Genomic DNA, 115,343 nt, shown 5'->3' with positions numbered 1-115,343 from the left:
ATGCCGATTGAGATGTTGAGTAACGGTTCAGAGCCTACCAACACGGCGTACCTGCGTCCTGCTTTAGGTGGAGACATGGCAGTGTTTCGTGGCATCGCGAAATTCTTGTTGCAATGGGAACGCAAGGCATTGCAAAACGGTGGAAAAGCGGTATTTGATCGTGAATTCATCAAGCAACACACAACAGGTATTGATGAGTATTTGGCTGAAGTGGACGCAACCTCTTGGGAACACATCGCGGAACAATCGGGTCTTGATTTAAGTGAAATCGAGATGGTGGCGAGCATGTATCGACGTGCAGAACGTGTGATCATGTGTTGGGCGATGGGGTTGACTCAGCATCGTCACTCTGTGCCAACCATTAAAGAAGTCGCAAACGTGCAAATGTTACGAGGTAACGTTGGTAAGCCGGGAGCGGGGCTTTCACCAGTGCGTGGTCACAGTAACGTTCAGGGCGACCGTACGATGGGCATTGATGAAAAACCTTCAGATCTGTTGTTGGATCGCATTGAAAGTCGATTTAACTTTGACGTCCCGCGTGGTGAAGGCCACAACACTGTGCAAGCCATTAAAGCGATGGAAGAAGGGCAAGCGAAAGTATTTATCGGTTTGGGCGGCAACTTTGCACAAGCAACGCCAGACACAGAACGTACGCACAACGCGATGCGAAACTGTAATTTAACCGTACACATTTCGACGAAGTTAAATCGTTCTCACCTTGTCACAGGTAAAGATGCGCTTATTCTTCCATGCTTAGGCCGTACCGAGATTGATCAGCAAGCGACTGGCCCACAAGGCGTGACGGTTGAAGATACCTTCAGCATGGTACATATCTCATTTGGTCAGCGAAAACCGCGTTCGGAGCATTTGCGTTCAGAACCAGCGATTATTGCCGGTATTGCCAATGCTACACTCGGGGCAAAACCAATTGATTGGTTGTGGGCGATTGAAGATTACGACCGTATTCGCGATTTGATTGCAGACACGATTCCGGGCTTTACCGACTTTAACCATAAGCTTAAACACCCGGGTGGATTCCACTTGGTAAACCCAGCTGCCGAGCGTCGATGGAATACACCAAGCGGCAAAGCACAGTTCAGCTCTAGCGAGTTGCCGAAGCAGTTGATCAGCGAAGCGATACTCGAAAAAGGCCAAAAGCCAGATTTGATCTTGCAAACCATGCGCTCACACGACCAATACAATACGACACTTTACGGCTTGAATGACCGTTATCGTGGAGTATTTGGTATGCGCGAAGTGCTGTTTATCAATGAAGCGGATATTCGTAAACTCGGTTTTGAACCGGGCGACAAAGTGGACATGGTGTCATTGTGGGAAGATGGCGTTGAGCGCCGTGTGAGCGGATTTACGCTTGTTGCCTATGATGTACCAGCAGGTCAGGCGGCGGCTTACTATCCAGAAACAAACCCATTAGTTCCTTTGGACAGTTATGGGGATAGAACGTTTACGCCAACCTCTAAGTTTATTGCGATAAAATTGGAAAAATCGACATCCGATAAGATCGCTTTGGTGGAAGCGGAATAGTGACCAAACCGGCACAACGACATTTCCGATAAGCAAACGGCTGATATTAATTATCAGCCGTTTTTAATTGCGCTCAGTCTGCATTTAGTGCGCATAGCTTGTGTATAATGTTAATGACATTATGCTGCTCGATAATAGACAGATAAGGCCGATTTGAATCTAATTTCAAGTAGTAAAACTAATAAGAAGATGCTTATGACCTTGAAAAATATAATTAAATTAACAATCAGTCACTTAGTGGCAGTTTCTATTGGCATTGCGATAGGTATCTATACTTTACCGATCCTTATTGCACCACCTGCGCCGACCGATGAACAAGTTGCTAAGAGCAAGCAAGGTGCAGAATACAGCGCAGTGTTTAAGAGGGAACTCAAAGGTAGCGACGCTTTTCATTGGGGAGAGGGAGAAATTCATTTGAGTTCTGAAGTCATTACGTTGGTAGGAAAACTCGCTCCCGGACCAGACTATAAACTCTATCTATCTCCTAAGTTTGTCGAAACGGAACAAGAGTTTAATGACCTTAAATCTGAGATGAGCTTAATTGGTGATGTCAAAACGTTCGATAACTTCGTTGTTGAGGTTCCTCAAAGCACTTCAATTTCTGAATACAATACGGTTGTTGTATGGTGCGAGACATTCGGTGAGTTCATTACTTCGGCAAAGTATCAATAAACCTTAGCAGTAGAGTGAAAGGCTTTTCTTTTCACTTTACGCTAGGATGTTGTTTCGCATAATTAAGAGGCAAAGACTCTTAAACACTCTAAATTTAAGAGCCTTTGTTTAGAGTTATTGACAGAACCATTCGACCTGTAAGTCGTTTGCACCTTTCAGGCTACGTTCTGGAAAAACAAGATTTCGAACTATTTAGAGTTATTCTCTGTTTGGCTTGTTTCGTTCGATGACGCTAATCGCAATGGCTAAAAATAGAATATCTTTTACTAAAAAGAAGTTTGTCACCAAAACCCCATCAGACACTTTCCATGTATTCGGTGTCGTAATTAGAAAGCTGAGTGTCGCAAGAAAAATAATTGCGGCGGCTATGCCAGAAAAATAAGCGACTCGTGTGTTTTTAAGGCCAACGATTAATCCAATAGCGACAATGATTTCTGTTGCGCCAATGATGTTTGATACGGCTTGAACTGACATCACATCATACAACCAACTCATCAGAAAATGATTTTCAACGAGCGGTTGTATAAGCTTGGCCTCTGTAGGTGTGAATTTATAAATACCAATCCATATTAGAACTAAAGAAACGCCGAAAACTCCGATAAGATATCCAATTGAGTCACATTGATGATGGCTTTTTACGTTTTGCATAATTAACTACATTCTCCTGTTTGTTAGCGCTTCCAACAAGACCTATAAGGTTGGTAGAAAATTTCATAGGTTTTTTTCGCTCAAACAACAGATATTAAAAATCACGTGATACAGAATTACGTGTTTGATAGAACTTAAGGATATTTCGTGGAAGTTAAAATTTTTCAGGTTGACTCGTTTACATCAGAGGTTTTCAAAGGTAATCCCGCGGGTGTTTGTATCACAGAGTCAAGCCTTGATGAGGAAACGATGTTGGCCATCGCGGCCGAGATGTCGTTATCTGAAACGGCATTTCTGTCACTCAGTACAATGCAACTTCGTTGGTTTACACCGAGGACGGAAGTTGCTTTGTGTGGACACGGCACACTTGCAACGGCGCACGTTCTGAAAGAGCAGGGGTTATATAATACTGGAGATACGATTGAGTTCGTTACGCTATCTGGGGTTTTAACTGCACAACTCGATCATGAAGAAATTCATTTGGTGTTTCCTGCTCCAACTTTAGATATGCGAGCTAGTATTAACAAAGACTTACTTCATGGTTTGGGGCTAGATGCCGCCAATGTAGTCGCCTACGGTCAGTTTGATAATAAGCAGTTGGTCGTCATTAATGATGAATTTGTGCTTGAACAGCTCGACCCTGATTTTGGTGCGCTGCTTAAACAAAAAGGCCGTGGCGTCGTCATCACTGCTCAATCAAGCACTGACGCCGATTTTGTCTCTCGATACTTCGCGCCTTGGGTAGGTGTTAATGAGGACCCAGTTACAGGCTCTGCACATTGCGCTTTATGTGTTTACTGGGCTAAAGAGCTCAACAAAAAGCAACTGAAAGGCTTCCAAGCCTCCAAGAGAAGTGGGGTCGTCCATACAGAGTTGTTAAGCACTGAGCACGTTAAGCTTTCTGGAAATGCAGTAACGATATTGCGAGGATATATGAGAATCGCGTAGCGGTCCTTGTGGGAATGATTTTATTTTCGTGTTACCCAATGCTCAATAGTGAAGACGCTTGAATGCTGCTTATTTAAGTGGCTGATTTTTTTTGTAAAAACCCCCCTGGCACGGTGGTGTATAACGATTGGAGAGTTATATGAAAACTATCGGTCTTCTAGGTGGTATGAGCTGGGAGTCGACGCTTAGTTATTACAAATTGATCAACGAAGGAGTCAAAGAGGCGTTAGGCGGCCTAAATTCCGCAAAAATTTGTATGTATAGCGTGAATTTTTCGGAGATAGAGAAACTTCAACATCAAGGTAAATGGGAAGAAACGGCAAGCATTCTATCTGATGCTGCATCTTTAATAGAAAAAGGGGGCGCTGACTTCATTCTTATTTGTACTAACACAATGCACAAAGTTGCGCCTCAAATTGAAGCCAGTATTAATATCCCCATACTACATATCGCAGACGCGACTGCTGAGTTACTTCGTGAGAAAGGGGTTCAAAAGGTCGGACTCCTTGGTACTCAATTCACAATGGAGCAAGACTTTTATAAAGGAAGGCTTTCCGACCGTTATGGGCTTGATGTCGTCATTCCCGATCAAGACGACCGCTCTAAAGTACATAACATTATTTATAAAGAGTTATGCCAAGGTGAAATCAAAGAGGAGTCAAGGACGATATACTTGCAAATTATTGAAAAACTAAAAGAGCACGGAGCTGAAGCTGTGATTCTCGGGTGTACTGAAATTGCCTTACTTGTAAACCAAAGTCACACCGATGTTACACTACTCGATACCACTTCTATCCATGCTCAAGCAGCAGTCCGTTTGGCAATTGAAGGTGAATGATCTACGCTTTCTTTCCTGCAAAAAAAGAGAAAACCAAGCACGTGGTTTTCTCTTTTTTATTATCAAGTTATAAGCGAGCAAATTTGAGAGTTCTGTATCCACCAATCAAGTTGCGGGCTTTGTAACCATTGTTGACCAGCTGACGGTATGCTACGTTACCGCGTAACCCAACTTGACAGTAAATCACGATCTCTTTGTCTTTAGGAAGTTCGTGCATGCGACGACGTAGTTGATCGACAGGAATATTAATTGCACCTTCAAGATAACCAACGGACTCCAATTCACCAGGATTACGAACATCAAGTAACAGTTGGTCTTCTGTCAGTGAATCCATTTCATCATAATGAATCGCGGTCGCATCGCCTTTGATGATGTTATTTGCCACAAACGCCGCTTGGTTAATTACATCTTTAGCAGAGCCATAAGGTGGCGCGTAAGTGAGCTCGAGGTGTTGCAGTTGCTCTACCGTCATACCAGCACGCTGAGCAACTGCCATTACGTCGATACGTTTATCAACACCGTCTTTACCTACTGCTTGCGCACCTAATATTTTACCTGTTACTGGATCAAACAGCATTTTGAATGACACGGTTTCTGCACCTGGGTAGTAACTCGCGTGACTTGCTGTATGCACATACACTTTTTCATAAGCGATGTTTTCACGTTTCAGCTGTTTCTCGTTTTTACCAGTAGAAGCGACGGCTAAATCAAAAATCTTACAGATCGCCGTGCCTTGCGTACCTTGGTAAGTTTCTTGGCGGCCAAGCATGTTGTCTGCTGCCATTCGGCCTTGACGGTTTGCCGGGCCCGCAAGTGGCACTAGAGTTTGCTCGCCAGTCACAAAGTCTTTCTCTTCTACCGCGTCGCCGACAGCGTAGATCGAAGGATCGCTGGTTTGCATGTATTCATTGGTATAAATACCACCAAGAGCGCCGATTTCTAAGCCAGCTTCTTTCGCTAATTTGGTCTCGGGGCGAACACCAATTGCCATAATCAAAATATCGGTGGTGAGTCTTTCACCGTTGTTTAGTGTTAATTCCAATTCACCTTCTAGATGTTGGTGTTTTTCGCTCTCACCAGAGTCGAAACTTGCCACGTGCTCGTTAGGTACGAATTTCACCGACTCAAGTGCGACGCCAAGTTTAAGGTCGATGCCTTTCTCACGAATTTCAGCATGTGCGAAGCCAGCCATTTCACGGTCAACGGGCGTCATCACTTGATCCGCCATTTCAACTAATGTGGTTTTTATGCCTAGCTGGTGGAAGGCTTCCATCATTTCCAAACCGATAAAACCACCACCAACGACCGTAGCGTGTTCAACTTTGTTGGTTTCGATCGTTTTAATGATGCGATCCATATCTGGAATATTGCGCAGCGAGTGCGTTAACGGGTTATCAATACCCGGAATAGGCGGCACAACTGGACCTGCGCCAGGGCTGAGTAGAAGAAAGTCGTAGCTCTCTTGGTATTCCGAGCCATCAAGCAAATTCTTAACCGTAACCGTTTTGTCTTGACGGTTAATAGAAACCACTTCGTTCATCACACGGACATCAACATTGAAACGCGCTAAAAAGCTCTCAGGCGTTTGAAGAAGCAGTTTGCTGCGCTCTTGGATATCACCACCAATGTGATAGGGTAAGCCACAGTTTGCAAATGACACAAATGGACCGCGTTCAAACATAATGATTTCTGCGTCTTCACTAAGACGACGAGCGCGAGCTGCTGCAGATGCACCGCCAGCAACCCCACCAATAATCACGATTTTGCTCATGGATTTCTCCTGCTGAATGATCGAAAACGCCTACACCTTACTTAAATAAATTAGCTAAGTCTAATGTTATTTAATCTACATTAGCATTGACTTAATAATATTAATTAGTAATATCTAATAAAATGTAATGTAGTAATGAAGAGGCATAAGAATGGGCGACAGTATGCTACAAAGTGCGACCGAAGCGAGTGAGCTGCTTAAAATTATGGCTCATCCAGAGCGCCTAATCGTGATGTGTAAGCTGATTGAGGGCGAGAAAGGGGTCGGTGAACTGTTTGAAGGTTCATCATTAAGCCAATCTGCTTTTTCACAACATCTCACCGTATTGAGAAAGCACGACATTATTAAAGCTAGAAAAGTTTCTCAGCAGGTATTTTATTCAATTTCTGATGAAAGAGTTGGTCCGCTGGTTGAGGCCTTTAAGCAAGTTTTCTGTAAGTAATTAGTTTGGCGGTTGCTATGTTTGAAGTTCCTTGGATGTCGCTGTTGGGCGGCATAATAGTTGGCGTATCAGCGATAACACTGATGCTATTTACTGGCAAGACTGCTGGGATCAGTGGGATCTTAAACGGTGCCGTTGAGAACGCAGATCGCGTTTGGCGCATTGTTTTTTTAATTGCGATGGTATTAGGTGGCGTGTTTGCTGTTTATGTTCTTGGCGGGCATGTACCAGAACAGTACAGCGGTTCTGTTGTTTTAGTTATCGTTGCTGGCTTGTTAGTCGGTGTCGGTACGCGTATCGGCAATGGTTGTACTAGTGGTCATGGCATTTGTGGGATAGGGCGTTTCTCAATCCGTTCTGTGGTCGCGACGTGTACTTTTATGGCCACAGCCATGTTAACCGTCTTGCTAGTATCGTGAGGAATAGTGCCGTTATGAAAACTCATGTAATGAAAAGTATTAAGCAAATGTCCGTTGTTGCATTTTCTGGTGTGCTCTTTGGTATTGGTATGGTGGTCTCTGGTATGGCTGAACCGGCAAAAGTGATTGGCTTTCTCGATATTACTGGAGCATGGGATCCAAGCTTAGCCTTTGTAATGGGCGGAGCACTTGCGGTGTTCGTTCCAGCTTATCTTTTATTAATAAAGCCAAGAAGCGAATCTGTGTTTGGTGATGAGATTGTATGCCCAACTTCTAAAGCGATAGACAAAAAGTTAGTCGGTGGTGCTGTACTGTTTGGTATTGGTTGGGGGTTACTGGGTGTGTGTCCTGGTCCTGCGGTTGCCAGCCTTTTCACTGGCAACACACAAGTTCTGCTCTTTATAGCGGCAATGTTGGCTGGGTCATTCACCGCTAAAAGAGTGGTTCGTCAATAAAGAAAGTACTTCAACGTTAAAAATAGTACTTAAACGCTAAAAAGTGAGTGTCGTAGAAACCGGGCAATGGTCACTCAGTTTATAGTCGAGTACATCTTGTGTTTTGAAAACGGTTTGAACACCAGACGACGCCTTTAAATCACCACTCACAATAATGTGGTCTATCACCGAGCGGAATTGGTGGGTTTTATTCGGATTACGATTAGAACGCACTTTACATTCCGCTTTAGTGTCTTTAGTCACTAGCTTTGCACTAGTATTGTCTGATATCACGTCCCATAACCAATCTCCTTGATAACCCAAGTTGTGGTTAAAGTCGCCAAGCACGACATAATGTTGTTTGTTGTCCTCGCGCGCCTTTATCCACTTAGCTAGTGCCTGTCCTTGTTGTTTCACTATCTTACAATCGCGGTTATTACGATACGCGCCACTGCAACCCGCTTTCAGATGTACAGAGAGTAGGTGAGTCTCGTTTTCTTGGTTTGGATTTAAAACAAGGTAGCTCGCGAAGCGCAGCTTGCTGTTGCCTCGTGTGATAGAGAAGTCTGGCTTGTCTAATACGCTTACGCCATTGCGCACGGCAAAGCCTGTGTATTGGTTGGTGTCGTTAAACTGAAGGTGTCGGTTGGAGGCGTTTGAACGATCGGAAAGATAAATAGTGAAGTCATTGCCAACAGCTTTTTGCATTGCAGCGACGCTTTCGACTTCTTGAAAAGCAAGAATGTCGGCTTGTGTTTTATCCACATAGTGGGTCAGTTTTTCAAAATCTTGTGGTGTTCTCGACACTTTTCCACCATCTATAGATAACCATTCTATGTTCCAACTGGTTAGATTGATGGAGTTTTGAGCAAATGAAAGAGAACTAAAAAGTAATATTAACGTAACAAAAAGTGATCGCATTTTGGCCTGTTGCACTCCTATCTTTTAGCGTATTCCTTTCCATCCTTTATCCTACAAGACCTCCAAAAATAGCAAGTAGATTTAGTACCAATTTTGCAATTTTCATGGTTTTCTTCGCAACTGAGATCAACGCCAATAAGATCGATTTCTTCTTGTTCGCTAGCCAATCTTTATTGATCAAAATCAATGTTTTTGAGTGGTGCTTCTCGTTAAATACGCCACAATATATTGTGTTGCTAGAATAAAAAATAACCCCATATAGTGTGTTTGTGGATAACTCTGTGAGTATGCTCGGGTAAGGAGAACAAGGTGAAACCAATCGTAATCAAACGCGACGGATCAAGAGCTCCGTTCAACAGGGATCGTATCCAAGCAGCAGTTGAAGCAGCAGCGGAAAACAAAGATAAAGATGTCGCTATTTATGCTCTTAATGTGGCTCTTGCTGTCGAGTTACAGTTAAGAGAACACGATGAAGTTCACATCCATGAGATTCAAGACTTAGTCGAAAATGAACTCATGCAAGGTCCTTACAAAGCCCTAGCGCGTTCTTACATTGAATATCGCCACGATCGCGACATCGCTCGTGAGAAGCAAAGTGCACTAACTCGCGAAATCGAAGGTTTGATTGAAGAAAGTAATCTGGATCTAATCAACGAGAACGCGAACAAAGACGGCAAAGTAATTCCGACTCAACGTGACTTGTTGGCTGGTATCGTAGCGAAACACTACGCGAAGACGCACATTCTTCCTCGCGATGTGGTTCAAGCGCACGAAGTGGGTGACATTCACTACCACGATTTAGACTACGCACCGTTCTTCCCAATGTTTAACTGTATGCTTATCGATCTTAAAGGCATGCTGACGCATGGTTTTAAAATGGGTAACGCTGAGATTGATACGCCAAAATCAATTTCGACTGCAACAGCGGTAACAGCACAAATCATTGCTCAAGTCGCGAGCCACATTTACGGCGGTACAACCATCAACCGTATTGATGAGGTTCTAGAACCGTACGTAATCACAAGCTACGAGAAACACCTAGAGATTGCAAAAGAGTGGAACATTGCTGAGCCAGAAGAGTTCGCAAAAGCGCGCACTGAGAAAGAGTGTTACGACGCATTTCAATCTCTAGAATACGAAGTAAACACGCTGCATACAGCGAACGGTCAAACCCCATTCGTTACGTTCGGTTTTGGTCTTGGTACAAGCTGGGCATCACGCCTGATCCAGAAATCGATTCTGAAGAATCGTATTGCAGGTCTAGGCAAGAACCGTAAAACAGCGGTATTCCCTAAACTTGTATTCGGCATCAAAGATGGTTTGAACCACAAATCAGAAGATCCAAACTACGACATCAAGCAACTTGCGCTTGAGTGTGCGTCTAAGCGTATGTACCCAGACATTCTTAACTACGACAAAGTAGTGGAAGTAACCGGTTCATTCAAAACGCCAATGGGTTGCCGTAGCTTCCTTGGTACTTACGAAGAAAACGGTGAGCTGATTCACGAAGGTCGTAACAACCTTGGCGTCGTGAGCTTGAACCTTCCTCGTATCGCTATCCGTGCAAACGGAAGCGAAGAGAAATTCTACGAGCTTCTAAATGACCGCCTACGTCTTGCTCGTAAAGCACTAGAGACACGTATCTCTCGCCTTGAAAACGTGAAAGCACGTGTGGCCCCAATCCTATACATGGAAGGCGCATGTGGTGTTCGCTTGAAAGCAGACGACTCAATCGCAGATATCTTCAAGAACGGTCGTGCGTCTATTTCTCTTGGTTACATCGGTGTACACGAGACAATTAACGCGCTATTCGGTACAGAAGCGCACGTTTATGATGACGCTGTTTTGCGTGAAAAAGCGGTCGCTATCATCAAGCATCTAAAAGATGCTGTGAATCAATGGGCTGACGAAACTGGCTATGGCTTCAGCTTATATGCAACGCCAAGTGAAAACCTATGCAGCCGTTTCTGCCGCATCGATGCAAAAGAGTTCGGTGTGATTGATGGCGTAACAGACAAAGGTTACTACACCAACAGCTTCCACTTGGATGTAGAGAAGAAGGTGAACCCATACGACAAGATCGACTTTGAGATGCCTTATCCAGAAATCTCAAGCGGCGGCTTTATCTGTTACGGCGAGTTCCCGAACATGCAACGCAACGTTGAAGCACTAGAAAACGTATGGGATTACAGTTACACCCGAGTGCCTTACTACGGTACAAACACGCCAATTGATGAGTGTTACGAGTGTGGCTACAACGGCGAGTTTGACTGTACAAGTAAAGGCTTCACTTGCCCAAGCTGTGGCAACCATGATTCAACCAAAGTATCAGTAACACGTCGAGTTTGTGGCTACCTAGGCAGCCCAGATGCACGCCCGTTTAACTTCGGTAAGCAAGAAGAAGTGAAGCGCCGAGTTAAACACCTGTAAGGTTTACTACCACTCGTTTTAACACTTTGAAAATCAACTTTAAACAGGTTGATTTTCTCTTTCGCGATAACACAGAGACGCATTATGAATTATCACCAATACTATCCAATTGACGTTGTTAACGGACCGGGTACGCGCTGCACGCTGTTTGTGTCGGGTTGTGTGCATCAGTGCCGTGGCTGTTATAACCAGTCGACGCAACGTTTGGATTCTGGTGCACTTTTCACGCAAGAAGCGGAAGACAAAATCATCGCTGACTTAAACGACACGCGTATCAAACGCCGTGGCTTGTCGTTGTCGGGTGGAGATCCGCTTCACCCTGCTAATGTGCCTCATATTTTGAAGATAGTGAAAAGGGTGAGAGAGGAGTGCCCAGGTAAAGACATTTGGGTTTGGACTGGCTACACGCTGACGGAACTGAATGACGCGCAAAGGGAAGTGGTGCAATACATCGATGTTTTGATTGATGGTAAGTTTGAACAAGACAAGAAAGACCTCAATCTCGAATGGCGTGGCAGTTCAAACCAAATCATTCATCGCTTTACGGACATCTAATCAAGCATTCTCCGCACATAAAAAGGGCTCACGCGTGCATAACGGGTGAGCCCTTTTGGTGTGAGTTCGTTAATGTCTTTTTGGTTACGCCGTCACCGATTGGTCATCTTCAACCATATTATTTATCCAACGTTTAGATTGAATACGGTAAGTCGTCAGTACGCCTTTCACTAACTCTTCCGCGAGCAGAGACATCAAGACAAAATGCAAAGGCAGCCCTAACACCATGCCTGTGTAATAAGTAAGGGGGATGCCAATAGCCCACTGACCGAACGTGTCGATGAAAATGCTATAGCGAATATCAGCGCCACTCTTTAGTACGCCGCCAATCCCAACCATGTTAAACACCCTCAAAATCATACCTAGCGCCATGACTAAACATACGTTAAGTGCCATGTCTGCATCGGTTAACGGGCTCAGTACCAATAGGTGATGAATCATGGGCGAGCTCAACCACACTAGGAAAAACAGCAAGGTGGCTAAGATTGCGCTGGTTAACACATACCACCACGCCGTTTTCTCGACTCGGTCATAATGTTTTGCACCAATATCATTCCCAAGAAGAACGGATGCAGCGACCGCAAATCCCATAAAGGTTGAAATCAGTACCCCTTCAATCGGTGATAAGAATGAGATGATCGCCAGTTCTGAAACGCCCAATTGACCATAGATGATGCTGTAAACGATCAATCCACCAGTCCAAAGCGCATCGTGGACCAACATGGGTAAAGAAACCTTAAAGTACTTTTTTCGATACTGTTTTAAGCGGCCTTGTACCCAATCGAACTTAGTCGGAATTAGGTAAGCATATCGTTTGTAGAAAAAATAAATCAAGACGGCGGTTTGGAAAAATCGAGAAACAAAACTACCTACGGCTGCACCAAATACGCCCCATTGAGGGAAACCAAATAAACCAAAAATCAAAACATAATTAAGCGCGACGTTAACGACAATGGCGGAGATACTAACGTTGGTTGCCAGTTTGGTTTGGCCCACGGAGCGCAATACCGCTTCAATCGGTACTACTATCGCCGTAGCAATGAGGCTAAAGCCCGTAACCACAAGATAATCACGTGCATAAGTGACGTATTCAGGATCGTCTGACATAAAAGAGACGATCTCTTCATCAAAAATCGCATAAAGAACGATAAACGGCAGCGTCACCAAAATGGAAATAAACCAAGATTGCGCCAACGTTCTGCGAATTCCGGCTAGGTTTCCTGAGCCGTAGTATTGCGAAGCAAGTACGGTAACTGCACCGCACAGGCCAAAGACAACCGCTAGGTTGAAGAAAAAGATACGATTTCCAACTCCAACTGCTGCCGTTGCAGATTCTCCGAGTAGGCTTACCATGAAAATATCCACGACGCCGAGCAAAGCAAAAAGCATGGACTGAAGTGAAACAGGTAGGCCAATCGTAATCAGCTTTTGCCAAAATGCTTTATCGATGTATTCGCGTGTTAAGAGCATCGCATTTCTCCTTAAAGATTAATGCGAGTAGTTTATCCTCATGATTTGGCGGTGTATTTTTCAAAGGAATCCAAAACCTTTGTAAAACTCTCTACTAACGCACATGTGAGCCAATAAATCATGGAAGATAAACAAGAACGCTACGCGATTTCAGAAAAAACTTATCAAGAGTTTATTGATCACAGTCGAGTATTAGCACTTGAGGAGAGAGGCATTGTGCAGTGCGGCATTGCCACTTGTCGTGACTTCTTCTCTGTTTATCGTAAAAACCAAAAGAAACACATGCTGCTCTATACGGTGCGTGGTAAAGGGTGGCTAGAGAGTGGGACTTATCGATACGATTTGGAACCGGGCTCGTTGATTACAGTACCCGCAGGTGTTGAAAACGGTTTTGGTATAGAAGAAGAACCTTGGCAGATCGCGTGGCTTTTTCTTGCTCCTGATAGAGAGTGGCCGATATTAGAATGCGATGTTCGCTACCAGCTTTCATCTACACCTGAAGTGATGTATGCATGTATCCAAACGTTACTACGCAGCATTAACCTTCCAATCGATTATGGTGGTGCGGTAGGTGAGCATAGTGTGGCTCAGTTAGAGCTGATGTTAAACATGCCGCCCTCAGAGTCGATATCACGCAGCCAATTGAGGCTTCGGCGTGTATTTGACCTTGTCCAACGTCAGCTCCATAAGGATTGGAGCGTTGAGCAGGTGGCGGCTCTATATCCATGTTCGGAGCCTCATTTGCATCGACTGACTCAAAAGCAGTTTGGTCGAAGCCCAATGGCACATTTAACGCGTATGCGCATGGAATATGCTGCTAGGTTACTTCGTTCAACAGAATGGCCAATTCAGCATATTGGAGAAATAGTCGGATATCCGACCAGCGCTAACTTTAGTACACGTTTTAAAGCGTGGTCGACCATGACACCAAGAGAGTTTAGAAAAAACGGTAGAGTGGATTGGTACAACGAGGAGTGAATCGTTCTTTTTCTGAACGATAGAGCGCACAAAACTCACCGCAATCCAGAATTTTGTTCTCTAATTGATGAAATAAGTGAAAAATCATTTCGTCATTTTTTGCGATGGTGTTAACGTGAGGTTCGGTACTTGAATTTCAAAGGGTTATGACTTTCATGTTTTCTAATCTCCCAACTCCCGTATTAGATCCTATTTTATCTCTATCCGTTGCATACCGTAACGATGAACGTCCAAACAAGGTTGATCTTGGCATTGGCGTATACAAAAACAGCGCAGGCGAAACGCCGATTATGAAAGCCATTCAAATGGCGCAGGATGTCGTTGTTGAAACTCAAAAAACCAAGTCTTATGTTGGTCTTGCAGGTTGCGAAGAATTTAATAAAAGCATGATCGATTTGCTACTGACGGGAACGTCTGCAATGGATCGTGTTGCAGCTATTCAAACGCCAGGTGCAAGTGGTGCGCTGCGTATGCTCGGTGATCTAATGAAGATCGCACAGCCAGATACGACGGTTTGGATTTCCAACCCAAGCTACGTAAACCACAAGCCAGTGATGGAAGCAGCAGGCCTTAAAGTTAAGTTCTACCACTATTTCTCTTCGGAAACGAAACAAGTAGACACCGAAAAAATGATGGATGATCTTGCGAAAGCTGGGCCTTCAGATGTGGTACTTCTTCATGGTTGTTGCCACAACCCAACTGGTGCGGATATTGACTTCTCTGCTTGGCAAGCCATTACAGAATTGTCGCAGAAGAACGGTTTCATCCCATTTGTGGACATTGCTTACCAAGGCTTCGGTGATGGCCTAGAAGAAGACGTAAAAGGCCTTCGTTTTATGGCAGATAACGTTGAAGAGATGTTGATTACTACTTCATGTTCGAAGAACTTTGGTCTGTACCGTGAACGAACTGGTGCAGCGATTGTGGTTGGTAAGAACATGCATGATGTAACCAATGCAAAAGGTAAACTCCTCACTCTAGCTCGCTCGACTTACACGATGCCACCCGACCATGGTGCAGCTTTAGTTAAGACCATTCTGCAAGATGACAATCTCACTTCCGTTTGGAAGCAAGAATTGAGTGAAATGCAACATCGTTTGGTTAGCCTTCGTCAAAGTTTGTGTAACGAGTTGAGAAACAACCATAATACAGATCAATTTGATTTCATTGAGGGTCACAAAGGCATGTTTACTGTGCTAGGCTTTAGTGGAAACCAAATGGCGCAACTGCGTGAAGATTATGGCATTTATGGTGTTGGCGATGGTCGAATTAACATTGCCGGACTTACCGAAACTCATATTCCATACGTAGCGGACGCAATTAAGAAAGTATCTCAAGCTTAATTGGAGTGTGGATGAAAAACTGGAAACTGATTCTGCCGCTTATGATGAGCGGCAGTTTAATTGCTTGTACGTCAACTCAAACGACGCAGGAACCTGTTGAGCCAGAGTCGCCAAAGGTCGAAGAGCCCGTTAAAGTCGAGCCAGAAGTGAAACCTGATGTAGATCCAAAGCCAGAGGTGGAGCCCAAACCAGAAGCGAAACCTGAGAAAAAGCCGGAACCAAAGCCTAAGAAGCCAGTCAAGGTCACAAAAACACCCGATGGCATGTTAATTCTTGGTTCTGAAGAATGGGTTTATGTTCCTGAAATTGACCAGACTTTCAAGGCTAGAGTCGATACAGGTGCGACAACATCATCAATTAGTGCGACTGACATTGTTCCGTTTGAGCGTGATGGTAAAGACTGGGTTAAATTTAAGATAGATTTAGGTGACAAAGACACCAAAGAATTTAAAGTACCCGTTGAGCGCTGGGCTAAAGTTAAGCAGTCTTCGTCAGAAGAGGTGGATAAACGAGCGGTGGTAAAAGCCTACATTACCGTTGGGGATCACAAAGAAAAGACAGAGTTTACGTTAGCGGATCGCGGACATATGACGTTTCCAATTTTGCTTGGTCGAAGCTTTTTTAGAGATATCGCCGTTGTAGATGTATCGAAAAAATATGTGCAAGATAAACCTAAAAAAACCGCTAAAAACTGATGTATTACAGCTAGTTTCTGCTACAAGCTAATGATTCGTGATTAACAAAAAATGGCCTCCAAAATTGGAGGCCATTTTTATTGAATCATATGCTTGCTTGTGATGCCCTGGTAGTCATAGTCATGTCCACTAAAATGCAAAACGAGCAGACATTACAATTTGCTGGCCATAGACACCATTATTTTTGAAATCTGCACCAAGCGATAGTTGCTGAGTTGAGTGGAATCGTGCGCCCAGATTGTAAATGGTGTTCGAATCGTCATTATCTATGATTTGGCCGATACGGCCATGTAGCTCAACATTTTGCATAAACCAAATACGAGTGCCAATATTCACTTCCGTGCGCCACTCGTCGCCCACTTTATCACTGCCGTTCTCTTTAATGTTGTGTACCAACATTTGGCCATAAATATCTGCAAATTGGCCTGCTGGCCCATTAAAGCCTATACCACCAGCAATGTCCCAGTCTCCGCTGAATTCACTGTCTGCGCGAGCAATGAAATGGGTATTCTCTGTAAAGTAGGTATTGAACTCGCCACCAAATGTACCAGGGCTAGTGCCCATGCGAAATTCCATCGTGTTGTAGTTGAAATTATTTGCGTGTGCGGAAAGTGGCAAAATAGCACACAAACCAAAGGCTGCAACCTTTAGAGCTTTACCTAGCATGGTGTCTCCGGGCAAGATGATTAAAATGAACAAAAAAATGGTCTGCAAAAAGCAGACCAAGATTGATAAAGCTATCATTTTAAGTGCTTGCCGTCACTATTTAGCTGTAATCGTCACTACATCATGTTGATATGCACAGCAATCGGGGTTTGTTTTACATGACCACGAGTTGTTCGACTTCAATCTCTGGTTTGTTCCCGCCTTCAAATTCGCCAAACAGACGGACTTTAGTCGTGTGATCAATCGGAGTATTTAGCTGAATATCGTCATCGAGTTCGACCATCACTTCACCGGAACCATCGCTAAAGACAAACTTATCCGCGCGAACTTGACGCAATAAGTTACCTTCAACGACCACATCTTTTTCAGTAAACATATTGGAGTCGTTTAGCAAGGCATCCAATTTTTCCACAGTGACAGGACCGTTAAACTGCAAGTTTGATTGGTTTTGAGCGTTATCTTTCGCGAACGCGATAGAAGGAGCAATAGCTAAGGCGGCGATTGTTGCGATAATTGTATTCTTTTTCATGTTACATCCTCATCGGTTTGTTTTGATGGGGTCATTAAAACAGGGCTTGTTTGAACCAATGATGATTTCAACATTCATATTCTATTCATTTGCTTGAGTAAGTGGGGACGATGACGTTATGATTGTTCATCTTCCTCTATTCCTTACAAACATTCATGAAATCAGCGATCCCATCTTTAATGGTTCAAGGCACCACTTCGGATGCCGGAAAAAGTGTCCTTGTGGCAGGTTTATGCCGTGTATTAGCACGAAAAGGGATAAATGTTGCCCCATTTAAGCCACAAAACATGGCACTAAATAGTGCGGTAACCAAAGATGGCGGTGAAATAGGTCGAGCACAGGCCGTTCAGGCACAGGCGTGTAATATTGAGCCAACTGTACATATGAATCCGGTTTTAATTAAACCTAACAGTGATACAGGTGCTCAGATCATTTTGCAGGGTAAGGCGATTTCCAATATGGATGCGGCTGGCTTTCATGATTACAAGAAAGTGGCGATGGACACGGTGTTAGATTCCTTCTCTCGTCTGACTCAAGAATTTGATTCGATCATTATCGAGGGCGCGGGGAGTCCTGCTGAAATCAATTTACGAGAAGGCGATATTGCAAACATGGGTTTTGCTGAGGCCGCTGATGTACCAGTGATCATTGTTGCTGATATTGATCGTGGTGGAGTGTTTGCACATTTGTACGGAACACTTGCGCTACTTTCTGAATCTGAACAAGCGCGAGTAAAAGGATTTGTTATCAACCGTTTTCGAGGTGATATTCGTTTATTGCAATCGGGCCTCGATTGGCTAGAAGAAAAAACAGGTAAACCTGTACTTGGTGTACTTCCTTTTCTCCATGGTTTGAATTTAGAAGCAGAAGACGCGATCACTGCGCAGCAAGAGTTGCACTCTGAGGTAAAACTGAATGTTGTTGTGCCTGTTTTAACCCGGATTAGTAATCATACTGATTTTGATGTGCTGCGATTGAATCCAGACATCAATCTACGTTATGTAGGTAAAGGCGAAAAAATAGATAAAGCCGACCTGGTTATTTTGCCTGGGACCAAATCAGTGAGAGACGATCTGGAGTATCTAAGAAGCCAAGGGTGGGATAACGATATCTTGCGTCATATTCGTCTTGGTGGAAAAGTGATTGGTATCTGTGGCGGCTACCAGATGCTTGGAAACTTGATTGATGATCCAAACGGCGTCGAAGGCCAACCAGGTCAAAGCGAAGGACTTGGGTTGCTTGATATCACTACGACGCTAACTAACAGCAAACAGCTTACAAACACACAAGCACAGCTTTCTCTTAACGGCAAAACAGCCAATGTAAAGGGTTATGAAATCCACGTAGGGCGAAGTGAAGTACGGGGCCTGCAACCTCTTACATTCAGTTCCGGTGAAGCGGAGGGGGCGATCAGCGAGTGTGGCCAAATCATGGGAACCTACCTTCACGGGTTCTTTGACGAGGCAGATGTCTTAAGCCTGGTATCAGAATGGGTAAACGGCACCCAAATCAAACAACAAGACTTTGAAGAGTTAAAGGAGCAAGGCATTAATCGCATCGCAGATGCGATAGAACAACATATGCGCCTTGATTTTTTGTTTAAATAGCACATTAACTGATTGAACTTTATATTCAAATAACCTGTTCTTTCGCTTGCCTTGTATTGGAGTATCTCTATGAAAGCATGGAAACAGCATGCTTGCCTTGCGGCAGTATTAAGCATTTCATTTTCAGCAAACGCAGCAACGAACCTAAAAGTGTATGCAGCCTCTTCTATGACGAATGCGATTAACGAGATCGCGCAAAACTTTGAAGAAAAGTATGACGTTTCTATCACTCCCGTTTATGGTGGTTCTTCTTCTATCGCTCGACAAATTATCAATGGCGCACCAGCGGATGTATTCATTTCTGCGAACACGAAATGGATGGATTATTTGGTCGATAAAGACGTCATTTTTCGTGACAATGTCACAAATCTAGTGCGCAATAGCTTAGTGTTGATTGCTCCCCAGTCTTCAGAATTAACCTCATTTAACTTTTCTGATGCAAAGGCATGGGAGAAGGCATTGCATGGAAATCGTCTTGCTTTAGGCAATCCGACGTCAGTACCTGCTGGTATGTACGCGAAAGAGTCATTGACTACACTGGGTGTATGGAAAGCGGTTCAAACTCACGTCGCACCAGCAAAGAATGTGCGCTTAGCTTTGGCGTTGGTTGAACGTGGAGAAGCGCCTTTAGGTGTGGTCTACAAAACCGATGCTCAGTTAACTGATAAAGTCAAAATTGTCGGCGAATTTGCGAGTGATACGCATGCGGCTATTGTGTACCCGGCTGCAATTGTGAATGATTCTACTGAGTCGGAGCAGTTCTTCCAATACCTAAAATCGGACGAAGCCGCACGCGTTTTTGCTCAATATGGCTTTCAGCAATAAACCGGCCTTCAATTATAGGAACGAAGCGTGACAGAACTGGAATACCAAGCCTTAATGTTAAGCCTCAAAGTAGGCGCGTACGCAGTACTTTGGCTGATTCCTCTCGGCGTTTTTCTTGCTTGGCTACTTTCTCGAAAAACGTTCTTTGGTAAATCGATTCTCGATAGCTTAATTCATTTACCACTGGTATTGCCGCCAGTGGTAATCGGCTATTTATTGTTGATTTCTTTAGGACGACAAGGGGTCCTTGGAAAGTGGCTCTATGAAAACTTAGGGGTAGTATTTAGCTTTAATTGGAAAGGGGCAGTAGTCGCTTGTATTGTCGTGGCTTTGCCTTTGATGGTTCGTTCAGTACGCTTAAGCTTAGATAGCGTCGACCCTAAATTGGAGCACGCAGCCTCTACGTTAGGCGCTTCTCCTTTAAAAGTGTTTCTCACCATCACGTTACCACTGACCATTCCCGGAATTATTACGGGCACGATGCTGTCATTTGCTCGTAGTCTTGGCGAATTCGGGGCGACGATCAGTTTCGTCTCTAACATTCCGGGTGAGACCCAAACGATTCCGCTGGCAATGTACAACTTTATTGAAACGCCAGGTGCAGAAATGCAGGCGGCTCGTCTGTGTATCATTTCTATCGCGTTAGCCTTGTCTACATTAATGATCTCTGAATGGCTAAATCGTAAAGCGGCAAGCAGATTGGGTGCGAAGCAATGACGATTAAAGTCCAATTTAAACAAATGCTTGGTGAGACTGACTTCGACATCAAACTTAAGTTACCCTGTAATGGAATTAGTGCCTTGTTTGGACGATCTGGTGCAGGTAAAACGACGTTGATTAACATCATCAGCGGATTGGTCACTCCAAGGCAAGGGTATGTTGCGGTTGGTGAGCATGTTTTGTTTGACAGTGAACAGGGAATCAACCTACCAACGCACAAGCGTGGTATTGGTTATGTGTTTCAGGATTCACGTCTGTTTCCTCACTATTCGGTTCAAGGCAATTTGTTATATGGCGTTAAAGAAAAAGATGACGAGTATTTTGATGCAGTCACCGAACTCTTGTCTATCAAACCGTTACTAAAGCGCTTTCCGGTATCACTTTCTGGTGGTGAAAAGCAACGTGTTGCGATTGCGCGCGCATTGCTATCTAAACCCAATTTGCTTTTGATGGATGAGCCACTTGCCTCACTCGATATGCCAAGAAAGCGTGAGGTAATGCCTTTTCTTGAGGAGTTGTCGGAGAAGGTAAATATCCCTATTATCTATGTCACACACAGTCTCCAGGAAATTTTAAGGCTTGCTCAGCACCTTGCAATTATTGACCAAGGTAAAATTTCGAGTTCAGGTAAGCTTGAGGAAGTGTGGGCTTCTCATGCTATGCGTCCATGGCAATCTTTCTCAGATCAAAGCAGCTTATTTGAAGGCCGGATTGCTGAACATCATGCACGTTATGCACTGACTTGTATCAGCCTTGCACCTAATGTATTCCTGTGGGTGCAAAAGATCGACGGAACACCAGACACGCCAATACGCTTGCAAGTGCGTGCCAACGACGTTTCTATCACGCTCGAGCAACCCAAGGCGACGTCGATTCGAAATATTTTGCCTGCTATTGTCGATTCCATCGAGGCGTTTAACGCAGCCGATGACAAGCAGAGTATTAATGTATCACTCAAGCTAGACGAGAAATGTTATTTGTGGGCAACGATCACACCGTGGGCCCTTGATGATCTCAACCTAAAAGTTGGTAGCCGTGTTTTTGCACAAATTAAAGGTGTCAGTGTGACACAAAAAGATATGGCACTAGCGCCTCATTAACCGTTTAGACTGATTTACGCTTCATGATCAAAAAAGGCCGCAAAGTGCGGCCTTTGTTACTAGAAGAATGTCGGAATTACTTCGCGAATACTTCTTTGAATTCACGCTTAAGAAGTGGGTCACGACGTGCTTTCTTAAGTTGCTTAACCATGTCTTTCACACAGTTGTGAAGCACATTATCAAGTAGTTGAGCACGGTATTCTTCTTTATCTTCATCTGTCATGTTTTCTGGCAGATTAAGAGTCGGAAACTCTTCCATCACATTAATACCAGCGAATGCTTGGCCTACAGAAACTAGAGCATGAAACTGTTCAAAGTTGTCTAGAATATTCTGTGCACTTGCTGGCATTTCGTCCCATGATTCACGTACCGCTTCTTCAGACACTTCATGGATAGAGGTAACCATTTCGAACATTTGCTCTGGAACTTCGTCAAATTCGATAACTTTACGTAGCTCTGGAGAAATGCTGGCTAGATCGATTTTTTTGCTTTCGCTGTTAGTTGCTTCTGACATGGTGTGTCTCTCATTACAAAAAGGCGGGAATATTAATACCAAATGCATCAAATAGCTATACCCATTAATCCACAAGATGACCAAAGTGAATGAGTTTGTTGAACTTCTGCTCACAGGCCATGATTAGATAGGGTAACGTCCAGTCTAACTGCTTTATGCAATGGATTCCGTGATATTCAAACAAAAATATAGCACTTAATTATGAGTCGAATGCAACAACTCTATGAGTATGGTATATGTTTAATAAAGACATAATTAAAAATGGAACGCGTTATGCAACCGACAGGGACATCGATGCGAATCCTTCTGGTTGACGATGTTCAGCTAGACAGGATGCAGTTGGCTATTCGTCTAAAGCAACTTGGACATATTGTAAAAGCCGTAGGTAGTGGACTAGAGGCGTTAAATACCTACGAGAGTTTTGATCCGGAACTGGTGTTACTCGATATATCAATGCCAGATATGAACGGTTTTGAAGTCTCTCTTCATATAAGAGAAACGTTTCCGGATTGGATCCCTATTATTTTCTTGAGTAGTCACGAAGAGCCAGAAATGATTGCTAAAGCCATAGACGCGGGCGGTGATGACTATTTAATTAAGCCGGTAGATAAACTGGTACTGAACTCTAAACTTATCGCAATGCAGCGTATTGCTCATATGAGACGAGAGCTTAAGCAAGCGACAGCTCAATTGGAGCAAGTTAATCAACTTTTGACTCAGCAAGCGAATGAAGATGGCCTAACCAAACTCTATAACCGCCGTTATATCGACCATAAGTTGGAATCGATGGTTGCATGGCATGGCCGTCACAATATGCCAATGGCTTTGATTCTATTGGACGTCGATTTTTTTAAACCGTTTAATGATAATTACGGTCATATTGAAGGCGACCGTTGCTTGCAAGCGATTGCGAATCAACTAAAGGCGACGTTTTGTCGCTCTGGGGAATATGTAGGTCGATATGGTGGAGAAGAGTTTGTTGTGTTGCTAGGGTGTACCGACACTCAAACAGCAGAAAGAGAAGCCGAGCGTATACAAGAGGCTATGTATTTTCTCGATTACCCACATGAGTATTCTAGTGTGTCAAATAGAGTGACAGTGTCACAGGGCGTTTTTGTTTTTCAACCAACAGGGAAAGAAGTGCAATCAGACTTGTATGCAACCGTTGATAAAGCACTATATACATCAAAATCTTTGGGAAGAAACACACATACTGTAGTTAATTCTTTTTAAAACAAAGTCTTATGAATGCCACTTTTTTGTTGCGTTGTCACGTTTTGGTAATTCTTTTAAAGTTAACTCAAAGTAAGATAGGCAAACAGTGCGAACGGAATGTCGCAATCGGGCGTATACCTTATACCTTTGATTAGATAGATAACATCGGGATAGTGGCAACGATGAGTGCAGTTATTATGCTGATGGGGAAGTTCGGTTTTGTTTTAAACCCAGACAAGCTTGTTAACTTTCACGATTGGTGAGGGTCTAACGAAGCTTTATGCAGTTACGTCCGGCCTTTTTCGCTTTGTAAAGTGCTTCGTCCGCTGATTTAATAACGTCCAGAGGAGCTTGCCCATTCCGGCTATCAGCAACTCCGAAACTTGCGGTAACAAAAACCGACTTTCTTTTCGAACTGTTGCTACCACGACGTTTTTGTCCTTGTTTATGGTTCTCAGGGCGAGATTCTTCATCGCGTAATATCATCTCGTATTCTGCAATCGATTTGCGAGCTTCTTCCAAAAAGTTCTTACATTCGTCAGCGTATTTGCCTTTAAAAACGATGGTAAATTCTTCTCCGCCAAATCGATAAACTTTTGCGCCGCCTGGGGTTTTAGTGAGGCGCGAAGCGACCATTTTTAGAACGTCATCACCAGTATCGTGACCGTAGGTGTCGTTAAACTTTTTAAAATGGTCAACATCAAGCATTGCGATCGTGAACTTCTTACCCATGTGTTTTAGATCGAGATCAAGTGCACGTCTGCTTGGAATCAGCGTTAGGCTATCGGTGAAAGCCAGTTGATGGCTAGCGGAAGCGGCATAAATAATGATAAGCAGCCCTGTTAGCGTAAACATGGTGCTTGATATGTACTGCACATCAAAGAAAATGAACGTCGCAGACGCCAATACCATGGCAGAGTAGGTCATCGCATGAATAATTTCATTCTTCTTTAAAACAAGGATTCCAAGAAAACAGACAATACCCACGCAATATAAAACAAGAATTAAAGGCAGTTTAGAGACCGTAGGTACAATAAATAAAATACCGCTTGTCCATTGTTCAAACCCTCCTTCAACGTAATATGCTAGCGTTAGATAAGACCAAAGAACGAACATTGCTAACATCAAGATGTAAGTCAACATGGCTCTAGAGTCAAAACCTTCTTTACTAAACAAAAATACCGTAAGAAACGAGACAGGAAGTAACGTGGTTAAAATGGTTAGCTCAAGTAAAGCGGTACCACTTTGAAGCGGGACTTGTAGGCGGTGCTGTATCACAAAATAGGCTAGCAACATTGCCAAGCACACCATGGACTCTCTGCCTTGCTTAAATGAATAACAAAGGAGTAGCGCACAACCTAATAGTATGTACGGCAAGTTTGCGGCAATGCCCCAGTTTGCCTGAGTCATCTGAATAATGCTGTCCATGCCCGAACTCACTATGCCCAGTAGCAAAAAAGGGAATAAGAATCTGAAGCCTGATGAAGTCATTGACGATGAGGACATCTATTACAAACTGCCTGAAAATAGTTGACTATATAATTGGTTAGGTAAATCGTTTTATCAATATGGATATTTATCCGTTATTGAATTTCGAACTTTGAGAACTAGCAAGAATACGTCTATTTGTTCCTTTTCCCAAGTATTTTGGAAGACATTACGGCAAAAAGAGAGAGATTGATTAAATTAAGAGCAATCAATAAGTTGTTATAAACAAGTCGTTGCTATACTCATTTCATAGGAAAAAGGAGATTTACAGATGCAGATAAGCTCAGATGTGCACAATTACATGGAAACATTAGTAGGCCAGGTTCTCAGTTTGCCCGAATTTTTAGAACAGTATGACAACGAACAGTTAGCCGATATTGCTTGCCTTGCGCTTATCCAGCTCAAGCCTGTCTATATCCGTCATGATATTGATTTTTTGTCTTCACTTCCTGAACAAAAATTAAGCCAGTTTAAGCAAAGCGCGGATATAGCGGTGAAAAACGCCGCAGAAATGGTGAAAGAAGACAGGCGTAAGAACCGAGAGTATGATGTGCCTGTAATTTTTTCCCATACTAGTTATGATGATGACAAAGAGTTGGATTGGTATGAAAAACCGATCCTTAACGTTAATATCAAGTAAGAGTCGCTCAGTTGACTAGTGAGTTGACCCAAGGAGGAATCGTGGGATTTTTTTCGCGTTTGTTTGGTGGTAGTGAGAAAACCGCTGAAGCTAAAACTATCGAGCCAGTTGAGTATAAAGGTTTCTTTATTTACCCAGAGAGCCTTTCAGAGGGCGGACAATATCGCATCGCTGGTCGAATAGAAAAGCATGACAATGATGAAGTGAAAACACATCGGTTTATTCGCTCCGATTTACTTGGCTCAGAGCAAGATGCCAATGACCTTATGTTGAAGAAATCTCAAATGTTTATTGATCAAATGGGCGATAAAATCTTCGACTAGCAATTTACTGCAATTTGATTCCAGTCATCTTAAAAAGAGCCATTAGTGTATATGCTAGTGGTTCTTTCTTTTTAACGCTTAAATCTCTGTTAAGTCAGTATTTAATCGTTACCTGGTTAGACCTCAGTCTAGTACGGTGTTGCGTTGTTATTTTTCGAGCACAGAGCGACAATCATTCATTACTTAGCGTTATATGTAATGAAATTTAGTATTTAAATTACAAAACACTTGAAGTAATGAGACGCGTTCGATACAAACAGAATAATAACAGGGCTGTTAGTCAAGGTGTTATTGTGCAAATGGGTGTCCCCAAACATCATCTTTCGTTTGCAATTGTCTTGCGTGGTAAACAGATAGAAATAAAAAAGAATTAGAGTAGAGCGACGCTCTGTTTTGGGACTAATTTATTGATATGTATACAAGGAGTATGCGTTTTGCAAATCGGTGTACCTAAAGAGATACTCGCGGGTGAATCGCGAGTGGCTGCATCGCCGAAGTCGGTTGAGCAGTTAATAAAATTGGGATTCGATGTCGCGATTGAATCCCAAGCGGGGGTGCTAGCGAGTTTCGATGATGCCGCTTATGAAGCAGCTGGTGCGAAAATCGTTTCTAGTGAAGAAGTTTGGGCATCTGGCCTTATTTTAAAAGTTAATGCGCCAATTGTGGATGATGAGCAAGGCATTGACGAAATTGCGTTACTGCAAGATGGATCAACACTGGTTAGCTTTATTTGGCCGGCTCAAAATGCTGAGTTGATGGAACAACTTTCAAGTAAGAACATTAACGTTCTTGCCATGGATTCCGTTCCTCGTATCTCACGTGCACAAGCCTTAGACGCGCTATCTTCGATGGCTAATATCGCTGGTTATCGTGCAGTGGTTGAGGCAGCTCATGAGTTTGGTCGTTTCTTTACAGGTCAAATTACGGCTGCCGGTAAAGTACCTCCAGCGAAAGTATTGGTTGCGGGTGCTGGCGTCGCTGGCTTGGCGGCTATCGGTGCTGCAGGTAGCTTAGGTGCCATTGTCCGTGCGTTTGACGTCCGCCCAGAAGTAAAAGAGCAAGTTGAATCGATGGGCGCTGAGTTCCTGACCGTTGACTTTCAAGAAGAGTCAGGCTCTGGGGATGGCTACGCAAAAGAAATGTCTGATGACTTCAACAAAAAAGCGGCAGAATTATACGCAGAGCAAGCTAAAGATGTTGATATCATTATTACGACCGCGCTCATCCCTGGTAAACCTGCGCCGAAGTTGATCACCAAAGAAATGGTCGACAGCATGAAAGCGGGCAGTGTAATTGTTGACTTGGCAGCCGCTAATGGCGGTAACTGTGAATATACAGTGAAAGACCAAGTTATCATGACGGATAACGGGGTAAAAATTGTTGGTTACACTGACATGGTTGGTCGTTTGCCTACACAATCTTCTCAGCTTTACGCGACAAACCTTGTTAACCTTCTAAAACTGCTGTGTAAAGAGAAAGATGGCAACATCAATATTGATTTTGAAGATGTTGTTATCCGTGGCGTTACCGTGGTGAAAGAAGGTGAAGTTACTTGGCCAGCGCCACCAATTCAGGTTTCAGCTCAGCCGCAAGTGAAACAAGAACAGCCTGCGAAGCCAGAGCCTAAAGTAGAAGAACCTACGTCTCCAACGAAGAAAATTATTGGTGTGGCAGCGGCTGTTGGAGCCTTTGCATGGGTTGCATCGGTTGCTCCGGCAGCGTTTCTTTCTCACTTTACTGTATTTGTTCTAGCGTGTGTTGTCGGATACTACGTAGTATGGAATGTTACCCATGCACTTCATACTCCACTAATGTCAGTAACGAATGCTATCTCTGGCATTATTGTCGTTGGTGCATTACTGCAAATTGGACAAGGTAATGGCGTCGTTTCATTCCTATCTTTTATTGCCGTATTGATCGCGAGTATCAATATCTTCGGTGGTTTCACCGTCACCAAGCGTATGCTTGAAATGTTCCGCAAAGATAAATAGGAGTCACAATGTCTGCAGGATTAGTACAAGCAGCTTACATTGTTGCTGCATTATTTTTCATCATGAGTTTGGCGGGACTTTCAAAGCAAGAGTCTGCTCGTAATGGTAACTACTACGGTATCGCTGGTATGACGATCGCGCTGATAGCGACGATCTTTAGCCCAGATGCGCAAGGTTTTGGTTGGATCATTATCGCGATGGCGATAGGTGGTGCGATCGGTATTTTCTATGCGAAGAAAGTAGAAATGACCGAGATGCCAGAACTGGTTGCGATTCTACACAGCTTTGTAGGTTTAGCTGCGGTTTTAGTTGGCTACAACAGTTACCTAGATGCGCCAGAAGCAGCAACACATGCTGAGCATGTTATCCACCTTGTAGAAGTATTCTTGGGTGTGTTCATCGGTGCCGTAACTTTCACCGGTTCAATTGTCGCATTTGGTAAGCTGCGTGGTGTGATTTCTTCGTCGCCACTTAACCTGCCTCATAAGCACAAAATGAACCTCGCAGCGGTTGTTATTTCTACGCTTCTTATGATCTACTTCGTAAAAGCAGATGGCAGCATGTTCGCTCTTATTGTGATGACTTTGATCGCGTTCGCATTCGGCTACCATTTAGTCGCTTCAATCGGTGGTGCTGATATGCCAGTTGTTGTCTCTATGTTGAACTCATACTCAGGTTGGGCAGCAGCGGCAGCAGGTTTCATGCTCGCAAATGATCTATTGATTGTAACAGGTGCTTTGGTAGGTTCATCAGGTGCGATTCTTTCTTACATCATGTGTAAAGCAATGAACCGTTCGTTTATCAGTGTTATTGCCGGTGGTTTTGGTCAAGAGATAGTGATTTCAGGTGACGAAGAGCAGGGCGAATATCGTGAAACAACGGCTGAAGAAGTTGCAGAGATGTTGAAGAACTCAAAATCAGTAATCATCACTCCAGGATATGGCATGGCAGTAGCTCAGGCACAATACCCTGTTCATGAAATTACTGATGTACTTCGTTCACAAGGTATTGAAGTTCGCTTTGGGATTCACCCAGTAGCGGGTCGTCTACCGGGGCATATGAATGTGTTACTCGCTGAAGCAAAAGTACCGTATGATATCGTTCTTGAAATGGATGAAATCAATGATGACTTTGCAGAAACCGATACCGTATTGGTTATCGGTGCTAACGATACGGTCAACCCAGCCGCACTGGAAGATCCGAACAGCCCAATCGCTGGTATGCCCGTATTGGAGGTATGGAACGCGAAAAACGTAGTGGTATTCAAGCGCTCAATGAACACTGGTTACGCAGGAGTACAGAACCCACTGTTCTTCAAAGAAAATACATCAATGCTATTTGGTGATGCGAAAGAAAGTGTTGAGTCTATTTTTAAAGCACTTTAACCATTCTTGATTTAAAACTATACAGGGTCAGCAATCGCTGGCCCTTTTTTGTTCCGTTTCAATGTTATAGTAATGCAAATCCTTCTGTTAGCAGATGTCAATTGCTTGTAGATTGATGTATAGTTTTGGCTAATGTAACAAGTGACGGTAACAGTTTGATTAAAAAGTTTTTGCTCGGTTTTGCAACTGTATTGCCGCTTTTTTCGGCACCTGCATTTTCCGATTCACTACCAGAAAGAATAGATACGTTTACAGAGCTATTTAACTATGAAGTAGCTCTTAAGTCGTACGATATTCGTATTCTGCAATCAAATTATCCTACCAAGTTACTTGCGCCAGATTCGCTTCTGCCGCAAACGTCTGACTATCCGTTAAAAGATATCCAACAGCTTTACAGCTTGGCGAATACTTGTCGTGGCAAATTACCATTAAGTCCTTTAATTACTGAGCCTTTAGTATTTACAAGAGCGATTTGTAAAGGGACGCAGCTGACACCTCGTTGGTTCTCGCGTAGTGGTCTCATTCACCCTGGTGGTGGGACGTACGCGGCACGTTATGTGGATAAGTATCCAGAACTCAAACCCAAACTATCTCAGCACATGCATATAAAAGAGCGTGATAACGAGGAAGGGGATGAGTTGCTAGAAAGCTTGAAAAACATGGATGACGACGCCATTAATGCTTTGATTGCAGGCGCGAGCATGTTTATTGAAGGTAACGAACTTTGGCTAAGACGTGGTGACCGTTACTTTGTTTTCGAGAAAGATATCTGGCAAGAGAACGTAGCGAATGCGGGTCTGTCATACGCTCTAGCCTCTCAAAGCAAAAGTTGCTTTGTTAAACGAGGCAATATTTGTTGGGATGTAGAAGATCACTCGCAAGTTTTGCGGATCAGTATGATCATACTGGTAATCGCCAATATTCTTTTGGTGATTGGTTGGGCGGTGTACCGTTGGAATAGCAAGCGAGAAGAACTACGTAGTAGAATGCTCGTGTTGCAAATTTTAACGCATGAGCTCAGAACACCGATTGCATCTCTGTCACTAACGGTTGAAGGCTTTCGTCGAGAGTTCGAGCATTTGCCTGAAAGTGTGTATGACGAATTCCGCAGATTGTGTGAAGATACGCGCCGCCTGCGTCAATTGGCAGAAGCAAGTAAAGATTATTTGCAATCTGATAACCAAATGCTTGCAACAGACTGGGTACCATCCGTTGCAGATTGGTTAGAATTTAAGATCGAAGAAGAATTTGATAGTGCCGTGCTTTTTAACATCAATGAAGATGTGGCTGCTAAAGTTAATGTGTACTGGTTAGGAACTTGTATCGATAACTTGCTTCGTAATGCGCTTAAGTACGGTGTCGCACCGGTTGAATTGGATGTCTCAACTAGTGAAGAAAAAATAGTATTCCAAGTCCGAGATGCAGGAGGCCTAACGGCTAAAGATTGGGCAAATTTGAAGAAACCGTTCGTAAGTAAGAGCGGGTTAGGACTTGGATTAACAATCGTTGAATCTATGGTAGGCCGCATGGGCGGAAAAATGTCCTTAATGGGACCACCTACAACTTTTATATTGGAGATACCTTGTGAAACAGACACTGCTTCTCGTTGAGGACGATAAAAACTTGGCTGACGGCCTGTTAGTAAGCCTGGAACAAGCAGGATATGAGTGTTTACATGTGGAGCGTATTGCAGACGTAGAGCCACAATGGAAAAAAGCTGACTTGGTAATTCTCGATCGCCAACTCCCAGATGGTGACTCTGTACAATGTCTCCCAGAATGGAAACAGATTAAAGACGTACCAGTTATCTTGTTAACGGCACTTGTTACCGTAAAAGATAAAGTTGCAGGCCTTGATTCCGGCGCGAACGACTACTTAACAAAGCCTTTTGCTGAGGCGGAGCTTTTTGCGAGAATCCGTGCACAGCTACGAGCACCGGATTCAGCAGAACAAAGCAACGCTGATAAAGTGATTACAAAAGACTTAGAGATTGACCGCTCGACTCGTGAAGTGACTTATAAAGACGAGCTAATTACGCTTACTCGAACAGAGTTTGATTTGCTGCTATTTTTGGCGTCAAACTTAGGTCGCGTGTTTACTCGTGATGAGCTACTTGACCACGTTTGGGGTTACAATCACTTCCCGACAACACGTACGGTTGATACACATGTACTACAGCTTCGTCAAAAACTGCCAGGACTGGAAATTGAAACACTTCGTGGTGTTGGCTACAAGATGAAAGCATAAGTCGTAATGAAAATACTACTCCCTGTAGTTCTCTCATTAGCGTTAGTGAAACCAGTCCATGCAATGGACTGGTTTCAAACTAACACGCCTTTAACACAGGCACATCAACACTTACTTGAAGATGATCTTGCGGGTATGTTCAACTCTCTTGTTGAACTCTGGCAAACGGAACCAAGTAAAGATTTGACTCCTCACCTTAATGATCTTCTTGGTCAGTCACTATCTAAAAACTGTGGCAAGGCTCTCACTGGTGTAACGCTGCCTGATTGGATAAGTGGTGTGAACGTTATTCGTCAGACTATTCAAAGCCCTGGGCGAGATACATTTAGATTGGTAATCAAGCTAAGAGCTACAACTGACATCGAAAATATTTCATTTAATCGATGGGTGGATGATTCTATATCCGCGGACAGTTCATTCAGCTATGAACAACAGCCGAACGGGACAGAACTTGCCAACGAGCGTAGTTACTCGAAACGCTATAACTTAACCGGTAAGCTTGAAGCTGGTTTATATCACTTAACCGTTGTTTCTACTGATAAACAAGAGTATCGAACTTGGGTAATACTTGGAGATTCAAACTCTTCTCAATATGTTCGTTGGACATCTAAAGAGAATTGGAAAGTAGAAAAGAGCGCACTTCGTAATCCCCATTGTCCATTACCGCAACTTGAAGTCGGTTTGTATGACTACATTGATGGCCAGTACGAGCAAATGTGGAAAAAGACTTACGAGTCTAACTATCCAAATTCATTGGAGCTAGCGGGTGTCCCAAACGATAGATACGTATTGGCGGTAAGTATCAATAGTCGCCGTTGGCAGGGCGATATAATTGTTGAGCAGGCTCAAACTATTAGCCGAACCTATGATCTTTCCCAGGAAGAATAGTTAAAGAAATACTACTTGTGCCGATAAAGGTTCAGGACGAACTAAAATCACAAGTGTAGTATGAAAAACAAATATAAAATTCTTGCCACTTCTGTTGCTACTATTCTTTTCGCTAATGCTGCCTCTGCTGCTACTTATGCGATAGAGGCTCGTAGTGATGCAATGGGTGGTGTTGGTACCGTATCAGCAACTTATCTAACTGCGCCTTTTTTCAACCCCGCTCTTACTGCGATTTATCGTCGAAATGACGATGCAGGCATGATCGTGCCAAGTTTTGGTGGCAGCTACGATGATCAATATGATCTAGTTGATGAGATCGAACGCATCAGCAAATTAACAGACGTCGATGAAATCAAAAAATCGATGGATGCTATCGATGGGAAAAAGACAGACTTTGATCTTGGTGGTGTCGTTGCCATTGGTATCCCCAACAAATTCTTATCTGCAACTGCATACGGTAAGCTATACACTGAATCATTCGTACAACCAAATGTTGATACCTCAGGTACTAATCCATTAGATGATAGCTATGTACAAGGTGTTTCTATTGGCGTGGCTGAAGCTGGTATTTCACTTGCTAAATACACTAATTTCATGAACCAACACCTTTCTTTTGGTGTTACTCCTAAACTTCAGCGTATATACACGTACTCATACGCCACGAGTTTTCAGAATTTTGATACTAAAGACTTACGTGAAAATGAGACCGCGGAAACGATGTTTAACTTAGACGCAGGCGCACTTTGGTTCTTTGGCCCATATCGTCTCGGTATTTCAGCGAAAAATTTGATCGGAAGAGACGTTAAAACAAAATCATTCCAATATGGCAGCGATACGATAAAATCATACGAATATAGCATGCGTCCTGTATACACCGTTGGGGCAGGGATTGTTGCCGATTACTTTACGATGAGTGTTGACTACGATCTTAACGAAGAAAAACGTTTTTCATCCTTTGATGATAATACGCAAATGATTCGAGCTGGTATTGAATTTGATATTTTGCGTCAAATGGCATTACGAGCAGGGTATATGAAGAACTTAGCTCGAAGTAAGGACGAAGGAACCATTACTGCTGGTATCGGGTTGTCTCCACTTAAGTTGTTCGAATTGGATATCGCAGCTCAGTACACAAACGAGAACGCTATGGGTGCATCCATTAATTTCCTTGCTACCTATTAATTGAATCGTTATAGTCAGCTCCTCAAAATGAGGAGCTTTTTATGTTTGACGATTTACCCCCTCTATCTCACCAAGAACAACAACAAGCTGTAGAGAGAATTCAAGAATTGATGGCGAAGGGCACAAGTACTGCAGAAGCTATCAAAATTGTTGCCGAACGGATTCGTTCTGAGTACGCAGAAAAACAACAGCAACAAAACTAATCAATTCATGGACAGGGCATACGCCCTGTTTTTTTGCCTTTCTATTTTCTATTCCTTTACACTCCCAAACACCACCCTGGTTACGCTGTAACTAAAATTTACTATACCTCTATGATTGTAATCTTGTGCAACTACCTTTAAAACTAAATAGCGGGTTAGTAAAATTTTACCTCATCATATTAACCTTGGCTTACACAGTGCAGGTAGTTAGGCATTTTTTAAAGAACTTATAAGTTAAACTCTATTATATCAATTGTTTACCTCGGTCTTTTAATCTGCCAACCATATTGGTCGCGATTGATCTTGTAATTTAATTACAAAGCCCAAGAGAGCTTCGTTCTCAGACAGAAGATTATGCTAAAAAAAGAAAAAAAGAGACACCGTAACTTATAACGATAATTAAACTAGAGTTATTAAATAAGCGATATAAGAACAGTAAGCACTCGCAGACATATGTAATAGATGAATCGAAATTCATCTTATTGAGCTGCTTTTTTAGCCGAAATACGTCTCCTGGATTTGAGCGGAGCGTTACATATTGAATATGCTTAATCTAAAGTAGTTTTACTAAACTAGGCGACGTTGAAGTGGGTAATATGAATCCTCAAGAGTAGTAGAAATCAAGAGCAGTAACGCGCATTACAACGTAACGTTTCCTGGCATCCTTCCTGTTAAATAGTCCGATAATTAGAGAAGAAATTGGAAAAACATCGTTGATCTTTGGATGAGAGGAAGCAACAAGGTTGTAATGAAAACTATTTGCCTGTTTTACACTAAACTCCTTTAACTATCATGTAGCAGTAGTTTTGATGTTGTGTTCGCTCTATGTGGACTAGACTTAATATGAGAACAAAAACTAACCTAGGGAGGAATGATGGGTTATAAGCACGTTTTGGTTGCTGTCGACTTATCTCAATCTAGCCAAGCCGTTATCGAAAAAGCAATAATGCAAGCAGATAACTCAAGCAGCAAACTCTCATTTGTTTACGTAGATGTTGATCGCATAGTCATGGAAGCGAAGGAAGAGCAAGAATTGGAAAGAAGGCTGCAAGAGCTCGCTGATAAATGCTTATATCCAGTAAACGAGACCATGGTAGTAATCGGCGATCTTCATATAAAACTATCGGGAATCGTCAAAAAAGAGGGGATAGACTTAGTTGTATGTGGTCATCATCACAACTTATTGAGTCGCTTTTTTTCATCGATACCAAAGGTTGTGAACGAGGTTGAAGCTGATTTATTAATCGTCTATTTAGACGAGTGATCGACAACTCTTGTTCGCACTCATCATTTTTTGTCACTAACAAGCCGAACGTTTATGTTCGGCTTGGTGTATCGGTGATAATAAAAGTTTTTAGCCAGGAATGATTGATGCCTCATGAGATAAAACAGATGCAGACTCCGCGTTTGACTGCAGATCAAAATGTACGTTAACTTGCACGCCTTCTCGCTCAAAAGTGACATCATCAAAATCGGTCATAGCGATTTTGAATCCATTTCTAGCAAAAAAGCCAGTCACCATAGTTCGCTGCTTAATTTCTAATGCAGACGCGAGTAGCTTATCCATGGCATTCTCCTTGGTTATTGTGGGGATATGGGTAGAAGATACACATAGATTGGTATGAAATCAATTTTATATAAAGTTTCTTTTGATGAAAATTTTAATGTAAGTCAATCTATCATTTACCCCACGTGATTTATTCCACGCAAAACCTTGATAACAAAGCGGAAGAGCATCCCACATTGTGATAGCAAGCATAAAGATGGGGGGTTAATAAATGCCGCTGAAATAATATGTTACAAAAATTAGCGTTAGGCCTAGTTGAGTAGACAACGCAAAATTCTAAATCTGAACAACCGCCCTAAAATGACTCACTCTTCAATACTTGTGATAACTCAGACCGAATAAAAGTAGATATCTCAGCTAGCTTTCTTGGCAAAGGGTTTTGATAAGGGTAGGCAATATACATGGAACGTTCTATATCAAAAGTTTGCGATATTCGGATGTTTTTGTCTATATAGTTACTTTTAACAAGATAGTTTGGAATGACACCAACCCCAACTCCCTCAGAAACAAAGTTTATTAAAATAGAGGTGTTATCAACTTCGATAACATCAGTATATTGATTTTTAATTGATTCCTTATTCGAATGATGTTTGTAGATTAATAGTGTTTTGTTGTTGGCATTACTTACCCTAGATATCAAAACATCACTATAATCACCAATTTTATGTGCAATAAGAGTGTCATCAATAACATTATTAAGCCTAATCGCTAAATCTACATTGCTTTCTAATAAATTTTCTACATTGTTACTTGACGATATTTCAAAATCAACTTTTGGATATCGTTCTTTTAAGTCTTTAAGAACAGAACCAAAAATAGAAGAGGCTATAGAGTTGGGCATTGTGATTTTAAACTTTCCATCAATGCATTCACTCAACGAGCTAGCTCTGTAATTTAACTCGTGCAAACTCTCTAACGTCTTGATAGCAAGCTCTCTAATGCTTTCGCCATGATCAGTTAAAACGAGTTTCCTTGTTGTTCTGTGGACGAGTGTTACGCCAAGTTGTTTTTCTAATGCTGCTAGCTGCCTGCTGACTTGAGCTTTCGACTTTCCAAGTTCTTTTGATGCCGATGTAAGAGAGAGGTGTTTACAAATGGCTGCAAAGCAGATCAGCTCATTGTTCATCAATTCCATGATTGTTACCTTTTTGCAACTCTGAGTCACGTTGTCTTTTAACTGGTGGGAAAGTATAACTTGCATCATCGGAGGGGGACAATGATATTTAAAAGCCGCCATGAAATAAAGGCAGACTACTATCTTAATAAAATCATATTGGATATTAAGTTAAACCGATATCCTGAAGAAATTAAATCAATCGGATTAAATATAAAAAATAAAGATTTAAAAATAAAAAATTTGTCTCGTGAAATTACTAAGTTGGATTCGGGTGATTTAATTCTTGATTGTGCATCATTGATAATGACTCATTCCATATCGGAAAAAGTAATAATAAAAGTTGAAATTGACACTTTAAATTATAAAGTTAAACGTGTGAGGATATTTAAATATGAAGACTGCAATACAAAATTCGAAAAGATCTGTTTATCAGAAAGATACATTGTATAGAATAATAAATAATATTAGTGCTTTGTATACCAAATCACTAGTAAAATTATTTGGTGAAGAGTTGAGAATCCATCATTGCAAACATAAGATTAATGTAAGAACCACTAACGAGTTGAGTGAGCATATGAAGAAAGATCTAGGTATAGATTGAAAAGTAGAGAGTTTACACCTGTTAGATTCCTTGTTCCTATAAAGATAATCTAGTACTTACACGTTTGGGTTAAGCAAATGCGTGTCCATGTTGACTCATATCGAATGAGCAAGATGCAAAACCAACGTGCATGGTGTCGGACGTAACCAAAGATACAGTTCAAGTGGTCGCTGTGGTGGAATCGAAGTTCATGGCCCATACAAGACAGCTGATGAAATTTGCAAGGAAGCAAAAGCCAAATACAGTGTAACTAAACTGACTTTACCAATGCTAATCTTCTAACTCTTAAGTTCGCATTATGTATATTATGTTAAATCACATATAGCCGTACGCTAAATGTTGTCTGAGTATGCTCCTATTCCCCTGCAGATTTTAAATTTAAGGGCCTTACGGTGAGCATTAAACATAATGGTTATTTACCATAAAATAGCTAATATCGATCTATCAATCTACGATTGCTTGCTCTTCAATTAGCAACTTATAAAAAATGGCGTCTATTTCTTTAGACGCCATTTTTGTTTACTGGAAATATTAAATTAGCCACCGGCTAATTTGACTGTCATGCCTTTCTTTTCAAGATGTGCCTTGATCTTGTCTCTAGCATCACCTTGAATCTCGATATTGCCATCTTTTACAGAGCCACCACAGCCACAGACTTTTTTGAGTTCTGCCGCTAATAACTTTAAAGGTGCATCATCCAAGTCTAAACCTGTAACAATGCATACGCCTTTACCTTTACGGCCTTTCGTTTGGCGCTGAATCCGAACAACACCATCGCCTTTAGGGCGAGATACTTTTTCTTCTTCCGGTTTAATTCGACCGGTTTCTGTTGAATATACCAGAGTCATTCTATTGTTTCTTTTGTTGTTGAGCTTGCATCGCTTTTTGCTTTGCAACCAAATAAGCTTCGATATGGCGTTGAATAGCGGCTTTACTGCCCTTAATCAGTTTACCATTAAACATACAGTACCAAGAGTTAGGTTGGCCTGTATCATTTTGAATAGTATAGCCGTTAAAGACCTCTGATTTTGCAACACCTGTTTGCTGCACTCTCTGTCCGAGTGAAGCAAACTCTTTGGGATCAATAATCGATGCGGTGTCACACCACCAATCAATGCTTTTCTTTACCGCCGTCAAACTTCCCTGTAAGACGTGGTTCTTGATTTTAACCTTCCAAACACTGCCATCTGATCCGACTGACTGCAGGTTAAAACCTCTATAATTTGAAATCGCCATACCACTGAGTCATCTGTTTAATGCGTTGATATAATCATAATTGCTACTGAGCAATATTCAAATACGGCTTGAATAAACCTTGCTCTAGAAAACAACTTGTATCATAAAACGCGTCTCGATAACGTTAATCACTTTGCACTGTTTATACAATCTTCCAAGAACTCATGAAATTTGTGCCCGTTGTTTTGAAGCATTTTAGGGAACATTGAGATCGGAGTCATTCCTGGAAATGTGTTTACTTCGTTTAAGTAAATCTCATCATCTTCCGTTAGGAAAAAGTCGATACGAGATAAATGACGAAGATTCATTTGTTTAAATACCGTCTCAGACGCGTGTTGGATGGAATCTAATTGTATTTGAGTTAGATTCTTCGCCTCAACTTCTGTGAGCGAGTGACTTGAACTGCTGTACTTTTCATCGTACGAGTAAAAAGCACCATCAGGCGCGATGACCTCGCCTGGCTTAGTGATATGTAGTTGGCCATTCATCTCATATGCAGCAACTTCAAGTTCTCGAGGTTTTACTGCTTTCTCAACCAACACTTGGTCAGAAAACCCAAAAGCATCATTTACTGCATTAGAAAGCTTGTCTTTTTTTGTGACACTGTAACAGCCAACGGAAGAGCCTTGGCGAGCGGCTTTAACAAAAACTTTTCCCCACTTTTCAAAGGCTTTATGAGCTTGAACGTGAGCTTCTTCATCGTTTCGCGTTAAGAATAAGTATGGCGTATTGGGTATGCCGATAGCGTCGTACCAAAGCTTAGATGTGATTTTATTGAAACTATTGCTACTCGCTTCTGGCCCGCAGCCAAGATAAGGAATACCTGCGATTTCAAACAGAGATTGAATGTCGCCTGTTTCGCCAGGAAAACCATGTATACAAGGCACGATGAAATCAATGGTTTGATTAGATTCACTTGAGCACAACTGCTTGGTATTGAGATCCAAGTAAACCAACTCACCTTGGTTGGTCATCCAACCTTCGTTTTTTATTTCTACGCGTGTAACGTGAACGTCTTCAATAAGGTTTAGTTGTTGTTCGACAAAATTTGCAGACAATAATGAAATCTCGTGCTCAGAAGAGCCACCGCCGCATAGTAAAAGAATATTTTTAATCATGAATCCATCTTTCCGTGACCTACAAAAGATACTATTTATTATGATAAACCTTTGAAGTGTGACGTACAGTAATTTTAATGTGAGGAATGTTGTTCGAATAGGATTTGAGCAAATAAATAAGGGAGCTATTCGCTCCCTTATTTGATGTGTTAATTTAATTTGTTAAGCGTTGGGTAAGCTGAGTTTTTGATTGCATCAATGCTTTTAACAAATGGCCTTAACTGCTGAAATTGAGCTGGCAAAGTCGAAATCGCTTGCTTGGCTTCTGCGCTTGTTGCGTAGTCTCCGTACAAAACTGAGAACCACTTAGTACCGTTTACAACTTTGTAGTTTTCCCAAATTGGCTGACCGTTCTGTGGCAGCTTATTTGCAAACTGATCGACTTTCGCTTGGCTACCCACAGCTGCGACTTGAATGGTATAGCCGAATCGTTGAATGCCAGCTTGCTTTTTACTTGGTGGTACGATCTTAACTGGCTTCGCCTGCTCTTTTGGCGTTAGCTTGACTACTTTCTTCTCTTCAGGCTTTGCCGTCATTTTCACAACAGTTGGTTGTACGTCTTTTTCTACTACAGCGTTTTCAGACGCCATAATTGGTTTAGAGATACGATCTGATTTGTAGTCCTCTCGGTAACTTTCTGAGGTCACATCCGTGATGTAAGTTTCAGATGCACAAGCAGAAAGCAGAACTGACAAGCCGATGATTGCGATTTTTTTCATGAAGTAACAAATGCTCTGGATAAATATTACGATAAATCATGCCGATAGCAGGGCCGTTTATCAAGCATCAAATACAATAATCTGTGATTTTGATGTGATGAATAACACAAACTCCATAAGCATCGTACACATTTTCTGCAATGTCTGGTCTGAAGATGTTTTATCAGTAAATTATTCGTTTATGATTGATATGAAACCGAGAAGCCAACGTGACTTACAAACGGCCAGGAGTCAGCATGAATAAATTACATAAACTCTTTAAACCCAACTCTGTGGCCGTTATTGGGGCATCTCAAAAAGCATTGCGAGCAGGACATGTTGTGATACGCAACCTTCTACAAAGTGGATTTGGTGGCGCGATTATGCCAGTAACGCCGCGATATAAAGCCGTATCTGGCGTGATCGCTTACCCTGATGTAGCTTCCCTGCCCTATACGCCAGATATTGCAATTTTGTGTACGAACGTTTCACGTAACGAGCAATTGCTTAAAGAGCTAGATGAGAGAGGCACACCGTTTGCGATTGTTATCTCTGATGACCCTAATCCTTTAGATATCTCATCATTGAACATTCGAGTCTTAGGCCCAAACAGCTTAGGTATCATCCTTCCTTGGCACAATTTTAACTGCACGTTTTCCCCTGTTGCAGCTAAACCCGGAAAAATTGCTTTCATCTCACAATCCGCGGCGGTTTGTACCACGGTTTTAGACTGGGCAAATGATAAGAACATTGGTTTTTCTTCGTTCATTTCGATTGGGCGCGGACAAGATATCGATTTTGCAGATTTGCTCGACTATTTGAGTATGGATGGAAACACTGAAGCTATTCTGCTTTATGTTGATAATATCCAAGACGCTCGCCGATTTATGTCTGCTGCGCGCGCCGCTTCACGTAACCGACGTATATTGGTGCTAAAAGCGGGCCGCTCTAAAGAGATGAATACTTTTGAGCAGCAAGACGGAGATACACTTGACGTAATTTACGATTCTGCTATTCGCAGAACTGGTATGTTACGAGTCAGCAATACGCATGAGCTTTTTGCCGCGGTAGAAACACTCACGCATTCTGTGCCACTTCGTGGAGAGCGTTTAGCGATCATCACCAATGGCGGCGGCCCTGCTGTTATGTCCGTTGATACTTTGATTGAACGTGGTGGCCAACTCGCAACGCTTGATGACGCTTCCATTGAGCAATTACAAGCAGTACTTCCATCCAACTGGCGTGCTCGAAATCCAATTGATCTGTCTGGTGACGCAACCCAAAAACGCTATATTGATACCATTAACGCGCTGATGAATAACGACTGTGCAGATGCGATATTGATTATGCATAGTCCTTCTGCTGTTTCTGATCCTCTTGAAACTGCTCAAGTCGTTATTAATGCCATCAAATCTCACCCTCGGCATAAGCATTTTAATATCTTGACCAACTGGTCAGGAGAACAAACGTCGAGAGAAGCGCGACTGGCCTTTACTCAAGCAGGCATTCCAACCTATAGAACACCTGAAAGTTCGGTTGTAGCATACATGCACTTGGTCGAATACAGACGAAACCAGAAACAACTAATGGAAACGCCAACGACGGCAGAGCCATTACATTCTGGAAGTGTGAGTTCAGCAAAAGAATGGGTAAACGAACGACTACTGGATAAAAACACAGTCACCTTGGATACGCATCAAACCAGCCCATTATTTAAGCTGTTCGGGTTTAACGTTTTGCCTACGTGGATTGCATCTGACGACATTGAAGCTGTTCATATGGCAGAAAATATTGGATACCCTGTTGCGGTTAAATTACGTTCTCCAGACATTCCTCATAAATCGGATGTTCACGGTGTCGCTCTAAATTTAAGAAACAGTCGAGAAGTTTCCAACGCAGCGCTATCCATTTTAGATACCGTAAAGCTCAGTTACCCTTCCGCCAATGTACATGGGCTGTTGGTACAAGGGATGGCAAAGCTCGGCAGCGCTGAAGAGCTACGGGTTAGTATTGCAGTAGATAAAGTCTTTGGACCAGTGATCTTGCTTGGTCAAGGCGGCTCTGAGTGGAATATCGCCCAAGATGCCGTCGCTGCACTTCCTCCTTTGAACATGACGCTTGCGCGCTACCTTGTCGTTGTTGCCCTAAAGTCTGGAAAGATTCGCCTGCAGAAACACAAAGATGCGCTCGATATTACTGAGTTGTCGAAGTTCTTGGTTCGTATCTCCCAAATGGCAGTTGAGTTACCAGAAATACAAAAACTGGATATCCATCCAGTGCTAGTGTCCGGAAGCGATTTAACTATCCTTGATGCAGATGTCACACTGTGTAAGTACGAAGGAGACGCCCAAAAACGGCTAGCGATTCGCCCTTTCCCGGCAGAGTTTGTCGAAACGGTGACGCTTCGAGATGGCCAACCTATCCTGCTTCGCCCTATCTTGCCTGAGGATGAGCCGCTGCATGCTCAATTCATTAATAGCGTATCGAAAGAAGATCTCTATAAGCGATTCTTTTCTGAAGTTGGAGAGTTCAACCATGAGGCTTTGGCAAACTTTACTCAAATAGACTACGACCGCGAAATGGCGTTTGTTGCGGTAGCGTTTAATACTGACGGACCGTCTATCATAGGGGTAGCCCGCGCATTGATTACACCAGACAATAGTGACGCTGAGTTTGCTATTTTGGTTCGTTCAGATTTGAAAGGAAAAGGTTTAGGCAAAGTGCTGATGCAGAAAATAATCAGCTATTGCAAAATTAAAGGCACAAAGCAAATGTCTGGAATGACCATGCCAACAAACAGAGGAATGTTGATGTTGGCTCAGAACTTGGGGTTTGAGATCGATGTCCAGTTTGCAGACGGTACGGCAGATATGGTGCTCCCTTTAAATTGAAAAGCGCAGCATTAGCGATGACTTTTACTTCTTACATTCGATAATCAATGGGAATCTAAGAAGTAAAAGTTACGTTGTTACTTTAGTTTCCAATTCTTTTTTAAGTACTGAATACACCAGGATTTTGCCTCACCCATAGTGTTCCGGCGCCATGCCAAAATAATATCCATCGGCTGTTCTTCAGTGCCTTCGATTCGTTTCAATACACCACTATCAATAAGAGGTTGTGCAATTTGGCTTGGTAATGTACCAATGCCTAAACCTGCAGTTAGCGCTTCTACTTTTGCCGTAAAGTTGGTGACGGTCAAGCGAGGCTGTTTTTGAATGATATTAATTGAGAGCGCTGGTTGCTCACGTGCGGTATCTGCAATAGCAATAATCCGATACTTTTCTCGCGCTGCTTCATCAAACTTACCACTACGCTTGTGAACATAGTGATCAGCGGAAGCTACCCAATACATACTCATTTTACCAATTTTTTCTGACTTAACTTCTTGAGGAAGCGTATCCAGTGATGGGCAAATCAGTAAATCAGCTCTCCCCGTATTCAACGACTCCCAGCTACCAGCCAGAATCTCCTCTTGCAGCCTGACTCGAGTTGAGCTGACCTCGGCCAGCGCATCAACCATCGGGAAAAAGTTGGATATAGGAATAATGCCATCGAAGGCAATGGTAATATCCAGTTCCCAGCCATTCGCCAATAACGTTGCATCGTTCACTAACTTTTCACTGGCTTGTAAAATGGCTCTTCCTCTTTCAAGAATAAGCTTACCTGCTTCAGTAAAATGGGCTTTGTGACCAGAGCGATCGAAGATAATAATGTCTAAGTCTTGCTCGAGTTTCTGGATTTGATAGCTCAGCGATGACGGGGCTCTGTCTAACTCATTCGCAGCAGCAGCAAAACTCCCTCTTCGATCAATAGCATCTAGAATATGGAGTGCTTCTAACGTAATTGGACTCTGCACATGGCCTCTCTTAATGTGATATTCATCACATTCGTTGTATTTGGATGAACTTATCAAGAACTAACGACAAATAATATAACATATTGATAACTAAAGACTAGGAATGCTCATAGCCTAAGAAGAAGATTCAATACAAATCAATAAATGACAATGGTAATGATAGTAATTACCATTTAGATCCATTAATATCCGCGTGTTGTTACCTATTATGGATCTAAGGTATTGAAGCCAATGTATAAAAAATCAATTTTGTCAGCCTCCATTTTAGTTGCCCTTTCCCATACTGCTTATGCGGAAGAAGCTTCTAAGTTTGAAGAAGTCGTTGTGTCGGCCACCCGTACCAACCAAACCATAAACACTGTTGCTGCTTCTGTTGCTGTTGTATCAGAGAAAGACATCGAAGAAAACATGGTAAAGGACTTGAATGATCTATTCGAGTATACGCCAGGTGTTACTGTTAATGGCACTCAACGCCAAGGCGTCCAAAGTATTAACATTCGCGGGATGGAAGGTAAACGAGTTAAAATCTTAGTAGACGGTGCATCTCAACCAGGTGTATTCAGCGGTGGACCATATTCGTTTATCAATTCTAGTGCCGTTACTGTCGACCCCGATATGCTAAAGAGTGTCGAAATTGTTAAAGGAGCAGCTTCTAGCCTACATGGTAGTGATGCAATTGGCGGTGTTGTCGCATTCGAAACAAAAGATCCGAAGGATTTCCTCAAAGATGGTAAAGACTTTGGTGGTCAAGCTAAACTCTCTTATTCATCGGAAGATAACTCTTTTAGTGAGCATGTAGCTTTAGCAAAGCGTTTCGGTAATACAGAAGCACTTATAGCCTTTACACGCCGTGATGGTGCAGAGCTACAAAATTTCTCTAAGGCGCCTTACGATAACTATTCTGTGGACAACCAAGATTATTACAAAAACGATCTATTGGTAAAACTTCAATCTCAATTGAATGACGCTCATCGCTTGGAGTTCTTGGGAGAAGTTATTTACAACGAGACTGACTCAGAGATCGCACATAAAAGTTACAAAAACTTCAACGCTGAAGACACAACCAAGCAAAATCGCATTGGGCTCAAGCACATTTGGTTTGCAGATGCAGCTATCTCGGATACGATCACGTCCAAGCTTACATGGATTGGTAAAGAAGAAAACGGCGTGTCTAATCGCTTTATCGAAGCCAGCCCAGGTTACCCACCTTACGTACCGCCTAGTGGTGACAACCAACAGAAAAAAGATTACGAATATACTGAAGACAAATTTGAATTCGAAACTCAGTTAGATAAAGAGATTCAAAATCACTATATTGTTTACGGAATATCGTACAAACATAGTGACATCAGTAATACCAATCGCGAGTTTAATTCCGATCCTGGCACGCCAGATACTGTTTACGTTTACACACCGGATGCAAAAGAAGAAAGCTTTGGTTTATTCTTGCAAGATGAAATTTCGCTTCTTAATGACAAGCTAATTCTGACTCCAGGTGTGCGTTACGATTACTTCTCTACTAATCCTTCAAATACTTCTGAAGAGTCATTCGAGAAGTTTAGCGACTCTGCATTAACTGGTCGTTTAGGAGCAACTTACTCTGTATCGCAACCTGGCACGATCTTCGCGCAAGTGAGCCAAGGGTTCCGAGCGCCATCGTTCGACGAGCTTTACTACACCTACGATAATCCGGCTCATGGCTATACCAACCGCCCTAACCCAAATTTGGGATCTGAAAAGAGTTTGTCTTATGAACTTGGTTACCGTCATAACACTGCAGCGTCTGTAACTGAAGTAGCGTTCTACTACAGTGATTACAGTGACTTTATTGAGCAAACGTCATCAAACAATGGTGGTTTAACTGAATTCACAAATATCAATATTAGTGAAGCAAACATTAAAGGGGTTGAGCTCTCTAACCGTCTTGATTGGCATGCCATTGCTGGTCTTCCATCAGGCGTGACAACTCGCTTTGTTGCAGCATACACAGAAGGTGAAGATGGTGATGGTAATCCTTTGAACAGTGTAAACCCATGGAATGCCGTAGCTGCTGTAAATTACGATTCACCAAATGCACTTTGGGGGACAAGCCTAAAAGTAAACTACACGGCTAAGAAATCGAACAGTGATATCAACTCTGATGGTGATAAAGGCGGAATCAAAGACCAAGTTGCTTTGCCGTCTGCGACAGTCGTTGACTTAACGGCGTACTACAAACCAATGAAAGATATAACCATTCGTGCTGGTGTTATGAATCTAACGAATGAAGAATACCATCTTTGGAACGATGTTCGCGGTAAGACTGAGTTAAGTCGAGACAAAACGCAAGCTGAGCGTAATTACAACATTAGTGTTAAATACGAGTTCTAAACCTTAAAAACACAAAAGCCAGCGTAATGCTGGCTTTTTTATGGCTTTCATTTCAAAAATGTAAAGAAAAGTATGAAAAATGAAAGTTTACTGTTTTGCCATCTCTTTTTTCACCATTACTGCTGCTGCAATGATGAAAGTGATGATCAGACCGAGTTCCATGAACTACCCCAATAGCTACGAGAAAATTTATAACCCAAATTAAGAGTCGGGCATAGTTTAACAGCTCTATATATACTTGCTACCTTTTAACCAGTAATTTACGATTTTTTCCGATTTGGATCAAAAAAGACGCAATTATGCGCCTTTTTGTTACTATTATGTAAATTAAAGATTAGGCATCTGGATAACCTTGAGGGTTAGTAGACTGCCAGCGCCATGTATCGCCAGTCATTTCTTCTAGAGTACGAGTTGCTTTCCAACCTAACTCATTCATCGCTTTTGATGGATCCGCCCAACACTCTGCAATATCACCTGGACGACGCTCAACAAGTTGGTATGGGACATCTTTACCACTTGCGGCTTCAAATGCTTTCACCATGTCCAGTACACTGTAGCCGTTACCAGTACCGAGGTTATAGATATGAAGGCCAGCTTTGCTACCTACTTTTTCTAATGCAGCAACGTGACCATCGGATAAGTCCATTACATGAATATAATCACGTACGCCTGTGCCATCTTTGGTCGGATAATCACTACCAAACACAGAAAGGAACTCTCTGCGCCCTACCGCAACTTGAGAAACAAACGGCATTAAGTTGTTGGGAATACCTTGAGGATCTTCACCTAGCTCGCCTGTTGGATGTGAACCTACCGGGTTAAAGTAACGAAGAAGTGTAATGCTCCAGTCAGGGTTCGCATTTTGGAAGTCGGTTAAACACTCTTCTACCATTAATTTGCTGCGCCCATATGGGTTAGTTGCGCTAGTTGGAAAGTCCTCAGTGATGGGTACAGATGCAGGATCACCGTATACAGTTGCTGATGAACTAAATACCAACGATTTAACTCCGGCTTCACGCATTGCATCAACCAATACTAACGTGCCATTAACGTTGTTGTCGTAATACTCTAGAGGTTTTGCTACAGACTCACCGACGGCCTTTAAACCTGCAAAATGGATAACAGCTTCAATATTGTGCGACTTTAGTGCTTCTACCATCGCTAATTTGTCTCTGATATCGGCTTGAATGAAGGTTGGCTTTACACCACATACCTTTTCAATTCGATCTAATACCGTAGATTTACTGTTGTACAGGTTGTCTAGAATTACTGGCGTCATGCCAGCTTCGATCATTTGAATACACGTATGACTACCGATATAACCCATACCACCCGTAACGAGTACTTTCATTTTATTATTCCTTCTGACGCGAATCGGGTTAGTTTAAAGCTTTGACGTTACGATTTAAACTGTCTCTTGTAATTCGCATCCCATTAATATTGCTTGGCCTTTCCCGGCTTTCTTTGCTTGATACATTGCCGTATCCGCACTTTTTAAAACTCGAGTAGCATCGCGCTCATTTACGCCGACTAATTTTACGCCGATACTAACGCCAACTTTGAGTAAGTGACCTTTGTACTCAATTGGAGCACATATGCTCTCGAGCAACTGTTCTGCTATTCGGGTGACCACTTTTTGATTGGCGGGATTAACCAACATGACAAATTCATCACCAGAAAGTCTTGCGATTAAATCACTATGTCTCGTCGCAGATGTTAGACGCTCGGAAACTTTTTTCAAAACTTCATCACCTGCATCATGACCGTAGGTATCGTTAACTTCTTTAAATCCATCCAGATCGAGGTACAAAACTGCAAATTCGTCACGCAAGTATCCAGAGCGTTGTACTAGTTGTTCCAACTCTAAATGGAACTTAGATCGATTTGCTAACCCCGTTAAAGCATCGTGATGAGCTAAATGCTCCAATCGTTCCATCTCTTTTGCGCCGGAAAGGTCGGTAAGAACAATAACCAGATCATAGAAACCATAGTCTTCACACTTAACGATACGATTGACTCGAGCAAACATCGGTACAAACTGACCAATATGGTTCTTCTCGATAACTTCACCTTGCCAAACGCCATAATTTTCTATCGACTCGATGATACTAGGCATCATTTCCTGTAACTTGCGCCACTTTAGCGTTTGGATGAATGACTTCCCAATAAGCTGATCCACCTCTAAGCCGACTAACTTAGTGACGGCAGGGTTTGCCATCGTAATGACACCGCGATGATTAAGAACAATGAGACCATCTTGGCTGCTTTCAAAAACGCGTCCCGCAACACGTTGCCGGTTTATGGCTTCTTCAATTTCGGTGATATCTTGAATCGAAAACAGTAAGTATTCATGTGTCGAGAGGCGACGACTGGTTAGGCTCAACTGCTGTTCGTTATCTGCATTTTTGAGGTGAATATCATCGCACTCTAGGCCTCGACTCAGGATCTGACTCAGCTCATTCGGTGTTTTGGTTTTAATTAGATCACGAATATTGGCGTATTTAAGCTCATCTAATTTTTTTTGAAATATTTGCTGGGTCGCCGTATTACAATGAATAACACGTCCGGAATTGTCGGTAATAACTAATGCATGCTGAACAGATTCGATAACCTCTTCTGAAAATGCGCGCTTTTGTTCTAGTGTGTCTAGTGAATGTTGCCGCTGCTTCTCACGTACTGTTAACCTGTTCATCATTTGATTGAAAGATCTCGCGAGCTCTCCAATTTCATCGTTGGCGTAATAGCGTGCTTGATTTTCCGTGCTTCGTCCGTGTGTCACATTCTCTATTACGCGGCTAAGCTCCATAACGGGCTTGAGAACAAGCCTCTCGATACTTATGTAAAAAACAGTGCCACCAGCGATCAGAAACAGAAGAAGTAAAGCGCCATCTTGAAGTAAAGATTGTATGGCTTCTACAATTGGGCGATGAGAAAGCGTAACTCTCATGCTACCAATGACATAGCCATCATGGATAATCGGCTCTAGAACATAAAGAAATTTGGTTGATAAGGCATAGCCTAGAGCGTGCAACCTACTTCTTTCGGTTTGACTTGGAACGGGTGCTAGTGCCCCACTTATCTCCATAACAGCGAATGGTTGGTCATCTTGGTCATAAAGTTTGACCCGCGTTACATTTGGCTGGTTTAAAAAGTTGGCGAGAATAGTTTGAGCTTTTTGCTTGTCCTTTGTTGTCAGCGCATCTTTAATTGAGAAAGAAACATTGTTAATCAGCTTTCTTGTCTGCTCGACCAGTTCATGCTTAGACGATTGGTATACAGTATACGAGGTGTAACCTTTTGAGATAACAAAGATAGCCGTTAAAAAGACCAGAAGAGGCCAAATAAGCTTCGCTCGTAATGACATATATATTCCTGTCGCAGACAACCACAAAAATGACAGAAGAACCATTATGCAATCTATCACCCATGAAGGGCGACAAGATTAACACGATGCTAATGCAAAATAACCTTAAATTCTCAAAAATTGGATGGAAAAGAAACGAAATACCTTAAAATTCGGATCAACTCAAATAACGGCAACATCTTTATGGACTAACGTGATCTTTTTCGTCAGCTATCTGCTCAAAAAGCTTCGTTTTCATGATAGAAGAATGAAGTGAGTCACTGAACCTAGATGCATTTTCCTGCATCGTAAACCCCTTGCTTGTGTAGAAATAAAACGTATGACATTGAATAAACAGCAACTTACATTGAACTGTGATATGGGCGAGAGCTTTGGCTCTTGGAGTATGGGCGCAGATGAAGACGTGATGCCCCATGTTGATATGGCGAACATCGCGTGTGGTTTTCATGCCTCCGACCCTAATGTCATGCACGACACTATCACCCTAGCGAATGACAACGATGTTGATATTGGCGCACATCCAGGTTACGCCGACCTACAAGGCTTTGGCAGACGAAGCATAAGCATGACGGGTGATGAAATTACGAACATGGTTATATATCAGGTTGGTGCTTTACAAGCATTATGCCGGGCGCAATACACAAACATCAGTTACATAAAACCTCATGGCGCTCTATACAACGACATGATGAAAAGTGATGCGATATTTAGAGCGGTAGTAAAGGCGGCAGCACTGTTCAAAGTACCGTTAATGATCCTAGCTTCACAGGAAAACGAAAAATACTTAGAAATCGCAGACGATTATGATGTTCCCTTGCTATTTGAAGCATTTGCAGATCGTTTATACCAAGATGACGGCTTACTGACTCCTAGAACACAGCACAATGCCGTGTTAAAAAGCGAGCACGCGATACTTGAGCAAGTCCGGACCTTAGCTGACTCTGGGCGTGTCAAAACCGCTTCAGGCGGTTACATATTATTGGAAGCCGACACAATTTGTGTTCATGGTGACAATGAAGAGTCGATCGCGCTGATCCAAAAGATCCGCCAAAGCCTATACGCTGGAGGAAATTAATGCATAAAGAGAAATTTAATATCTCTTTGATCTCCGAGTGCAGTATTTTCATTAAGTTTGATGAGAGTATTTCTGAAAATGCAGTCGGAGAGCTTGCTCGCAGCATAAGAGAAACTTTCGCTTCAATTGTTATGAACGTTGTCCCCTCCTATCAAACTATTCTCATTGATTACTTACCTTTTCGAATCAACGAAAAGAACTTAGTCAATGAGCTGCAACAAATCGTGAGCCAGTTTGATACTCAATCACTTAAGCTTTCCCAGCCGAATCACATTACTATCCCTGTATATTACTCTGAAGAAACCGCGTTAGATCTATCTCGTTTTCAAAAGCGAGGTCTGTCATTAGACGATCTTATTACCCTGCATACGAAAACCGAGTACGCGGTTTCTGCAATTGGCTTTGCTCCAGGCTTTGCATTTCTCTCTGACGTTGATACTCAATTGCACATGGCAAGGCTTGCCACACCAAGAACTCAAGTGCCGGCCGGAAGTGTAGGAATCGCAGACTCTAAAACGGCCGTCTATCCATCAGATAGTCCTGGCGGATGGAACATTATTGGTAAAAGCCCGCTTGCGCTCTTCTCCGACTCTCCTCCTTTTATACCGTTTGAAGTGGGTGACAAGGTCACCTTTAATGCTATTTCAAAACAAGAGTTTATCGATTTAGGAGGCGTACTATGAGTTACGGTGGATTACTGGTGGAAAAGCCAGGACCGCTCTCTTTAGTTCAAGACTTTGGTCGTTTTGGCTTAGCGCATGTCGGTGTGACTCAAGGTGGCCCGGTCGACGACTATGCTTACAGTTGGGCCAACCATTTGCTTGGTAACGTAGTCAATTGCGTTGCAATTGAAATTACTCTGGGTAACGCTTGTTTTATTGCATTGCATAACTGCCACCTTGCTATATGTGGCGGTGATTTAAATGCAAAAATAGATGGTGAACCTATTTCAAATTGGTCTGACTTTACGTTGAAAAAAGGACAGAAGCTTCAGTTCGGAGTCGCAAGGAATGGACTTCGCTCCTACCTAGCGGTTAAAGGTGGGTTCAATGTTGCTCAGCACTTAGGAAGCGCATCGACCGTCTTGCGAGAATCTCTAGGTGGTTATGATTCAAATGGTGGCGCTTTGAAAGCTGGCGATATTCTTCCCTTTGTCCCTCATAACTTACCGAAACGTAAACCAAGGCAAATGACGTTTCGCTTTAAGCCAGATTACAACTTACCCATTAAGTTGAGAGTGATTGAAGGCTATCAGAACGAGGACTTTGATGAAGACACTCGCCAAGCATTTTACAACAAAGCATTCATCATCTCCCCCAATTCGAATCGCATGGGCTACCGTCTTGAGGGCAATAACATTAATCCACCTTACGAAGGCGTCCTATCAGAGGGAATTGCATTAGGTTCAATTCAAGTACCTAGCGATGGTAACCCTATTGTGCTGCTCAACGATCACCAGACTATTGGCGGGTATCCTAAATTTGGCTGCGTAGCTCGTATTGACTTACCTAGACTGGCACAGGCGAAACCCGGACAAAAAGTCAATTTTGTGAAAGGAGATAGACTAGGCTTGCAAGAAGTATGGTGCCAATGGGCTCAGTTTTTTGGGTATTAATACAACCACTGAGCCCAAACACAGCCGATTATGCAGGCATACCATAACGCACTGCTAAAGCTTGTGGATAGCCTCGCTCTTGAGTGAGTTTAATCGCGTACTGCTCGACCTCTTGTTCAGACCACTTTACAGCGACCGGATGCTGTGTTTCCACATTTTGGTTAGGATCGATGTCAAACCAGAATTGAAGCATTTTTTGCGCTGCGAGTAGTGTCGATGACGCTTTTACCACCTCTATTCTCGCGTAGTGGTTATCTTCAAAAGTCACATCTGCCGCTCTGAGTACTGGATCTGTGCCGGGAATTTGCTGAGCGCCAAATAATGCTTTTCCTCCTTTTACAGCAGAGTGATAGTCGGGAATGAACTGTGCCATGTGTTTGATGGCGTTGTTCGTTCGCTCTTCTAACACTTCTTCTCTCCAGCCGTTACGGATCTTCGAGAGTAAAGGCATAGGCAGTTCAGGTTGAGCAGATGAGTTCGTGCTCTCCACTAAACCATCTTCAAACAGCGTGATTCCTTTTGTCATACCATGAAGTTGAAAGTAACCATCGCCATAAGGCGTCAATTGAGCCATTCCTTTATCGGTTCCACGCGGGCCATGAAAAATAACTTCTGGCCATTGTTGTTGACAGTCTGCCCACCTCGTAACGTAAGCGGCTTTAAACTCCACCAACCTGTCTCGCTTGGCACCAACTGTGTTGTCAATTGAGCCTGTTTCAAAGCCACACGCGTTAACCAAGTAGTCGCATGTCATAAGGTAATCGATACCTTCACGTTCATAGCCAAGTTGCCAGTGTTCCCCCATCCAATCGGCTTGCTTAAACGTTGCTTGTGTGAAGACCGAAGCATTAGGAAGCGTATCTAGTGTTAAGTTGGCAATTGCAGCGAGGCGAAAAACACTCCAACCATATTCTTGAACTGCGACAACAGGATACTTTAGCGCTTCAAGATCAGCATGTTGAGCAAAAGGAATACACCACTCATCGAAGTTTGTAGGATGACTTGGTTGAGTACGTTGCGCGAGAGCTTCTAGCTCCGCTTTTGAATACAGTTTGTAGTATTCGCTTGGTTCGCCGAGCACTTTATTACTCTCATCTTTATCAACGAGCGTTTGATAAGCACTTTTCACAACCTCTAATCGCGGAATTAGTGTGGATGGGTCTCCACCATCGGAATGAGGAACCGCGATGATTGTCGGACGAATATTCAGTGAAAGCGGATACAGGCGAACAGTATCAATAGATTGTGCTAACAAGTCTAAGCATTGTCGCTCGGAAATCTCTCGATATAAATTACCACCAGCATGCAAATGACAAATGGGTGGACCATTTACTAGTGATACGCCCTTCTCTATTACGGAAACTTTAAAACCCAGCTCCGCAAAATGAATTGCTGCTGTTGCACCTGCTACACCGCCACCAACAACAGCGATATGCTTATCTTTATAACTTGGAAACTCAGACTTCATTGCTTCACTAAAAATTTTATAAGGAAAATTCTTTACTAACGGTGAATTCTACTCGTGTTTGGACTTGATTAAAATCACAAAAAGTTCATGGGTTTGCGAAATATCCAACAGCGCCTGTAAAGTGCATTAAAGTAGAAAAAATTTGCGAAAAAGTACTTGACGACATGGTTAAGAAGACACTTTTTTTTGTCTATGTGAATAAGAATTTCACTGTAAGACCCATGGCGCAAAGCCTGCAGAAACACCCCACTTTTTACCCCATTTAGTTATCCCAAAAGTTATCCACTGTTTTTGTGGATAACTAAAATAAAAGTGTCATGGAGTGTTCCAAACTTGATAACACTCGCTGCGATTAAGTGTTTACTGGCGTTAACAATCTTTTCAACAAACTCATCACTACAAGTGCCAACGTAACAAATGTTGCAAGCGGTAAAGCTATCCACAATTCGGGGTGAATTTGTGCATTGAGATCGAATCCATATGTCATGACTGCGGCCACACAAACTTCCGCAGCGAATACCGCAACACCACTAGCAATCAACGCCATAATTCCGTACTCGGCCCACAGGGTTGTGTTGATCCGTTTCTTACTTGAACCTAATGTGCGATACAAACGAATCTCTTGTTGGCGTTGGGACAAGCTTAACCTCAGTAGCGTAAAGATGAGCAGCAGACCAGCAACAACGCCTAAAAGAGCAAGGATGGTGATTGCTGATACGATTTGCTGAATCAAAGCCTGAATTTTCTCGCCCATAGTTCGGATATCTAAAACAGAGACCGTTGGGTGAGCACGTGACATTGACGTCAACAACGCTTCATTTCCTTCTTCAATCCTATAACTGATGAGGTAAGAACCAGGTAAATTAGCCATCACGTCAGATGAGAAAATAAAATAAAAGTTAGGCTTCATGTCACGCCATTCGACATAACGGATGGTATCTACTACTGTATCGTAATTCTGGCTGTTTATTACAAAGCGCAGCGTATCACCGAGTTTTATGCCTAAGTCATTTGCTACATCCGCTTCTACAGATACACTCCCTTTGTTTGTCCATTCACCCGAAAGCACATCATTATATTCTGGTAGGGTATCTCCCCATGTCAGGTTTAGCTCTCGACGTATCGCGTCAGAACCTTCTCCTTCGTAATCAATCTCTTTGACGTTTTGACCGTTAATCTCTGTTAGTCGTCCACGAATTATTGGATAAGCTTGTGACCGCGTAACTCCATTTTTATCTAGGGTTTCTAGGTAGTTATCGAGCTCATAATCACCAATGTTCAAAGCGAACACATTTGGCGCGTCTGCAGGTAAGGTTCTCTCCCAATCCGCGAGAATATCGCTGCGCACAAGCCAAATGATAGACAGCAACATCAAAGATAATGCCAAAGCACCAAACTGTAGGCCGCTGGTTACTGGCGTCCGGTTGATACGACTCAACGCAAGCTTCATTGCAGGATGGGTTGACACACGTGCAAACAGCTTTGTGAGTGTGACGCTAACTGCTGCGAGTACCACAAACAGTACCGCTATACCAGTGAGCACGATCCAAACTAAGGTGTTATCTGCATACAGTAAAAGCAGTGGAACAACGGGAACTAGAACAAGTAAACTTCGCTTCCAAGAACGTTGCGCTTTACCCTGCTGTAGCACTTCTAACGCGGGAGTTTTAATCAAGCCTAACAATGGTATACCGAGAGCAGGCACCGTAATCAAGACTGCTGAGATAAATGCCACCAACAATGGTGTGACGCCGTAACTAGGGAGTGGCTCGGGTAATAAGTCTTTGAGTGGAATGCGTAATAAATATTCCAGCCCGCTCCCTAACAATAGACCGACGACACTGGCACTAATGAGAAGGATTGTGACTTGAATAAATAACCACTTTTCAATCCATCGGCGGCTCGCACCAAGACTTTTCAACATCGCGATAGTTTGTGTCCGGCTGTTCACGTAATTTTGACAAGTAAGAACCAAGGTTGTCGCCGCCATAATGATGACAATTGCTACTGTCAACGACAGATACTGCGTCGTGCGTTCAAAAACCTCATTACTACGACTGGCAGTATCTTGCGTGCGCCAGCGATCGCTCGGAGAAAGCTGCGTATCATCTTGTAAGCTCTTTAGTGTTTTATCATCGGCTTGTAAAAATAGACGGTATTGAACTCGACTCCCAACTTGAATTGCTCCTGTTTTATCTACGTCACTTTGATGAATGTATGCAGAAGGCATTTGCTGAAATGGATTAAAGCTCAAGCCTGGTTCCATCAATACTGCGCCTGATACAGTAAACTCGGCATCGCCTATCGTGACACTGTCACCTGACTTTACGCTTAGTTGAGTCATAATCCGCTCATCAAGCCAGAGTTGGTTCTCTTTAACGCGACCGGCTGGATTATTTTCAAGAACGAGCTCTCCCATTAAAGGGTAATTATCATCCACCGCCCTTACAGAAATAAGCTGCATACCATTATCGCTAAATGCCATAGTGGCAAAGCGTGTCATCGTCGAACGTTCAAGGCTTTCAGTCGAGGCTAACAACGTGTCCGGAATGGGATTAGCAGACACAAACACCGCATCTGCCGTTAATGCATCCTTCCCTTGCTTGACGATCACCTGCTCCATTCGTTCTGCTAATGCAGAAAGCGCAAAGATACTCGCAATCACGAGAATAAGAGCAACGCTAATAGGCCAAAGGTTCCCCTGCCTTATTTCGCCGAAACTCCAACGTATCAAACTTTTATTCGGCGAGTGCTGTGTTGTACTGTTTTGCTCTGTGGATGTTGCTTCACTTGATGATACTGCAGACATTACATCTCCTCCTTAAGCTCACCCGCCTCCATACGATAAATACGGTCACATCGGCTTGCTAGATGACCATCGTGTGTTACTAAAATCAGAGTTGTCCCATGCTGTTCATTAAGATCGAATAGCAGCTCAATCACTTTGTCTGCGGTTTGATGGTCAAGATTGCCGGTAGGCTCGTCTGCGAACAACAGCTCAGGCTGTGTCATAAATGCACGCGCTAGCGCAACTCGCTGTTGTTCACCACCAGATAACTGGCTTGGTAGATGATCGACACGTTTTTCCAATCCAACAGCAGCTAACAATTCCGCTGCTCTTGCTTCATCTTCGGCTTCACCACGTAAAAGACAAGGAAGCGTGACATTACGTAATGCACTCAAACTCGGGATTAACAGGAAACTTTGGAAAACGAAACCTAAAGAGTCAGCCCGAATTTTCGCACGTGCTTCATCGTCCAGTTTTGATAATTCATGACCTAATAAAGTAATTTCGCCTGATGTCGGCGTATCAAGACCAGCTAGCAACGTCATCAATGTTGACTTACCTGCACCGGAAGTTCCGACGATGGCGATTTTTTCTCCTTTTCGGATGTCAACATTTACGTCTTTGAGGATTGTTAATTGTTCTTGATTAGTAGAGACTTGTTTAGAAACCAAATTGGCTTGAACAATAGGTGCATTAAGTACAGGTGTTTGCATGATTCGTATACTTTCCTTAGTTCTATTTTTTTGTTTTTCCGCTACTGCACATGCGAGCGAAAAGCTACTTGTCTTGGGTGATAGCTTGAGTGCAGGCTATCAGATGCCGATCGAAGAGAGTTGGCCTAGCTTACTCCCTGATGCGTTGTCAGAACATGGTCAAGATGTAACAGTTATTAATGCCAGCATTTCTGGCGATACCACTGGCAATGGCTTAGCACGGTTACCTCAGTTGCTAACTCAGCATAGCCCTGACATGGTACTTATTGAGTTAGGTGCCAACGATGGCCTAAGAGGTTTCCCTCCTAAACTTATTACGTCGAATCTTTCAAAAATGATTACCATGATAAAAGATTCTGGTGCGGACGTTGTCATGATGCAAATTCGGGTTCCGCCTAATTATGGTAAGCGCTATAGCGATATGTTTTACGATATCTACCCTAAGCTTGCACAGCATCAACAAGTTGCCTTGATGCCATTCTTCTTAGAGCATGTTGTCACCAAACCAGAATGGATGATGGATGATGGCCTTCACCCAAAACCAGATGCACAACCTTGGATCGCTGATTTCGTTGCTCAAGAATTAATTAAACATCTCTAATTTTAATGGTCTAGCTCAATAAGTTTTACGTAACTTTACGTTAATCTATTTTCAATTCCACTCATCGAGGATAGATAACAACATGCGAATAGAACCGTTAATTCAAGGTGTTGTTGCTCGCTCTGCGCACCCCAAAGGGTGTCATGCATCTATTAAAGAGCAAATTGAATACGTAAAGCACGCCCCACAGATCAAAAAAGGCCCAAAACGGGTTTTGATTATTGGTGCCTCCTCTGGTTTCGGCCTAGCGGCACGAATAGCCCTAACGTTCGGTGGCGCTAACGCCGATACCATTGGCGTCTCATTTGAGCGTGGCCCTTCAGAGAAAGGGGTTGGGAGTGCGGGTTGGTATAACAACGTCTTTTTTAAGCAAGAAGCAAATCAAGCCGGGCGTACCGCAATAAATATTGTTGGCGATGCATTCTCTGGTTCGGTGCGCAATCAAGTGATTGAAGCCATTGAAACGTACTTTGAGGGTGAAGTTGACTTAGTCATCTATAGCTTGGCAACCGGTGTTCGACCTAAACCTGAATCTGATGAGTTTTGGCGCAGTGTCATTAAACCTATTGGTGAACCTGTCACTGGCGCTTCTATCATGCTGGAGAACGATAAGTGGATAGAAACCACCTTAACGCCTGCAACAGAAGAGGAAGCCAATGCCACCATTAAAGTAATGGGCGGCGAAGACTGGGAAAGCTGGATTGACACACTCATCAATAACGACTCTATCGCAAACGGCTGCAAAACCATCGCCTTTTCTTACATGGGCCCTGACATTACGCACCCAATTTATCTCGATGGTACGTTAGGTCGAGCGAAAATCGATTTACACCAAACCAGTCATTCATTAAACCTCAAACTCGCCAACTTTGACGGCGGTGCTTACGCAACCGTGTGTAAGGCGTTGGTGACGAAAGCCAGTGTATTCATCCCTGCTCTAAGCCCTTACCTGTTAGCGCTTTATCGAGTGATGAAGGAAAAAGGTACTCACGAACGCTGTATTGAACAAATGCAGCGGCTGTTTACTACGAAGTTATACGATCAAGAGAAAGTGCCAGTTGATGGCGAACGCTTGATTCGAATAGATGACTTGGAACTTGAACCGCAAGTTCAACAAGAAGTCCACGCTCTTTTAGAACAAATGAATGCTGATAACTTTAAAGAGATTGGTGATTACCAAGGTTTCAAAGATGAATTTATGAAGCTCAATGGCTTTAACTTTAAAGATGTCGACTATTCGCAAGATATTTCTATTGAATCGTTAATGTCGCTTAAGCCTTGATGCTTGTTATCTGTTTCAAGGATGAGATATGTGACAACTATTCCTAGTCCTGAACACTTTTCAGGACTTTTTTTTGTTTCGAGCCCTAGCCACCCTATACTTAATTAAAAAGCGAGAACAAAATAGAGCAGTCTGCATTTTTAAATTCACAGGAAGTGAAACCACGTAAAGGATGACCTATATGGGGAGATTGCAAACATTAGACTACGAAATCCCTGAGTCTATGCGAAGAAGTTGGCAAGAAATCGTCAACTTACTGGCTCAAATAACACACGTACCCACCACATTAATTATGCGTATCCATCCGGATCGCATAGAAGTAAATACATCTAGCGAAACTCTAGGTAATCCTTATCGTACTGGCGATGCAGAGCAGCTTGGTAACGGTTTGTATTGCGAGCAAGTTATAGAACAGAAAGGCGAGCTTGTAATCCCCAATGCGCTTGAAGATGAAGAATGGCAAAATAACCCAGACATCAAACTAGGCATGATTTCTTATTGCGGCTTACCGCTATTCTGGCCAAATGGGGAGTCATTTGGAACAATCTGTATGCTTGACTCTGAGAGAAACGAGTACAACGATAGTTACCGTCAGTTGCTTGAAACTTTCAAAGATTCAATCGAAGCACAGCTTTCAGTTGTGTACCAACAACATAAACTTCAGCGACTTAACACCGAGCTAAAGAGTCGAATTGAAAATCGTACCACGGATTTAGCCCAGTTAAGTTACTCCTTAACACAAGAAATTGATCGCCGTAAAGCCGCGGAAAAACAAGTGAGCTACCAAAAAACACATGATCAGGGAACTGGATTTCTAAATCGTTCTGCACTTGAGAACATTGTCCAATACACCTTACAGTCCCTTGATAGTGATCAGCAATCGCTTGTGGTCATCAACATTGGTTTTAGTAACGCTCGCAGTATTCAGACCAGGCACGGGTTCGAGGTCTTTGACAACATTTTAAAAGAATTTCACTCCAGATTAACCAGACACGGTGCTAGCGGATTTATCACTGGTAGACCAAGTTCGAATGACATGGTTTTATTGATTTGGGGAGAGGATATTGAAGCTCGGTTAAATCAACTATTAGATGATATCACTAAAATTAGCGTAGATGGATTTGTCTTCAACAAAACAGAAATACATTTGCACACGTATATCGGTATAGTTCAAGCTTACAAAGATTGCAGCAATGCTAAGCGTATCCTTCAACATGCATGTTACGCGATGCTTCTATGTAAAGAATCCGGCGAACCTTTTAGTTATTTTAGAGAAAATCATTCGGCGGATCTCAATAGTCACAATGAACTGGAAAGTTACCTTTTACAAGCAGTGCGTAACGACGATTTAGTGTTGTACTTTCAACCTCAAGTAGACTCCAAAACACGTAAATGGATTGGCGCAGAAGCCTTGCTTCGTTGGAGACATCCAATACTTGGCGACGTTTCCAACGAAGCATTGATACATATGGCCGAACAAAACGGGCTTATCTTTGAAGTTGGCTCTTTTGTTCTGCGTACCGCGATAGACAAAGCGAAACAATGGTCTGAGTTAATCGATAACTTCAAAATTGCCGTCAACGTTTCTCCCATTCAATTACAAAACGTAAATTTTGCAGAACAAGTGCAACACCTACTCGACACTTTCCATTTGCCAGCACACTTTCTCGAACTCGAAGTAACCGAGAGCGCTCTAATTGCTGATGAAATAGTAGCACGCACAACGTTAAATAAGTTGCATAAACTAGGTGTGACATTGTCACTTGATGATTTTGGTACAGGATATGCTTCGTTCAGCTATTTAAAGAAATATCCGTTTGATGCCATCAAAATTGATAAAAGCTTCGTCCAGCAAATGGAAAAGTCAGATGATGATCGCGAGATCATTTGTTCAATCATACACATTGCAAAAAAACTGGAACTCCAAGTAGTGATCGAGGGCATTGAATCCCACCAACAAGAGCAGTTTCTTATTGGTGAGGGTTGTGATATCGGACAAGGTTTTCTTTATGGTAAACCTATGCCTTGTAATGAATTTGAGCAAAGTTTGTTTAATCAGCGCCTTTCTGGCGGGCAATACGCCTACTCTTCCTAAGCATTCTCTTTACTATGAGGGCGGTGGTTTCTATAATCGCCGCCCGCTTCTATTAAAAGGCCAATATCTTCATGGATCAGTTGACTGCCACGCTTAAGAAAATTGAAAAGCAGAACTACCGAGCTTATCAGCAAATCAAAGGTCAATACGACTTCACTGATTTCACTTTGTTTATCGATCATGTACAGGGTGACCCTTATGCATCGGCGTCACGTTTTCGTGCGACTCGCGCATGGTCTTTGACTGGTCTTGAGTGGCTAAGAGACGAGTCTCCTGCATTTCAAAGAGCGGCACGTGATTTTATTGCGCGTAGTTTTGAACAGTTTGCTAAACAAGAAAACTCAGTATCAATTTCACTGACAGGCCAAACTGTACTGGATAGCACCGCGGTGTTGTTTACTGAAGAAGGTATTGAACTGCGTTTTCGAGTTAACTTACCAGCCGAAGGTCGTTCAGTATTGGGGAAAAAAGCCAACAACATACTGACTTTCCACCTGCCTAAGTTTATCCGTCGAGCAACTTTAGAGCGTGAACTCGACAAAGCCGCTTTAATTAAGCACTGCCAAGTTGTTGAAGACCAAGATGCCCTACGAGAACAGTTAGAGGCCAATAACTTAGTCGCGTTTGTCGCAAACGGCAGTATTCTTCCTCGAATTGCAGGTAATTGCGACCTTCCAATGAAAGAAGCCGTTGAGTTTAAAGCCCCTGAATCTCTACAAGTCACTTTACATGCGCCAAACAAGGGCCATGTCACAGGATTAGGAATTCCAAAAGGTATCACACTGATTGTAGGTGGTGGCTTCCACGGTAAATCTACCTTATTAAATGCAATAGAGCGTTCAATTTACGATCATATTCCAGGAGATGGTCGCGAATACATTGTTGCCGATAACAAGGCTATGAAGATTCGTGCCGAAGATGGCCGATGCGTACACCACTTGAACCTATCAAACTACATCAACCATTTACCGATGGGTAAAGATACGGCGGACTTTTCTACTCAAGACGCATCAGGCTCAACGTCGCAAGCCGCTTGGCTTCAAGAGTCTATTGAAGCGGGTGCAAGCACATTATTGATTGATGAAGATACTTCTGCTACCAACTTCATGATTAGAGATGAGCGTATGCAGGCATTGGTGGCAAAAGGTGATGAGCCAATTACTCCTCTCGTCGACCGCATTGGTCAATTACGAGATGATCTTGATATCTCTACCATTATCGTTATGGGTGGGTCGGGCGACTACTTAGACGTTGCCGATACCGTCATTCAAATGCACGACTACCAAGCCGTTGATGTGACTGAAAAAGCGAAAGAAGTTATCGCTCAGCACCCTACTCAACGCCATAACGAGTCAGAAGAACGTTTACAGACCTTCCCACCTCGAGCACTGAACCGCGTTGCGTTGATGAATATTCTGACTGACGGCAAGTTCCGTGTGAATGCGAAAGGCAAAGAGTCACTTCGATTTGGTAAAGAGTTTACTGATCTTAGCGCTTTGGAACAGATAGAGTCAGCCGATGAAGTCAACACAATTGGCTGGTTATGGTTCCAAATTGCTCAACTTCCAGGTTGGTGTAATCATCCGGCGAAGGAGATTGAAGAAATGCTGTCTGGTGAGTGGCATGCCGCTCTTCCTAAGCAAGGCGACTTAGCCAAACCACGCACACTAGACGTTATGGCTGCCCTCAACCGCATGCGAAAATCTCAGTTTAAGTCATCATGCTAGTTTTGATACGCTGACAGAGACAGTTCAATCAAAAGGCAGCTATAGTTAGCTGCCTTCCTTTATCTTTATTCTTAGCGAATCATTCGTTTCTCAGTACATTCCACGCTTCACAAAGAACTCTAAATCTTTCTGCATCGCCATTTTCTCGATCAGGATGCCAACGAAGCGCGAGTTTTCGCCATTGTTTTCTAATTTCCGCAGGCGTAGCGTCAGTGTTAAGTTCAAATAGTGACAGTGCCTTTGTCTTATCTACGCTGGCTACTGACGAACCACCGATGAACTTTTGATAAGTTGTCCAAAATTCATTCAACAGTCGACGCACTTCATCTTCGTCCGCTTCGTAATTGCGCCAATCTAAGTAATACTCACGCAAAGGATCATGAATATCGATCTTATGCCTCAAAGCTTCCATCGAAGACATGAGCTGAATATCCATGGCTTCGACTTGAAGCCAGCTATCCGGATACAGAGTGTCTTGCAGTTGATATAATGCATTCATGATCAGGAAATTTCTTTTGAATAAATCCTTATCGGGAGAGTCGTCCAGCTTTGAAATATAACCTTGTTCACCCAACGAGCTTGCCAAGGTGTGCACTTTCCAATTAGAGGGCTGTTTTCTCAGAATTTCTAACATTGGCCAAAGCAGCGGATTTTCTATTGCATGAGGCTCAATACTATTGACAGTACGTTGTCCTTCCATTCATCCTCTCTGACACGAGTTTAGGGCCCCATTCACGGCACAAAAAACATAGTTTCCACTTTGTAGCATAAATGCAAAAAGGCCGATAGTCATTCACCATCGGCCTTTGTAAGGAGATCACGTAAAGGTTAAATAACCCCTAGCTCACGTAAACGTTCCATAAGGTAGCTATGTGCAGTGTAGCGCTCAGATAACACCACTTCCGGCTTTGGATGCAGGAACAACGGTAATGAGATACGTGACTTTTCTTGACGGCCACCCGTAGGGTTGATTACACGGTGAGTCGTTGAAGGGAAATAACCACCTGACGCTTCTTGAAGCATATCACCAATGTTGATGATTAAGTTCCCGAAGTCACATGGTACATCGATCCAATCACCCTCTTTACTCTTTACTTGCAGTCCAGGTTCATTAGCAGCAGGCAAAACCGTTAACAGGTTAATGTCTTCATGCGCAGCAGCACGAATAGCGCCTGGCTCTTCTTCGCCTGTCATCGGTGGGTAGTGAAGCACGCGTAGTAATGTTTTGTCACTGTTATTGATCATTTCTGACAACGCGATAGAGAACTTCTCTTGAACGTCCTTAGGTGCGTACGCTTCAACCCAGCCTAATAGCTCTTGAGCAAATGCATTGGCACGCTCGTAGTACTCTAAGATTTCAGCTTTAAGCTGCTCTGGGATCTGACCCCAAGGGTAAACATGAAAGTACTCTTTGATGTCTTTCACTTTGTGCCCTTTCGCCACTTCAGACACAGAAGGTGGGAAGTAGCCATCTTGGGTGTCTACGTTAAAGTGAAAATCATTCTTTTGTTCTGAACAGAAAAACTCATGCCAGTTTTTGTAAATTGACTCTACAAGCTCTTGTGGAATCGGGTGGTTTTTCAACACACCGAACCCCGTTTCGCGTAGAGAGGTAACGAACTGTTGAGCAGCATCGTCAGCAAGATAATCGACAGTTTCCAGTTTCATGGCTTTACTTCTTTTTTATTAGACTGAATCATGGATTCTATGGATGGGCATGTTGTAAATCAAACTTTAATGAAAAGTGCACGCGCAAACGTTTTAATGTTGAGCAGTTTGCCAATAAATCAACATTTTCAGTGATCAAAAAAACTATTAAAATACCAATTGCACACCGTTCAATTAAGTGCAATCATTAACACAATCTATGGAGTCCCACTGTAAGATAAATTGAAGGATCAAGTAACTCTATGAAAAGCACCTCAACACTCTTAGGATTAACGATTTTTTATGCCATCGTGTTTTTATTTTCTGCGTTGGAACCTAACTCACGTGCAGTTTGGTTTGCGGAGATTATCCCGGCGATTGGTATTCTTGTTGCTATTTGGGCGATTTCGATTCGCTATCAGTTCAGTAATACGGCTTACTTTTTAATGTTCATCTGGCTCTGTTTGCACACTATCGGTGCGAAATATACGTTCTCCGAAGTGCCGTTTGACTGGTTTAACGACATGATTGGTTCAGAGCGAAATAATTTTGATCGCGTTGCGCACTTTTCAATTGGCCTTTACGCATATCCGATCGCTGAATACTTGATAAACAAAAAACGGTTCAACAAAGCGTTCTCTTGCTGGTTTGCTTTGTTTGCTATCATGTCACTTGCTGCTGGCTATGAGATTATCGAATGGTGGTATGCGGAGTTGGCTGGTGGCGATGAGGGAATTGCCTTTCTGGGCTCGCAAGGTGACATATGGGACGCCCAGAAAGATATGTTGTGCGATACCGTTGGTGCAGTGTTGTCTTTATTCTTAATGTCGGCTCAACGTCGATTCTCTCAACCATTCTAAATAAGGGTTAAACCCATCAACAAGTGGAACCTGTACGATTTGAGCGACCTCGTATTCGTGCAGGTTTTCTATTTTCTCTTCCACCAATTCATAGAGCTCTCGACGAGTTTTGATCACCAGCAACCATTCGTTGTCAGTACAAATCTCCCCTTTCCACACATAGTGACTTTCAATAGGCATTGTTTGAATACACGCGGCTAATTGTGCATCTAGCAAACCTTTAATGATCTGATCTCGATTTTTTTCGTTGCTGGTTGTGCTTAACACCATGCAGTAGTCATGTTTTATACTCATTTTCTAGCCCTTCATTATTTCATTGTCACTTTGCTGCCAATCATTTTGTAAGCAGGCGTTCCTCTCACTAGGGTATCTCTTGCAAATTCTTGCCCGCAACTGGGACAGATGCATGGGGTTTGTGTGAAATCGTCAACAATGCGTTCTTTGAAGCACTTGACCAGTGCGCCTTTTCCGCCTTTACGGTACTTGAATAGTTGAGTTTTACACTTTGAGCAATAGATATCGACGGTTTTCGTCGGCTGCTTCTTATTCGGTTTCGCCATGGTTACTTTCTATATCCGGTTTGACCCATACATTATTAAAATCAAACCAACCTAAGGCATTACACTTTGCATTTTGTAACGCACCGCTGTGGTCTTTATTCACGCCTAGCCAACAGTGAAACATAGGAATCACCTGACAGCTTTTTACTAACTGTCGTCCTAGCTCACGCGCAGGAAAGTCTGTGTGCATCCCAGCACGCCATTGATCGACAAGTTTAGCCCATTCACTAAAATCGTAACCTGAACTGAACTTCTCAATATCACTGTAATCCAGGAGCCAGCCCGCCAACGCGTCATTTCGGTTCGTTGCAATGCCCATAGCTTTCACCCAGATATCCACTTCCTCCGGTGCGGGCGGTTGAGAATCATAACGAATAAACTCAACCTCTATACCGTGCGGTTTTAAGAGTGTCTTGATGGCCTTGGCAACTACTGGAAACATCGGATGCTTTTTCTGATACGCTACGGAAATTACCTTATTAGCCTGTGGTACGCTGCCCGCTTCTGCTGGCCTAAGATCAATCCAACCGGGCTTAAGGCCAAAGGCTTGCAATACTCCCAGTTCCATCACTTTATCTTGTGGGACATGCGCGTAAATCTGGTGACTGTTGAGGGTTTGCGAGAGGAACTCTGCCCAACGTGGATCTTTTGCAATCCCAGTGTTTTTGTTTAGTAATAGGAATGTACAGCCAGGGTCCAGCTCGACTTCATCGGATGAACCTTGTTTATCCATCTTCGGCTTTGACAGGCTTGGATAAACCATTGAAGAATAGGCTTCATCGATTACCCACACCTCCACTTGGTCAAGTAAAGGGCGAAAACCAAAGTAGCCATCAAAAGCAGTCAAAATAAGACGCTTATCATCATTCATTTTAACTTGGAACGGCCCTGTCCCTATCGGTTGTCTATCAAAGCTTTCAGAACGCAAAGCACTCGGTAGCAAAATTTTTGCTTGCGACTCACTCAGAGCCAGAGGCAGGTAGCGATCAGGACGGACGAGCTCAATATCAACGGTCCACTCTTGTGGTGAAGACACCCGCTTTATGTGAGAAAACAAGTTCAAGCCATTTAACGCAAGCACACTTTCAAGAACACAACTGGTTGTTAACGGTTCACCATTATGAAAGCGTACTCCACGACGAAGATAAAAACGCCAATGAGTATCAGAAATTGCTTCCCACGTGTGGGCTAAATCTGGTTGAAGTTGTTCATTTTCATCAAGGCGAGTGAGTCCGCTAAAAATTTGTCTGGCGATGTGCTGTTCAGAACGCCGCATCGGTTTCTGCGGGTTTAACATCGACAATGGTCGATAATAAGGCAAACGCACGACCTGCTCGCCCTGTCGATGCTGAAGCCCTAAATAACCTTGGATAACCTGCGTCAATCGTGCCGCATCGTTATCAAGCGCATCTAGAGCCTGACCGATTTTCCCTTCATCGAGATAACGCCTGGCGAGGTTTTCGCTGACATCGCTTCGATTACGTTTAAAAACGAGTTTCGAAAGTTTTCCTCGACCCGCTGCCGGATGCCACTCAATCCAGCCCTCTTCTTCAAGTTTATTTAGAACAATACGAGCATTACGACGTGTACAAAACAACGCTTCGGTGATGTCTTCGAGCTGAACGTCCGTATCGTGACCGGAAAATTTTTCAAACAGTGTTTCGAACTGAACACGTAAACGAGGGCTACTCATAAAGAGGAAATTCTTATCTTGTTGTCGATAAGCTAAGTTTCCTCATTTTTACCAAAAAGTGCAAACATCACACTATAAATTATTGAATATCGATACCAATTTCTCGCGAAAGTTCAGCCAGTTGTTCCTCGTTGTCCAGCTTGATAGACCATTTGCACTCTGCTCCATGAGATAAAACAACGTTCGCTCCTCTACCCAGCAACTGAATTGCATCGGTTTGCGCTTGCAAGGTTACCATTGCACTACCGGAGAGCTTAATCACTATTTCACGCTGGGTTGCAATGATTTTTCCTAATGAAAACTCAATCACCATCTTAGTTTATACCGACTTTGTTTTGTGTTGTTTCACAGCGATGGTCAAGCGACTGGTACACACTAAACGGCCTCGCTCATCAGTGATATCGATTTGCCACACTTGCGTTGAAATACCCAGATGAAGCGGTTTTGCCGTACCAATCACATGACCACTTCGCATGGCTCGCACATGGTTCGCGTTAATATCTAAACCGACGCAGTAGCTGCCCTCATCGACAGAGAAGTTTGCAGCCAATGAGCCTAATGTTTCTGCGAGCACGACTGATGCACCACCGTGAAGCATTCCTAAAGGTTGATGAGTAAAGCTGCATACGGGCATGGTTGCTGTAAGGGAGTCGTCAGTGAAATCTGTATATTTAATTTGTAGGTGCTCGATCAGGGTATTTTTTGACGTGGCATTCAGAATCTCTATGCTTACGGGCTTTTTCCATATACTCATTGTTTTACTCTTAGTTTCACAAACTGGTTTGTTAGGTTGTAACGACGTGCTAGGAAGCTAGCATAGACGCTACTTGGGCATAACTTCAAGACGTAACATCTCACCCTCTTTATTAATCAGATGAATAACTTGATCCATGCATCATGTTACTATTTGGGTATATACTATTGCTTCAAAACAAAAAATTAAATGGAGCCTGTTATGAAGGTATGGATGAAAGCCTCTGCTCTTTTAACTATCGCGGGTTTAACAGCGTGTAGCGCATCACCGACGGGTCGCAACCAGATCCTGATGTTTTCAGATCAGGAAATGTCATCGCTTGGCGCTAAATCTTTCGAACAAATGAAGAAAGATATCCCAATCAGCAAAGATCGCAAAACGAATGCCTACGTTCAATGCGTTGCCAAACACATCACTGACACCATTCCCGCTCAATCTGGATTTAAAGACTGGGAAGTCGTTGTTTTTGATAGTGAACAAGTCAATGCGTTTGCTCTACCAGGTGGAAAGATCGGCGTGTATACCGGGCTTTTAGATGTCGCGAAAAACCAAGATCAGTTGGCAACAGTTATTGGTCACGAAGTCGCTCACGTCCTCGCTGACCACAGTAATGAACGTCTTTCACAAAGTCAGTTAGCAAATGCCGGGTTGTCTCTAGCAAACGTTGCCATTGGAGCTTCCGAGTACAAACAGTATCAACAAATGACGATGGCGGCACTTGGTGTCGGTGTCCAATACGGTGTTATTTTGCCATACGGTCGTACTCAGGAATCTGAGGCTGATATTGTCGGGCTGGAATTCATGGCAAAAGCAGGTTTCGACCCACGTCAAAGTGTCGATTTATGGAAAAATATGAGTGCTGCATCAGGTGGTTCTCAACCACCTGAATTCTTCTCAACCCACCCATCGCACAGTACGCGCATTAAAGATTTACAAGCAACCATAAATAAGCTGCCTGCGTATAACGCGAAAGCACCAAGATGTGGCTAATTCATTGCTACTATCGTCTACTACTTAAGCTTGCCAAATAAAAAAGCTCCCTAGGGAGCTTTTAATGATTCTAATCAAGTGCCCAATATCTGTAGCGGCAAACTTAACAAACTATCTCCGAGAGTGGCAAAATACCAGATGATAGAAACAAAACCTCCGACAGAGACCAAGTACCAAGCCAGTGAGAATAGCTGCCCATAACGGGTTAATGGCAATAAATGGCTTTGATGTCGAGCTCTCCATTCCATCACCACTTCCAACATTCCCATTAACAATAAAAACCCTAGCAACGTCAGACCGAAATAGTAACTGATAAAAATGCCTAATAAAGCGGTCGCAATACTGCCAACTAACCCGACCCAAGTATTCATTGAAAAGGTAATACTTTTGAGCACATGGCCACCATCTAATGGTAAAATAGGCAGCAGATTAAATAGGTTTAGCAAGGCGTTAAACACAGCAAGCCCAGCGAAGATCACCTCACCAGTCATCCAATAAAGCAAAGTAAAAACAATACTAAGTACTAAACCGAAAAATGGTCCCATGATTGAGATAACCACATCCTGCCAGCGCGTGTTTATCTTTTCGTCACTTAGCGCCAAACCACCTAGGAATGGAATCAAATAGATTCCTTTGGTCTTCATTCCAAAATACTTCATCGCTCTAATGTGACCATATTCATGAAAAACCAAACAAGCGATCAACGCTAGCGCGAACTCGATGGAAAATAGCCAAGAATATGCAGCGAGACTTGCAGACGCTAACGCCACTTTAATAACTTTCGCACTTTTAAGTGCTTTCACCCCAAGAGATACGAGGCCTATTACACTTAAACGCTTTTCGGATGGTGGCGTAACTTCTGGCACTTGGCGCTCGATGTCTTTTTCATTTCGACAACCTTCATTGACGAGCTCACCGTTAATTGTGACCTTGTAACTCATTTCAAACGGTTGCCATGTTAAAGAACACTCTAAATGACAGTTCAGGATTTCCTCACCCGCAGAGAGCCTAAACTGGTGTAGACAAGTCTCTGCGGTATTGTCACTGGCATCGATTTGAGACACCAACGTATTATCCCAATATAACTGCTGCCACCCAGCCATCGATCCTTCGAGCCTTAGCGAACGACCTAAAAATTCAACATTCAGTAATTCCAATGCGGTTCCTATTGCGTCTATTGAATAACTACATAGCGAGCGCGAATTATGCCTGTGAAGTGAAGAAACAGCAAAGCGAGCTATCTCTTGATTTGATCGTTATTTAACTATAAAGCTCGCAAAACAATTCTGGTCGTACCATTCTCTTCAAAAATATAAAGATAATACATGCCCTTACAAGCCATCGTTTGACCTATGCATCATATTTAAAACGCAAAATACGCTCAAACTTTGACAAGTTATTAAACATACAATTAACATTACATTTACATCATCGTTGTATTTCGCGTATTAACAATTGGTGTAAGTACCACACAACAATTACAAGGACTTCGGTCCAGCATTATGACACCCTAGGAGGGTCAAGGATGAACAAGAAGCACTGCTCTCTGCTTACAATTTCAATATTGTTTGCGTGTAATGCCCACTCAGCGGGCTTCCAGGTAGCTGAACATTCGGCATCTGGTCTTGGTCGAGCATTTTCAGGTGAAGGGGCTGTCGCAGATAATGCCAGCGTCCTTGCTCGTAACCCTGCAGCAATGACACTTTTCAAAGAAGCTCAATTTTCGGGCGCGTTATCTATCATCGACCCTGAAGTCGATGTGTACGACACTGTAAACAATGAACACGCGAAAGATGTCGCTCCTTTACAGATCGTGCCAGCAGGTTATTACATCAGCCCTATCAATGATAACTGGGCTTGGGGTATCGGTATGTTCACAACATACGGTGTTGCTACCGACTATCCAAATGATATTTCCGCAGGTGATATGGCGGGTGACACTTCCCTACTTTCAGTAAACATCAACCCTAATGTCGCTTACCGTATCAACGAGTCTTTCAGTGTCGGTGGTGGTATCAACCTCGTATACGCTGAAGCAGAGCTGACTCGTCACAAAGGCGCACTCGCCGGTATTTTAGGTGGTAATAAGTCCGATAACCTTGTCGGCATGGAAGGCGAAACTTTCGCTTGGGGTTGGAATGTCGGCGCTTTATTTGAGCTAAATGAAAACAACCGTTTTGGCTTTGGCTACCGCTCTAAGGTTGATCTAGATTTTGATGACGGTGAGTTTAGTAGTTACGACTCTGGTCGAGCTTCATCACCAAAAGTGGATGGCCGTTTAAAAATCTCTCTTCCTTCAATTATCGAATTATCGGCTTTCCATCAATTGAATGAACAATGGGCTGTACATTACGGCTGGCAACAAACCGACTGGAGCACATTTAAAGAACTAAAAGCGACCAGTAACGAATGTAATGACGGAGTATGTTTCTTTAAACCTGAGAAATATGAAGACAACAATCGCTACTCCATTGGTGCAACTTACATACTTAATACAGACTGGACATTCCGTGCAGGCTTTGCGTACGACGAACAAGCAGGTGAAGCGACATTGAGTATCCCTGACAGTGACCGTTTTTGGTACAGCGCGGGCCTAACTTACGCAATGAGTGAGAATTTAACTTTCGATGCAGGCTTTGCACTTGTTAAGAGTAAATCAGGCTCTTTCACTGAGACAAATGCTCTGGGTGAAGAGATTAAGTTTGACTCAGAAGGTACTGCTTACATCAGCGCGGTACAGATGAACTACACCTTCAAATAATGGGATTACGGAGTAAACCAATGAAACACACGTTTAAATTATCAATGCTTTGTTCTGCAATCCTTCTTGCTGGTTGTGGTGATGATACCTCCAGCTCTGGTACTTCCGACAAAGTTCAATTTGAAGATGAAGTCCAAGCATTGCTTGATCGCGAAACATCCATCAGTTTTACGCTTCAAGGAGCGAACGCAGATGTACCGGCACCGTCTTACTTATTAATGGACACAAGCGATGGTACGCTTGGTCTGCCAACTGATGGCGATGATGCTTTAACCAACCCTAGAGCCTCGATGAATACGATGGATGGATGGTCAACGTCTATGCCAATCGTTCTGAACTTTAAAGGCGATGGTTTTGCAACGGGCATGTTGCCGTCTGGTGTTAAAGTCATCAAGATTAACCAACGCTTAACCGAGTGGGACGGTAAATCTAACCCAATCGAAGAGGTACTCGTTCAGAATCAGGACTACGTAGTTCAAGCAAAAGGTAACTCTCTATACGTCCAGTTCTTGGCTGCACTTGATGAGTCAAGCGAGTACATTTTTGCGGTTACACAAGATGTTACTGACGTGAATGGTGAGCCAATTGGTACATCAGCAAGTTATGCGACTGGTAAATCGAAAGAAATCGTTTATGAAACTGGCGACCTTGCTTCTGTTCAAGCAGTCACTCAGGCGGTTGAAGGCATTTTTGGTATCGCCAAAGTAAACCCTAACGACATCGTTTACTCCTCATGGTTCAGTACCCAGTCTGTAGGTGATACGTTAGCGGCAGTCAAAGGAGTAACCGCTACTGGTTTTTCTACCGGCGCAAACACACTAAATACCGTTTACAAAAATGACTCAAACGAAGGTTCAGTTGACTTATCAACGGCCTACACAATAACGCTCGGTGAAACCCAAGACTTTAGCACTGCGCTAGACTCTGACGATGACTTTAGTAAATACATTAGCGATCAAGACGCAGCTAAAACGGCAATTAAAGGCCTTTACATGCAATCAGGTGCCGATGTAAGCGTGACACAAGGTGTGGTAAGACTGCCTCATTACCTGGAAAAAGGCGCAAGCTGGAACATGCAACCAATGGTATCTGCGATGCCAAGCCTAGCGAAGCTAAGCGCAGCATTAGCGGATCCGAACGAGCAAGCAAACATGGTTCAGCAGCTATCAACAGGCGTTTTTGCAAATGATCCTGTTGATGTGACAAAGCTTGCTACAGATCCTACAGAGCAGCTAAAACTTGTTGGAGCTAAGCTTACTCTTATCGATGGTACCCAGCTTGATAGTGAGCGTATCATAACTCGCTACTCGCCTGTTCCCGTAGTGAAATCGGTTGAAGATGTCGAAGTACTGGTCTTCACACCTAAATCTGGCGTCGCGACAGACGTTGTGATTTATCAACACGGCATCACCTCAGCGAAAGAGAATGCGTACGCGTTCGCGTTCAATATGGTAAAAGCAGGTGTGGCAGTTATCGCTATTGACTTACCTATTCATGGTACGCGCAGCTTAGATGAACAACGTTCCGCAAATGCGAATGTACTGGCTTATCTAAATCTTTCCAACTTAGCCGTTGCGCGTGACAACCTACGTCAAAGTGTTCTGGATGTGTTAGGTTTGCGCGCTAGCTTGGTAGTATCTGCTCAAGGCGGTCTTTTAGCTGGAGGTCCTCTGCAAGGCTTCAACCCAATGACGGGTTCAAAGGTCAAAATGCTAGGTCATTCACTTGGCGGTATTGTAGCTACATCTGCCGTCGCAGCAGCAAACAATACATTGGGCAGCCCTACTGCCGATGCGCTGTACACCTTTAGTTCTGCATCAGTACAGAACTCTGGTGGACAAATTGGTAATTTGTTACTGGGTTCAGACAATTACGGCCCTCAGATCAAACATAACCTCGCTTATGCAGCATCAAAAGACTATGCGACTTACGCTGATGCATCATGTGCGGATCTAGAAGATAAAACATGTTACGAAGCATTTGAGGCTGCGGCAACGGAAGCTCAAGTAGCAGCGCTAGAAGCAGGTTTCTCACAATTTATCTATGCAGCACAGACTACACTAGACACTGTCGATCCGTTCACAAACGCTTCAGATTTAGTGGCATCTGGTTCGCTAACGACACCATTCTTTATGACAGAAGTGGATGGCGATAGCACAGTACCAAACAGCGTTCCAAATGCACCATTCGCGGGTACTGAACCGCTTGCTAATAAGCTAGGGTTGAAGACTGTGAACAGTACGGACACTGATGTGAATGCAACTGCGAGCTTTGTACAGTTTAATGCTACTGCATCGCACAGTACTTTTGCTTCGCCAAATGGCACTCTGTCTGATATTGATCATCATGTAGAGATGCAGATGGAAAACACTGACTTCTTAATGGATGACACACTAACAGGTGTCACTAACACTTCTGTTTTGAAGTAATCGCAACACCCTTCCTGCCAAAGCCCAGTTTCTACTGGGCTTTTTCATTTCAATTCTATTCAAACCCACTCATATTTCCTCTGCTATAGTTAAATCGATGTCTTTGCCTAACTCACTTGTTTAAAAGGAAAACTCTATGCGCGTATTGACTGTTATTGCCACTGTATTACTTCTTTCTGCATGCGGAAGTAGCCAATATCTGATGTCGACAAATGAAGGGAAAATTATTACCTCTTACGGTAAACCAGACCTGAACGAGGAAACGGGTATGTACGAGTATGAAGACATGGATGGTAAAGAAATGAGTATTTCAAAAGAGCAAATTGTCCAGATTGTCGAACGTTAACGACAGGCCCTCTGTAAATTAGAGGGCTATGTTCTAGCCACCCTCTCTCTACATTTACCTCTTTTAGGCTTGTAATCGTTGTAGAAATTGACACAACTAATTCATAAGCCAAAACAATTAATAGTGTCTTTTATACTTCCGTATTATTTATTTAGCGAATATTTTACATCTTCACCTTAATCAGGTTGGAGTATTGTAAAATCTAGTCTTTAATTCGCTAACACCCTTTTATTTCTCAGGATAAAGTGGATAATACCGCCACAAAATAACATTACTAAGGTGAGTCCTTATGTCTATTGAAGCTACTCTGCTTGCGCGCTGCGAGTCAAAATGTGAACTGTGTTCTTCTGAATCTCAACTAACTGCATACGCTGTCCCACCTCACGGTAATGTGACGGTTGATACTGCCATCATGGTTTGTGATAAGTGTCTGGGTGAGATCGATGAGCCAAAAGACATTAACCACTGGCGTTGTCTAAACGAAAGCATGTGGAGCCAGGTTCCTGCTGTACAAGTGACTGCATGGCGCCAACTCACTCGCCTAAACACAGAAAGCTGGGCTCAAGATGCTCTTGACATGATGTACATGGAAGAAGAGCAAATGAACTGGGCAATGAAAGGGATGTCTGCTGACGATAAAACGGTTGACTGTAACGGCACTGAACTTAAGAAAGGTGACGATGTAACAGTAATTAAAGACCTACCAGTAAAAGGCACTAACCAAGTAATCAAACAAGGTACAGTGATTCGTGGTATTAGCCTTGGCGATGATCCAAAGCTAGTTTCGGGTAAGGCAAATGGTGGTCAGTCGATGTACGTGATCGCAGAATACTGCCGCAAGAAGTAATATCGCACTTCAGTCATGTCAAAACGGGGCACCAATGGTGCCCCGTTTTTCTATACAACACTTAATCTACTCTCATGTCTACCTCCTCTAGAGTGTTTCTTTTCTAGGGCGTAGGTTGAGTAGGCATGTTTTACAAATAAAAAAATACCGGCTCATAGGCCGGTATTTCTTACACTATTTCAATATTAACGGTACATACCGATGTCTTTTTGAATATGTGCTGACAAGTCTTCTGCGTAGTAACTGCGTGGCGCAGTGTTATCTACAAATAGAATGTCCAGTAAGTGAGCAATCAGTCCTTTGAAGTTAACCGCGTAGGTTTTCTTATCCATAGAGGTTGGTAAAGCTACATTTGTCATTTGCATTGCTTGTGCCATGATTGCCTCTCTTTAAAAGCAGTAGTCTGTTTAGTTGGTTGTATATTAGTCAGTTTCTTATTGTTTAAGAAATGACAAATTTTACCCATTCAAATTAGAATTTCTAATAAAACAAACTCATTACAAAACTCAAAAATACAAATGAATAATAACGGCATAAATAATCACAATTGCTGTAATTACATTGAATAACTGAACATTACCTGCATAATCGCCCCTTGAGCAACAACATATATTTAACAATATTTTTCGTTATTTCTTTTGATTTTAGTGCTTACTTTATATTTTTTGATTAGTAATATTAACGCTAGTTTGACGCTTCGCTTTATTTTTTAGGAGTGATGCCACCACTGCCGATGTCATCACAACAACTAAAAATGTGAGAGACCATGCTGTCGGAATCTCATATTCTGTTCCAACCAATAGCATTTTCACCCCGATAAACATCATGATTACTGATAATGCTGGTTTTAAGTACACAAACTTATCTAACATTGCTTGAAGAACAAAGTACAGCGATCGCAAACCCAATAATGCAAATACGTTCGCGGCTAAGACTAAAAATGGCTCTCGCGTTACCGCGAATATAGCTGGTATAGAATCCAACGCAAACATAACGTCCATTACTGCAATGACACCAACAACGATCAGCATCGGTGTTGCCACCCACTTACCAGCTTGCTTTAAGATTAAGTGATTTCCTTGGTAGTCATCTGTAACTGGCAATACCTTTCGAATCAACTGCTCCGGATATGGATTAACCTCTTCTGCTTCGCCTTTGTCGCGAGCTAGCTTAACACCCGTCCAAATAAGGAAAGCAGCAAATAAGTACAATACCCAGTGATACTGTGAAAGTAACTGAGCACCAACCGCAATCATGACAGCGCGTAAAACTAGCGCACCTATCACCCCCCAAAGCAATGCTCTCGGACGCAAATGCTCCGGCACACTGTATTGTGCAAAGATGATGGCAAACACAAACAAGTTATCCACGCTTAGCGACTTCTCTAGTAAGTAACCAGTTAAGAATGAAATCGTTGCTTTGTCGTTCGTATAAGCGCTATGTGGCGCGTAAAAGTCCCAGAATAAATAAATAGAACCTGCAAAAACAAAGGCAAGCAAGAACCAAAAAACACTCCAAACGATGGCTTTTTTCATCGTGATAGCGCCACCACGTGTTTGATAGATATCAAGCGTAACAAGAACAAGGGTAAATAAACCAAAAGCACCATACATCGCTAATGATTCTTGAAGAGGCACCGATTGGCTCAATTGGGTGGTATTTTCGATAAGAGACATATTTCCTCCCATGGCGGAAGGACTTCGTTTGGTGACCTTCCGCAGACAATAACAACCAACAGCCACATAACGATTATGTGCTGCTAGTCAATGAATGCGTTGGTCTCGTTGAAGTGTTGACGTGAATGAACCACGTAACACCTTTACTTACCGGATAAGCTGATGCTTAACGAGATGACGATAAGTAAACTTGCGCTAACTACTCCCCAAACGCCGACATAATAACGCCGAGCGTCAGGCTTTCCAACAAAAAAACCTTGTCTTATCGAAATAAAATTCTTATCAAAAATCAGGAAGCACTATAAAAAGAAAGAAATGGATTCAACCACCTGAACTATAGTAAACAGACAAAAAGCAGCAAATGGCTCAAGACAAACTCTTCATTAGTTAGGGCCCTAACGGGGAAGATAGATACAAAAAAGGAGCATTACTGCTCCCTTTTGTAACATCCACATTCTTAGCAATTCAAAAGCCGCTTAGAGGCACAAAGTAGACCAGTGTCGACCAAATTGCGATCCAAGCAACTACGACTGCCGTATCTGCCCAATCTTTATTCCACATACTGCCATCCTCATCAACGCATGTAGTAAGTGGAGAGCAGCAAAATCAATACCAGTATCTATTATCGACGTCGCTTTGTGTAAAGTTTGTGACTTTGATTCAAACAGTTTGGCTCATCGGTCAGGAGTTCAATAAAACAATCAGCCATGGACAAACTGGTCACACGCCCTTCTCCTTTCATCTCCTGCAATGCGTCGTACCCCTCTTTCCCTTTCATCGTATAGGCAGAAGAAGTCCCTCGATACCAAACATCATCTTGAACACCAACCCATTGTTTGCCATCAAAAATCACTAATGATTGAACTCTTTCACCTTTTGGGGCATCTGCGTGATACTCGAAGTTTAAATTGTAAGTGTACGGATAACTGCCAGATCCAGTGCCTTCTACGCCATTGTTGAGTGCATTATTTATCGCGCCTTCAAGTGCACGGCGAATAGCGCTGCCTTTTACATCGTAAAAGCCGATAGGAACGGCAAAAGGCAACAGTCGTCCGGCAATGTCTGCCACTGTGATGTTGCCAGGGTTCAAAGAGGTTCGCACGCCACCCGCATTATGAATTGCAAATTGAACGTCATATCCACGTTTGTTTAAACAGTGCAGAAATGATCGGGCAACGGAGGAAGCCAACTCACTCTCACCAAATTCATCGGGAATTCTCACATGACGCTTTTTGGTGTCAACACTAGCAATGACTTGTGACTGTAACTGCCTAACCTGAGGAATATATTTATCGCTCAGGATAGCTTGAGTTTCCGGGTGTTTCTTACAAACCACGACATTCGGTTGACCATGGATGAAGTCGCACGCGGTTTCGAATACACCTTGGTCGAGCTGTTGGTTTAGCGTCGAGTCCCAAAAAATACGTCGGCCAAGCAACAGTTCATTTTGTCCACTCAACATCGTTGCTTTACCGTGTTCATCAAACTCAATGACGCAGTGCCCCATTGTCAAAGCATGGAAACCCGCTTGCACCACATAGGTATCATTAATTTTGATACCGTAGGGATCGTCTTGTCCTAACCCTATTGATGAAAAATCACCTTGCAACCGGTGGCTGTGTCCACCAACAATTATACCAATACCTGCGACTTGCTCAGCTAACTCTAAATCACCTTCATAACCTAAGTGGCTCAGAAGAATAATATTTTTTATACCTGATGAATGGATTTGTTTTACGGTCGCCTTGGCGGTTTCAATTGCTGAGTGAAAAGGCGTGTCTGCATCAGGGTTTGCGATGTCGCTCATTTTATCTATGGATAATCCGAAAATCGCGACCCGCTCGCCATGGAATTCTTTAACAATGTATTGAGCGCTCTGTGTATCCGGTTGGTAACTATATACATCCTTGCAATCACTGATACGGTGAGGTTTTTTAAGCGATTCATTGGATAAATCCCAGTTGCCAGCAAGCAATGGGAACTGAGTACGTTGGCAAAACAATGCAACTGGCTCATTCCCCATATCTAATTCATGATTGCCTAACGCCATTGCATCAATTTTTAATGCGTTCAATAAGTCGGCATTGGCTTTGCCTTTAAATAGTGAGAAATACAGCGTGCCTTGGAAGCAATCTCCGGCATGGAGGAACAACATCCCATGACCTTGGCGCTGAGCATCATCTCTTAACTGCTCGACTCTGGTTGCGATACGAGAAAAGCCGCCAGCACTGACATAGGGCTCTAGCGTGAGTTCATTGTTTATCTTAAGCTTTAACTGTAATGACGTTGGTTCAAAGTAGGAATGTGTGTCATTGATGTGTGCCAGTTTGATTCTCACTGGCTTATGATTGTTATTCATCTTCATCTTCTCTTTTTTCATTCCTTATAATAATAAGAAGTGAATCATGACAGAATCATGAATTTTATGAAACTGCGATTTAGGATTTCATGTTTAAGTGATCACGATGCTGTCCCCCGGCTTTGAAAGCAAGCCTCGCTTGTAACGGTCTCTATTCAGTAAGAGGCTCTCGTAATTTTGTGAACTGAGCTTAACTCAAAAATTTCGAATTCATATATGCTTAGGAGTAGCAAAATAACTCTCGATAATTCAAATAATTGCAAGGAGGATTGAGATGAGACTAGAACGCATCGAAATCTCCGGGTTTAGAGGCATCAAACGCCTTTCACTCTCTTTTGACGAACTCACCACGCTTATCGGTGAAAACACGTGGGGCAAATCATCATTGCTCGATGCCCTTTCCATCGCACTACCTGCCAATGGCTCATTGTATCAATTCAAACTGAAAGATTTTCACGTTGACTACTCAATTTCTCATCCACAAACACAACACTTACAGATCATTGTTTGTTTTAAAGCACAGGATAAAAACGAAGTAAAAGCGGGACGCTACAGACGCATAAAGCCTACATGGTGCACCAACGAAGATGGTGAGCAAGTCATTTACTATCGTATTAGTGCGTCTCGCGATGAGCACGGCATTAATACAGAGTACGCGTTTTTGGATCATAACGGCAAACCCAAAAAACTTCACCACTCAGAGAAACTCGCTATTGAGTTAATGACACTTCATCCTGTAATCCGACTACGTGACTCCCGACGCTTCCCAGATTTAAACCATGTCAACGGCGATGGTAAAAATGCTCGGATTGAAAAACGAATCAACAACACCTGTCGACGCTTATTGGCTATGCCTGGCCATGTGAATAAAGGTGAGATTCGTAGTAGCCTCGACTCAATGCAAACGCTTGTTGAACACTATTTCGCGTTCAGAAGTGTCAGTAAAGGCAACCCACGCAAACCTCGTGATGGTCTTTTCTATACAAGCCCTTCCTCTGATAAAGGCTTGAGTCAGTTCTTGAAAGAAACCAATGACAAACAAAGCCGCTTGCTTTTAATGGGGTTACTCAATGCCTATCTTCAAGCTAAGGGTCCCACCGATTTAAGGCGCTGTGCGAGACCAATACTGATTATTGAAGATCCAGAAGGTCGACTGCATCCAACTCATCTAGCGAGAGCGTGGTCCTTATTGCAATTGTTGCCAATGCAAAAGATATTAACCACCAACAGTGGCACGTTACTCGGTTCTGTTCCACTGTATTCAATTCGACGTTTAATTCGGCTATCAGACAGAACCATCGCTAAGAGTTTAAACTCAACAAAGTTTGGTCGAGATGAGTTGCGCCGAATTGGTTTCCATATTCGTTTTCATCGTTCAGGAGCATTATTTGCACGGTGCTGGTTACTTGTTGAGGGCGAAACCGAAGTTTGGCTTTTTCATGAACTGGCTCGTCAATGCGGGTATGACTTGGCTGCCGAAGGGGTTCAAATCGTTGAGTTTGCTCAATCAGGTCTAAAATCACTCATCAAAGTAGCAAAAGAGTTTGGTATTGATTGGCATGTCGTTACCGATGGCGACCCAGCAGGGAAAAAGTACGCGCATGCAGTGCGAGCACAGCTCGACCATGATCAGGAAAGGCATCGACTTACGGAGTTACCCGACCGAGACATCGAGCACTTTCTGTACAACAATGGTTTTGAACTTTTCTTTAAGGACATCATCAAAGTTCCTCATGACCACCCTATCCCTGCTAAAAAAGTCGTAAATCGTGTTTTGAAAAAACATGCAAAACCGGACTTAGCTTTGGCTATTGTTTCTCATTGTGAAGAGAAAGGCATGGAGTGTATTCCTGTTCTTCTGCGCTGGACACTTAAACGCGTTGTTACCATGGCCAACGGCAATACATGAGTTAGACGTATTTTACACTCAGCGTATTGTCTTGTAATACAAAAAAAGCACACCAATTTGGTGTGCTTGTATCAAACATCATTAATTTTGATTAAGGGTATTGAGAGGGATAAAACTCAATACACAGTGGATACCAATAAGATCGGGGGTTCACTACTGTGCTTGCTCAGCAAGCGAAGAAGAAGTAGCGGTTGATTTCGTATGCAACCATAGCCCTGTCGCTTTCATTAGATAGCCAAACACACCACCTAGCAACAACGATGGAATAACAAGTTGCCAGTTTCCATCAGCCGCAAATGTTGCGCATGAACCAATAAAAGTACCAGGGATGTACGCGAGCCAAGCCTGTTTAGCTTGAATACACATGAAGAATGCCACAATAGCGGTAATCACATAGCCAATAATTTCCAACCCCACGTAAGTGGAACCGTGAATAATTACCATTGCCCAGAATACGCCTGTCATATTGGTGATTAAGCTGATGCCTAGTCCTTTCAATCCGCTCGTTGGCGCTGCAAAGTAGCTCGTGCAACCTAAAAAACCAGCCCAAGAAAGCAAACCTAAAGAGATGGCGATCCAACCCCATACGCCAGATAAAATTCCAGTAGTGATAGAAATAGCTAAAAGTGTCGTCATGGTAGTCATACCTGCTCGGCTATTATCGTACCTATATGGTTCAATAACTGCCTTCATACATTGAAATCAAGGACACATGTTAGATACATCAGCTCAGCTTATCGGTGATATTGATCACAATAAGATATTATTATTTTCACAATTTACATTAAAAGTTTGACGCAACCGATAAATCAACAGATTTGGGGAATAAACCCAACTCATCTCGTAGGCATGTTTAATCAACCTTTAAAGAACTGAAGGCTTCCCTTTCATCATTCGCAGCCCCTCTCTTTTAATGCAGTCGACTAATGGGTTTTCTGCCATATCTGAACGCCATATAAATGAAAGCGTCCTTTCCATTTTTAACTCAGGTACATTTAATGCCACAAGATGACCTGCTTCTATATATCGCTCTACATCTAAATACGGTAAGCAAGTAAGGTACTGACCATTAGCAACTAAACTACGTAATACCGGAACATGTTCATATTCGCGCCACACATCCAAATCTTCAATAAGGTGGTGAATAGAACTATCAAATGTTTTTCGTGTGCCAGAGCCATGCTCTCTTAGTACCCACTTCGCTTGCTCTAACTGCGCAAGGCTAACAGACTGATTACGAGCAAAAGGATGATGAGAAGCTGCGACAACAGTAAGATGATCACGACACCATACTTCTTGGTGTAAACGGTTATCATCACAGCGCCCTTCAATAATCCCTAAGTCATACTTGTAATCTAATACCCCATCAATCACCCCTTTTGTACTTTGTACACCGAGGGAAATACGCATTTCTGGAAAGTCATTATCAATGATACTGATAAGGTCGGGAACTAAGTGCTCTGCTGGAGTTTGACTCGCTCCCATACGAATCTCACCACTCAATAAATGTTGCTCATAGAAGCCCATTTCAATCTGCAATGCATCTTGTAGCAAGCGTTTTGCTTTTGGTCGTAACCACATCCCCCAATGGGTTAACGCCATTTGCTTGCCTTGCCTCTCAAACAACGGCCTGCCAAGCATCTTCTCTAATTGCGCAAGCGACATGCTTGTCGCTGATTGTGTCAAAGCCAATTTTTCTGCGGCTTGGCTTACACTGCCGGTATCTGCAACTGCGTCGAAAACCGCTAATTGCTTAAGTGAGTAGCGCAAAGTGTCCTCCATTATTAGTGGGTATTTCCCAATTCCCACAATTGTTAAAGCATGCCCCAATAAGCAATAGAGTTCATTTTACCTAGCCCCGTAAAGTTATCAATTAATTTGATGAGGTTTCTAAATATTATCAATTTTACCTTACTAACCGTTCTCCCTATTCTGAGTACGCGGTTCGGGAATACCGCAAGCCTCAATGGTTTTGAAACCGAAGTCATTGAGGCTCTTAATAAAAACAACAATTTCATTTTTGAGTTAATAACCAAGGATTTTTTATGCGATTACAAATTAAGGAGTCAATATGGCGGTGACCAGTTCTCAAAATCACCAGTATTTTTCTCCAAAAGAGATGATGGTTGAAGCGGAAAAATTTGCGTTAAGTAAGGCAAACAAAACCAGCAGTATGACATTAAGCCTCGCGATTATGGCCGGCGCGTTCATCGGGTTAGCATTCTTGTTTTACATCACGGTGACCACCGGCAGTACGGGCGCTGGTTGGGGCTTGAGCCGCCTAGCTGGTGGACTCGCATTTAGCATGGGATTGATCCTCATAGTGATCTGCGGTGGTGAATTATTTACCAGCTCCGTCCTATCCAGTATTTCTTGGGCCAATAAGCAAATCTCGTTCGGTAAGATGCTTTCGATCTGGGGCAAAGTTTACGTTGGTAACTTTATTGGTGCGATGTTCCTACTTGCGCTGGTTACTGCTGCTGGTCTTTATCAGATGGATGGCGGTCAATGGGGATTAAATGCGCTTAACATCGCACAACACAAACTTCACCACACTCTCATTCAAGCGTTTGCACTCGGCATTCTCTGTAACCTATTGGTTTGCCTAGCGATTTGGCTAACATTTAGTTCTGCAAATGCAATGACAAAAGCAGCAATGACAATTTTGCCTGTGGCAATGTTTGTCAGCAGCGGTTTTGAGCACTGTGTTGCGAACATGTTTATGGTTCCACTTGGTATTGTTATCGCGAATTTTGCACCTGAATCTTTTTGGGCATCTGTCGGTATGCCTGCGTCACAATACGCAGACCTAAACATTAGCCACTTTATTACCGCTAACTTAATTCCTGTCACGCTTGGCAACATCGTCGGCGGAGCGGTATTAGTTGGCCTTTCAAACTGGTGTATTTTTCGCCGACCAGAACTAAAAGCAGCGAATATTTCTTCTATCACTACAACTACAACACTGTCGTCAGTTAAGGATTTCACCATGAAAAATGCCTCTTTTGTTAAAGACATTATGAACCCAAAACCAGTCACCATTCGTGCAGAAACGCCAATTGCAGCCGCGCTGGATGTGTTACTTGATAATCACGTAACGAGCGCACCTGTTGTAGACGTACAAAATCGATTAGTTGGCTTCTTCTCTGCTCACGATGTGATGGTAGAACTATGGTGTGAGGACTACATTCCGGTGAAAGACCAAAAAGTCGTCGACATCATGAGCCGAGATGTGGTCGCAATTGACGCTGGTGATCGCCTCGTTGATGTTGTGGAATTCCTATGTATCGATAAAGAGCAGTTGTACCCAGCGAGCAGTATGGGTATTGCCACTCGCTTGACGTCTTTGTCTCTCGAAGAACGCGCTAAAAGTATCAAAGTAAGTAAGCCACAAGTGCTTCCTGTGCTTGAAAATGGGCAGATGGTCGGGGTGGTTACTCGTACTGAAGTATTAAAAGCACTACGCCCGATTTTTGGTGAGCGTTTAAACCTAGTGGAAAAAAGCGAGTTAGAAACAGCGTAATTCGCTAAACATTTACAACGTCTATTGGCTTTCAATCGCTATCACTGACTGGTTTATCGATGTTAGTGATGTGATTAAGATAATAAAAAAGCGCTCTTCAAGTGAAGAGCGCTTTTAGTGTATCTAAAAGGAACTAATTACTTCTTAATACCTTCGATATGAAGTTCCATATCGACGTAGCTTGAAGCACCCATTACTGGGATGTCAAAGTCAGCAAGCTCTAGGCGAGTGTTGCCAACAAAGCCAGCGCGCTCGCCGCCCCATGGGTCACTGCCAGCACCAACGAATTCAGCCTCAATAGTAATAGGCTTAGTAACACCGTGTAGCGTTAAATCACCAGTTACATCTAGTTTGCCATTGCCTTTATCAACCACTTTTGTGCTCGTAAAGGTTGCTTCACTGTATTTACCAGCATCGATGAAGTCACCACTACGAATGTGTTTGTCACGTTCAGCATGGTTTGAATCTAGGCTGGTTGTATCAACAACAACATTTACTTTTGAGTCAGCAATGTTGTTTTCATCAAAAGAAAAGTCACCAGAAAATGTATTGAAACGACCTTTGATGAAACTGTAACCCAAGTGGCTAACTTTAAAGTTGATTGAAGCGTGAGCACCTTTGGTATCGATGACATAATCTGCAGCTTGCGCACCAAATGGCAGTGCCATAGCGATAGCTAATCCTGTAGCGAAAAGTGACTTTTTCATTTTGAAGCTCCTAACATTTTTCTTAATGTGTTGTCTTTATCGATAAAGTGGTGTTTTAGTGCAGCAATAGCATGTAAGCCTGCAATCAGGATGACTGCCCAAGCTGCATAGAAGTGAATCTCACCTGCAATATCTGATTGGCCTGGGAATAACTCTCCCGCTCCTGGCACGGTGAACCAATTAAACACTTCGATGCCGCGTCCATCAGACGTTGAAATGAGGTAACCTGAAACAAAGATGGTGACCAATAGTAGGTACATGACACCATGCGCCGCTTTAGCAGCAAGCACTTCGTAACGTTTGCCTTCTACCTTTGGTGACGCCGTCACATGTTTCCATACGATGCGTGCTAAAGTTAAAATAGCGAGTAAAATACCGACAGAGCGATGGTAATGCGGCGCAGTTCGATACCATTCGCTGTAATAGCTAAGGTCGACCATCCACAAACCCACTGCAAATAGACCAATAATGCACAGCGCTGATAACCAATGCATCACGCGTGCAGTAAGGTTGTAATTCTTTACCAGTGTATCCATCTCAAGTTCCTAGATATATTCCTAAGTTAATGCTGAGCAAGAAACACTACATTAACCTATTTACGTCATATGAAACAGATTATTTACCATCATTTACATCCAGCCAATGGTACCGTATCTATCAAGTTGTTCGAAATTTTTGAAGGAACTTTAAATCGTTTGTAAAACTGAAACTTACAGCTTAATTTCTTGTTCTATCTCATACAGCTCTTCGGAAACTTCTAACATTCTGCGTTCAACCAGTAACTTAGCATCTTCAACACCCTTGTTATAATAAATTGGCCCTAGTTTTTCTGTAATAAAATCAATTAGAAACTCACTATCGAACTGGCCAATTTCAACATCTAGCTCGTCTTGCATGTAATCTTGAATGGCGGTGGCCAACGCCTCTTTTTGTGCGCGTTCTAGCTTTATCATTTTTTCCCTTTCAAATTTTTGTTCAACTTCTGCTTCTTTCGTGTTGCTCTATTAAAGATTAGACACGGTCATTTGTGAGAAATTTGGTGTTTAGATCAAGAAGTTGCCGAAGTAAATTAGTCTATTCTCAAAAGACTATGCTAACCTTTTGCAGTTCGTTTTGTAATTATTAAGGGATATTCTTTGCTACTCGACCTAGTTATTCAAAGTGTTAATGATTTTCAAGACGACTGTCTTAAGCTGTGTGAAAAGCATTACCCTGCGGTGCATAACCAAGGCATGAGTGAGCATCATCTTGGTCTCGCGTTTTCAAGAAGGATGGAACATACTTTTCGTCACTTTGGATACAACTGCGTGATAAAGCCAATCGAAGTGTTGGATTCTCCAGACCTTCCCCATCACTATCGAATTTCATCCGACATTGGCACTGTCTGGGTTCTGAGTCACCATATGGTCAGTGCCGGAAAATCTTGCCGGGAAAACTTACTCTCATCAATTACGGAATGGCAGAGTGAATATGGCTATGCCTTACAGCCTAATGACCTACTCTTTTTGGTTTGCGATCATTGGATAAGTCGCAGCAAAACGAGCCGAGAATTGCTTCATTGGTGGATGGGTGAACTACCCGATCAGATCAACGAATACACAGAACAAGGAATCACACTGTACACCAGCGAGTCGCAACTCACGCAATCGTTGGACACTCGATTCGGTATTAGCCCTTGTTACATTAAGTTTGGGCATCCTTTACGGCGTTCGAACAAACAGCAGTTAGTCAGAAAATATTTGCAGTTGTATGCCGTACTGCAATGGTAGCATCAAATTGAAGTGCTGAGATTATCAATTATTTCATCAATTTGTTTGATATCACTCGACAAAACTACCCATCCATTACCATCGTTCTTGCTTGAGTTAATGAGCACACTTAGATTCATTGCCAATGAAATAGAAAAATTAGCGCGATAACGCTGATGTTGAGACATTGATTTAGGTTGTGGTAACAATGATGAGCATCTCGCAACTACTTAGTTGCATCCGGAAAGAAGCCGACGGGCAGTATATTGCGAAATACGCGAACTTCACTCTCCGCAGTGTCTTTCAACCCATATATAAGAACGATATTTCCATCGTTGGCCTTGAAGCACTGGTAAGAATTAGCAATGCCAATGGCACCATGGTTAGGCCAGATCAGTTTTTCCAATCCAAAGCGACTCCCACTCAAGATTTGCTCAATGTTGAACGCTTAAGTCGCCTAATCCATATCAAAAATTTCTCTCAGTCTCGCTTTCACACAAAACAATTGTTTCTCAATGTATTACCGGTAGCGGCAGAGATACTAGTCAAAGACGTCACTTATAACCGACTGCTAAAACAAACCATTTATGAATCGCATTTGATGAATGAACAAATCGTCATGGAGTTACTTGAATTGAAGGTGGAGGATGAAGTCTCTTTGTCTCAAGCTGCTCGGGAGTTAAGTCTTGAAGGATTTAAATTAGCGATTGACGATTATGGCGTCAATGCATCGACAACTGAGCGAGTGAGAAGCGTTTGCCCAGATATAATCAAGATGGATCGCTCTTTATTGCTAAGGTATGAAAACGGTGATTTTAAAGCGCTTAACGATGCATTATCACTCGCAAAAGCGTTATGCTCTAAAACCGTTATCGAAGGAATTGAAACCGAGCATCAACTTCGCTTAATGAAAAAGCTCGGTTTCGATATGTACCAAGGGTACCTACTTGCTATCCCCCAAACGTTAGACGTCTATGAAGAGGCAAAAACAGCCTGACTATGTAAGAACAAAAGTTTGCGCGGTTTAGCGAGAGCTAAGTGATTTACCACGATTCTTATGAATCGCCAATTTTGCTTTTAGCTTACGCTTCTCAGATGAACGACTACGACGACGCCCATTTTGTTCAGGCTCAACTTCTTCTACAAGACTTGGTTCGAAACCTGCCAGCCATTCTTGGGGTAAGCGTTGATCAAGCAGATTCTCGATAGCTTGCAACAAGTACTCCTCATCTCTACTCATCAGAGAAACCGCCAAACCTGACTTTCCAGCTCTTCCAGTGCGGCCAATTCGATGGACGTAATCTTCTGCTTTGAATGGCATATCAAAGTTCACGACTTGTTCTAGCTCTTGAATATCTAACCCTCGTGCTGCCACATCGGTTGCAATCAAAGCACGCATCTTACCTTGTTTAAATTCATCCAAAGCTCTTTGGCGGGCGCCTTGTGATTTATCGCCGTTGATAGAAACCGCTTTGATGCCATCTAACTTGAGCTCTTTCGCTAACTCATCACTGCCTTGCTTCGTTTTTGTAAATACAAGCACTTGCTGCCAATTCCGCGAGCCAATTAAGTACGCTAGCAATTCACGTTTCCGTTTTTTATCCACTGGATAAACCATTTGTGTTACCGTTTCAGCAGTCGTATTTGCTGGTGAAACTTCGACTTCAACTGGCGATTCCATGAGTTTATACGCAATAGTTTTGATTCGCTTCTCAAATGTCGCAGAGAACAATAGGATCTGTTTCTCTGCAGGTAAACGTCGGAAGATGCGCTGCAAGTCAGGCCAAAATCCCATATCTAACATACGGTCGGCTTCGTCTAACACGAGCATACCGGTTTTAGAGATGTTTACGTTACCATTAAACAGGTGATCCAAAAGGCGGCCTGGCGTGGCAATCAAAATATCAGCGCCCTCTTCTAACTTTCTCTTTTGTACGCCAATGCTTGTACCACCATAAACACACACAATGCGAAGTTCTGTTTCTGCCGAGTACTGATTCAAATTATCAAATACCTGCTGTGCAAGCTCGCGTGTTGGAACCAAAATCAATGCTTGAGGTGTGCCATTAAGTTTCTTTTGCTGAACGGTTTGTATGATAGGTAAACCAAACGCAGCCGTTTTTCCCGTACCAGTTTGTGCAGCAGCAAGTAAGTTTTTTCCTGCAAGGACGTGTGGAATTGACTTTTCTTGCACTGGTGTTGGCGTCACGATATTTAGATTGCCTAGCGTCTCGATTAGCTTTTGTTCGATGCCTAAATCAGCAAAATTAACAGACATGTGTAACCTCATTATTTTTGGAGCGCAGAGTTTACCAGAGCCCCTAAAGCCATACTACTTTTCTATCTCATTGAGTTGAGTCATTAAGCTGTTGCTGAAAATCATACGACTGACGCAAAACATCTCGATAAAGTGACGAGAACTTCTCTTCTAATTCGATGTAATCACTTTCAATCACTTTAAATGTTGTGGTTAAGTCTGCCATTCTAGGACTTCTTTGCGACATCCGATGTAGTGCAAATTCTATATTGTCTAGATCTTGATAGGATTGAAGCCATCGGCCATGCCACATTCTGCTGTGGAGCACCAAAAAACGTGGCGGCAAATGTTCATGAACCTCTCGGTTTACTCTCTCGTATGCCGTTTTTACAAAGTGTTCGAGAGGCACGGAATGAAAGTCGTTCCAGTGTTTTGCGAGGCAATGATCCCAAAACATATCCAAAGCGATAGGTGCAAAACGTCGCGCAACACCAGTGAAATGAGGCTTACATTCGTTGACGATTGGATGATGGTCGGTAATACGGTCAACAAATCTATGTAATCTGATGCCATTTGAGATATCGCGATCATACAGCTTGCTTGGATCTCCTTTTACGAAGTCTCCAAGCAAGTTTCCCAACAAATGGCTGTTACTGTGATCTGCGATATGCAGGTGGGCTAGAAAGTTCATTCGACGCCAGTTTTGGCCTCTAGGGCTTGGTGTGACATGAACCTAGTATAACGTCAATTACGACGAGATGAGAGTGTTCCGCTATTCGGCTTCGTTGTCTGAGCCAACGTATTCCGACAAGATAATGCCAATTTCAAGCGCATCTAGCAGCTCTAGGCTCTCATCGTTTTGGTATTGGTCGCTCATTGTGACCTCCTTTATTTTAAGCTCTCTTGCTTTTACTTGCTGACGGCCTGGCTCTTGCCATATCCACATCAGCAACTCCTTTTTATAGTCTTTATATGACACATTCATGACAGCGAGAAGTAAAGATTTAAAAACCTATGAGCATAATCAAAAGTAAACGATTGCAATTAGGTTTCATATCCACTTAACACTTTAGAGAAATGACTCTTTTATCAACATTCATGTCAATTTAAAGATATAACATACTGTTATAGGCGTCCTTAGATCTCATTTCTTAAACTAAATTTAGTATTCGTTACATATTTTGCTGATTAACTTCGCATATTTTGTTTCGATATAGCAATAGATTTGGTCAATATCTTTTATCTCTAATGGAGCTTTAAATGAGAGAAGTTGAGTTTAGAACGATAGACAGGCTGTTTATCAAGATGTCTATCAACGACAAAATGTGGGTTATATTCCTACTATTTTTAGTAGCCCTCACTTCAGTGGCTGGAAGCCGCTACTTCAATGAAATACAACAATTTGAGCAGCAAGCCATCTCGGCGAGCGAAGCGAAGCTTTCTGGTATCGTTGATGCTCAATCAAACCGCGCTACAGAAATTGACGGCGTATCGAAATCGAACCGCGTAAGCGAGAGTTCTTTTGTCGATGGGTCTGTCACCGCTTATGCCAAGTTGCATTCTGGAGAAGTGATTAAGCTGACTCAAAATATGTCCACACAATACGAATCGGTAAAATCATCAGCTCTATCGTCACTATTACTCAGCTTCTTATGGGTTATTCCTTTTGCCCTATTCTCTTACTGGGTGGCAACGTTTATCGGAGGAGCTCTGTGGGTTTTATATACAACAACCGAAAAAATTGGTGACGGTGACTTAACCTCTCGTCTTGGTTTTCACCCTGGTCGAGATGAATTCGGTACCATCGGCTGTGCGCTAGACAAGTCTATGGATACCTTAAGTGAACTGGTTAATAGTGTTAAAAATAATGCAACGATGTTGAGCGAGACATCTTCTGCATTCGAAAAAGATATGCAGTTGAGTGAAACCCAGATATCTCATCAATATCAAACGCTTGATTCAGTCGCGACGGCAATGGAAGAAATGACAGCCTCTGCAAAGGAGGTATCAAGTATTTCTCAACAAGCAACGGCGCAGTCAGACCAAGATGCCCAGAAGATCGAACTAAGCAGAAGCCGTGTACAAAACGTGATTGGCGAGATAGAGACGTTATCTAGCTATATTGAACAAGCCTCTACGTCAGTAACCAATTTAAACGAGAATACGACGCAGATTAATGACGTGATCACAACGATTAACGCCATTTCAGAACAAACTAATCTGTTGGCACTAAACGCAGCAATCGAAGCAGCCCGTGCTGGTGAACAAGGTCGTGGATTTGCAGTGGTTGCCGATGAAGTACGTACATTAGCAAGCAGAACTCAACAGGCAACAGTAGAGATCCAAGCCATGATTGAGAAGCTTCAAATAGAGAGTCAGAACATTGCTTCAATCACCAACCGAACCGTTCAGCAAGCTCAAACCAGCAGCCAGCTTATTGATGAAATCGGCCATGATGTTACCTCTATTGCCGAGTCAGCACGCTCATTAATGGACATGAGCATTCAGATTTCCACATCTGCTGAAGAACAAAGCGCAGTGGCTAACGATATTGCATCGGAACTTTCAGAAATTCGTAGTCAATCAAGCACAATCAGAGAAGTGGCGGAGCAATCTACCGCTGGCGTCGCTAATCTCACGCAAGCCTCCGTTTCTCTTGGTGAGATATTACAACGCTACCGCACCGCATAACATTGTGGAACTTATGATCAACAAGGGCTCCTTAAGGAGCCCTTTTCTTTAAACCGTGTTCAACTATTACCTTCGATATTTTCTACGACATCCAAGTGGATATTTGAAGTGAATCTCAAGTTCTCGCTGTACCGGATGAAATAATGTTCTTAAACAAAGCGTTCCGCTATGCTTGATCTTGCCAATTCCAATTTGCTGCTGGAAAACAATATGAATAATTACAAAGACACAAAAGACATAGAGAACCTGAATTGCCCACTCTGCCAAGGAGATGAATATCTCATTTCATCGGATGGCGAGAAATTCACATGCGCTGCTTGCGGATTTCATACAAAAAACTTCTCATCTATCCAATGTCTACATCAAACGCCTTACCTACAGTCTAAACTTAAGCACATCCACAGCTTGAGTCCGGTTTGCCATTAGTAGGTCAAACAGAGCAGCCACACAGCTGCTCTTTTAATTCATCTAAATGATGGATGCGAATTACACGCTCGTCATCAACACGATTGATAGCTTCACCATTAAATAACTGTATCGTTTTTATACCGGCGTTTAGTCCCGCCTCAACTCCTTTAGGCGTGTCATCAATATAAAGACAGTCACTTGGTAAAAAGCCCATGCTCATAGCACTGTACATGATTAAATCGGGTTCAGGCTTCCAACTATTCGCATCGAATGCCGAGAACACTTTCCCTCGGAAAGCATCGAGTAAACCGGTTAACTCCAAAGCGTATTCAATTTTATCTTTAGGTCCATTAGACGCCACACAATATTCGATATTATGCGAATCCAAAAACTGAATTAATCGTTTTGCGCCATCCATCGGCTGTAAGTGACGCACAAAAAGAGACTGGACTTCTTCTCGGTATTGCGGCTCTAAAACATCAATTGGGACTTTGATATCTTTCAATTCTTTAGTATCTAAAAGGATGTCAGCGAGCTTTCCTCCTTTAAAGTGAGAAACGCACTCTTCCATCGTTAACTCAGCCCCATGCTGGTTAAATACATTGACGAGCGCTTGGCAACACAGTCCTTCGCTGTCGACCAACGTACCATCACAGTCAAATATCACGCACTTAATATTGGTAATTGCCATAGCCATCTCCAGACGTCTTAAAGGCTCAAGCCCAAGCTGATTTTAAGAATGTTTGGATTAATCTTATTTGAGTTTGGGATTGTTGAAACGACGAGCTTGGCATTTCATGGAAATAGAAGGGAGCAATTACAGTTTTTCTAAGCAAGATCACCCAACGTCATCTTGCTTTACTTTTTATGCACATTGATGTGTAAGTTAGTTTTCGATAACCACTGAGTCTAACAGTTTTTGCTCGGTGCTTAGTCTTTTAGCCAGATCAGCCACAAACGAGCTTTTGTATTTTGATTCAGAAACAGCAACATCAGAGATGAGTGTATTTCCTTCGAGATGGCTAACAATAGCAGCACCAATTGGGACTCCAGATTTAAAACCAACATATAATTCAAAATCTGGCGTGAGGATAATCTGTGTCAGATATTCAATGATCATATCTTTATCATACTGCTGTTCCCAGCGCTGAGATTGCAAGATAGAGAACATAATGGTCAGTCGATGAAAATCGACCAGAAAAATATCGTCGGGGTTAAATTCAGAGTCACTTTCCAGTAGTGTGTCTTTGTCGACTACTTGATACGTTGCTTTTTCTAGCGTTTTGAAATAGACATCGCGCCCTTTCAAACTCTCTGGTGTCGGAAATTCAACTTCGACCAGATCATACAGCCATGTATTTTTACGCTCGATACTGGCTAACTGTTGTTCATTCATCTTGATACCTTCGTTTAGAGCAGTACATTAGCATGAAGCCCGCAACAAACCTAGCGCACATAGACCTTTCCGTGGCTAAATTTTGTTTTAGGTGCAAACCTCTGATAGATTTCATCAATATCTTTCCTAGTTAAGGACAAAAATAATGAAAAAGATGCTGTTAAGTGCATTGCTTGCTACTACTCTAGTTGGTTGTTCAGATAACGATGTTGCTGACGTGGGGCTCGGTTGGTTTACTTTGAAAGACATCAAAGTCGGTGAGTTGAAAGACGAAGTGGTAACAGGTGTCACATGTCACATCGCCTCTATCGAAGCGGATTTCAGCTTAGCGGATCCAAGTGATAGCTCAATATCATGTCGTCAGACTGGCGAAATCACACCGGAAATGATTGCAAAAATAGATAAGAGTAAGTCCGGTGAAATTGTATTTAAGAAGTCAAAAAGCATTTTCTTCAAAACAATGAAGGTTCGCCGTATTTATGATGCCGATAACCAAACCTTACTCTACTTGTCTTATACAACAAAAGAGACCGATGGTAGTTTTAAGCATAGCCTTTCGACAGTCCCACTTTGGGGTACCAAGGCTTACGTTGAGCCAACTGAAGTGAAAAAGTAACGCGGGTAAATTTAGTTAGCGCGGAGCAGGCTCTTTCCGGGCGCTGCTGAGCAACAAGTTTAAAAAACAACCCATTGCAATACGACAAGCGTCATAAATTGCAGCTGCTTTGGTTGCTATTTACTCAGCTCGCTGATTTTTTCAGCGAGCAGACTTCTTTGTAATAAATCGCCACGATTTTCATTTTTTTGTGATACAATCCCGCCTCTTTTTTTTCTCACTCAAGAACAAGCATGAAGTTTCCTGGTCAGCGTAAATCTAAACACTACTTCCCAACTCACGCTCGAGATCCATTAGTAAACCAAATCCGACAGGCACCTAAGCTATATCGCCCAACTATTGTTGGTGTCGGTCAAACCATTGTAGATATCGAAGCACGTGTAGATGACGCGTTTTTAGAGAAATACAACCTGAGTAAAGGACATTCGCTCGTTCTTGAAGAAAGCAAAGCAGATGCACTTTACGAAGAACTGGTTGAGCAAGGCCTGATCACACACCAATACCCAGGTGACACGATTGGCAATACTCTTCACAACTACTCAGTTTTAGCCGATAGCAAATCCGTTTTGCTCGGTGTGATGTCTAAGAACATTCAAGTCGGTTCTTTTGCTTATCGCTACCTTTGCCGTACGTCTTCACGCATGAACCTTAACCATTTACAAACGGTAGATGGCCCTATTGGTCGCTGCTACACCCTAATTTCTCAAGACGGTGAGCGTACATTTGCTATCAACGAAGGTCATATGAATCAACTACTTCCGGAAAGCATTCCTGAAGAGATCTTTGAGAAAGCATCAGCCCTGGTTGTTTCTTCTTACCTAATGCGTGGTAAAGAAGAAGATCCAATGCCTAAAGCGGTACAAAGAGCGATCGACTTTGCTAAGAAGCACGATGTCCCTGTTGTACTTACGTTAGGGACGAAGTACGTTATCGAAGGTAACGCACAGTGGTGGCAAGAATACATTCGCGAAAACATTTCTGTTGTCGCTATGAATGAAGAAGAAGGTGCGGCGCTAACAGGTGAAACAGAGCCACTAGCAGCTGCTGATAAAGCACTTGAGTGGGTTGATCTCGTACTTTGTACAGCAGGACCAAATGGTCTGTACATGGCTGGTTACACCGACGAGAAAGTAAAACGAGAAACCACACACGACATCCTTGAAAGCTCCCTCGAAGCCTTTAACCAGTACGAGTTTAGTCGTGCGATGCGTAAAGAAGACTGTCAAAACCCAATGAAGGTCTACTCTCACATCGGCCCTTACCTTGGTGGACCACTAGAGATTAAGAACACTAACGGTGCGGGTGATGCAGCCCTTTCAGCCTTACTGCATGACATGGCAGCAAACTCTTTCCACCAAAAAGAAGTGCCTAACTCAGAAAAGCACGAAGTACGATGCTTAACCTACTCCTCGCTTTCTCAGATCTGTAAATACGCAAACCGAGTAAGCTATGAAGTGTTGACGCAGCACTCTCCTCGCCTATCGCGAGCGCTTCCTGAACGAGAAGATAGCTTAGAAGAGACTTATTGGGATCGTTAAAACGACAGCTTTAAAGCTAAAATATATCAAGGTCACCATTTGGTGGCCTTTTTGTTTTTATCTAGCACTATAACGAGTAGATTTCGTTAGTATGTCGCACAATACGAAGCAGTAAACTCTTTACAAGCCTAACCGAAACAGTACCATCACCAAGCAGACCTTTGCCTCACAATAATACTCGTTATAACTCAGGTAGTTTTTCAACGCTACCTGAGTGCCACTTTGGGGATTCTCCATGCAGTCAGATATCGAAATTTGCCGAAAAACACCACTTTCTTCTATTGATGTTATCGCGGAAAAAGTAGGACTATCACCCGAAGAGTATGACACTCACGGGAAGCACAAAGCCAAAGTCCACCCAAAATGTTTGGAACGACTCAAAGCAAATGATGACGGTAAACTTGTACTCGTCACTGCGATCACGCCGACTCCTCTTGGCGAAGGAAAAACCGTTACGACGATAGGCTTGGCGCAAGGTCTAGCAAAGCTTAATCAATCTGTTATTGCATGTATAAGGCAACCTTCGATGGGACCCGTCTTCGGTATTAAAGGTGGCGCAGCGGGCGGCGGTTATTCTCAAGTAGCTCCAATGGAAGAGTTAAACTTACACCTTACTGGTGATATTCACGCAGTGACAGCGGCGCACAACCTTGCTTCAGCCGCTCTTGACGCTCGCTTGTTCCATGAGCAACGCGAGGGTTATGATGCCTTTGAATCACGCACCGGGTTAAGAGCACTTAAAATCGACACGGCAAGTATTACTTGGAAACGAGTGATGGACCATAATGATCGTGCACTACGTAAAGTCAAAATTGGCCTCAATGATGCAGGAAAAACCATCAATGGTTTCGAGCGTGACGAAGGGTTCGATATTTCAGCCGCTTCCGAGTTAATGGCTATCATTGCACTAGCCAAAGATTTAAAAGATTTACGTCAACGTATCGGGAAAATTGTCGTAGCGTACGATTTGAACGGAAACCCCGTCACTACGGAAGATCTACAAGTTGCAGGAGCAATGGCAGTAACACTAAAAGAGGCGATTGCACCAACACTGATGCAAACTCTAGAAGGTGTTCCTACGTTGATCCATGCAGGTCCATTTGCAAACATCGCCCATGGAAATTCATCCATTATCGCGGACGATATTGCGCTAAAACTGTCAGGTTACACGGTAACTGAAGCCGGTTTTGGTTCGGATATGGGATTTGAGAAAGCGTGTAACATTAAAGCTGCTGCCGCTAACAAAGCTCCAGACTGTGTAGTGATCGTAGCAACATTACGCGGCCTCAAAGCGAATTCCGGACACTACGATTTACGGCCAGGTATGGCTATTCCAGATTCCATCTTTAATCCGGACCAAGCAGCATTGGAGGCTGGGTTTGAAAATTTAAAATGGCACATAAATAACGTTCATAAATACGGTTTACCTGCTGTCGTTGCCATTAACCAGTTTCCACAAGATTGTGTGAAAGAGCTTAAAGCTCTTGAAGAGCTGATTCACCAATTTAATCCCGAAGTTAAAGTAGCCATCAGCACCGCTTTTTCGCAAGGCGGACAAGGCGCAACGGAACTAGCTCAACATGTTATTGATGCGTGTACCACGCCTGTAGAGTTTTGTCCGTTATACAACAAAGAGCAATCATTACTCGAAAAGCTCATGGCAGTATGTGAAGCGGGCTATGGAGCAACCAATATAGAAATGACTCCTATCGCGACTGAACAGCTCAAACATTTTGAAAATCTAGGTTTTAACAACTTAGCGGTTTGCATCGCGAAGACACCACTATCTATAACCACAGACTCCGCAGTCAAAGGCGCACCAACTGGTTTTACCGTCCCAATCCGCGAGCTGCGCTTGTGTGCGGGCGCAGGATTCGTTTATGCATTATCTGGTACCGTGATGACGATGCCAGGCTTACCTGATAAACCCGCATTTATGAACTTAGATCTTGATGATGAAGGAAATATCGTCGGTCTCTCTTAGTGCAGTGATGACGTATCGCTATCAGTGAAGTGAGCATATTCATTGAGTGAGTGGTCTACTTACCTATCCACTCACTCTCAACAACTGTGAAAAGAGTTGTCTAAGGCCTTCTACTCTTGAATCGTTGATACAAAGCTCTCCTGCCTTACATCAACGCGCCTGTTTTAGACCTTTAGAGTTAAGACGCTAACCCTAAGCCTTGTTTAGCCATAGTTATTAAGCTAGAAAACCCTATTTATCTTCTTGTTTTGTCGCCACTTTACATTGTAAATCCATACTTGTTGACTTCTCCTTTCTACCATTTTGCGCCAATTTGATGCACGGGCTATTTAGCGCTTCACTAATATGGTGCAGTTGTCTTACAGTGAAATTTTAACCTCCTTGATTTTTAAGGAGATATTCTATGGCTCGATTCTTGTAGTAGACTTATCACTAATAAGCACATTAGCACATGCTTTTCAAAACCTCTGCGTTGCATACCACCTCCTTCAGGTTAGCACCGTTTTGATGCATGTCAGAAAAGGGAAAGGGAATACTATGGAAGACGCACTTGCCGTAATTTTAGCAGGAGGGATGGGGTCTAGACTCAGCCCACTCACCGATGACAGAACCAAGCCAGCCGTACCTTTTGGCGGAAAATATAGAATTATAGATTTCACACTAACCAATTGTTTACATTCGGGTTTACGCAAGATCCTTGTTTTAACCCAATATAAATCTCATTCACTTCAAAAACACTTGCGAGACGGCTGGTCGATATTCAATCCAGAGCTAGGCGAGTACATTACTGCTGTTCCACCACAAATGCGCAAAGGTGGTGCATGGTATGAAGGAACCGCCGATGCGATTTATCACAACATGTGGTTGCTATCGCGAAATGATGCAAAGTATGTGGTTGTGTTATCCGGCGATCATATCTATCGAATGGACTACGCCGCAATGCTTGAAGAGCATAAAGAGAAAGGTGCTAAGCTCACCGTTGCCTGTATGGATGTTCCCGTAGAGGATGCTTCAGCATTCGGTGTAATGGGCACCGCAGAAAACGGGCTCGTTACTTCGTTTATAGAGAAACCTGAAACCCCACCTACCCTTCCTGGAAGCGCGACCAGAAGCCTTGTTTCTATGGGAATATATATCTTTGATATGGATGTTTTGAAAGAAGCGCTTGAAGAAGACTCAAAACTCGATTCATCAAGCCATGACTTCGGAAAAGACATCATACCTAAGCTGATTGATACGGAATCCGTTTACGCTTATCAATTCTGTGGTAGTAAAGGGCGCGTCGATAAAGATTGCTATTGGCGCGACGTAGGTACCATTGATTCCTTCTATGAAGCGAATATGGATCTACTAGAACCTGTGCCGCCAATGAACCTTTATCAGTCTAATTGGGCGATTCGTACTTACGAGCCGCAGTTTCCACCAGCTCGTACTGTATCGTCGGCTACGGGTAATGAAGGTATTTTTATTAACTCCATCATTGCTACCGGTGTCATCAATTCCGGCGGCTCAGTACAGCACTCCATTATTTCTTCTAATGTACGTATCCAAGACAGTGCAACGGTAGTCGATTCTATCATTTTTGATGACGTGGAAGTCGGTGAAGGAAGTCAGTTGGTCAACTGCATAGTTGATAAACATGTTCGTATTCCGCCACATACTCAAATTGGCATCAACAAACTTGAAGATGCGAAGCGATTTAAAATCTCAGACAAAGGTATTGTCGTCATACCTGAAAGTTACCAATTCGATTAAACGACAAACTATCACAACAAAAAAGCGCACGATAATCATCGTGCGCTTTTGTTTAAGTACCTGTAAACATTAGGCTATAACAAATAATCCATAATAATTAGATGTTACATACCGTTGACCAGCTACCATCTGTACCCGGTTCAGCCGCTGTCCACCAGTTCGCTTGGTAAACCACACCGTTGTGGATGATCTTATCACCTTGGTTAGCGTGGCTTGGATTACCTGCCCAATCCGTTTGTGGCAGAGCTGGGTATGTCACTAAACCTGTCGTATCACACGTACCTGGTTCAGTGGTACCACCACCCGTGCCCGCATTGAGATCACCAATTGGTAGAGCTGGCTGTTCAAACTTAAACGCAAACTCTTTACCACCAGAAATCACTGAGTAGTTAGCCGGACCAGAGATTGGTAGGTAGTAAACCATATCAAGCTCGTAAGTGCCGCCCGCCGGCAAGTCTTTCCATGCTGGTAGAGAGAACGACACACGGTGCATTACGCCATCTAAGCCACCAATGTTGTTTGCTCGAGTATGTCCAGAAGCAATTACTTTCAAACCACCACCTGATTGGTCTTTCGCGTTGTCCGGCGCAGATACTGGGATATCGAATTGGAATTCAGTACCGCCAGGGATCGCTTGACCAGTGTTGTTCGTAAACGTGATTTTCGGGTTAATTGGGTAGTTTTGATCGCCAACTTTGAAGCCGCCAACACTAACAGTAATGTCTACTGCTTCAGTTGGTGTTGGACCAGTCGCTACTTTATTACCGTAAGGCGTCGCAGACTTAAACTTGTCGTAGATAGCTTTGGTCATAGTGTTACCCATGTGGTATTCACCATTACCCGCCGCACAAGCTTGTTCAGTTGCATCTACTGCCGTACGATTACCATTTGCATCCAGTACGTAACAGTTGTAGTCACCGGCTAGTTCCCAGAACATGATACCGCCGATCTCTTTATCGATAACGTAATCGGCTTTCACCTCGATAGAAGCTTTATCTTCCGTAGATAGGAATACGCTCTTCTCCGCGTTCCACAACCAAGGTGCTACAGCAACGCTATCGTAATGACGAGTATAAGTACCAACAAACTTATCTGAAGGATCGTTGACTGGGTCAAGACCGTAAGCAGCTGCGTAAGAGCCCCATATACCGTTTTCTAGGTTCTTAGCATGCCACATTGGGTTAGAACCAGCGCCCATTTCGTTTCCTTTAGGGTCGGTATCATGCCACATGTTGTCGATACCAATAGCGCCGTGACCACAGTTGTTCTTCTCACCTTCACCTGTGCCCGGTTGGCACTCTGCTTGGTTTGGTAGTGCCGCTCGGCCCCAAAGGCCATTTTCACCACCAGTAACACCTTGCCAACCACGGGTGTAGTAAGGAACACCAATGTTAATACGACCTGCTGGCATAGAACCACGGAAGTAATGGTAAGCCCAGTCTGTGTTCAAGTAACCGATACCACCGTATGCAGCAGTGCCGTATACGTTCCACTGCGCTAGCTCAGAGTCTTTACCTGTATCGAATAAAGCCGCGTTATGACCAACGTGATCATTCCAAGCCCCATGCAAGTCGTAAGACATGATGTTTACGTAGTCTAGGTACTTAGTTACATCGAAGGTTTCCATCCCACGTAGCAAGTAACCTGAAGATGGTGCTGCGATAGTCAGCATATAATGAATACCATCTTGCGCGGATGCCGCATCAAGTTTCTCACGCAATACTTTCATCAGCTCTTGGTAAGACGCCCATAAATACTGACGACGTGGTTCCATGAAGTCTTTGTCGTAAGGGTTACCAGCACCAGCCATTGACGTCGGGTATTCATAGTCGATATCCAGACCATCGAACTTGTACTGACGCATCATTTCAACGGCTGAAGTTGCGAACTTCTCAATACCAGCATGATTAATAGAACCGTCCGCATTCGTCGTCATGGTGTAGAAGCCACCATCAGCTACACGATCGCCGTTCGTATCGAAGTGACCGCCCGTTTCAGCCCAACCACCAATCGAGATTAGCGTTTTAACATCATGTTTTTGCTTGTAAGTTGCTAGTGCACCAAAATGACCTTTAAAACCAAGAGCGGGATCTACCTCAACGCCTGGCCAAGTTTTACCTGTAGCAGGGTTGTTAGGATCATTTACGTCGCCAACGTTTACTTTGCCGTCAGAACCAATGCTCACAAACGCGTAGTTAATGTGAGTAAGTTGTTCCCAAGGAATGTCTTTAACAAGGTAAGTCGATTGTGGGTCGTCACCTGATCGCCAACTGGTGAAGTAGCCGATTACACGACGTGGGTGATCAGCCCCCATTTTCTCACGGCCTTCTTCGTCATAAATAGAACAGTAAGGAACATCTACACCCGTTGTTTGATAAAGACCATCAGGACGACAATTAGATGTCACTGCGCCGCCGTTTACTGTTAACGTCGCAATTGCAGAATCTGCTGTTGCTCCAGCATCATCGGTTGCTCTCGCATAAACACTTAATGAGCCAGCTTGTGAAGGGGTTACATCCAGCGTGTATGGCGCTGTTGTAGCAGTGCCAGCAAGCACACCTGCAACATAAAAATCAACTTTAGCAACGGTACCATCCGCATCCGTAGCATTTGCAGTCAGTGTTACGGAACCACCCAGGTCAATAGAGCTCGCAGAAAGCGCGACATCCACTGTCGGCGCTTCGTTACCAGGTTGCGCTGATGCCACAGTTAACGTCACAACACTTGCCGTACTAACGGCACCTGCATCGTCATAGGCCTTGGTAGAGAACTCGTGCTGTCCTTCAGTTGCTGTCCACGATACAGCATACGGCGCAGACGTTGCCTGACCAACTAATACACCATCAACAAAGAACTCTACTTTGCTAACAGTCCCATCAGTATCTGCCGCATCTGCAGCTAGGTTAACAACATCACCCGCAGTCACAGAAGCCGACGCAGAAGGCGATGTCAGAGTAACCGTCGGGACTTCATTCTGAGGTGGATCAACCGGTCCAGTGCCATCACAAGCGCCAAGTGTTTCCCACTCGCCCCACTCACCAGATTGCGCTGGATTGTTGTTTTGCGTCCAGTAACGCGCTTTATAAGCATTACCTTCATGCTGAACTTGGTCGCCACCGTTATAAACTTTTGATGATTGCCAAGTTTCTAGAGGGGCACAGTCAACTGCTGCGTAGCTATTGAAGGCCATAAGACAAGAAGCGGTGAGTGTGCTTAGTGTGAACACGTTTTTCACTGCGTTGCCGTTTTTAAGGTGCATAATCGCTCTTCCTTAAGTTATTGTTAAAACAATACTAAATGCGCTAAACGAAGCGCATCTATACTTTTATTTCGACGTAAAATAACTTAAGTACAAGTTGGTGATTTCACACTATCTATTTACGAGTTTTCCACACCGCCTCGCAACAATCCACTAAATGATTGCAACAACGTACCTATTATTTGGCACCAGTAACTAATTTTATAACTCAAATAAATATGTCACTCGCAAATTAATAAAAAAGGTAAAAAAAGTCGCCATTTTGAAATAAAGATCACTAAGCCTTTGTTGACCTTGGCGTTTCATTAAAATGCCGCTTGTACTCGCGACTAAACTGTGATGGGCTCGTGTAACCGACCATTCTCGCTGCATCATTAACACGTCTCCCCTCTAACTGGATCAATTCGCGCGCTTTGTTAAGTCGAACTTTCTTAATATATTGCAACGGAGATTCAAGCGTGACATTGCGAAATGCTTGATGGAAAGCAGACACACTCATGTTGGCTTCTTCAGCCAATGCTTGTACGTTCAACTGTTCATGATACGCTTGATGCACGCGATTTAGTGCTTTAGCGACCCTCGCGTAAGAACCTTCTTGATGTGCTAGGTCAAATAAAACATACCCCTCTTTGCTCACCAAAGTACGATACACAATTTCCTCAAGAAGCAGCTCGCCAAGCATGATGACATCAAGCTCGTTACACATTGCTTTCATTAACCGCTTGCACGCATCCAACATACCTTCATTCATACGTACCGACTTAAGGCCGCAACGGGTTGCATCCAGACACTTATTACTGAATTTCTCAGCCTCTAATTTTTTAACGAGTTTATGAAGAAGCGTTGGCGAAATATCTATCGAAATGCCAAGTAAAGGCTCATTGTTTGTCGCAAACGCTTCGCACTCTAGTGGCATGGGAACCCCGACAACAAGGTAATCTTCGGGCCCATATTGCACTGGTGTATCACCAATATGAATGTTCTTATGCCCTTGACCCAATACGATGATGCCGGACTGATAGACAAACGGCTGGCGATGATTCCCTTTGCTACTGCGATAAAACCATACGCCATCTATCGCTGTTTTCTTCATACCTTCTAGGTCATGCAGCCCCTGCTTTTCAACATATTGCTGCATGATATCTGCGAGAGTGTGCATTAGAGCGCTCCATCAATGACCAACGAGTTTGGTCTCTATTATCGTTTCGAGCACTATACTTCCTCTCGACTTTAACTTTCTAGCTCAAGAGCATTAATTTTGTAGAAATAGGCAAATTATTTGCAGAAATCGACCTGTTAACGATCGTTAATCAGGACTAATATGCATGTATTCAATCTCCTTCACTGGAAGCAAGAGGGCTAATAATGAACTTTTCTTATGTAAACCCAACCAAGATTTTCTTTGGTCAAAAACAAATCGCAGCAATCAAAGAAGCTATCCCATCCGACCAAAAAGTTTTAGTGGTATACGGTGGTGGCTCCATCAAAAAAAATGGCGTGTACGACCAAGTAGCAGAAGCTCTTGAGGGACATGAATGGCTAGAGTTTTCAGGTGTTGAACCAAACCCAACCAAAGAAACACTCGATAAAGCAGTCGCAATGGTAAAAGAGCATGGTGTTGATTTTATTCTAGCGGTAGGTGGTGGTTCAGTCATCGATGGTTCCAAATACGTAGCTGCGGCATCAAAGTATGATGGTGATGGTTGGGATATCATGATTGGTAAGCACCAAGTCACTGAAGCGACGCCTCTAGCTGCAATTTTGACATTGCCAGCAACAGGCTCAGAGTCAAACATGGGCGCAGTTATCACTAAAAAAGAAACTCAAGACAAACTTCCGTTCATGTCTCCAGCAGTGCAGCCAAAATTTGCCGTGTTAGACCCAGATGTAATGAAAACACTGCCAGAACGCCAGCTTATCAACGGCATTGTTGACGCATGGGTGCACGTATGTGAGCAATACTTGACGCTTCCTACCGGTGCAATGGTTCAAGATGGTTACGCAGAAACACTGCTGAAAACTTTAAAAAAACTCGGAGAACAGTTTGCGGAACGAGACGACGATATGTGGCGCGCAAACTTAATGTGGTCTGCTAACCAAGCATTGAATGGGTTAATTGGTAGTGGCGTTCCACAAGACTGGGCAACACATATGATCGGCCATGAATTAACGGCTCTATGGGGCGTTGATCATGCGCGTTCTCTTGCAATTGTCCAACCGTCGTTACTTCGTAACCAAATGCAGTTTAAGCGCCCTAAGTTAGAACAAATGGGTCGCAACGTATTTGGTCTTGAAGCAGGTGAGGATTTAGCAGAGCGCACAATCGAATCTATCGAAGCGTTTTATCATCAACTTGATGTCGCAACTAAGCTCGAAAACTATGGTGAGAGCCGTGAACAAGCTATCGATGCCATCATTGATCAACTAAACAAACACGGCATGACTGTTTTAGGTGAAAACCAGGCGATCACACTTGAACGTAGCCGAGAAATCTTAGAGTTAGCTGTCTCATAACTGCAACAATTCTTCACTGCCCTTCCTAGGGTTTAACGGTATTGTGACTTAACAGTCACAATACCGTTTTTTTATGCTATTTTGTAAGCCACATCACGTTCAAAACGAGGAGGCTTATAAAAACAACGATTCCCTCCAGACAAAAAATCGGCCGTGTTGGTTAGTAAAGAGACAACTGTCCAGCTTTACACAAATAAAAATAATTGAGATCAAAGAACGAGTTAACTCGTTAATTAAGTTTTGATTTGTTGTAGTGATGTACTACATAATTTTGTCTGTTCGAGAAAACACTTTATGTGGCTAGTTGTTGTCGTATTAGCATTCATACATATCATCAGTATCCGTAAAGGCTCTAAATGGCTCTTTTACGTTTCTAAACCATTACCAGTGCTCTGTATGCTTGGTATTTTAATTCAGTCCCCGGCTTACCCAATGCCATATGCGCATTGGATTTTGATTGGCTTATCGCTCTCGTTGCTTGGTGACGTGTTATTAATGCTCCCTAGAGACAAGTTCGTTACAGGATTAGTGCTCTTTTGCTCTGCCCATCTCTCCTATAGTTATGGTTTTGCCATCATGTCAGCGTGGCATTTTACACCTTGGCTCCCAATTGCCTTGTTCGGACTCGGTATATGCGTCTACTGGTTGTTCCGACCGGATCTCGGTAAAGAAAAACGGCCAGTTGCTAGTTATATATTGGTACTGATGACTATGTGCTGGGCTTCGATCGAGTATTATTTGAGTGGGAAAACACAATCCTCCTCTTTTGCAGTGCTCGGAAGCTTTATCTTTATTATCTCTGGCATCGTATTGGCTTTCGAACGCTTTGGAGGACGGTCAATATTTTCACGACAAGTTGTCATGGTGACCTACTATTCTGCACAGACACTAATGGTTATGTCTGTTGTTGCGATTGTTGTTCGTTATCCGTATCTCGTTGAACTGAGTTAGTCATACTCTAGACTGCACCAACATTAAAGAAACATGGATGTATCTTGTAAGCGATCTGAATAGAGTCTTAAAATCATCGCCTAAACATTAGCTTATTCTTAATGAAATTACGCGCACAACTTGCTATTGTAAAAGGATATTTTTCCGTTATAGCGTGCCCCTTTGAAAGAGAATACTCCCGTCGTTGAGTTTAGCGACGTAAATAAGTGGTATGGCGATTACCACGCTCTAAAAGACATCAACTTCTCTGTGCATTCTGGCGAGATCGTCGTGGTGTGTGGCCCTTCAGGTTCCGGAAAATCAACGCTCATTCGTTGCATCAATCATCTTGAATCGATTCAAGAAGGCCAGCTTCATGTGTTCGACCAGCCTTCTCACGCAAAATCTCTCAAGCCCGGTAAAATCGGCATGGTGTTCCAACACTTTCACCTTTTTCCTCATTTGACTGTACTGGAAAACCTCACCTTAGCGCCGATTCGCACACACAAATTATCAAAACAAGAAGCTGAAAAACGCGCAAGACATTACCTAAAGCGAGTCAATATTGAAGAGCAAGCGAGTAAGTATCCTATCCAGCTTTCTGGCGGTCAGCAGCAACGCGTCGCGATTGCCCGCTCCTTGTGTATGGAACCGGATTTACTCCTGTTTGACGAGCCAACTTCAGCGCTTGATCCGGAAATGATCAACGAAGTGTTGGATGTCATGGTTGAGCTGGCTCAAAGCGGAATGACGATGATTTGCGTCACGCATGAAATGGGATTTGCCAAAAAAGTAGCGAACCGCGTGGTATTTATGGATGAAGGCCAAATCGTGGAAATGAACTCTCCAGTCGCCTTATTTGAGACACCACAGCATCCACGCACCCAAGCATTTTTGAACCAAATTTTAAGTTACTGATGATAGTTCGCGTAATCAAACCTGTCCTTCAAGCTTTACTGCAAATGACGCTCCTCTTCATAGCGATTGTGTGGGTGTTGGACTCTGGTGCCGACGCTATGGGCTATCAATGGCAATGGGAGCGCGTACCTGATTACATCGCTTTTTATGAAGATGGCGAATGGTGGCCGGCAGAACTTATTGATGGGCTATTGGTCACGCTTAACATCTCTGCTATTAGTCTATTTTTTACCTTAGTGTTGGGGTTGGTCACCGCGTTACTAAGGCTTAGCGATTCGAAAGTCGGCAATGTTATTGGTACCACTTATGTCGAAGTAATACGTAACACGCCGTTGTTGGTGCAAATCTATTTACTCTACTTCGTGTTTGGCCCCGTGATTGGTTTGGACCGATTCAGCACCGCCGTTTTGGCATTATCCCTTTTCCAAGGTGCCTACACCGCGGAAATATTCCGTGCAGGTTTAAACAGTATTCCTAAAGGGCAATTCGAAGCAGCACAAACTCTCGGACTATCACCGTTTTACACCTACAAAGACGTGATTTTGCCTCAGGTTTTACAGCGCACATTACCGCCATTAACCAATGAAGTGGTTTCTTTGATCAAAAACTCTTCCATTGTAAGCGTGATGGCGATTTTTGATCTAACGACACAGGCACGCAACATCGTCTCAGAGACGGCGATGCCGTTCGAAATTTGGTTTACCGTGGCAGCAATTTATCTTGCTCTCACTCTGTCACTTTCTGGCTTGTCTGCATGGCTAGAACACAAACTCGGAGCCAGTTGGCGCAAATTATAAGGAGATAACATGAAGTTATTCAAAGCGACCATTACTGCATTATTAGGGCTAGCCATAGCTATGCCTACAATCGCGAAAGAAGATGTCGCCACACCCAATGTAGATCAAATCAAAGAACGAGGTACTTTGCGCGTTGGTATGTCAACATTTGTACCTTGGGCAATGCGTAACAAGCAAGGCGAGTTAATCGGTTTTGAAATCGATGTTGCCAAACGCTTAGCAGAAGATTCAGGTTTGAAAGTGGAATTCGTACCGACTGCGTGGGATGGCATTATTCCCGCACTACTGGCGAAAAAGTTCGACGTGATCATTGGTGGCATGTCTGTTACGCCTGAACGTTCCAAAAGCGTCTTGTTTACTGCGCCCTACTCGCACTCAGGCGTTCAAGTAGCAGCAAACAAAGAACTCGCCTCTGGTTTTAGCGAATTTTCGGATTTTGACTCACGACGCGTAAAAATTGCGGCTCGTCGCGGCGCATTCACCGTTCAAGTAGCCAGAGAAACCTTCCCGAAAGCGAAGATCCTGCAATTTGATGACGACGCGCAAGCGTTCCAAGAGGTGCTGAATGGTAACGCCCACGCGGTCATTGCTTCTAGCCCAAAACCAGAACATGAGACAGTGAAACACAGCGACAAACTATTCCTTCCATTCTCTGAGCGACTATCACAAGGTAACGAAGCCTTTGCAGTTCGCTTGGGGGAAGAAGATAAAAAGGCCTTTTTCAATAAATGGATTGAAGCAAGAACCCAAGATGGATGGTTAAAACAACGTTATGAATACTGGTTCTCGACATTAGATTGGCAAGATCAAGTCGCGCAAGGCCAGTAATCTAAATGGCTCGTGGACGCCGCGAGCCTATACTCTCCAATCATCCATTTTACTTTTCCATAACTTATCGGAGTCAAATTTTTGGGCGAACACACTACCACTCGCACAGCACCCGCGAAATCCAGCACAGGCTACCTTTTACCGCAATTAAACACACTAGACTGGGTACTACTTGTTATGTGCGGTATCGGTGGTGTTTGGCTGTACCATCGGTCCGCTGTTGGTGTGCATTATTTGTGGCAGTGGAAAGAGGCGCTTGAATTACTTTTCACGCCTAGAGCAGATGGTGGTTTGCCCTACTTCTTCCAAGGTTTGATTTCGACGTTAAGGCTCAGTATTTGGGGCATCAGCTTCGCATTAGTGTTTGGCACTTTGTTAGGCTTAGCACGCTTCTCTCGTTCCGTTTGGTTGCGCACACCTGCCAATGCGTTTATCCAGTTAGTGAGAAACATCCCTCCGTTGGTGTTTGTTTTTATTTTCTACTTTTTCATTTCTAACCAATTGATCCCGTTGCTCGGTTTGGAAGATCTTCTACGAAACTACAACGGCGAACCAAATGCGCTACAGCGCTTTCTGTTTGGGCCTTCTAACCTTTGGGAAAACCTTGCCTCTGGCGTGTTATGCGTCGGCTTACTCTCTTCTGCCTACATTGCAGAAGTTGTGCGCGGTGGTTTACAAAGTATCGACCAAGGTCAGTGGGAAGCGGCTGACTCATTGGGCTTGTCTCGATGGGTGAAATACCGATTTGTTATCGCGCCACAGGTGCTTAAATCAATAACACCTGCACTTGCCGGTCAAACCATCTCTTTGGTGAAAGACACCTCTATTGTTTCACTGATTTCGATACAAGAAATGACGTTTGTTGGGACAGAGATGGCAAATTCATCAGGGTATATATTTGAAATTTGGTTGATTGTCGGCCTTGCTTACTTCTTAATTTGTTTTGGTCTGTCACTTATTTTTCGCCATATTGAAGCAAAATCGGAAGCCATTTCAAATTAACTCAACCGCATATGTAATTAGGCACATTTGATTCTTCAAATCAGAATTGCACCCTGTTACATTGGCAAGATGCTAAATTTTCGGCGTTTTTCATGGAGTTAAAGAATCAATCCGACTACGAGCGATACATAAAACAAGATAATCTTGGTGAATATTACGTAGTTCTCAATCAATTCACTTTTCACAGTGTTTATCAGCCAATTTTTGATAGACGCCAACGTATTATTGGTATGGAAGCCTTACTGCGTATTCGTGGCATTGATGGTTCCCTAATTCGTCCTGACGTGTTTCTGGCCAATAATGGTCTTGATCCCTACTTTCGCTTATGTGTAGAGTTTTTATCCAGAGCAATGCACATTCGAAATTTTGCACGCTATTTCGCGGGGACGCCGATCAAACTGTTTCTTAACGTCATGCCTCAAACGCTACTCACACTAACCAAAGACATGGGCTTTAAAGATAACGGCCTGCTTTACAAACGCCTTTCCGAACTTGGTATGAGCCCATCAGACGTCGTTTTTGAAGTAGTCGAAGAGTCATGCGGAAATACGGATTTATTAATCAAAGCCGTACAGTTAATGAAAGCAAATGGTTTTATCTTTGCTATCGATGATTTTGGCGCCCAACATTCTGATATCGCACGTGTTCAGCAGCTCTGCCCTGACATCATCAAAATCGATCGTTCCTATTTGCTAGACTACTGCGCCGGAGAAACCTTTTCCATACATAGCGCCGTTGATCTAGCGGATCATATGGGAGCAAAAGTCATTATAGAAGGGGTTGAAGAAGACGTGCAGCTACAAGCTATGTATCAACTTAATTTGGATTATTACCAAGGCTTTTACTTAGGAAAGCCTTGCGCCATTCATCACTGGACAGATAGCCTAAACATCGAGACGACTGTGCATTAACACTGCCCACTTACAGCACAGTGAAACCAAAAAAGCGCCGATATAATATGCTCGGCGCTTTTTAGTTTTACTCAGATGTCACTTATTTAGTTAAGCGTTCATTTCCCTAGAAAAAATCAATAGAATTACGACCGCTCTTCGGATCACGAGTGGCTTGCGGTTTGTCTTCTTTTTTGCCTTTCTTAGCAGACTGAGACAACGCTTCTTTCTGCGCTTTACGCTCTTTATGTGCCGCTTTACGGCCTGTTGATTTAGGCCCAGAGGCTTTAGGTGACTTACTTTGACGAGACTTATCTTTACGAGAAGACTGCGCTTCTTTTTTCGCTTTCTTTTCTGCTTTTTGCTCTGCCGTTTCAGGTTCGGTTACTGGCGCATCGCAAACCACAACATAATATTCCTGGTTAAACTCAAAAAAGTCACCATCATACATCTTGCGGCGCTTACGTGTTTCTAGTTCACCATTCACCGCGACGTAGCCTTCCTCGATGATATGTTTTGCTTCGCCGCCACCGCTGACCAAGTTTGCGATTTTAAAAAGCTTGTACAGTTCGATTGGATGCGCATCAACATCGATGCCAATCGCTTCGATCTCAATCTCTTCGCCTTCTAAATACTCTTCGTGGTCGTAATCTTGGGTCATGTTACTTACTCTTACTATTTGATGCCCTGAAGTTTAAACGCAATGCTTAAAAATAGAAACCTCTGCCGATGTTCAATCACCGATTCGCCTTGGCATTTGAGCACCTCTTAACCCATTTAACTTGTCGCTTGTTAGCTTGTTAGCTTGTATACCGATGCGTAGCTCAAACGAAGCTGCAATTACGCAACCTGAAGGTATATACTCTCTAAGTTATTGTTGAAAAGAGCGAATACTTTGTCTCAACCAAGTAGAATTACCTTTGTCACTGCGAACTTGTTTAATTTTGTCGCACCGCCTAACGCCTACTATGATTTCGAGAACATATACTCGTTAGAGCAATGGCGAGACAAACTTTCGTGGACGCAACGTCAAGTTGAAAAACTGGAAGGCGACGTGATTGGCTTACAAGAAGTGTTCAGTATCGAGAAGACCCAGGAATTTTTTTCAACCATCGGCTACCCCTACTTTGCGACCGTTGACACCCCACATGTTGAAGATGAGTACATTTACTCAAGCCCTGTTGTGGCAATCGCATCTCGGTTTCCAATAGAAAAAGTACAAGCGGTAGAGTTTGACTTAGCAACGCTTGAGCCTTTTGGAGTAAGTGTTGTTCCAGAGTTCAGTCGCAAACCTATCTATGCCCAAGTAATACATCCTGTACTTGGTCATATCGCCGTTTACGTAACGCACCTGAAATCTCAACGCCCGGCCGACTCAGAACAACCAGAAACGTCTAGCACGATTATTGGGCGCTGGTTATCCACCCAGCAAAGAGGCTGGGAAGCAGCGATGTTAAGAGACGCGATGCAAAAGAGGTATCGAAAAGAACCAATGCCGACAGTGTTAATGGGCGATATGAATCAACCTATCACTCCTATCAGCGTTAACAGCGCATTGGTATCCAATACTGGTGACAGCGTCACTGAATTACAACTCAAAGATGGTTGGTTATTGCAAAGTGACACCCTGAAGGATGAACGCCCAGCCACGCACTATCATTTTTCCACTGGGAATGTACTCGACTATATCTTGCTCTCGCAAGAGTTTGATACCTTATCAGATATATCGGTTGCCGAGGTTGTTGACTATCAGGTGTCTAACCAACATCTGATCAACCCGATTTATGACAGAGATAAAAACGCCAGCGACCACGCATTTGTGGCGCTGACTGCTGAAGTAAAGCTTTGAGCAACCTATTTAGTTACTTAGTGACGTTTCACAATTTTACGCGGGATAAGTTCTACGCCAGGCTTGTAACGCTTGGCGGAAGCGTTGAGTGCTAACTCCATTGCGCTGTCCGCGATCAACTCAAACTGTTGAGGCAAAGAGTTGATTTTCACAGGCAAGAAGTCCAGCAGTCGATTATCACCAAATGTTGCTAAACGCACCTTTCCCATCAGTTCTGGTTTTTCTAGCATTACATCCAACACACCTTCTAACAGTGTATATGACGTTGTAACAATGGCATCTGGCAATGCGTTCTCTGTTAACCACCTCTCTAAGACTTTCTTGCCTTCTTCCCGGGAGAAGTGTTGTCCATAACCCACTGTTGCCGTTTTACAACCTTGTTGAGAAGCAGATAGAAAACCGAGCTCACGCTCTTTTGAGACTTGAAGATCTTGCAATGCACCGATTAAGCCAATGGACTTTATATCCTCGGACAGTACTGACTGAGTGAGTTCAAGTGCGGCATCAAAATCTTCGCTGATGACACAACAAAAGTGCTCATCATCCATTGGACGGTCTAGCGCGATAACTGGCGTACCAGAATTTTGCAACTTAAGATAATACTCGTTTGCAGTGGGCATACCACTTGCCACAAACAACGCATCAATACGACGACTGACTAATGCTTCCGCCACCTTTTGCTCTGTATCAGGATCATCATCAGAGCAGCCAATCAAAATTTGGTACCCCGCTTTCCGAGAGTTTTGCTCTATCAGCTTTGCAAGACGCGCATAACTGGTGTTCTCTAAGTCTGGGATGATAAGCCCAAATGAGCGTGAATTACCTGCCCGCAAGGAAGACGCCGCATGATCTGGCTTATAATTGTACTCTTCTACAACGGCCATCACCTTTTTCTGAGTCTTCTCGCTGATGCGGTATTTCTGCGCTTTTCCGTTAATCACATAGCTTGCAGTTGTCTTAGAAACACCCGCTAATTTGGCTATTTCATCCAGTGTCATATTCTAAACCTTATTCTGTGCGCGCGATCATATTAATACATCAACGATCTTTCGATAAGTTGAATTATAAGCTGAACCGATTCAGTATAAAAGCTGAAAGGATTCAGCAAAACTTAAAAATTGACGTAAATCACCCGAACACGCAACAAACCAATTTGTGAGCTAGGCTATAGGACAGCGGCAAAGGCTCGTTTGTTAACGTCAGTTTTTAAAACAGTTTTTCTGAGTCTTTTAAAAAATTTACCAACAAGCTGAATCGATTTAGCTTGAAATATAAAAGGTTTGAGGAGTGATAAGCGCTCAGAAGAAGCGGCGTTCAACTTCTCACACAGAATACATTTTTAAATTGATACCTTAAGGCTGGAGAAGCACCATGCTTAAGCTAAATAAGAACGACATTACCCTCTCGCAATCAGCGACAGATAAGTTTGAAGCAATAAAGAGTATTGCTCATAGCCTGACTGATAAAGGCCTAGTTGAGCAAGGTTACGTTGAAGGCATGCTAAACCGTGAAAACCAAAACTCTACGTTTTTGGGGAACGGTATTGCCATACCGCACGGTACAACCGACACTCGTGCAATGGTGAAAACAACGGGTGTTGCTGTGCACCACTTCCCACAAGGTGTCGACTGGGGTGATGGCAATACTGTGTTCGTCGCTATCGGTATCGCAGCTAAATCTGATGAGCACCTTGGCATTCTTAAACAGCTCACCAAAGTGCTAGGCGCAGATGGCGTAGAAGAACGTCTGCGTAATGCAAAAAATGAAGACGAAATCATCGCCCTACTGCACGGTGATGTTCAGCTTGAAGCAGACTTTGACGCTTCTTTAATTCAACTGATGTTCCCTGCGAGCGACATGCTACAGATGAGTGCTGTTGCTGGTGGTCTGTTGAAAAATACGGGATGTGCTGATAACGAATTCGTTGCAGATCTCGTTACCAAACAACCAACTCACTTAGGTAATGGCCTGTGGTTAAT

Annotated in this window: 106 protein-coding genes (2 of these 106 cut by a window edge); 61 read left to right on the top strand and 45 right to left on the bottom strand. The window is 43.1% G+C overall.

All coding sequences use genetic code 11. The features are described 5' to 3' along the window. Both R8N49_RS07640 and R8N49_RS07635 read left to right on the top strand, forming a co-directional pair. A protein-coding gene (locus R8N49_RS07640) for an FdhF/YdeP family oxidoreductase (protein ID WP_318189908.1) crosses the window boundary here: on the top strand, positions 1–1,545 show its 3' portion. The gene continues 780 nt to the left of window position 1, outside the view; only the last 1,545 of its 2,325 coding nucleotides appear in the window; the start codon falls outside the window, past its left edge; its stop codon occupies positions 1,543–1,545. Positions 1,546–1,740: 195 nt separating this feature from the next. Beyond that, complete coding sequence (locus R8N49_RS07635) at positions 1,741–2,217, top strand: DM13 domain-containing protein (protein WP_005376099.1); 477 nt, start codon at positions 1,741–1,743, stop codon at positions 2,215–2,217. Between the two features lie 198 nt (positions 2,218–2,415). Here the strand turns inward: R8N49_RS07635 and R8N49_RS07630 are convergent, their stop codons facing one another. Beyond that, positions 2,416–2,865 carry a YkgB family protein gene (locus R8N49_RS07630; protein ID WP_005376100.1) on the bottom strand — a complete coding sequence of 150 codons (450 nt, stop codon included), beginning with the start codon at positions 2,863–2,865 and terminating at the stop codon, positions 2,416–2,418. A 147-nt stretch (positions 2,866–3,012) separates the two neighbouring features. Between R8N49_RS07630 and R8N49_RS07625 the strand changes: the two genes are divergently transcribed. Both R8N49_RS07625 and R8N49_RS07620 read left to right on the top strand, forming a co-directional pair. Beyond that, on the top strand, positions 3,013–3,813 hold the full coding sequence (locus R8N49_RS07625) for a PhzF family phenazine biosynthesis protein (RefSeq protein ID WP_031781164.1): 801 nt from the start codon (positions 3,013–3,015) through the stop codon (positions 3,811–3,813). 139 nt (positions 3,814–3,952) lie between these two features. Next, positions 3,953–4,651, top strand: a complete 699-nt coding sequence (locus tag R8N49_RS07620; protein WP_053349909.1) for an aspartate/glutamate racemase family protein — start codon at positions 3,953–3,955, stop codon at positions 4,649–4,651. Between the two features lie 67 nt (positions 4,652–4,718). Here the strand turns inward: R8N49_RS07620 and R8N49_RS07615 are convergent, their stop codons facing one another. Next, positions 4,719–6,422, bottom strand: a complete 1,704-nt coding sequence (locus tag R8N49_RS07615; protein ID WP_104976080.1) for an FAD-dependent oxidoreductase — start codon at positions 6,420–6,422, stop codon at positions 4,719–4,721. 151 nt (positions 6,423–6,573) lie between these two features. Here R8N49_RS07615 and R8N49_RS07610 point away from each other — a divergent pair, with 151 nt between their 5' ends. The 3 genes from R8N49_RS07610 to R8N49_RS07600 are packed head-to-tail and all read left to right on the top strand — an operon-like array spanning position 6,574 to position 7,738. After that, entirely contained in the window at positions 6,574–6,864 is a 291-nt protein-coding gene (locus tag R8N49_RS07610) for an ArsR/SmtB family transcription factor (RefSeq protein WP_005376206.1), read from the top strand. 5 nt (positions 6,865–6,869) lie between these two features. After that, on the top strand, positions 6,870–7,283 hold the full coding sequence (locus R8N49_RS07605; protein WP_372058356.1) for a YeeE/YedE family protein: 414 nt from the start codon (positions 6,870–6,872) through the stop codon (positions 7,281–7,283). 14 nt (positions 7,284–7,297) lie between these two features. Further along, positions 7,298–7,738: a YeeE/YedE family protein gene (locus R8N49_RS07600; RefSeq protein ID WP_064369247.1), complete on the top strand. Its 441-nt coding sequence runs from the start codon at positions 7,298–7,300 to the stop codon at positions 7,736–7,738. A 36-nt stretch (positions 7,739–7,774) separates the two neighbouring features. Here R8N49_RS07600 and R8N49_RS07595 read toward each other — a convergent pair whose 3' ends face one another. Continuing rightward, positions 7,775–8,638, bottom strand: coding sequence for an endonuclease/exonuclease/phosphatase family protein (locus R8N49_RS07595; RefSeq protein ID WP_064369248.1), 864 nt, complete (start codon positions 8,636–8,638; stop codon positions 7,775–7,777). Between the two features lie 309 nt (positions 8,639–8,947). On the opposite strand from R8N49_RS07595, the gene nrdD reads away from it, so the two are divergent. Together nrdD and nrdG are read left to right on the top strand one after the other, a co-directional pair. After that, the gene (nrdD, locus tag R8N49_RS07590; protein WP_138940298.1) at positions 8,948–11,068 is read left to right on the top strand and encodes an anaerobic ribonucleoside-triphosphate reductase; all 2,121 of its coding nucleotides are present in this window, start codon (positions 8,948–8,950) and stop codon (positions 11,066–11,068) included. 84 nt (positions 11,069–11,152) lie between these two features. After that, positions 11,153–11,623, top strand: a complete 471-nt coding sequence (gene nrdG, locus R8N49_RS07585) for an anaerobic ribonucleoside-triphosphate reductase-activating protein (RefSeq protein ID WP_186585275.1) — start codon at positions 11,153–11,155, stop codon at positions 11,621–11,623. Positions 11,624–11,707: 84 nt separating this feature from the next. Here nrdG and R8N49_RS07580 read toward each other — a convergent pair whose 3' ends face one another. Further along, positions 11,708–13,093, bottom strand: a complete 1,386-nt coding sequence (locus tag R8N49_RS07580; protein ID WP_005388027.1) for an MATE family efflux transporter — start codon at positions 13,091–13,093, stop codon at positions 11,708–11,710. A 120-nt stretch (positions 13,094–13,213) separates the two neighbouring features. Here R8N49_RS07580 and R8N49_RS07575 point away from each other — a divergent pair, with 120 nt between their 5' ends. The 3 genes from R8N49_RS07575 (at position 13,214) to R8N49_RS07565 (ending at position 16,109) form a co-directional block, all read left to right on the top strand. Continuing rightward, complete coding sequence (locus R8N49_RS07575; protein ID WP_025767758.1) at positions 13,214–14,071, top strand: AraC family transcriptional regulator; 858 nt, start codon at positions 13,214–13,216, stop codon at positions 14,069–14,071. 155 nt (positions 14,072–14,226) lie between these two features. Continuing rightward, positions 14,227–15,414 (top strand): aromatic amino acid transaminase, encoded by a 1,188-nt coding sequence (locus R8N49_RS07570; protein WP_213986417.1) that lies wholly within the window; start codon positions 14,227–14,229, stop codon positions 15,412–15,414. An 11-nt stretch (positions 15,415–15,425) separates the two neighbouring features. After that, positions 15,426–16,109, top strand: coding sequence for an ATP-dependent zinc protease (locus tag R8N49_RS07565; protein ID WP_005388032.1), 684 nt, complete (start codon positions 15,426–15,428; stop codon positions 16,107–16,109). Between the two features lie 129 nt (positions 16,110–16,238). On the opposite strand, the gene R8N49_RS07560 is transcribed toward R8N49_RS07565, so the two are convergent. Together R8N49_RS07560 and R8N49_RS07555 are read right to left on the bottom strand one after the other, a co-directional pair. Continuing rightward, on the bottom strand, positions 16,239–16,775 hold the full coding sequence (locus R8N49_RS07560) for a hypothetical protein (protein ID WP_017634623.1): 537 nt from the start codon (positions 16,773–16,775) through the stop codon (positions 16,239–16,241). Between the two features lie 154 nt (positions 16,776–16,929). Beyond that, entirely contained in the window at positions 16,930–17,304 is a 375-nt protein-coding gene (locus tag R8N49_RS07555) for a YgiW/YdeI family stress tolerance OB fold protein (RefSeq protein ID WP_005376220.1), read from the bottom strand. A gap of 155 nt (positions 17,305–17,459) precedes the next feature. On the opposite strand from R8N49_RS07555, the gene R8N49_RS07550 reads away from it, so the two are divergent. The 4 genes from R8N49_RS07550 (at position 17,460) to modC (ending at position 21,556) form a co-directional block, all read left to right on the top strand. Then, complete coding sequence (locus tag R8N49_RS07550; protein WP_047101159.1) at positions 17,460–18,911, top strand: cobyric acid synthase; 1,452 nt, start codon at positions 17,460–17,462, stop codon at positions 18,909–18,911. A gap of 69 nt (positions 18,912–18,980) precedes the next feature. Next, positions 18,981–19,736 carry a molybdate ABC transporter substrate-binding protein gene (gene modA / locus R8N49_RS07545; RefSeq protein WP_017634622.1) on the top strand — a complete coding sequence of 252 codons (756 nt, stop codon included), beginning with the start codon at positions 18,981–18,983 and terminating at the stop codon, positions 19,734–19,736. A 27-nt stretch (positions 19,737–19,763) separates the two neighbouring features. Continuing rightward, positions 19,764–20,453, top strand: a complete 690-nt coding sequence (modB, locus tag R8N49_RS07540) for a molybdate ABC transporter permease subunit (RefSeq protein WP_054575444.1) — start codon at positions 19,764–19,766, stop codon at positions 20,451–20,453. Beyond that, positions 20,450–21,556, top strand: coding sequence for a molybdenum ABC transporter ATP-binding protein ModC (modC, locus tag R8N49_RS07535; protein WP_085569024.1), 1,107 nt, complete (start codon positions 20,450–20,452; stop codon positions 21,554–21,556). The genes modB and modC overlap by 4 nt, the downstream gene beginning before the upstream one ends. A 76-nt stretch (positions 21,557–21,632) precedes the next feature. Here the strand turns inward: modC and R8N49_RS07530 are convergent, their stop codons facing one another. Next, positions 21,633–22,070 carry a DUF3069 domain-containing protein gene (locus tag R8N49_RS07530; RefSeq protein WP_005376232.1) on the bottom strand — a complete coding sequence of 146 codons (438 nt, stop codon included), beginning with the start codon at positions 22,068–22,070 and terminating at the stop codon, positions 21,633–21,635. A 273-nt stretch (positions 22,071–22,343) separates the two neighbouring features. On the opposite strand from R8N49_RS07530, the gene R8N49_RS07525 reads away from it, so the two are divergent. Further along, positions 22,344–23,303, top strand: coding sequence for a diguanylate cyclase (locus R8N49_RS07525; RefSeq protein WP_017634619.1), 960 nt, complete (start codon positions 22,344–22,346; stop codon positions 23,301–23,303). 249 nt (positions 23,304–23,552) lie between these two features. On the opposite strand, the gene R8N49_RS07520 is transcribed toward R8N49_RS07525, so the two are convergent. Further along, entirely contained in the window at positions 23,553–24,791 is a 1,239-nt protein-coding gene (locus R8N49_RS07520) for a GGDEF domain-containing protein (protein WP_031777241.1), read from the bottom strand. A 253-nt stretch (positions 24,792–25,044) separates the two neighbouring features. On the opposite strand from R8N49_RS07520, the gene R8N49_RS07515 reads away from it, so the two are divergent. The 10 genes from R8N49_RS07515 (at position 25,045) to R8N49_RS07470 (ending at position 34,896) form a co-directional block, all read left to right on the top strand. Then, complete coding sequence (locus tag R8N49_RS07515) at positions 25,045–25,413, top strand: late competence development ComFB family protein (RefSeq protein ID WP_005376241.1); 369 nt, start codon at positions 25,045–25,047, stop codon at positions 25,411–25,413. 41 nt (positions 25,414–25,454) lie between these two features. Then, entirely contained in the window at positions 25,455–25,736 is a 282-nt protein-coding gene (locus R8N49_RS07510) for an HlyU family transcriptional regulator (protein ID WP_017634616.1), read from the top strand. A gap of 434 nt (positions 25,737–26,170) precedes the next feature. Continuing rightward, the gene (locus R8N49_RS07505; RefSeq protein WP_149192252.1) at positions 26,171–27,727 is read left to right on the top strand and encodes a Re/Si-specific NAD(P)(+) transhydrogenase subunit alpha; all 1,557 of its coding nucleotides are present in this window, start codon (positions 26,171–26,173) and stop codon (positions 27,725–27,727) included. Positions 27,728–27,735: 8 nt separating this feature from the next. Beyond that, on the top strand, positions 27,736–29,112 hold the full coding sequence (gene pntB, locus R8N49_RS07500; protein WP_005376248.1) for a Re/Si-specific NAD(P)(+) transhydrogenase subunit beta: 1,377 nt from the start codon (positions 27,736–27,738) through the stop codon (positions 29,110–29,112). A 155-nt stretch (positions 29,113–29,267) separates the two neighbouring features. Continuing rightward, complete coding sequence (gene vxrA / locus R8N49_RS07495; RefSeq protein WP_318189910.1) at positions 29,268–30,722, top strand: sensor histidine kinase VxrA; 1,455 nt, start codon at positions 29,268–29,270, stop codon at positions 30,720–30,722. Beyond that, on the top strand, positions 30,697–31,359 hold the full coding sequence (gene vxrB / locus R8N49_RS07490) for a response regulator transcription factor VxrB (protein WP_005376251.1): 663 nt from the start codon (positions 30,697–30,699) through the stop codon (positions 31,357–31,359). The genes vxrA and vxrB overlap by 26 nt, the downstream gene beginning before the upstream one ends. 6 nt (positions 31,360–31,365) lie before the next feature. Continuing rightward, positions 31,366–32,247, top strand: coding sequence for a DUF2861 family protein (locus tag R8N49_RS07485; RefSeq protein ID WP_053303637.1), 882 nt, complete (start codon positions 31,366–31,368; stop codon positions 32,245–32,247). Between the two features lie 60 nt (positions 32,248–32,307). Then, on the top strand, positions 32,308–33,429 hold the full coding sequence (locus R8N49_RS07480; protein ID WP_053349901.1) for a conjugal transfer protein TraF: 1,122 nt from the start codon (positions 32,308–32,310) through the stop codon (positions 33,427–33,429). Between the two features lie 41 nt (positions 33,430–33,470). Further along, positions 33,471–33,632 (top strand): YoaH family protein, encoded by a 162-nt coding sequence (locus R8N49_RS07475; protein ID WP_005376257.1) that lies wholly within the window; start codon positions 33,471–33,473, stop codon positions 33,630–33,632. An 874-nt stretch (positions 33,633–34,506) separates the two neighbouring features. Further along, positions 34,507–34,896, top strand: a complete 390-nt coding sequence (locus R8N49_RS07470) for a universal stress protein (RefSeq protein ID WP_017634770.1) — start codon at positions 34,507–34,509, stop codon at positions 34,894–34,896. Between the two features lie 90 nt (positions 34,897–34,986). Here R8N49_RS07470 and R8N49_RS07465 read toward each other — a convergent pair whose 3' ends face one another. Beyond that, positions 34,987–35,199: a hypothetical protein gene (locus R8N49_RS07465; RefSeq protein ID WP_005376260.1), complete on the bottom strand. Its 213-nt coding sequence runs from the start codon at positions 35,197–35,199 to the stop codon at positions 34,987–34,989. A 295-nt stretch (positions 35,200–35,494) separates the two neighbouring features. Further along, complete coding sequence (locus R8N49_RS07460) at positions 35,495–36,334, bottom strand: LysR family transcriptional regulator (RefSeq protein ID WP_054576202.1); 840 nt, start codon at positions 36,332–36,334, stop codon at positions 35,495–35,497. 81 nt (positions 36,335–36,415) lie between these two features. On the opposite strand from R8N49_RS07460, the gene R8N49_RS07455 reads away from it, so the two are divergent. Further along, positions 36,416–36,766, top strand: coding sequence for a hypothetical protein (locus R8N49_RS07455; protein WP_132936447.1), 351 nt, complete (start codon positions 36,416–36,418; stop codon positions 36,764–36,766). Between the two features lie 687 nt (positions 36,767–37,453). Here the strand turns inward: R8N49_RS07455 and yciH are convergent. From yciH to R8N49_RS07435, 4 genes are all read right to left on the bottom strand, one after another. Beyond that, positions 37,454–37,765, bottom strand: a complete 312-nt coding sequence (gene yciH / locus R8N49_RS07450) for a stress response translation initiation inhibitor YciH (protein WP_005376292.1) — start codon at positions 37,763–37,765, stop codon at positions 37,454–37,456. Between the two features lies 1 nt (position 37,766). Continuing rightward, positions 37,767–38,153 (bottom strand): DUF3319 domain-containing protein, encoded by a 387-nt coding sequence (locus R8N49_RS07445; protein WP_005376294.1) that lies wholly within the window; start codon positions 38,151–38,153, stop codon positions 37,767–37,769. 128 nt (positions 38,154–38,281) lie between these two features. Continuing rightward, positions 38,282–39,271 (bottom strand): D-alanine--D-alanine ligase, encoded by a 990-nt coding sequence (locus tag R8N49_RS07440; protein WP_025767772.1) that lies wholly within the window; start codon positions 39,269–39,271, stop codon positions 38,282–38,284. A 149-nt stretch (positions 39,272–39,420) separates the two neighbouring features. Beyond that, positions 39,421–39,990 carry an SPOR domain-containing protein gene (locus R8N49_RS07435; protein WP_005390018.1) on the bottom strand — a complete coding sequence of 190 codons (570 nt, stop codon included), beginning with the start codon at positions 39,988–39,990 and terminating at the stop codon, positions 39,421–39,423. Between the two features lie 236 nt (positions 39,991–40,226). On the opposite strand from R8N49_RS07435, the gene R8N49_RS07430 reads away from it, so the two are divergent. Next, positions 40,227–42,860, top strand: a complete 2,634-nt coding sequence (locus R8N49_RS07430) for a bifunctional acetate--CoA ligase family protein/GNAT family N-acetyltransferase (RefSeq protein ID WP_186585306.1) — start codon at positions 40,227–40,229, stop codon at positions 42,858–42,860. A 77-nt stretch (positions 42,861–42,937) separates the two neighbouring features. Here R8N49_RS07430 and R8N49_RS07425 read toward each other — a convergent pair whose 3' ends face one another. Continuing rightward, positions 42,938–43,825: a LysR family transcriptional regulator gene (locus tag R8N49_RS07425; protein ID WP_017634152.1), complete on the bottom strand. Its 888-nt coding sequence runs from the start codon at positions 43,823–43,825 to the stop codon at positions 42,938–42,940. Positions 43,826–44,056: 231 nt separating this feature from the next. Here R8N49_RS07425 and R8N49_RS07420 point away from each other — a divergent pair, with 231 nt between their 5' ends. Next, positions 44,057–46,195 (top strand): TonB-dependent hemoglobin/transferrin/lactoferrin family receptor, encoded by a 2,139-nt coding sequence (locus tag R8N49_RS07420; RefSeq protein ID WP_258489417.1) that lies wholly within the window; start codon positions 44,057–44,059, stop codon positions 46,193–46,195. 334 nt (positions 46,196–46,529) lie between these two features. On the opposite strand, the gene galE is transcribed toward R8N49_RS07420, so the two are convergent. Together galE and R8N49_RS07410 are read right to left on the bottom strand one after the other, a co-directional pair. After that, on the bottom strand, positions 46,530–47,546 hold the full coding sequence (gene galE / locus R8N49_RS07415; protein ID WP_005386320.1) for a UDP-glucose 4-epimerase GalE: 1,017 nt from the start codon (positions 47,544–47,546) through the stop codon (positions 46,530–46,532). Positions 47,547–47,600: 54 nt separating this feature from the next. Beyond that, a complete protein-coding gene (locus R8N49_RS07410; RefSeq protein WP_186585309.1) occupies positions 47,601–49,559 on the bottom strand; it encodes a diguanylate cyclase domain-containing protein in 1,959 nt (652 codons plus the stop codon). A gap of 319 nt (positions 49,560–49,878) precedes the next feature. Between R8N49_RS07410 and R8N49_RS07405 the strand changes: the two genes are divergently transcribed. The 3 genes from R8N49_RS07405 to R8N49_RS07395 are packed head-to-tail and all read left to right on the top strand — an operon-like array spanning position 49,879 to position 52,249. Then, positions 49,879–50,634 carry a 5-oxoprolinase subunit PxpA gene (locus R8N49_RS07405; protein WP_186585310.1) on the top strand — a complete coding sequence of 252 codons (756 nt, stop codon included), beginning with the start codon at positions 49,879–49,881 and terminating at the stop codon, positions 50,632–50,634. Next, positions 50,634–51,317, top strand: coding sequence for a 5-oxoprolinase subunit B family protein (locus R8N49_RS07400; RefSeq protein WP_005386313.1), 684 nt, complete (start codon positions 50,634–50,636; stop codon positions 51,315–51,317). Before R8N49_RS07405 ends, R8N49_RS07400 begins: the two co-directional genes overlap by 1 nt. Continuing rightward, on the top strand, positions 51,314–52,249 hold the full coding sequence (locus tag R8N49_RS07395) for a biotin-dependent carboxyltransferase family protein (RefSeq protein ID WP_258489416.1): 936 nt from the start codon (positions 51,314–51,316) through the stop codon (positions 52,247–52,249). Before R8N49_RS07400 ends, R8N49_RS07395 begins: the two co-directional genes overlap by 4 nt. 28 nt (positions 52,250–52,277) lie before the next feature. On the opposite strand, the gene R8N49_RS07390 is transcribed toward R8N49_RS07395, so the two are convergent. The 3 genes from R8N49_RS07390 to R8N49_RS07380 form a co-directional block, all read right to left on the bottom strand. After that, complete coding sequence (locus R8N49_RS07390) at positions 52,278–53,717, bottom strand: FAD-dependent oxidoreductase (protein WP_186585312.1); 1,440 nt, start codon at positions 53,715–53,717, stop codon at positions 52,278–52,280. 352 nt (positions 53,718–54,069) lie between these two features. Next, positions 54,070–56,526, bottom strand: coding sequence for an ABC transporter permease (locus tag R8N49_RS07385; protein WP_186585313.1), 2,457 nt, complete (start codon positions 56,524–56,526; stop codon positions 54,070–54,072). Continuing rightward, the gene (locus tag R8N49_RS07380) at positions 56,526–57,218 is read right to left on the bottom strand and encodes an ABC transporter ATP-binding protein (protein WP_047101137.1); all 693 of its coding nucleotides are present in this window, start codon (positions 57,216–57,218) and stop codon (positions 56,526–56,528) included. Before R8N49_RS07380 ends, R8N49_RS07385 begins: the two co-directional genes overlap by 1 nt. Between R8N49_RS07380 and tesA the strand changes: the two genes are divergently transcribed. From tesA to R8N49_RS07360, 4 genes are all read left to right on the top strand, one after another. Continuing rightward, a complete protein-coding gene (gene tesA / locus R8N49_RS07375) occupies positions 57,217–57,819 on the top strand; it encodes a multifunctional acyl-CoA thioesterase I/protease I/lysophospholipase L1 (RefSeq protein WP_005376324.1) in 603 nt (200 codons plus the stop codon). The genes R8N49_RS07380 and tesA overlap by 2 nt on opposite strands. Before the next feature lie 82 nt (positions 57,820–57,901). Continuing rightward, complete coding sequence (gene fabV / locus R8N49_RS07370) at positions 57,902–59,101, top strand: enoyl-ACP reductase FabV (protein WP_186585314.1); 1,200 nt, start codon at positions 57,902–57,904, stop codon at positions 59,099–59,101. Between the two features lie 181 nt (positions 59,102–59,282). Then, positions 59,283–61,196 carry a sensor domain-containing phosphodiesterase gene (locus R8N49_RS07365; RefSeq protein ID WP_017821934.1) on the top strand — a complete coding sequence of 638 codons (1,914 nt, stop codon included), beginning with the start codon at positions 59,283–59,285 and terminating at the stop codon, positions 61,194–61,196. 71 nt (positions 61,197–61,267) lie between these two features. Then, the gene (locus tag R8N49_RS07360) at positions 61,268–62,923 is read left to right on the top strand and encodes an ABC-ATPase domain-containing protein (RefSeq protein WP_017821933.1); all 1,656 of its coding nucleotides are present in this window, start codon (positions 61,268–61,270) and stop codon (positions 62,921–62,923) included. Between the two features lie 79 nt (positions 62,924–63,002). On the opposite strand, the gene R8N49_RS07355 is transcribed toward R8N49_RS07360, so the two are convergent. Then, positions 63,003–63,623 carry a DNA-J related domain-containing protein gene (locus R8N49_RS07355; RefSeq protein WP_005376328.1) on the bottom strand — a complete coding sequence of 207 codons (621 nt, stop codon included), beginning with the start codon at positions 63,621–63,623 and terminating at the stop codon, positions 63,003–63,005. Between the two features lie 128 nt (positions 63,624–63,751). Beyond that, entirely contained in the window at positions 63,752–64,591 is an 840-nt protein-coding gene (locus tag R8N49_RS07350; RefSeq protein ID WP_005386285.1) for an isopenicillin N synthase family dioxygenase, read from the bottom strand. A 242-nt stretch (positions 64,592–64,833) separates the two neighbouring features. On the opposite strand from R8N49_RS07350, the gene R8N49_RS07345 reads away from it, so the two are divergent. Then, positions 64,834–65,430, top strand: coding sequence for a DUF2238 domain-containing protein (locus R8N49_RS07345; protein ID WP_005376330.1), 597 nt, complete (start codon positions 64,834–64,836; stop codon positions 65,428–65,430). Here the strand turns inward: R8N49_RS07345 and cutA are convergent. From cutA to R8N49_RS07320, 5 genes are all read right to left on the bottom strand, one after another. Further along, entirely contained in the window at positions 65,392–65,724 is a 333-nt protein-coding gene (cutA, locus tag R8N49_RS07340; RefSeq protein WP_186585316.1) for a divalent-cation tolerance protein CutA, read from the bottom strand. The two genes, R8N49_RS07345 and cutA, sit on opposite strands and share 39 nt — an antisense overlap. Positions 65,725–65,738: 14 nt before the next feature. Further along, positions 65,739–65,990: a hypothetical protein gene (locus tag R8N49_RS07335; RefSeq protein ID WP_186585318.1), complete on the bottom strand. Its 252-nt coding sequence runs from the start codon at positions 65,988–65,990 to the stop codon at positions 65,739–65,741. Further along, on the bottom strand, positions 65,974–67,683 hold the full coding sequence (locus tag R8N49_RS07330; protein ID WP_005386283.1) for an SgrR family transcriptional regulator: 1,710 nt from the start codon (positions 67,681–67,683) through the stop codon (positions 65,974–65,976). The genes R8N49_RS07335 and R8N49_RS07330 overlap by 17 nt, the downstream gene beginning before the upstream one ends. Positions 67,684–67,762: 79 nt before the next feature. After that, the gene (locus R8N49_RS07325) at positions 67,763–67,996 is read right to left on the bottom strand and encodes a DUF3389 domain-containing protein (RefSeq protein ID WP_005376338.1); all 234 of its coding nucleotides are present in this window, start codon (positions 67,994–67,996) and stop codon (positions 67,763–67,765) included. 6 nt (positions 67,997–68,002) lie between these two features. Next, complete coding sequence (locus R8N49_RS07320; protein ID WP_005376340.1) at positions 68,003–68,437, bottom strand: hotdog fold thioesterase; 435 nt, start codon at positions 68,435–68,437, stop codon at positions 68,003–68,005. Between the two features lie 201 nt (positions 68,438–68,638). Here R8N49_RS07320 and R8N49_RS07315 point away from each other — a divergent pair, with 201 nt between their 5' ends. Next, a complete protein-coding gene (locus tag R8N49_RS07315; protein WP_017634168.1) occupies positions 68,639–69,427 on the top strand; it encodes a M48 family metallopeptidase in 789 nt (262 codons plus the stop codon). A 74-nt stretch (positions 69,428–69,501) separates the two neighbouring features. Here R8N49_RS07315 and R8N49_RS07310 read toward each other — a convergent pair whose 3' ends face one another. Next, a complete protein-coding gene (locus R8N49_RS07310) occupies positions 69,502–70,530 on the bottom strand; it encodes a site-2 protease family protein (protein ID WP_225477855.1) in 1,029 nt (342 codons plus the stop codon). Between the two features lie 422 nt (positions 70,531–70,952). Between R8N49_RS07310 and R8N49_RS07305 the strand changes: the two genes are divergently transcribed. The 4 genes from R8N49_RS07305 to R8N49_RS07290 all read left to right on the top strand — a co-directional run bounded on the left by R8N49_RS07305 (position 70,953) and on the right by R8N49_RS07290 (position 75,810). Next, positions 70,953–72,188 carry an outer membrane protein transport protein gene (locus tag R8N49_RS07305; RefSeq protein WP_005376347.1) on the top strand — a complete coding sequence of 412 codons (1,236 nt, stop codon included), beginning with the start codon at positions 70,953–70,955 and terminating at the stop codon, positions 72,186–72,188. Positions 72,189–72,208: 20 nt separating this feature from the next. Then, positions 72,209–74,617 carry a VolA/Pla-1 family phospholipase gene (locus tag R8N49_RS07300; protein ID WP_186585324.1) on the top strand — a complete coding sequence of 803 codons (2,409 nt, stop codon included), beginning with the start codon at positions 72,209–72,211 and terminating at the stop codon, positions 74,615–74,617. 136 nt (positions 74,618–74,753) lie between these two features. Beyond that, the gene (locus R8N49_RS07295; RefSeq protein WP_017634171.1) at positions 74,754–74,963 is read left to right on the top strand and encodes a YgdI/YgdR family lipoprotein; all 210 of its coding nucleotides are present in this window, start codon (positions 74,754–74,756) and stop codon (positions 74,961–74,963) included. 289 nt (positions 74,964–75,252) lie between these two features. Continuing rightward, entirely contained in the window at positions 75,253–75,810 is a 558-nt protein-coding gene (locus R8N49_RS07290) for a PhnA domain-containing protein (protein ID WP_005376350.1), read from the top strand. A 185-nt stretch (positions 75,811–75,995) separates the two neighbouring features. On the opposite strand, the gene R8N49_RS07285 is transcribed toward R8N49_RS07290, so the two are convergent. From R8N49_RS07285 to R8N49_RS07275, 3 genes are all read right to left on the bottom strand, one after another. Next, positions 75,996–76,187: a hypothetical protein gene (locus R8N49_RS07285; protein ID WP_005376351.1), complete on the bottom strand. Its 192-nt coding sequence runs from the start codon at positions 76,185–76,187 to the stop codon at positions 75,996–75,998. Positions 76,188–76,466: 279 nt separating this feature from the next. Beyond that, entirely contained in the window at positions 76,467–77,486 is a 1,020-nt protein-coding gene (locus R8N49_RS07280; RefSeq protein ID WP_186585326.1) for a TerC/Alx family metal homeostasis membrane protein, read from the bottom strand. A 622-nt stretch (positions 77,487–78,108) separates the two neighbouring features. Further along, positions 78,109–79,851 (bottom strand): bifunctional metallophosphatase/5'-nucleotidase, encoded by a 1,743-nt coding sequence (locus R8N49_RS07275; protein ID WP_005376363.1) that lies wholly within the window; start codon positions 79,849–79,851, stop codon positions 78,109–78,111. 268 nt (positions 79,852–80,119) lie between these two features. Here R8N49_RS07275 and R8N49_RS07270 point away from each other — a divergent pair, with 268 nt between their 5' ends. Continuing rightward, positions 80,120–81,754 (top strand): ATP-dependent endonuclease, encoded by a 1,635-nt coding sequence (locus tag R8N49_RS07270; RefSeq protein ID WP_047103581.1) that lies wholly within the window; start codon positions 80,120–80,122, stop codon positions 81,752–81,754. 153 nt (positions 81,755–81,907) lie between these two features. On the opposite strand, the gene R8N49_RS07265 is transcribed toward R8N49_RS07270, so the two are convergent. Then, complete coding sequence (locus tag R8N49_RS07265; RefSeq protein WP_017634175.1) at positions 81,908–82,390, bottom strand: DUF1097 domain-containing protein; 483 nt, start codon at positions 82,388–82,390, stop codon at positions 81,908–81,910. A 228-nt stretch (positions 82,391–82,618) separates the two neighbouring features. Continuing rightward, on the bottom strand, positions 82,619–83,524 hold the full coding sequence (locus R8N49_RS07260) for a LysR substrate-binding domain-containing protein (RefSeq protein WP_005376369.1): 906 nt from the start codon (positions 83,522–83,524) through the stop codon (positions 82,619–82,621). A gap of 301 nt (positions 83,525–83,825) precedes the next feature. Here R8N49_RS07260 and focA point away from each other — a divergent pair, with 301 nt between their 5' ends. Beyond that, positions 83,826–85,277, top strand: coding sequence for a formate transporter FocA (gene focA / locus R8N49_RS07255; RefSeq protein WP_186585330.1), 1,452 nt, complete (start codon positions 83,826–83,828; stop codon positions 85,275–85,277). A 137-nt stretch (positions 85,278–85,414) separates the two neighbouring features. Here the strand turns inward: focA and R8N49_RS07250 are convergent, their stop codons facing one another. From R8N49_RS07250 to R8N49_RS07240, 3 genes are all read right to left on the bottom strand, one after another. Further along, positions 85,415–85,984, bottom strand: a complete 570-nt coding sequence (locus tag R8N49_RS07250; RefSeq protein WP_017634178.1) for a YceI family protein — start codon at positions 85,982–85,984, stop codon at positions 85,415–85,417. Beyond that, the gene (locus R8N49_RS07245; RefSeq protein ID WP_005390157.1) at positions 85,981–86,520 is read right to left on the bottom strand and encodes a cytochrome b; all 540 of its coding nucleotides are present in this window, start codon (positions 86,518–86,520) and stop codon (positions 85,981–85,983) included. The genes R8N49_RS07250 and R8N49_RS07245 overlap by 4 nt, the downstream gene beginning before the upstream one ends. 174 nt (positions 86,521–86,694) lie before the next feature. After that, positions 86,695–86,937, bottom strand: a complete 243-nt coding sequence (locus R8N49_RS07240) for a DUF2164 domain-containing protein (protein ID WP_042520836.1) — start codon at positions 86,935–86,937, stop codon at positions 86,695–86,697. A gap of 183 nt (positions 86,938–87,120) precedes the next feature. Between R8N49_RS07240 and R8N49_RS07235 the strand changes: the two genes are divergently transcribed. Both R8N49_RS07235 and R8N49_RS07230 read left to right on the top strand, forming a co-directional pair. Continuing rightward, positions 87,121–87,753 (top strand): hypothetical protein, encoded by a 633-nt coding sequence (locus tag R8N49_RS07235; RefSeq protein ID WP_005376385.1) that lies wholly within the window; start codon positions 87,121–87,123, stop codon positions 87,751–87,753. Positions 87,754–87,940: 187 nt separating this feature from the next. Beyond that, positions 87,941–88,729 carry an EAL domain-containing protein gene (locus R8N49_RS07230; protein WP_213866350.1) on the top strand — a complete coding sequence of 263 codons (789 nt, stop codon included), beginning with the start codon at positions 87,941–87,943 and terminating at the stop codon, positions 88,727–88,729. A 27-nt stretch (positions 88,730–88,756) separates the two neighbouring features. Here the strand turns inward: R8N49_RS07230 and R8N49_RS07225 are convergent, their stop codons facing one another. The 3 genes from R8N49_RS07225 to R8N49_RS07215 all read right to left on the bottom strand — a co-directional run bounded on the left by R8N49_RS07225 (position 88,757) and on the right by R8N49_RS07215 (position 90,935). Next, a complete protein-coding gene (locus tag R8N49_RS07225) occupies positions 88,757–90,010 on the bottom strand; it encodes a DEAD/DEAH box helicase (protein ID WP_213866351.1) in 1,254 nt (417 codons plus the stop codon). 67 nt (positions 90,011–90,077) lie between these two features. Then, positions 90,078–90,680: an ACP phosphodiesterase gene (locus tag R8N49_RS07220; RefSeq protein WP_258489412.1), complete on the bottom strand. Its 603-nt coding sequence runs from the start codon at positions 90,678–90,680 to the stop codon at positions 90,078–90,080. Positions 90,681–90,761: 81 nt separating this feature from the next. Then, positions 90,762–90,935 carry a hypothetical protein gene (locus R8N49_RS07215; protein ID WP_017820948.1) on the bottom strand — a complete coding sequence of 58 codons (174 nt, stop codon included), beginning with the start codon at positions 90,933–90,935 and terminating at the stop codon, positions 90,762–90,764. Between the two features lie 314 nt (positions 90,936–91,249). Between R8N49_RS07215 and R8N49_RS07210 the strand changes: the two genes are divergently transcribed. Then, the gene (locus tag R8N49_RS07210; protein WP_213866352.1) at positions 91,250–92,680 is read left to right on the top strand and encodes a methyl-accepting chemotaxis protein; all 1,431 of its coding nucleotides are present in this window, start codon (positions 91,250–91,252) and stop codon (positions 92,678–92,680) included. 430 nt (positions 92,681–93,110) lie between these two features. Here the strand turns inward: R8N49_RS07210 and R8N49_RS07205 are convergent, their stop codons facing one another. Both R8N49_RS07205 and R8N49_RS07200 read right to left on the bottom strand, forming a co-directional pair. Further along, entirely contained in the window at positions 93,111–93,779 is a 669-nt protein-coding gene (locus R8N49_RS07205) for an HAD-IA family hydrolase (RefSeq protein WP_213866353.1), read from the bottom strand. Positions 93,780–93,974: 195 nt separating this feature from the next. Then, on the bottom strand, positions 93,975–94,484 hold the full coding sequence (locus R8N49_RS07200; RefSeq protein WP_005376378.1) for a hypothetical protein: 510 nt from the start codon (positions 94,482–94,484) through the stop codon (positions 93,975–93,977). 145 nt (positions 94,485–94,629) lie between these two features. Here R8N49_RS07200 and R8N49_RS07195 point away from each other — a divergent pair, with 145 nt between their 5' ends. From R8N49_RS07195 to glgC, 4 genes are all read left to right on the top strand, one after another. Next, positions 94,630–95,100, top strand: coding sequence for a CreA family protein (locus R8N49_RS07195; protein WP_005397614.1), 471 nt, complete (start codon positions 94,630–94,632; stop codon positions 95,098–95,100). Positions 95,101–95,333: 233 nt separating this feature from the next. Further along, positions 95,334–96,638 carry an inosine/guanosine kinase gene (locus R8N49_RS07190; protein ID WP_005376376.1) on the top strand — a complete coding sequence of 435 codons (1,305 nt, stop codon included), beginning with the start codon at positions 95,334–95,336 and terminating at the stop codon, positions 96,636–96,638. 235 nt (positions 96,639–96,873) lie between these two features. Next, positions 96,874–98,622 (top strand): formate--tetrahydrofolate ligase, encoded by a 1,749-nt coding sequence (locus R8N49_RS07185; RefSeq protein ID WP_213866354.1) that lies wholly within the window; start codon positions 96,874–96,876, stop codon positions 98,620–98,622. Positions 98,623–99,159: 537 nt separating this feature from the next. After that, positions 99,160–100,377: a glucose-1-phosphate adenylyltransferase gene (glgC, locus tag R8N49_RS07180; RefSeq protein ID WP_033906540.1), complete on the top strand. Its 1,218-nt coding sequence runs from the start codon at positions 99,160–99,162 to the stop codon at positions 100,375–100,377. Between the two features lie 97 nt (positions 100,378–100,474). On the opposite strand, the gene R8N49_RS07175 is transcribed toward glgC, so the two are convergent. Continuing rightward, entirely contained in the window at positions 100,475–103,636 is a 3,162-nt protein-coding gene (locus R8N49_RS07175; RefSeq protein ID WP_167416043.1) for a chitinase C-terminal domain-containing protein, read from the bottom strand. A 277-nt stretch (positions 103,637–103,913) separates the two neighbouring features. Then, positions 103,914–104,795, bottom strand: a complete 882-nt coding sequence (locus R8N49_RS07170; protein WP_005386077.1) for an AraC family transcriptional regulator — start codon at positions 104,793–104,795, stop codon at positions 103,914–103,916. A 206-nt stretch (positions 104,796–105,001) separates the two neighbouring features. Here R8N49_RS07170 and R8N49_RS07165 point away from each other — a divergent pair, with 206 nt between their 5' ends. The 7 genes from R8N49_RS07165 to R8N49_RS07135 all read left to right on the top strand — a co-directional run bounded on the left by R8N49_RS07165 (position 105,002) and on the right by R8N49_RS07135 (position 111,536). Beyond that, positions 105,002–106,150: an iron-containing alcohol dehydrogenase gene (locus R8N49_RS07165; protein WP_186585334.1), complete on the top strand. Its 1,149-nt coding sequence runs from the start codon at positions 105,002–105,004 to the stop codon at positions 106,148–106,150. Positions 106,151–106,444: 294 nt separating this feature from the next. Next, positions 106,445–107,101, top strand: coding sequence for a lysoplasmalogenase (locus R8N49_RS07160; protein ID WP_186585336.1), 657 nt, complete (start codon positions 106,445–106,447; stop codon positions 107,099–107,101). 162 nt (positions 107,102–107,263) lie between these two features. Next, positions 107,264–107,998, top strand: a complete 735-nt coding sequence (locus tag R8N49_RS07155) for an amino acid ABC transporter ATP-binding protein (protein WP_017820955.1) — start codon at positions 107,264–107,266, stop codon at positions 107,996–107,998. Beyond that, a complete protein-coding gene (locus R8N49_RS07150; RefSeq protein WP_005376396.1) occupies positions 107,998–108,795 on the top strand; it encodes an amino acid ABC transporter permease in 798 nt (265 codons plus the stop codon). The genes R8N49_RS07155 and R8N49_RS07150 overlap by 1 nt, the downstream gene beginning before the upstream one ends. Before the next feature lie 9 nt (positions 108,796–108,804). Beyond that, a complete protein-coding gene (locus tag R8N49_RS07145) occupies positions 108,805–109,623 on the top strand; it encodes a transporter substrate-binding domain-containing protein (RefSeq protein WP_170893211.1) in 819 nt (272 codons plus the stop codon). Positions 109,624–109,704: 81 nt separating this feature from the next. Then, entirely contained in the window at positions 109,705–110,625 is a 921-nt protein-coding gene (locus tag R8N49_RS07140; protein WP_017820957.1) for an amino acid ABC transporter permease, read from the top strand. A 92-nt stretch (positions 110,626–110,717) separates the two neighbouring features. Next, on the top strand, positions 110,718–111,536 hold the full coding sequence (locus R8N49_RS07135) for an EAL domain-containing protein (protein WP_005386068.1): 819 nt from the start codon (positions 110,718–110,720) through the stop codon (positions 111,534–111,536). A 106-nt stretch (positions 111,537–111,642) separates the two neighbouring features. On the opposite strand, the gene R8N49_RS07130 is transcribed toward R8N49_RS07135, so the two are convergent. Then, the gene (locus R8N49_RS07130) at positions 111,643–112,176 is read right to left on the bottom strand and encodes an RNA-binding S4 domain-containing protein (protein ID WP_005376400.1); all 534 of its coding nucleotides are present in this window, start codon (positions 112,174–112,176) and stop codon (positions 111,643–111,645) included. A 234-nt stretch (positions 112,177–112,410) separates the two neighbouring features. Between R8N49_RS07130 and R8N49_RS07125 the strand changes: the two genes are divergently transcribed. Continuing rightward, positions 112,411–113,364 carry an endonuclease/exonuclease/phosphatase family protein gene (locus R8N49_RS07125; RefSeq protein WP_186585338.1) on the top strand — a complete coding sequence of 318 codons (954 nt, stop codon included), beginning with the start codon at positions 112,411–112,413 and terminating at the stop codon, positions 113,362–113,364. A gap of 17 nt (positions 113,365–113,381) precedes the next feature. Here the strand turns inward: R8N49_RS07125 and cra are convergent, their stop codons facing one another. Beyond that, positions 113,382–114,362, bottom strand: a complete 981-nt coding sequence (gene cra / locus R8N49_RS07120) for a catabolite repressor/activator (RefSeq protein ID WP_065275272.1) — start codon at positions 114,360–114,362, stop codon at positions 113,382–113,384. Positions 114,363–114,735: 373 nt separating this feature from the next. Between cra and fruB the strand changes: the two genes are divergently transcribed. Next, positions 114,736–115,343: the 5' portion of a fused PTS fructose transporter subunit IIA/HPr protein gene (fruB, locus tag R8N49_RS07115; RefSeq protein ID WP_005386065.1), read on the top strand. The gene runs 526 nt beyond the window's last position; only the first 608 of its 1,134 coding nucleotides appear in the window; the start codon lies at positions 114,736–114,738; the stop codon falls past the right edge of the window.

Source organism: Vibrio sp. 1978, assembly GCF_033344345.1.
This window is presented reverse-complemented; position numbering and strand designations above follow the sequence as displayed.

Excerpts from the sequence above, each read along its gene's own strand:
- R8N49_RS07635 (WP_005376099.1), top strand. The coding sequence starts at position 1,741 with ATGACCTTGAAAAATATAATTAAATTAACAATCAGTCACTTAGTGGCA.
- R8N49_RS07630 (WP_005376100.1), bottom strand. The coding sequence starts at position 2,865 with ATGCAAAACGTAAAAAGCCATCATCAATGTGACTCAATTGGATATCTT.
- R8N49_RS07620 (WP_053349909.1), top strand. The coding sequence starts at position 3,953 with ATGAAAACTATCGGTCTTCTAGGTGGTATGAGCTGGGAGTCGACGCTT.
- R8N49_RS07615 (WP_104976080.1), bottom strand. The coding sequence starts at position 6,422 with ATGAGCAAAATCGTGATTATTGGTGGGGTTGCTGGCGGTGCATCTGCA.
- R8N49_RS07610 (WP_005376206.1), top strand. The coding sequence starts at position 6,574 with ATGGGCGACAGTATGCTACAAAGTGCGACCGAAGCGAGTGAGCTGCTT.
- R8N49_RS07600 (WP_064369247.1), top strand. The coding sequence starts at position 7,298 with ATGAAAACTCATGTAATGAAAAGTATTAAGCAAATGTCCGTTGTTGCA.
- R8N49_RS07595 (WP_064369248.1), bottom strand. The coding sequence starts at position 8,638 with ATGCGATCACTTTTTGTTACGTTAATATTACTTTTTAGTTCTCTTTCA.
- nrdG (WP_186585275.1), top strand. The coding sequence starts at position 11,153 with ATGAATTATCACCAATACTATCCAATTGACGTTGTTAACGGACCGGGT.
- R8N49_RS07580 (WP_005388027.1), bottom strand. The coding sequence starts at position 13,093 with ATGCTCTTAACACGCGAATACATCGATAAAGCATTTTGGCAAAAGCTG.
- R8N49_RS07575 (WP_025767758.1), top strand. The coding sequence starts at position 13,214 with ATGGAAGATAAACAAGAACGCTACGCGATTTCAGAAAAAACTTATCAA.
- R8N49_RS07570 (WP_213986417.1), top strand. The coding sequence starts at position 14,227 with ATGTTTTCTAATCTCCCAACTCCCGTATTAGATCCTATTTTATCTCTA.
- R8N49_RS07565 (WP_005388032.1), top strand. The coding sequence starts at position 15,426 with ATGAAAAACTGGAAACTGATTCTGCCGCTTATGATGAGCGGCAGTTTA.
- R8N49_RS07560 (WP_017634623.1), bottom strand. The coding sequence starts at position 16,775 with ATGCTAGGTAAAGCTCTAAAGGTTGCAGCCTTTGGTTTGTGTGCTATT.
- R8N49_RS07555 (WP_005376220.1), bottom strand. The coding sequence starts at position 17,304 with ATGAAAAAGAATACAATTATCGCAACAATCGCCGCCTTAGCTATTGCT.
- R8N49_RS07550 (WP_047101159.1), top strand. The coding sequence starts at position 17,460 with ATGAAATCAGCGATCCCATCTTTAATGGTTCAAGGCACCACTTCGGAT.
- modA (WP_017634622.1), top strand. The coding sequence starts at position 18,981 with ATGAAAGCATGGAAACAGCATGCTTGCCTTGCGGCAGTATTAAGCATT.
- modC (WP_085569024.1), top strand. The coding sequence starts at position 20,450 with ATGACGATTAAAGTCCAATTTAAACAAATGCTTGGTGAGACTGACTTC.
- R8N49_RS07530 (WP_005376232.1), bottom strand. The coding sequence starts at position 22,070 with ATGTCAGAAGCAACTAACAGCGAAAGCAAAAAAATCGATCTAGCCAGC.
- R8N49_RS07525 (WP_017634619.1), top strand. The coding sequence starts at position 22,344 with ATGCAACCGACAGGGACATCGATGCGAATCCTTCTGGTTGACGATGTT.
- R8N49_RS07520 (WP_031777241.1), bottom strand. The coding sequence starts at position 24,791 with ATGTCCTCATCGTCAATGACTTCATCAGGCTTCAGATTCTTATTCCCT.
- R8N49_RS07515 (WP_005376241.1), top strand. The coding sequence starts at position 25,045 with ATGCAGATAAGCTCAGATGTGCACAATTACATGGAAACATTAGTAGGC.
- pntB (WP_005376248.1), top strand. The coding sequence starts at position 27,736 with ATGTCTGCAGGATTAGTACAAGCAGCTTACATTGTTGCTGCATTATTT.
- R8N49_RS07485 (WP_053303637.1), top strand. The coding sequence starts at position 31,366 with ATGAAAATACTACTCCCTGTAGTTCTCTCATTAGCGTTAGTGAAACCA.
- R8N49_RS07480 (WP_053349901.1), top strand. The coding sequence starts at position 32,308 with ATGAAAAACAAATATAAAATTCTTGCCACTTCTGTTGCTACTATTCTT.
- R8N49_RS07475 (WP_005376257.1), top strand. The coding sequence starts at position 33,471 with ATGTTTGACGATTTACCCCCTCTATCTCACCAAGAACAACAACAAGCT.
- R8N49_RS07470 (WP_017634770.1), top strand. The coding sequence starts at position 34,507 with ATGGGTTATAAGCACGTTTTGGTTGCTGTCGACTTATCTCAATCTAGC.
- R8N49_RS07465 (WP_005376260.1), bottom strand. The coding sequence starts at position 35,199 with ATGGATAAGCTACTCGCGTCTGCATTAGAAATTAAGCAGCGAACTATG.
- R8N49_RS07460 (WP_054576202.1), bottom strand. The coding sequence starts at position 36,334 with ATGGAATTGATGAACAATGAGCTGATCTGCTTTGCAGCCATTTGTAAA.
- R8N49_RS07455 (WP_132936447.1), top strand. The coding sequence starts at position 36,416 with ATGATATTTAAAAGCCGCCATGAAATAAAGGCAGACTACTATCTTAAT.
- yciH (WP_005376292.1), bottom strand. The coding sequence starts at position 37,765 with ATGACTCTGGTATATTCAACAGAAACCGGTCGAATTAAACCGGAAGAA.
- R8N49_RS07445 (WP_005376294.1), bottom strand. The coding sequence starts at position 38,153 with ATGGCGATTTCAAATTATAGAGGTTTTAACCTGCAGTCAGTCGGATCA.
- R8N49_RS07440 (WP_025767772.1), bottom strand. The coding sequence starts at position 39,271 with ATGATTAAAAATATTCTTTTACTATGCGGCGGTGGCTCTTCTGAGCAC.
- R8N49_RS07435 (WP_005390018.1), bottom strand. The coding sequence starts at position 39,990 with ATGAAAAAAATCGCAATCATCGGCTTGTCAGTTCTGCTTTCTGCTTGT.
- R8N49_RS07430 (WP_186585306.1), top strand. The coding sequence starts at position 40,227 with ATGAATAAATTACATAAACTCTTTAAACCCAACTCTGTGGCCGTTATT.
- R8N49_RS07420 (WP_258489417.1), top strand. The coding sequence starts at position 44,057 with ATGTATAAAAAATCAATTTTGTCAGCCTCCATTTTAGTTGCCCTTTCC.
- galE (WP_005386320.1), bottom strand. The coding sequence starts at position 47,546 with ATGAAAGTACTCGTTACGGGTGGTATGGGTTATATCGGTAGTCATACG.
- R8N49_RS07410 (WP_186585309.1), bottom strand. The coding sequence starts at position 49,559 with ATGTCATTACGAGCGAAGCTTATTTGGCCTCTTCTGGTCTTTTTAACG.
- R8N49_RS07405 (WP_186585310.1), top strand. The coding sequence starts at position 49,879 with ATGACATTGAATAAACAGCAACTTACATTGAACTGTGATATGGGCGAG.
- R8N49_RS07400 (WP_005386313.1), top strand. The coding sequence starts at position 50,634 with ATGCATAAAGAGAAATTTAATATCTCTTTGATCTCCGAGTGCAGTATT.
- R8N49_RS07395 (WP_258489416.1), top strand. The coding sequence starts at position 51,314 with ATGAGTTACGGTGGATTACTGGTGGAAAAGCCAGGACCGCTCTCTTTA.
- R8N49_RS07390 (WP_186585312.1), bottom strand. The coding sequence starts at position 53,717 with ATGAAGTCTGAGTTTCCAAGTTATAAAGATAAGCATATCGCTGTTGTT.
- R8N49_RS07385 (WP_186585313.1), bottom strand. The coding sequence starts at position 56,526 with ATGTCTGCAGTATCATCAAGTGAAGCAACATCCACAGAGCAAAACAGT.
- tesA (WP_005376324.1), top strand. The coding sequence starts at position 57,217 with ATGATTCGTATACTTTCCTTAGTTCTATTTTTTTGTTTTTCCGCTACT.
- R8N49_RS07380 (WP_047101137.1), bottom strand. The coding sequence starts at position 57,218 with ATGCAAACACCTGTACTTAATGCACCTATTGTTCAAGCCAATTTGGTT.
- fabV (WP_186585314.1), top strand. The coding sequence starts at position 57,902 with ATGCGAATAGAACCGTTAATTCAAGGTGTTGTTGCTCGCTCTGCGCAC.
- R8N49_RS07365 (WP_017821934.1), top strand. The coding sequence starts at position 59,283 with ATGGGGAGATTGCAAACATTAGACTACGAAATCCCTGAGTCTATGCGA.
- R8N49_RS07360 (WP_017821933.1), top strand. The coding sequence starts at position 61,268 with ATGGATCAGTTGACTGCCACGCTTAAGAAAATTGAAAAGCAGAACTAC.
- R8N49_RS07355 (WP_005376328.1), bottom strand. The coding sequence starts at position 63,623 with ATGGAAGGACAACGTACTGTCAATAGTATTGAGCCTCATGCAATAGAA.
- R8N49_RS07350 (WP_005386285.1), bottom strand. The coding sequence starts at position 64,591 with ATGAAACTGGAAACTGTCGATTATCTTGCTGACGATGCTGCTCAACAG.
- R8N49_RS07345 (WP_005376330.1), top strand. The coding sequence starts at position 64,834 with ATGAAAAGCACCTCAACACTCTTAGGATTAACGATTTTTTATGCCATC.
- cutA (WP_186585316.1), bottom strand. The coding sequence starts at position 65,724 with ATGAGTATAAAACATGACTACTGCATGGTGTTAAGCACAACCAGCAAC.
- R8N49_RS07335 (WP_186585318.1), bottom strand. The coding sequence starts at position 65,990 with ATGGCGAAACCGAATAAGAAGCAGCCGACGAAAACCGTCGATATCTAT.
- R8N49_RS07330 (WP_005386283.1), bottom strand. The coding sequence starts at position 67,683 with ATGAGTAGCCCTCGTTTACGTGTTCAGTTCGAAACACTGTTTGAAAAA.
- R8N49_RS07325 (WP_005376338.1), bottom strand. The coding sequence starts at position 67,996 with ATGGTGATTGAGTTTTCATTAGGAAAAATCATTGCAACCCAGCGTGAA.
- R8N49_RS07320 (WP_005376340.1), bottom strand. The coding sequence starts at position 68,437 with ATGAGTATATGGAAAAAGCCCGTAAGCATAGAGATTCTGAATGCCACG.
- R8N49_RS07315 (WP_017634168.1), top strand. The coding sequence starts at position 68,639 with ATGAAGGTATGGATGAAAGCCTCTGCTCTTTTAACTATCGCGGGTTTA.
- R8N49_RS07310 (WP_225477855.1), bottom strand. The coding sequence starts at position 70,530 with ATGGCTGGGTGGCAGCAGTTATATTGGGATAATACGTTGGTGTCTCAA.
- R8N49_RS07305 (WP_005376347.1), top strand. The coding sequence starts at position 70,953 with ATGAACAAGAAGCACTGCTCTCTGCTTACAATTTCAATATTGTTTGCG.
- R8N49_RS07300 (WP_186585324.1), top strand. The coding sequence starts at position 72,209 with ATGAAACACACGTTTAAATTATCAATGCTTTGTTCTGCAATCCTTCTT.
- R8N49_RS07295 (WP_017634171.1), top strand. The coding sequence starts at position 74,754 with ATGCGCGTATTGACTGTTATTGCCACTGTATTACTTCTTTCTGCATGC.
- R8N49_RS07290 (WP_005376350.1), top strand. The coding sequence starts at position 75,253 with ATGTCTATTGAAGCTACTCTGCTTGCGCGCTGCGAGTCAAAATGTGAA.
- R8N49_RS07285 (WP_005376351.1), bottom strand. The coding sequence starts at position 76,187 with ATGGCACAAGCAATGCAAATGACAAATGTAGCTTTACCAACCTCTATG.
- R8N49_RS07280 (WP_186585326.1), bottom strand. The coding sequence starts at position 77,486 with ATGTCTCTTATCGAAAATACCACCCAATTGAGCCAATCGGTGCCTCTT.
- R8N49_RS07275 (WP_005376363.1), bottom strand. The coding sequence starts at position 79,851 with ATGAAGATGAATAACAATCATAAGCCAGTGAGAATCAAACTGGCACAC.
- R8N49_RS07270 (WP_047103581.1), top strand. The coding sequence starts at position 80,120 with ATGAGACTAGAACGCATCGAAATCTCCGGGTTTAGAGGCATCAAACGC.
- R8N49_RS07265 (WP_017634175.1), bottom strand. The coding sequence starts at position 82,390 with ATGACGACACTTTTAGCTATTTCTATCACTACTGGAATTTTATCTGGC.
- focA (WP_186585330.1), top strand. The coding sequence starts at position 83,826 with ATGGCGGTGACCAGTTCTCAAAATCACCAGTATTTTTCTCCAAAAGAG.
- R8N49_RS07250 (WP_017634178.1), bottom strand. The coding sequence starts at position 85,984 with ATGAAAAAGTCACTTTTCGCTACAGGATTAGCTATCGCTATGGCACTG.
- R8N49_RS07245 (WP_005390157.1), bottom strand. The coding sequence starts at position 86,520 with ATGGATACACTGGTAAAGAATTACAACCTTACTGCACGCGTGATGCAT.
- R8N49_RS07240 (WP_042520836.1), bottom strand. The coding sequence starts at position 86,937 with ATGATAAAGCTAGAACGCGCACAAAAAGAGGCGTTGGCCACCGCCATT.
- R8N49_RS07230 (WP_213866350.1), top strand. The coding sequence starts at position 87,941 with ATGATGAGCATCTCGCAACTACTTAGTTGCATCCGGAAAGAAGCCGAC.
- R8N49_RS07225 (WP_213866351.1), bottom strand. The coding sequence starts at position 90,010 with ATGTCTGTTAATTTTGCTGATTTAGGCATCGAACAAAAGCTAATCGAG.
- R8N49_RS07220 (WP_258489412.1), bottom strand. The coding sequence starts at position 90,680 with ATGAACTTTCTAGCCCACCTGCATATCGCAGATCACAGTAACAGCCAT.
- R8N49_RS07215 (WP_017820948.1), bottom strand. The coding sequence starts at position 90,935 with ATGTGGATATGGCAAGAGCCAGGCCGTCAGCAAGTAAAAGCAAGAGAG.
- R8N49_RS07210 (WP_213866352.1), top strand. The coding sequence starts at position 91,250 with ATGAGAGAAGTTGAGTTTAGAACGATAGACAGGCTGTTTATCAAGATG.
- R8N49_RS07205 (WP_213866353.1), bottom strand. The coding sequence starts at position 93,779 with ATGGCAATTACCAATATTAAGTGCGTGATATTTGACTGTGATGGTACG.
- R8N49_RS07200 (WP_005376378.1), bottom strand. The coding sequence starts at position 94,484 with ATGAATGAACAACAGTTAGCCAGTATCGAGCGTAAAAATACATGGCTG.
- R8N49_RS07195 (WP_005397614.1), top strand. The coding sequence starts at position 94,630 with ATGAAAAAGATGCTGTTAAGTGCATTGCTTGCTACTACTCTAGTTGGT.
- R8N49_RS07190 (WP_005376376.1), top strand. The coding sequence starts at position 95,334 with ATGAAGTTTCCTGGTCAGCGTAAATCTAAACACTACTTCCCAACTCAC.
- R8N49_RS07185 (WP_213866354.1), top strand. The coding sequence starts at position 96,874 with ATGCAGTCAGATATCGAAATTTGCCGAAAAACACCACTTTCTTCTATT.
- glgC (WP_033906540.1), top strand. The coding sequence starts at position 99,160 with ATGGAAGACGCACTTGCCGTAATTTTAGCAGGAGGGATGGGGTCTAGA.
- R8N49_RS07175 (WP_167416043.1), bottom strand. The coding sequence starts at position 103,636 with ATGCACCTTAAAAACGGCAACGCAGTGAAAAACGTGTTCACACTAAGC.
- R8N49_RS07170 (WP_005386077.1), bottom strand. The coding sequence starts at position 104,795 with ATGCACACTCTCGCAGATATCATGCAGCAATATGTTGAAAAGCAGGGG.
- R8N49_RS07165 (WP_186585334.1), top strand. The coding sequence starts at position 105,002 with ATGAACTTTTCTTATGTAAACCCAACCAAGATTTTCTTTGGTCAAAAA.
- R8N49_RS07160 (WP_186585336.1), top strand. The coding sequence starts at position 106,445 with ATGTGGCTAGTTGTTGTCGTATTAGCATTCATACATATCATCAGTATC.
- R8N49_RS07150 (WP_005376396.1), top strand. The coding sequence starts at position 107,998 with ATGATAGTTCGCGTAATCAAACCTGTCCTTCAAGCTTTACTGCAAATG.
- R8N49_RS07145 (WP_170893211.1), top strand. The coding sequence starts at position 108,805 with ATGAAGTTATTCAAAGCGACCATTACTGCATTATTAGGGCTAGCCATA.
- R8N49_RS07135 (WP_005386068.1), top strand. The coding sequence starts at position 110,718 with ATGGAGTTAAAGAATCAATCCGACTACGAGCGATACATAAAACAAGAT.
- R8N49_RS07130 (WP_005376400.1), bottom strand. The coding sequence starts at position 112,176 with ATGACCCAAGATTACGACCACGAAGAGTATTTAGAAGGCGAAGAGATT.
- cra (WP_065275272.1), bottom strand. The coding sequence starts at position 114,362 with ATGACACTGGATGAAATAGCCAAATTAGCGGGTGTTTCTAAGACAACT.